This window comes from Paenarthrobacter sp. Y-19 (assembly GCF_029223985.1).
In the GTDB taxonomy this organism is placed as follows: Bacteria; Actinomycetota; Actinomycetes; order Actinomycetales; family Micrococcaceae; genus Arthrobacter; species Arthrobacter nicotinovorans.
Genome location: NZ_CP119414.1, coordinates 1598326 through 1710769 on the forward strand (window position 1 = coordinate 1598326; position 112444 = coordinate 1710769).

108 protein-coding genes and 5 pseudogenes (2 of these 113 running past the window's edge) are annotated in these 112444 nt (G+C 62.6%); 54 read left to right on the forward strand and 59 right to left on the reverse strand.

The window, feature by feature from the left end; translation table 11 throughout:
- Together mtr and PYR64_RS07385 are read right to left on the reverse strand one after the other, a co-directional pair.
- Positions 1-1273: the 5' portion of a mycothione reductase gene (gene mtr, locus PYR64_RS07380; RefSeq protein ID WP_275779151.1), read on the reverse strand. Its footprint begins 143 nt before the window's first position; the window shows 1273 of its 1416 coding nt (coding positions 1-1273); the start codon lies at positions 1271-1273; its stop codon lies beyond the left edge, outside the window.
- A 110-nt stretch (positions 1274-1383) separates the two neighbouring features.
- Positions 1384-1884: a helix-turn-helix domain-containing protein gene (locus PYR64_RS07385; protein WP_275779153.1), complete on the reverse strand. Its 501-nt coding sequence runs from the start codon at positions 1882-1884 to the stop codon at positions 1384-1386.
- 139 nt (positions 1885-2023) lie between these two features.
- Between PYR64_RS07385 and PYR64_RS07390 the strand changes: the two genes are divergently transcribed.
- The 4 genes from PYR64_RS07390 (at position 2024) to PYR64_RS07405 (ending at position 5973) form a co-directional block, all read left to right on the forward strand.
- The gene (locus PYR64_RS07390; RefSeq protein WP_018778598.1) at positions 2024-2374 is read left to right on the forward strand and encodes a hypothetical protein; all 351 of its coding nucleotides are present in this window, start codon (positions 2024-2026) and stop codon (positions 2372-2374) included.
- Positions 2375-2617: 243 nt separating this feature from the next.
- Positions 2618-2929 carry a hypothetical protein gene (locus PYR64_RS07395; protein ID WP_018778597.1) on the forward strand — a complete coding sequence of 104 codons (312 nt, stop codon included), beginning with the start codon at positions 2618-2620 and terminating at the stop codon, positions 2927-2929.
- Between the two features lie 37 nt (positions 2930-2966).
- Positions 2967-3602, forward strand: a complete 636-nt coding sequence (locus PYR64_RS07400) for a TMEM175 family protein (protein ID WP_275779156.1) — start codon at positions 2967-2969, stop codon at positions 3600-3602.
- Between the two features lie 148 nt (positions 3603-3750).
- Positions 3751-5973, forward strand: a complete 2223-nt coding sequence (locus PYR64_RS07405) for a catalase (protein WP_275779157.1) — start codon at positions 3751-3753, stop codon at positions 5971-5973.
- A gap of 7 nt (positions 5974-5980) precedes the next feature.
- Here the strand turns inward: PYR64_RS07405 and PYR64_RS07410 are convergent, their stop codons facing one another.
- From PYR64_RS07410 to PYR64_RS07435, 6 genes and pseudogenes are all read right to left on the reverse strand, one after another.
- Entirely contained in the window at positions 5981-6160 is a 180-nt protein-coding gene (locus tag PYR64_RS07410; RefSeq protein ID WP_275779159.1) for a hypothetical protein, read from the reverse strand.
- Between the two features lie 87 nt (positions 6161-6247).
- Positions 6248-7336 (reverse strand): hypothetical protein, encoded by a 1089-nt coding sequence (locus PYR64_RS07415; RefSeq protein ID WP_275779161.1) that lies wholly within the window; start codon positions 7334-7336, stop codon positions 6248-6250.
- A 126-nt stretch (positions 7337-7462) separates the two neighbouring features.
- Complete coding sequence (locus tag PYR64_RS07420; protein ID WP_275779163.1) at positions 7463-8989, reverse strand: helix-turn-helix domain-containing protein; 1527 nt, start codon at positions 8987-8989, stop codon at positions 7463-7465.
- Between the two features lie 47 nt (positions 8990-9036).
- Positions 9037-10232, reverse strand: a pseudogene (locus tag PYR64_RS07425) (IS30 family transposase).
- A gap of 410 nt (positions 10233-10642) precedes the next feature.
- Complete coding sequence (locus PYR64_RS07430) at positions 10643-12394, reverse strand: FAD-dependent oxidoreductase (RefSeq protein ID WP_275779165.1); 1752 nt, start codon at positions 12392-12394, stop codon at positions 10643-10645.
- 24 nt (positions 12395-12418) lie between these two features.
- Positions 12419-12682: a UBP-type zinc finger domain-containing protein gene (locus PYR64_RS07435; protein ID WP_082499814.1), complete on the reverse strand. Its 264-nt coding sequence runs from the start codon at positions 12680-12682 to the stop codon at positions 12419-12421.
- Positions 12683-13149: 467 nt separating this feature from the next.
- Between PYR64_RS07435 and dnaK the strand changes: the two genes are divergently transcribed.
- From dnaK to PYR64_RS07510, 15 genes and pseudogenes are all read left to right on the forward strand, one after another.
- Positions 13150-15048 carry a molecular chaperone DnaK gene (gene dnaK / locus PYR64_RS07440; RefSeq protein ID WP_275779168.1) on the forward strand — a complete coding sequence of 633 codons (1899 nt, stop codon included), beginning with the start codon at positions 13150-13152 and terminating at the stop codon, positions 15046-15048.
- A gap of 8 nt (positions 15049-15056) precedes the next feature.
- Positions 15057-15599, forward strand: coding sequence for a nucleotide exchange factor GrpE (locus tag PYR64_RS07445; protein WP_018778590.1), 543 nt, complete (start codon positions 15057-15059; stop codon positions 15597-15599).
- The gene (locus PYR64_RS07450) at positions 15592-16533 is read left to right on the forward strand and encodes a DnaJ C-terminal domain-containing protein (RefSeq protein WP_275779170.1); all 942 of its coding nucleotides are present in this window, start codon (positions 15592-15594) and stop codon (positions 16531-16533) included. The genes PYR64_RS07445 and PYR64_RS07450 overlap by 8 nt, the downstream gene beginning before the upstream one ends.
- A complete protein-coding gene (locus PYR64_RS07455; protein ID WP_275779172.1) occupies positions 16530-16847 on the forward strand; it encodes a chaperone modulator CbpM in 318 nt (105 codons plus the stop codon). The genes PYR64_RS07450 and PYR64_RS07455 overlap by 4 nt, the downstream gene beginning before the upstream one ends.
- A pseudogene (gene clpB, locus PYR64_RS07460) lies at positions 16844-19479 on the forward strand (ATP-dependent chaperone ClpB). Before PYR64_RS07455 ends, clpB begins: the two are co-directional and overlap by 4 nt.
- The gene (gene trxA, locus PYR64_RS07465; protein ID WP_275779174.1) at positions 19476-19904 is read left to right on the forward strand and encodes a thioredoxin; all 429 of its coding nucleotides are present in this window, start codon (positions 19476-19478) and stop codon (positions 19902-19904) included. The pseudogene clpB and the gene trxA overlap by 4 nt, the downstream one beginning before the upstream one ends.
- A 325-nt stretch (positions 19905-20229) precedes the next feature.
- A complete protein-coding gene (locus tag PYR64_RS07470; protein ID WP_275779176.1) occupies positions 20230-21243 on the forward strand; it encodes a LacI family DNA-binding transcriptional regulator in 1014 nt (337 codons plus the stop codon).
- A 78-nt stretch (positions 21244-21321) separates the two neighbouring features.
- Complete coding sequence (locus PYR64_RS07475) at positions 21322-22995, forward strand: ABC transporter substrate-binding protein (protein ID WP_275779178.1); 1674 nt, start codon at positions 21322-21324, stop codon at positions 22993-22995.
- A 141-nt stretch (positions 22996-23136) separates the two neighbouring features.
- Positions 23137-24114 (forward strand): ABC transporter permease, encoded by a 978-nt coding sequence (locus PYR64_RS07480; RefSeq protein ID WP_275779180.1) that lies wholly within the window; start codon positions 23137-23139, stop codon positions 24112-24114.
- A gap of 10 nt (positions 24115-24124) precedes the next feature.
- Positions 24125-25063: an ABC transporter permease gene (locus tag PYR64_RS07485; RefSeq protein WP_018778582.1), complete on the forward strand. Its 939-nt coding sequence runs from the start codon at positions 24125-24127 to the stop codon at positions 25061-25063.
- Positions 25060-26022, forward strand: a complete 963-nt coding sequence (locus PYR64_RS07490) for an ABC transporter ATP-binding protein (protein WP_079581308.1) — start codon at positions 25060-25062, stop codon at positions 26020-26022. The genes PYR64_RS07485 and PYR64_RS07490 overlap by 4 nt, the downstream gene beginning before the upstream one ends.
- Complete coding sequence (locus PYR64_RS07495; RefSeq protein WP_189075665.1) at positions 26019-27110, forward strand: ABC transporter ATP-binding protein; 1092 nt, start codon at positions 26019-26021, stop codon at positions 27108-27110. Before PYR64_RS07490 ends, PYR64_RS07495 begins: the two co-directional genes overlap by 4 nt.
- Positions 27107-28654: a glycoside hydrolase family 32 protein gene (locus tag PYR64_RS07500; RefSeq protein WP_275779184.1), complete on the forward strand. Its 1548-nt coding sequence runs from the start codon at positions 27107-27109 to the stop codon at positions 28652-28654. The genes PYR64_RS07495 and PYR64_RS07500 overlap by 4 nt, the downstream gene beginning before the upstream one ends.
- A gap of 134 nt (positions 28655-28788) precedes the next feature.
- Entirely contained in the window at positions 28789-30213 is a 1425-nt protein-coding gene (locus tag PYR64_RS07505; RefSeq protein ID WP_345799346.1) for a glycoside hydrolase family 32 protein, read from the forward strand.
- 28 nt (positions 30214-30241) lie between these two features.
- Entirely contained in the window at positions 30242-31237 is a 996-nt protein-coding gene (locus PYR64_RS07510) for an aldo/keto reductase family protein (RefSeq protein ID WP_275779187.1), read from the forward strand.
- 109 nt (positions 31238-31346) lie between these two features.
- Here PYR64_RS07510 and PYR64_RS07515 read toward each other — a convergent pair whose 3' ends face one another.
- From PYR64_RS07515 to PYR64_RS07535, 5 genes and pseudogenes are all read right to left on the reverse strand, one after another.
- Positions 31347-31949, reverse strand: coding sequence for a TetR/AcrR family transcriptional regulator (locus PYR64_RS07515; protein WP_018778549.1), 603 nt, complete (start codon positions 31947-31949; stop codon positions 31347-31349).
- 82 nt (positions 31950-32031) lie between these two features.
- A complete protein-coding gene (locus PYR64_RS07520; RefSeq protein WP_275779191.1) occupies positions 32032-32898 on the reverse strand; it encodes an alpha/beta hydrolase in 867 nt (288 codons plus the stop codon).
- Positions 32899-32953: 55 nt separating this feature from the next.
- Positions 32954-33952: an NADP-dependent oxidoreductase gene (locus PYR64_RS07525; RefSeq protein ID WP_275779193.1), complete on the reverse strand. Its 999-nt coding sequence runs from the start codon at positions 33950-33952 to the stop codon at positions 32954-32956.
- A gap of 123 nt (positions 33953-34075) precedes the next feature.
- Positions 34076-34792: an SDR family oxidoreductase gene (locus PYR64_RS07530; protein ID WP_275779915.1), complete on the reverse strand. Its 717-nt coding sequence runs from the start codon at positions 34790-34792 to the stop codon at positions 34076-34078.
- Between the two features lie 189 nt (positions 34793-34981).
- Positions 34982-35251 (reverse strand): annotated as a pseudogene (locus tag PYR64_RS07535) (substrate-binding domain-containing protein); the annotation flags it as partial.
- Here PYR64_RS07535 and PYR64_RS07540 point away from each other — a divergent pair.
- Complete coding sequence (locus PYR64_RS07540; protein WP_035733907.1) at positions 35183-35464, forward strand: hypothetical protein; 282 nt, start codon at positions 35183-35185, stop codon at positions 35462-35464. The pseudogene PYR64_RS07535 and the gene PYR64_RS07540 sit on opposite strands and share 69 nt — an antisense overlap.
- A 186-nt stretch (positions 35465-35650) precedes the next feature.
- Here the strand turns inward: PYR64_RS07540 and PYR64_RS07545 are convergent, their stop codons facing one another.
- The 3 genes from PYR64_RS07545 to PYR64_RS07555 all read right to left on the reverse strand — a co-directional run bounded on the left by PYR64_RS07545 (position 35651) and on the right by PYR64_RS07555 (position 37094).
- Positions 35651-36196 (reverse strand): hypothetical protein, encoded by a 546-nt coding sequence (locus PYR64_RS07545; RefSeq protein WP_055976263.1) that lies wholly within the window; start codon positions 36194-36196, stop codon positions 35651-35653.
- Entirely contained in the window at positions 36193-36540 is a 348-nt protein-coding gene (locus PYR64_RS07550; RefSeq protein ID WP_275779196.1) for a PadR family transcriptional regulator, read from the reverse strand. Before PYR64_RS07550 ends, PYR64_RS07545 begins: the two co-directional genes overlap by 4 nt.
- Positions 36541-36923: 383 nt before the next feature.
- Complete coding sequence (locus PYR64_RS07555; RefSeq protein WP_156369823.1) at positions 36924-37094, reverse strand: hypothetical protein; 171 nt, start codon at positions 37092-37094, stop codon at positions 36924-36926.
- Between the two features lie 590 nt (positions 37095-37684).
- On the opposite strand from PYR64_RS07555, the gene PYR64_RS07560 reads away from it, so the two are divergent.
- On the forward strand, positions 37685-37813 hold the full coding sequence (locus PYR64_RS07560; RefSeq protein WP_255520228.1) for a hypothetical protein: 129 nt from the start codon (positions 37685-37687) through the stop codon (positions 37811-37813).
- Between the two features lie 137 nt (positions 37814-37950).
- On the opposite strand, the gene PYR64_RS07565 is transcribed toward PYR64_RS07560, so the two are convergent.
- The 5 genes from PYR64_RS07565 to PYR64_RS07585 all read right to left on the reverse strand — a co-directional run bounded on the left by PYR64_RS07565 (position 37951) and on the right by PYR64_RS07585 (position 40454).
- Positions 37951-38223, reverse strand: a complete 273-nt coding sequence (locus PYR64_RS07565) for a hypothetical protein (RefSeq protein ID WP_018778540.1) — start codon at positions 38221-38223, stop codon at positions 37951-37953.
- A 400-nt stretch (positions 38224-38623) separates the two neighbouring features.
- On the reverse strand, positions 38624-39094 hold the full coding sequence (locus tag PYR64_RS07570; RefSeq protein ID WP_055976260.1) for a pyridoxamine 5'-phosphate oxidase family protein: 471 nt from the start codon (positions 39092-39094) through the stop codon (positions 38624-38626).
- A gap of 120 nt (positions 39095-39214) precedes the next feature.
- Positions 39215-39661 carry a universal stress protein gene (locus PYR64_RS07575; RefSeq protein ID WP_055976257.1) on the reverse strand — a complete coding sequence of 149 codons (447 nt, stop codon included), beginning with the start codon at positions 39659-39661 and terminating at the stop codon, positions 39215-39217.
- Complete coding sequence (locus PYR64_RS07580; RefSeq protein WP_055976254.1) at positions 39661-40128, reverse strand: flavodoxin family protein; 468 nt, start codon at positions 40126-40128, stop codon at positions 39661-39663. The genes PYR64_RS07575 and PYR64_RS07580 overlap by 1 nt, the downstream gene beginning before the upstream one ends.
- Complete coding sequence (locus tag PYR64_RS07585) at positions 40125-40454, reverse strand: DUF3040 domain-containing protein (protein WP_162239609.1); 330 nt, start codon at positions 40452-40454, stop codon at positions 40125-40127. Before PYR64_RS07585 ends, PYR64_RS07580 begins: the two co-directional genes overlap by 4 nt.
- Before the next feature lie 323 nt (positions 40455-40777).
- On the opposite strand from PYR64_RS07585, the gene PYR64_RS07590 reads away from it, so the two are divergent.
- The 4 genes from PYR64_RS07590 (at position 40778) to PYR64_RS07605 (ending at position 44080) form a co-directional block, all read left to right on the forward strand.
- On the forward strand, positions 40778-42106 hold the full coding sequence (locus PYR64_RS07590; protein WP_275779221.1) for a GAF domain-containing protein: 1329 nt from the start codon (positions 40778-40780) through the stop codon (positions 42104-42106).
- Positions 42107-42185: 79 nt separating this feature from the next.
- Complete coding sequence (locus PYR64_RS07595) at positions 42186-42650, forward strand: universal stress protein (protein ID WP_079581284.1); 465 nt, start codon at positions 42186-42188, stop codon at positions 42648-42650.
- Positions 42651-42744: 94 nt separating this feature from the next.
- Positions 42745-43188 carry a pyridoxamine 5'-phosphate oxidase family protein gene (locus tag PYR64_RS07600; protein ID WP_079581283.1) on the forward strand — a complete coding sequence of 148 codons (444 nt, stop codon included), beginning with the start codon at positions 42745-42747 and terminating at the stop codon, positions 43186-43188.
- 40 nt (positions 43189-43228) lie between these two features.
- Positions 43229-44080 carry a universal stress protein gene (locus tag PYR64_RS07605; RefSeq protein WP_275779224.1) on the forward strand — a complete coding sequence of 284 codons (852 nt, stop codon included), beginning with the start codon at positions 43229-43231 and terminating at the stop codon, positions 44078-44080.
- An 87-nt stretch (positions 44081-44167) separates the two neighbouring features.
- On the opposite strand, the gene PYR64_RS07610 is transcribed toward PYR64_RS07605, so the two are convergent.
- The 3 genes from PYR64_RS07610 to PYR64_RS07620 all read right to left on the reverse strand — a co-directional run bounded on the left by PYR64_RS07610 (position 44168) and on the right by PYR64_RS07620 (position 47020).
- Positions 44168-45031: a universal stress protein gene (locus tag PYR64_RS07610; RefSeq protein WP_035734279.1), complete on the reverse strand. Its 864-nt coding sequence runs from the start codon at positions 45029-45031 to the stop codon at positions 44168-44170.
- A 142-nt stretch (positions 45032-45173) separates the two neighbouring features.
- Positions 45174-46559, reverse strand: coding sequence for an MBL fold metallo-hydrolase (locus PYR64_RS07615; RefSeq protein ID WP_275779917.1), 1386 nt, complete (start codon positions 46557-46559; stop codon positions 45174-45176).
- A 98-nt stretch (positions 46560-46657) separates the two neighbouring features.
- A complete protein-coding gene (locus tag PYR64_RS07620) occupies positions 46658-47020 on the reverse strand; it encodes an SPW repeat protein (protein ID WP_018779703.1) in 363 nt (120 codons plus the stop codon).
- A gap of 228 nt (positions 47021-47248) precedes the next feature.
- Between PYR64_RS07620 and PYR64_RS07625 the strand changes: the two genes are divergently transcribed.
- Positions 47249-47941 carry a response regulator transcription factor gene (locus PYR64_RS07625; protein ID WP_039241452.1) on the forward strand — a complete coding sequence of 231 codons (693 nt, stop codon included), beginning with the start codon at positions 47249-47251 and terminating at the stop codon, positions 47939-47941.
- A gap of 12 nt (positions 47942-47953) precedes the next feature.
- Here the strand turns inward: PYR64_RS07625 and PYR64_RS07630 are convergent, their stop codons facing one another.
- Positions 47954-49672, reverse strand: coding sequence for a GAF domain-containing sensor histidine kinase (locus PYR64_RS07630; RefSeq protein WP_275779228.1), 1719 nt, complete (start codon positions 49670-49672; stop codon positions 47954-47956).
- A gap of 169 nt (positions 49673-49841) precedes the next feature.
- On the opposite strand from PYR64_RS07630, the gene PYR64_RS07635 reads away from it, so the two are divergent.
- The 4 genes from PYR64_RS07635 to PYR64_RS07650 all read left to right on the forward strand — a co-directional run bounded on the left by PYR64_RS07635 (position 49842) and on the right by PYR64_RS07650 (position 53918).
- Positions 49842-50312: a pyridoxamine 5'-phosphate oxidase family protein gene (locus PYR64_RS07635; RefSeq protein WP_018779700.1), complete on the forward strand. Its 471-nt coding sequence runs from the start codon at positions 49842-49844 to the stop codon at positions 50310-50312.
- Between the two features lie 69 nt (positions 50313-50381).
- The gene (locus tag PYR64_RS07640; protein ID WP_079581278.1) at positions 50382-50846 is read left to right on the forward strand and encodes a pyridoxamine 5'-phosphate oxidase family protein; all 465 of its coding nucleotides are present in this window, start codon (positions 50382-50384) and stop codon (positions 50844-50846) included.
- Positions 50847-50918: 72 nt separating this feature from the next.
- A complete protein-coding gene (locus PYR64_RS07645) occupies positions 50919-51986 on the forward strand; it encodes a zinc-dependent alcohol dehydrogenase family protein (protein WP_275779231.1) in 1068 nt (355 codons plus the stop codon).
- A gap of 24 nt (positions 51987-52010) precedes the next feature.
- Complete coding sequence (locus PYR64_RS07650) at positions 52011-53918, forward strand: heavy metal translocating P-type ATPase (RefSeq protein WP_275779233.1); 1908 nt, start codon at positions 52011-52013, stop codon at positions 53916-53918.
- On the opposite strand, the gene PYR64_RS07655 is transcribed toward PYR64_RS07650, so the two are convergent.
- Entirely contained in the window at positions 53863-54285 is a 423-nt protein-coding gene (locus PYR64_RS07655) for a pyridoxamine 5'-phosphate oxidase family protein (RefSeq protein WP_018779696.1), read from the reverse strand. The genes PYR64_RS07650 and PYR64_RS07655 overlap by 56 nt on opposite strands.
- Before the next feature lie 200 nt (positions 54286-54485).
- On the opposite strand from PYR64_RS07655, the pseudogene PYR64_RS21750 reads away from it, so the two are divergent.
- Together PYR64_RS21750 and pta are read left to right on the forward strand one after the other, a co-directional pair.
- Positions 54486-55241 (forward strand): annotated as a pseudogene (locus PYR64_RS21750) (AAA family ATPase); the annotation flags it as partial.
- A gap of 127 nt (positions 55242-55368) precedes the next feature.
- Entirely contained in the window at positions 55369-56562 is a 1194-nt protein-coding gene (gene pta / locus PYR64_RS21755) for a phosphate acetyltransferase (RefSeq protein WP_345799344.1), read from the forward strand.
- Here the strand turns inward: pta and PYR64_RS07665 are convergent.
- Positions 56559-57017, reverse strand: a complete 459-nt coding sequence (locus PYR64_RS07665; RefSeq protein WP_018779694.1) for a universal stress protein — start codon at positions 57015-57017, stop codon at positions 56559-56561. The two genes, pta and PYR64_RS07665, sit on opposite strands and share 4 nt — an antisense overlap.
- A 53-nt stretch (positions 57018-57070) precedes the next feature.
- Positions 57071-59689 (reverse strand): cation-transporting P-type ATPase, encoded by a 2619-nt coding sequence (locus PYR64_RS07670; RefSeq protein WP_275779236.1) that lies wholly within the window; start codon positions 59687-59689, stop codon positions 57071-57073.
- A gap of 154 nt (positions 59690-59843) precedes the next feature.
- Here PYR64_RS07670 and PYR64_RS07675 point away from each other — a divergent pair, with 154 nt between their 5' ends.
- Positions 59844-60326 (forward strand): pyridoxamine 5'-phosphate oxidase family protein, encoded by a 483-nt coding sequence (locus PYR64_RS07675; RefSeq protein WP_079581274.1) that lies wholly within the window; start codon positions 59844-59846, stop codon positions 60324-60326.
- Here the strand turns inward: PYR64_RS07675 and PYR64_RS07680 are convergent.
- The gene (locus PYR64_RS07680) at positions 60323-61147 is read right to left on the reverse strand and encodes a universal stress protein (protein WP_079581273.1); all 825 of its coding nucleotides are present in this window, start codon (positions 61145-61147) and stop codon (positions 60323-60325) included. The two genes, PYR64_RS07675 and PYR64_RS07680, sit on opposite strands and share 4 nt — an antisense overlap.
- A 159-nt stretch (positions 61148-61306) precedes the next feature.
- Here PYR64_RS07680 and PYR64_RS07685 point away from each other — a divergent pair, with 159 nt between their 5' ends.
- From PYR64_RS07685 to PYR64_RS07700, 4 genes are read left to right on the forward strand one after another with little or no spacing between them, the layout of a single operon-like run.
- On the forward strand, positions 61307-62488 hold the full coding sequence (locus PYR64_RS07685; protein WP_275779238.1) for an acetate/propionate family kinase: 1182 nt from the start codon (positions 61307-61309) through the stop codon (positions 62486-62488).
- Positions 62489-62495: 7 nt separating this feature from the next.
- Entirely contained in the window at positions 62496-64913 is a 2418-nt protein-coding gene (locus tag PYR64_RS07690) for a phosphoketolase family protein (protein ID WP_275779240.1), read from the forward strand.
- Positions 64914-64935: 22 nt separating this feature from the next.
- Positions 64936-65406, forward strand: coding sequence for a DUF1003 domain-containing protein (locus PYR64_RS07695; RefSeq protein ID WP_055976217.1), 471 nt, complete (start codon positions 64936-64938; stop codon positions 65404-65406).
- 32 nt (positions 65407-65438) lie between these two features.
- The gene (locus PYR64_RS07700) at positions 65439-66473 is read left to right on the forward strand and encodes an AAA family ATPase (protein WP_064723324.1); all 1035 of its coding nucleotides are present in this window, start codon (positions 65439-65441) and stop codon (positions 66471-66473) included.
- Positions 66474-66515: 42 nt separating this feature from the next.
- Here PYR64_RS07700 and PYR64_RS07705 read toward each other — a convergent pair whose 3' ends face one another.
- The 8 genes and pseudogenes from PYR64_RS07705 to PYR64_RS07740 all read right to left on the reverse strand — a co-directional run bounded on the left by PYR64_RS07705 (position 66516) and on the right by PYR64_RS07740 (position 72678).
- Positions 66516-67283 carry an SCO1664 family protein gene (locus PYR64_RS07705; RefSeq protein WP_039241076.1) on the reverse strand — a complete coding sequence of 256 codons (768 nt, stop codon included), beginning with the start codon at positions 67281-67283 and terminating at the stop codon, positions 66516-66518.
- Positions 67283-67828, reverse strand: a complete 546-nt coding sequence (locus tag PYR64_RS07710) for a DUF3090 domain-containing protein (RefSeq protein ID WP_055976208.1) — start codon at positions 67826-67828, stop codon at positions 67283-67285. The genes PYR64_RS07705 and PYR64_RS07710 overlap by 1 nt, the downstream gene beginning before the upstream one ends.
- A gap of 24 nt (positions 67829-67852) precedes the next feature.
- Positions 67853-68545, reverse strand: coding sequence for a histidine phosphatase family protein (locus PYR64_RS07715; RefSeq protein ID WP_275779244.1), 693 nt, complete (start codon positions 68543-68545; stop codon positions 67853-67855).
- A 45-nt stretch (positions 68546-68590) separates the two neighbouring features.
- Positions 68591-68848, reverse strand: a pseudogene (locus tag PYR64_RS07720) (amino acid permease); the annotation flags it as partial.
- A 54-nt stretch (positions 68849-68902) separates the two neighbouring features.
- Complete coding sequence (locus tag PYR64_RS07725; protein WP_275779246.1) at positions 68903-70018, reverse strand: acyl-CoA desaturase; 1116 nt, start codon at positions 70016-70018, stop codon at positions 68903-68905.
- 171 nt (positions 70019-70189) lie between these two features.
- Entirely contained in the window at positions 70190-70903 is a 714-nt protein-coding gene (locus PYR64_RS07730) for a GAF and ANTAR domain-containing protein (protein ID WP_026267439.1), read from the reverse strand.
- Positions 70904-70912: 9 nt separating this feature from the next.
- Positions 70913-71599, reverse strand: a complete 687-nt coding sequence (locus PYR64_RS07735; protein ID WP_082010176.1) for a GAF and ANTAR domain-containing protein — start codon at positions 71597-71599, stop codon at positions 70913-70915.
- Between the two features lie 299 nt (positions 71600-71898).
- Positions 71899-72678, reverse strand: a complete 780-nt coding sequence (locus PYR64_RS07740) for a type 1 glutamine amidotransferase domain-containing protein (protein ID WP_275779249.1) — start codon at positions 72676-72678, stop codon at positions 71899-71901.
- Positions 72679-72915: 237 nt separating this feature from the next.
- Between PYR64_RS07740 and ppsA the strand changes: the two genes are divergently transcribed.
- The 3 genes from ppsA (at position 72916) to PYR64_RS07755 (ending at position 76768) form a co-directional block, all read left to right on the forward strand.
- The gene (gene ppsA / locus PYR64_RS07745) at positions 72916-75324 is read left to right on the forward strand and encodes a phosphoenolpyruvate synthase (protein WP_055976193.1); all 2409 of its coding nucleotides are present in this window, start codon (positions 72916-72918) and stop codon (positions 75322-75324) included.
- Positions 75325-76167, forward strand: a complete 843-nt coding sequence (locus PYR64_RS07750) for a pyruvate, water dikinase regulatory protein (protein ID WP_035734266.1) — start codon at positions 75325-75327, stop codon at positions 76165-76167. It abuts the gene before it with no gap.
- 145 nt (positions 76168-76312) lie between these two features.
- Positions 76313-76768, forward strand: a complete 456-nt coding sequence (locus PYR64_RS07755; RefSeq protein WP_039241455.1) for an Lrp/AsnC family transcriptional regulator — start codon at positions 76313-76315, stop codon at positions 76766-76768.
- Here PYR64_RS07755 and PYR64_RS07760 read toward each other — a convergent pair.
- From PYR64_RS07760 to PYR64_RS07770, 3 genes are read right to left on the reverse strand one after another with little or no spacing between them, the layout of a single operon-like run.
- On the reverse strand, positions 76743-78179 hold the full coding sequence (locus PYR64_RS07760; protein WP_275779252.1) for an aspartate ammonia-lyase: 1437 nt from the start codon (positions 78177-78179) through the stop codon (positions 76743-76745). The two genes, PYR64_RS07755 and PYR64_RS07760, sit on opposite strands and share 26 nt — an antisense overlap.
- A complete protein-coding gene (locus PYR64_RS07765; RefSeq protein WP_275779254.1) occupies positions 78176-79591 on the reverse strand; it encodes an aldehyde dehydrogenase family protein in 1416 nt (471 codons plus the stop codon). The genes PYR64_RS07760 and PYR64_RS07765 overlap by 4 nt, the downstream gene beginning before the upstream one ends.
- Entirely contained in the window at positions 79584-80630 is a 1047-nt protein-coding gene (locus PYR64_RS07770) for a homoserine dehydrogenase (RefSeq protein WP_189075638.1), read from the reverse strand. Before PYR64_RS07770 ends, PYR64_RS07765 begins: the two co-directional genes overlap by 8 nt.
- A gap of 150 nt (positions 80631-80780) precedes the next feature.
- Here PYR64_RS07770 and arr point away from each other — a divergent pair, with 150 nt between their 5' ends.
- A complete protein-coding gene (gene arr, locus PYR64_RS07775) occupies positions 80781-81191 on the forward strand; it encodes an NAD(+)--rifampin ADP-ribosyltransferase (protein WP_275779257.1) in 411 nt (136 codons plus the stop codon).
- Positions 81160-81528 (forward strand): Rho termination factor N-terminal domain-containing protein, encoded by a 369-nt coding sequence (locus PYR64_RS07780; protein ID WP_275779259.1) that lies wholly within the window; start codon positions 81160-81162, stop codon positions 81526-81528. Before arr ends, PYR64_RS07780 begins: the two co-directional genes overlap by 32 nt.
- Before the next feature lie 183 nt (positions 81529-81711).
- Here the strand turns inward: PYR64_RS07780 and PYR64_RS07785 are convergent, their stop codons facing one another.
- The gene (locus PYR64_RS07785) at positions 81712-83160 is read right to left on the reverse strand and encodes an SLC13 family permease (RefSeq protein WP_275779261.1); all 1449 of its coding nucleotides are present in this window, start codon (positions 83158-83160) and stop codon (positions 81712-81714) included.
- 12 nt (positions 83161-83172) lie between these two features.
- A complete protein-coding gene (locus PYR64_RS07790; RefSeq protein ID WP_039241094.1) occupies positions 83173-84291 on the reverse strand; it encodes a PrpF domain-containing protein in 1119 nt (372 codons plus the stop codon).
- 234 nt (positions 84292-84525) lie between these two features.
- Here PYR64_RS07790 and PYR64_RS07795 point away from each other — a divergent pair, with 234 nt between their 5' ends.
- A complete protein-coding gene (locus PYR64_RS07795) occupies positions 84526-85464 on the forward strand; it encodes a LysR family transcriptional regulator (protein WP_018779668.1) in 939 nt (312 codons plus the stop codon).
- A gap of 94 nt (positions 85465-85558) precedes the next feature.
- On the opposite strand, the gene PYR64_RS07800 is transcribed toward PYR64_RS07795, so the two are convergent.
- The 7 genes from PYR64_RS07800 to PYR64_RS07830 form a co-directional block, all read right to left on the reverse strand.
- Positions 85559-86686, reverse strand: a complete 1128-nt coding sequence (locus PYR64_RS07800; protein ID WP_039241096.1) for a Gfo/Idh/MocA family oxidoreductase — start codon at positions 86684-86686, stop codon at positions 85559-85561.
- Positions 86683-87456, reverse strand: coding sequence for a ThuA domain-containing protein (locus PYR64_RS07805; RefSeq protein WP_039241098.1), 774 nt, complete (start codon positions 87454-87456; stop codon positions 86683-86685). Before PYR64_RS07805 ends, PYR64_RS07800 begins: the two co-directional genes overlap by 4 nt.
- 32 nt (positions 87457-87488) lie before the next feature.
- Positions 87489-88343 (reverse strand): carbohydrate ABC transporter permease, encoded by an 855-nt coding sequence (locus PYR64_RS07810; RefSeq protein ID WP_039241100.1) that lies wholly within the window; start codon positions 88341-88343, stop codon positions 87489-87491.
- A 7-nt stretch (positions 88344-88350) separates the two neighbouring features.
- On the reverse strand, positions 88351-89337 hold the full coding sequence (locus PYR64_RS07815; protein ID WP_039241102.1) for a sugar ABC transporter permease: 987 nt from the start codon (positions 89335-89337) through the stop codon (positions 88351-88353).
- Positions 89338-89347: 10 nt separating this feature from the next.
- Complete coding sequence (locus PYR64_RS07820) at positions 89348-90583, reverse strand: sugar ABC transporter substrate-binding protein (RefSeq protein ID WP_039241104.1); 1236 nt, start codon at positions 90581-90583, stop codon at positions 89348-89350.
- Between the two features lie 118 nt (positions 90584-90701).
- Positions 90702-91724 carry a LacI family DNA-binding transcriptional regulator gene (locus tag PYR64_RS07825; RefSeq protein WP_193590486.1) on the reverse strand — a complete coding sequence of 341 codons (1023 nt, stop codon included), beginning with the start codon at positions 91722-91724 and terminating at the stop codon, positions 90702-90704.
- A gap of 140 nt (positions 91725-91864) precedes the next feature.
- Positions 91865-92677, reverse strand: a complete 813-nt coding sequence (locus tag PYR64_RS07830; protein WP_275779268.1) for a hydrolase — start codon at positions 92675-92677, stop codon at positions 91865-91867.
- A gap of 170 nt (positions 92678-92847) precedes the next feature.
- On the opposite strand from PYR64_RS07830, the gene PYR64_RS07835 reads away from it, so the two are divergent.
- From PYR64_RS07835 to PYR64_RS07850, 4 genes are read left to right on the forward strand one after another with little or no spacing between them, the layout of a single operon-like run.
- Positions 92848-93900 (forward strand): 3-oxoacyl-ACP synthase III, encoded by a 1053-nt coding sequence (locus PYR64_RS07835; RefSeq protein WP_018779660.1) that lies wholly within the window; start codon positions 92848-92850, stop codon positions 93898-93900.
- Positions 93894-96590, forward strand: coding sequence for an alpha/beta fold hydrolase (locus PYR64_RS07840; RefSeq protein WP_275779270.1), 2697 nt, complete (start codon positions 93894-93896; stop codon positions 96588-96590). The genes PYR64_RS07835 and PYR64_RS07840 overlap by 7 nt, the downstream gene beginning before the upstream one ends.
- Positions 96587-97612, forward strand: coding sequence for an NAD-dependent epimerase/dehydratase family protein (locus PYR64_RS07845; protein ID WP_275779272.1), 1026 nt, complete (start codon positions 96587-96589; stop codon positions 97610-97612). Before PYR64_RS07840 ends, PYR64_RS07845 begins: the two co-directional genes overlap by 4 nt.
- Before the next feature lie 21 nt (positions 97613-97633).
- Positions 97634-97840 carry a DUF2945 domain-containing protein gene (locus tag PYR64_RS07850; protein ID WP_018779657.1) on the forward strand — a complete coding sequence of 69 codons (207 nt, stop codon included), beginning with the start codon at positions 97634-97636 and terminating at the stop codon, positions 97838-97840.
- 8 nt (positions 97841-97848) lie between these two features.
- On the opposite strand, the gene PYR64_RS07855 is transcribed toward PYR64_RS07850, so the two are convergent.
- Positions 97849-99051, reverse strand: coding sequence for a cation:proton antiporter (locus PYR64_RS07855; RefSeq protein ID WP_055976150.1), 1203 nt, complete (start codon positions 99049-99051; stop codon positions 97849-97851).
- A gap of 77 nt (positions 99052-99128) precedes the next feature.
- Positions 99129-100367 (reverse strand): non-homologous end-joining DNA ligase, encoded by a 1239-nt coding sequence (gene ligD, locus PYR64_RS07860; protein ID WP_275779274.1) that lies wholly within the window; start codon positions 100365-100367, stop codon positions 99129-99131.
- Between the two features lie 166 nt (positions 100368-100533).
- On the opposite strand from ligD, the gene PYR64_RS07865 reads away from it, so the two are divergent.
- The 3 genes from PYR64_RS07865 to PYR64_RS07875 all read left to right on the forward strand — a co-directional run bounded on the left by PYR64_RS07865 (position 100534) and on the right by PYR64_RS07875 (position 102982).
- Positions 100534-100668: a hypothetical protein gene (locus PYR64_RS07865; protein ID WP_275779276.1), complete on the forward strand. Its 135-nt coding sequence runs from the start codon at positions 100534-100536 to the stop codon at positions 100666-100668.
- Between the two features lie 115 nt (positions 100669-100783).
- On the forward strand, positions 100784-101146 hold the full coding sequence (locus tag PYR64_RS07870) for a hypothetical protein (protein WP_275779278.1): 363 nt from the start codon (positions 100784-100786) through the stop codon (positions 101144-101146).
- Positions 101147-101233: 87 nt separating this feature from the next.
- Positions 101234-102982 (forward strand): pyruvate dehydrogenase, encoded by a 1749-nt coding sequence (locus PYR64_RS07875; RefSeq protein WP_275779280.1) that lies wholly within the window; start codon positions 101234-101236, stop codon positions 102980-102982.
- Between the two features lie 2 nt (positions 102983-102984).
- Here PYR64_RS07875 and PYR64_RS07880 read toward each other — a convergent pair whose 3' ends face one another.
- The 3 genes from PYR64_RS07880 to arfB all read right to left on the reverse strand — a co-directional run bounded on the left by PYR64_RS07880 (position 102985) and on the right by arfB (position 106561).
- Positions 102985-105609, reverse strand: coding sequence for an excinuclease ABC subunit UvrA (locus tag PYR64_RS07880; RefSeq protein WP_275779282.1), 2625 nt, complete (start codon positions 105607-105609; stop codon positions 102985-102987).
- An 80-nt stretch (positions 105610-105689) separates the two neighbouring features.
- A complete protein-coding gene (locus PYR64_RS07885; RefSeq protein WP_018779650.1) occupies positions 105690-106094 on the reverse strand; it encodes a RidA family protein in 405 nt (134 codons plus the stop codon).
- A 47-nt stretch (positions 106095-106141) separates the two neighbouring features.
- Entirely contained in the window at positions 106142-106561 is a 420-nt protein-coding gene (gene arfB, locus PYR64_RS07890; RefSeq protein ID WP_189075626.1) for an alternative ribosome rescue aminoacyl-tRNA hydrolase ArfB, read from the reverse strand.
- 85 nt (positions 106562-106646) lie between these two features.
- On the opposite strand from arfB, the gene PYR64_RS07895 reads away from it, so the two are divergent.
- Positions 106647-107042, forward strand: a complete 396-nt coding sequence (locus PYR64_RS07895; protein ID WP_039241123.1) for a hypothetical protein — start codon at positions 106647-106649, stop codon at positions 107040-107042.
- Positions 107043-107138: 96 nt separating this feature from the next.
- The gene (locus tag PYR64_RS07900) at positions 107139-107762 is read left to right on the forward strand and encodes a dihydrofolate reductase family protein (protein ID WP_275779285.1); all 624 of its coding nucleotides are present in this window, start codon (positions 107139-107141) and stop codon (positions 107760-107762) included.
- Here PYR64_RS07900 and PYR64_RS07905 read toward each other — a convergent pair.
- Entirely contained in the window at positions 107759-108211 is a 453-nt protein-coding gene (locus PYR64_RS07905) for a hypothetical protein (protein WP_275779287.1), read from the reverse strand. The genes PYR64_RS07900 and PYR64_RS07905 overlap by 4 nt on opposite strands.
- Positions 108212-108437: 226 nt before the next feature.
- Between PYR64_RS07905 and PYR64_RS07910 the strand changes: the two genes are divergently transcribed.
- Together PYR64_RS07910 and PYR64_RS07915 are read left to right on the forward strand one after the other, a co-directional pair.
- Positions 108438-108920 (forward strand): pyridoxamine 5'-phosphate oxidase family protein, encoded by a 483-nt coding sequence (locus PYR64_RS07910; RefSeq protein ID WP_055976131.1) that lies wholly within the window; start codon positions 108438-108440, stop codon positions 108918-108920.
- A 6-nt stretch (positions 108921-108926) separates the two neighbouring features.
- A complete protein-coding gene (locus PYR64_RS07915; RefSeq protein WP_081623390.1) occupies positions 108927-109280 on the forward strand; it encodes a TraR/DksA C4-type zinc finger protein in 354 nt (117 codons plus the stop codon).
- On the opposite strand, the gene PYR64_RS07920 is transcribed toward PYR64_RS07915, so the two are convergent.
- From PYR64_RS07920 to PYR64_RS07935, 4 genes are all read right to left on the reverse strand, one after another.
- Entirely contained in the window at positions 109266-109541 is a 276-nt protein-coding gene (locus PYR64_RS07920) for a hypothetical protein (RefSeq protein ID WP_275779289.1), read from the reverse strand. The two genes, PYR64_RS07915 and PYR64_RS07920, sit on opposite strands and share 15 nt — an antisense overlap.
- Complete coding sequence (locus PYR64_RS07925) at positions 109538-110851, reverse strand: MFS transporter (protein WP_039241137.1); 1314 nt, start codon at positions 110849-110851, stop codon at positions 109538-109540. The genes PYR64_RS07920 and PYR64_RS07925 overlap by 4 nt, the downstream gene beginning before the upstream one ends.
- Before the next feature lie 128 nt (positions 110852-110979).
- Complete coding sequence (locus PYR64_RS07930) at positions 110980-112356, reverse strand: DUF3100 domain-containing protein (protein ID WP_275779291.1); 1377 nt, start codon at positions 112354-112356, stop codon at positions 110980-110982.
- Positions 112353-112444 carry the final stretch of an amidohydrolase gene (locus tag PYR64_RS07935; protein WP_275779293.1) on the reverse strand. It continues 1132 nt past the right edge of the window, so only the last 92 of its 1224 coding nucleotides appear in the window; the start codon falls outside the window, past its right edge — the gene reads right to left on this strand; the stop codon is at positions 112353-112355. The genes PYR64_RS07930 and PYR64_RS07935 overlap by 4 nt, the downstream gene beginning before the upstream one ends.

The following is a 112444-nucleotide window of genomic DNA, read 5'->3' on the forward strand; positions in this document are numbered from 1 at the left end:
AAGCCTGGGGGCCCATGTAGTGGGCGCCCAGGAGTTTGCCGGTGTTCTTGTCGGCGATGAGTTTGCAGATGCCGGTGGTGTCTTCCATTGCCCAGCCGTACGCGACGTCGCCGTAGGCCTGGATTTTGACGGTCACGTTGTGGCCCCTTTCGCGGGCCTGGGACTCGGTCATTCCGACGGTGGCGATCTGGGGGTGTGTGAAGGTAGCGGCAGGGACGTTGTCGTGCGGCATTTTCTGCAGGTTTCCCGGGTTCAGCAGGTTATGGCGCACGGCGCGCATTTCGGCGTTGGCGACGTGTTTGAGCATGTAGGGGGAGGAGACGTCGCCGAGCGCCCATACACCTGCGGCGGAGGTCGACCGGCCATACTCATCTACTTTGATGCGCCCGCCGCCTATGGTCTCGATCCCGGCGGCGGACAGGTCCATCAGGTCTCCGTTGGGGGTACGTCCGGTCGCTACCAGAAGTACCTCCCCGGTGGCGGTTGAGCCGTCGTCGAGCCGTATGGTGATGCCGCAGTCATTCTGTTCGGCGCTGACGGTAGTCCGGCCGGCCCGGACATCGAAACGCTCTGCGGCGAGGTCGTTGAACGGGTCGTGCAGGTCGTCGTCGAGGTTCCGCAGGAGGGTGGAGCGGGCAATGACCGTGACATCCGTGCCGAGGGCATCAAAGATGTGGGCGAACTCCATGGCGATGTAGCCACCGCCGATGATGACCAAGGATTTAGGCAACTGCGGAAGCCGCATGATGTCTTCGCTGGTGTAGTAGTGAACGCCTGAGGCGGAGATGACGTCGGGGACGACGGGGCGGGAGCCCGCAGCGATGACGATCCGGTCACCGGAGATGGTCCTCTGGTGGGCCCCTTGGCCGGTGCGCAAGGTGCGTTCTCCGGTGAAAACGGCGTGTTGGTCGTAGACGTCCGTGTTCGGGCTCCGCTGGCTGCGCCGGTATTCCTCGCCAGCGACGGAGATGGGGTCTACGCGGTCCTCGAAAATGCGGCGGACGATGCCGGGCCAGTCCACGGAGTTGACGGAGGCGTTAAGGCCCAGCCGTGCTGACTCGCGGGTCTCGAGTGCGGTGTCCGCTGTGTGCACGAACATTTTTGTTGGGATGCATCCGGCGTTCAGGCAGGTGCCTCCGAACGATGCCTCCTCAATGATCGCGATCGACTGGTCTTCGAAACCGGACCCGGGAATGGAGTTCCCGGAGCCGGTGCCAATGATGACCAAGTCATAGTGGCGATCTACGGCGGGGCTGCTGGTGACGGTGTGCATGTGGTCCTTACTGCGGGTTTACTTCCACCCTAATGAACCCGACGCCAACAGGTCTCATGAGCCAATGGCGGGATGTGTACCCGCAGCGACGGGGTCCGGCACTCGGTCGGCTAGTGCGAGCCATCGTTCGCTCTGGCCGAATACCGGGCCCGCATGGCAGGACTTGCCGCTGGCCCGGCCGTGAAGGCATGCGCCTGATCGTCCACGCGACGACCGCTCGTGCGGTCTACCAGGACGGGCTCGACTTCCATGCCGGTCTCGCTATCGACAAGGATCATGGCGCGTTCGGATGGGTCAAGGCGGGAGTTGCTCCATGCGGCCATCGCGACCAGCACCGGTCGGAGGGAGCGCCCCTTTTCGGTCAGGATGTACTCGTGCCGGGGCGGATTCGACTGGTAGGGCCGCTTTTCAAGCAGTCCTTGTTCCACGAGCACACGAAGTCGGCTGGTCAGCATGCTGGATGACAAGCCGATGTTCTCTTGGAACTGATCGAAACGGCTGTAGCTGTCGAAGCAGTCATGCAGAATGAGCATCGTCCACCACTCGCCCACATAGCCCAATGCTGTCGAGAGCGGGCACTCCCTGTCTTCGAGTCGAATCTTGCCACCCATTGCGGCCACCTCCCTGGTTACTGCTTTTCTCGCACTTAGTCGCTTCTAAATTAGAAGTTACTAGATCCGGCCTGAGCGGCGGGGGCACACCCCGCCACGAGGCGCCACTCACGTCACCGAACCCACGGAGTAAACCTTCATGACAAAAGAAATCCTGCTCACAGACCTTCCCTCACCCATCACTACTTACCTGGATCGATCCCAGGGAATTGAGCGGAAGGCTGCCATAGACACGTTCGACGACGATGCTTTGGTTGTCGACGACGGCCGCCGGTACCGCGGCACTTCCGAAATCGTGCGATGGCTGGACCGGGTCGTATCCGAATTTGAATACACGACCACGTTTCTTGGGGCCAACAGTGATGGCCGGACCATAACTGTCGTCAACCGCCTTGAAGGGACATTCCCCGGGGGAATCGTCGAACTCAAGTACCGGTTTGTGCTCAATGAGCAAAATGACGCAATCAGCGAGTTGACCATCGCACCTTAGGAGCGCGTGGACAAGCGGCGAACCCAAGGCGGGTCCAGGTTTTTAGAATGGATCATCTCTTGTGGTGGCCAGAGATCACTGGAAGACTGGGCAGTGCGTCGCGCCGCTCCCTCTGAGGGTTGAGGAGGTGCCACGAGGCCAGTTCGGTCCGCATCATCTTCGCCGCAGTACCGTTCCAGGGAGGCTCCGCATGAAAACTGTCGTGCATTATGGAATCCGTCAGATCGCGGTGGGGGAGGAAGCATGATTTCCGTCGCATTATCTGTGATTTTGACGGCGAAGCCCGGCAAGGAAAAGGATGTTGCCGAGTTCCTCCGCAGCGCGCGTTCGGTCGTTGAACAGGAACAAGGTACGCGTGCCTGGTTTGCCCTCCAGTTCGACGAATCGACTTTCGGCGTCTTCGACGTGTTTCCCGATGACGACGCCCGCCAGACCCACCTCTCCGGGGGTGTAGGGCAAGCCCTGGCCGCTCAGGGAGCTGAGCTGTTCAGCGCGGAACCGAACATTCAGAATGTCGACGTGCTCGCTTACAAATTGCCCGGCGAAAGCGGATAAAGAGCTCCAACGTCATGCACAGGCTTGGCAGCGGGCAATGACACGTTCGGACACAAGACGTGCCGAGGCGTTCAGCGACGCCGTCATCGCGATCGTTATCACGCTACTGGTACTTGAGCTCACGCCACCGGAGACCGAACCCGGGGAACTGCTGGCCGGATTGCTCGGTCAATGGCCGACATACCTGGCCTACGCGGCCTCCTACAGCTATTTGGCCGTTATCTGGCTCAACCACAAATCTGCCTTCTCCCGTATCCGGCAGATGGACATCGGCCTGCAGTGGGCCAACCTGGGCATCCTCGCCACCCTCGCACTCTTGCCTTGGCCGACAGCCGTGATCATCGATACAGCCAAGACAGGCAATCTGGCCGACGAGCGGGTTGCGGTCGCGCTGTACGCGATCGTCGGGGCCCTGCTGTGCCTATCATGGCTGGTCTTCTTTTCGCACTTGGCGAGGCATCCCGAGCTCACCGAGGAAGAGGTGGAGGATTCCTACTTCGTACGCGAGCGCCCGCGCGCCCTTGCCGGTGTCGTGCTGTACCTCGGTGCCGGAGCGGCAGGTGTCCTCGTTCATCCGCTCGTCGCATCAGTGATCTTCGTGGTTCTGCCCATCTTCTACGGGCTCACCAGTCACGGGTTAGACCACAGGCCTGCTTTTCTCCGTGGTCTCTAATCCGTTGCTGTTATCCAGTTCCGGCCGCTCTCTTTGGCTCACCTGACGTTGCAAGCATGATGTCCGGCCTCTAGGGTACTAAGGAGGCTTACCTTTTTTGGTTGAGTGCAGTAATCGATTTGCCGATCAACATCGAGGAGAACGCGCAGTGCCAGTTGAGGACAACATCAAGATTCCAGGAGCTCCATCGATTGAGAGACCGGCTCTGGATGAGCCGACAGCGGCCCGTGAGCCGTTGTCACCAAAGCCTGATCAGCAGGGCCCGGAGGCCGTGTCACCTACAGGAAGCCCCACCGGCGCCCCCGCAAACTCGCGTACCCAGTCCGGCCAGTACCTGACAACGGCCCAGGGTCTAAGGCTCGGCGATACAGACCATTCCCTGAAGGCCGGACCGCGGGGCCCGATTTTGCTGCAGGACCATCACCTGCGTGAGAAGATCACCCACTTTGATCACGAGAGAATTCCCGAGCGCGTGGTTCACGCCCGGGGAGCCGGGGCGCACGGAACGTTCCGCTCTTACGGCACGGCTTCGAAAATCACCAAAGCAGGGTTCCTTGCGCCCGATGTGGAAACGCCCGTGTTCGTGAGGTTTTCCACTGTTCTGGGATCCAGGGGGTCCGCTGATGCGGTCCGTGACACGCGTGGTTTCTCCACCAAGTTCTACACGGATGAGGGTACCTACGACCTGGTAGGGAATAACATTCCTGTCTTCTTCATCCAGGACGGCATCAAGTTCCCGGACATCATCCACGCGGGGAAACCGCATCCGGACAGGGAAATCCCGCAGGCCCAGAGCGCACACGACACGTTCTGGGATTTCGTTTCGTTGCACACCGAGGCGCAAGCCCACACGATGTGGAATATGTCCGACCGCGGAATTCCCCGTTCCTACCGAACAATGGAAGGGTTCGGCGTCCACACATTCCGGTTGGTGGATGCTGCAGGTAAGACCACACTGGTGAAATTCCACTGGAAGCCGAAGCTGGGTGTTCACTCTTTGGTGTGGGAGGAGGCCCAGATTATCAACGGCATGGATCCCGATTTCCACCGTCGTGATCTGGCCGATGCGATCGAATCAGGTGCTTACCCGGAGTGGGAGCTTGGCATCCAGACGTTCCCGGACACTGAAGATCAAATGTTCGAAGGTATCGACCTCCTGGATCCCACCAAGTTCATCCCTGAGGAACTGGCTCCGGTTCAGCCGATCGGGCTGATGACGCTGAACGCCAACCCGACCAACTACTTTGCCGAGACCGAGCAGGTAGCCTTCCACCCGGGACATCTCGTCCCAGGCATCGATGTCACTGATGATCCGCTGCTGCAGGTTCGGCTGTTCTCCTACCTGGACACGCAGATTTCGCGGCTCGGTGGACCGAATTTCGCCCAAATTCCCATCAATCGTCCACACGCCCCGGTCAATGACATGCTGCGGGACGGTATGCACCAGACTGCCGTGCACGGGGGAGTGGCCCCTTACCATCCGAATTCCCTTGATGGTGGCTGCCCCTTTATGGCCGGGCAGGACGTTGGAGCCTTTGTGGATGTCCCTGAGGAAATCGCGGCAGGAATCAAGGAACGGAGAAACCCGGCGTCGTTCGATGACCACTTCAGCCAGGCCAGGCTGTTCTTCCGCAGTTTGACTCCGGTGGAGCAGGACCACGTGATCCAGGCCTACACATTTGAGCTTGGCAAGTGCTATGAAGAAGCGATCCGGGAACGGCAACTCATGGCGCTGGCCAATATTGACGCCGGACTTTGCGCTGCCGTCGCCAAGGGCCTCGGGATGCCCGCTCCGGCGGCCACCGTTGACACACCGGACGCGGAGCCCAGCCCTGCCGTGTCCCAGATTGGTGGGAAGTGGCCTGTTGCGGGTCGCGTCGTGGGCATCATCGCGGACAGTGAAAGCGACCTGTCCTTGGTGGCCGCGGCACGCGAGGCGGTTGATGCGGCAGGCATGGTCCCCCTGGTCATTGCGCCGTCCGGTGGCGTGCTTGAGCCGGAGCATGGTCCCTCGGTGACAGTCCAAAGGAGCTACCTCACCGCGCGCTCCACCGAATTCGACGCAATTGTTGTGGCTGGTGGAGGCATTCCAGCAGCCGATGCCATTCCGGGCCGCGATGCCAAGGCTGGTGAACCGAGTGTGACCCTTGATCCGCGCGTGGTTCTCATGGTTTCTGAAGCTTTCCGTCATGGCAAAGCCATTGGTGCCTGGGGGCCGGGTGCTGCTGTTCTGGACGCGGCCGGCATCCTTCAAGATGCCCCCGGAATCACCAGTGGTGAAGGTCCGGATACGGTGATTCGGGTGCTGCGGGAACTGCTTTCTGCACACCGGGCGTGGGAACGGTTCCCGGCGGCAAGGTCAGCTTCGTAGCATTTCCTTAGAACGCTGTTATGTTCGACGGCGGTGGGTTGCCCATGCGGGCCAGCCCGCCGCCGTCGTAATTTCCAGGGTGACGTTTGCCGGTGGAGTGACTGTTCTTCTGTGTCGTCCGGGGCATGGTGCTGGGCGGAGCAGATTCGTCGACGAGATCGTCATCCTCAGCGCGCCGGATGACCATGGTTCGAGCTGCGGTTTCTTCGCGGAGGGAACGAATGATCGGGGTGGTTGGCCGACAGTAAATTCTACCTGTGGCCGATAGGGAGGGTTATTCGCCGTCGGCGACTGACTGGCGACGGTGACGTTCCCGCTGACCGTACGCGGCCCGAAGAATGTCGTCCTTTGACTCGAATCCCGAGCCCAACGCCCCACCGATAAGAGCCGCCGAAGTGGTCATCCACGCGACTTCGGCGAAGTCCCAAACGGTCACTGGGTGTTGCAGGGTTACCGCCAACAGGGTGTTGTCGATGGTGAACGCCGCGGCCAGCAGCACAGCCACGAACAGTAGGAAGTAGCTGATCACGACGCCGATCACGAGGGACCACACCGTAGAGATGTTGTATAGGGAAGCCTTGTATCGTTCGAGGGAATCGTCGCGTTTGGCGCTTTCCCACAGATCGTGCTGGACGATAATCCAGAACACCATCGAACTGATGGAAAGTGCCATCAACAACGTCAGTCTCGTCGCCCCGAGCAGGTCTGCGAGCTGCCAGATAGTGTTCGTGACAAGGGCGAAAGCGCCGGTGGCAATGGCGGCGGCCATCGCGCTTCTCAGGCCGAAGACGAGCCGCCATGGACGGTTCGCCCGCAGCATGCCCGCCAGTAGTCGTCCCCGGCCGAGACGGGTTGCTGAGACGTAGCGGAACCCAATGGGCCCTTGGTCGGGAACGGTGGTCTCGATATGCCTAGATTTGTGCAACGAGGGTGGACCGAATTCCACCGCTTCATCCTCGGGATCGAAAGGACGGTGCATCGCCCAGCTGAGATCCGCGACGGCGGTGCGGACCCGGCGGTCGATGTTGACGGCACCGAGAGCGGGCACGGAGACAAGGGAGATCTGCTCGCCTAGCGCAACCTCCGCGACCACAGTCCGGCCATCCATCCGTATTGGAAGGTCGGTGAGGCAAACCATAACGTCCCATGCGCGGAGGGTCCTATGTTTCGCCAAGGAACCCAACATGGGCTCCAACCCGTTGCCGGCAGTAAAATCCTGGTACTCAATCACCACTGACCAGACGTGCCGCTCATCGGCGAGGTTGAGCAGATCGCGTACTTCGCGCCCGTTGCGATCGGCAAATTCGGCGGTGACCTCGGGTTCGGCGAGCACGCCCAGAGTACGGGCATTAGTAGGGTTCATATCGAAAGTATGTTCCGGCACGCGCTTGCCTCCTGTTGTTCAACGTTCATAACGAGTGAAGCCGGTTCCCGGGACGCATCCCCGCATGGTCAACCAGTGGCGCGCTCACTGCGGCCCCGGCCTGATTTAGGCACCGCTATGGAGGTGGAACAACGCACCGTGCGGACGAAGGCGCCAAGCCCGCGTTGCTACGTGCAGATTCAGGCGGGTCTCGGGATGGGCAAGATCGAAGCCGGTGATCTGCCGGATGGAATTCAAACGATAGCGCAGAGTGCTTCGATGGATGGCCAGGCTTTCGGCCGTCTTGTCGTAGTTGCCGCCGTGGTCAAGGTATTGGGCCAAAGTTTGAACCAGGTCCGACCCTCGGCTCTCGTCCGAACGCTGAAGGTCACCCAGCCACTCGTCGAGATAACCGACCAGGTCCGGTTCGCTCCCTGCTGTGTCCAGGATCCGGTAGATCCCGAGTTCATCAAAGCGGGTGGCCCCATAGCAATCACTTGAAGTGGTTCGAATGTGCAGTGCGTGCAAGGCTTCCGAGAAGGAACGCGGAATTTGGTCGACATCCAGGCTGGGACCACCGATGCCCACGGAGCCGGTGGCACTTCGCAGGATTTTGGCAAGGACGGAATACACTTCGGCACCCAACGGATCTCCACGTACCACCGCAACAGCCATGTCCGAACGCCCTGATACAAGTGCGGAGGAGCGGAGTTTCTGAAACGTCCGTCGCATAGCGTCTACCACCGTGTCATCAGTTCTTGGCGGCTCCCACACCGCCACGACGACGTGCTGCGGACCACTGATGTCATATCCCAGCGCCGCGGTACGGACGACCGCTTTTGCGGCGGCCATTCCGGATACGAGTTCGTCCACGAGGTCCCGCCCCAGCTTCAGCTCCAGCAAGGCAAGAGCGCGGCGGTGCGACAACTCTGCTTCCAAGAGCCGCGTTGCGTACTTCAACGCGAAGACATTGGCGGCCGTGACCGGGAGGTCGGTTTCCAACATGCAGACAGCTCCCAGCACCTCTCCGTGCGAGAGGGCGAGGGCGACGAGCCTTCGCTGTTCGCTGACTGGCAACCCCGAGGAAATCCAAAGTTGGGCAGTGCGTAATCTGGCCGCTGCGGGCAGCTTCGGGTACGGGGGAGTCGAGCCGATGCCAGCCTCCGCACTGACATTCCCGAAGGCATCCTCGATGTAGATGGGCCGGCTTGTCAGCCGTGAAAGGACCTTCGCCAGCAGCCCCTCCCTGGTTTCATTTGTCCCGAGGTCGCCGGTTGCGCCCTGGTCCAAAGCCTCCCGGATACTGTCGTGTTCTTCCAGCTCAAGGATTCGCGCCGACAGGGACCGGAGTCGCTGGTCCACGCCGTCACTGCGGTGTGGTTGACCGGGAGTGTCCTGGGGACGTTCTGAGGTGCGAGCTGCTGCCACTACCCCTGCAACTGCCCGGAGCTGTTTCAGTTGGGGGATGTCCGGCGGGTTGTCGGCGGACAGGACCAAGCACCCATTCAGTTCGCCGCCGCTGGTTGTGAACAGCGCATAGAGCCAGCCAGGCCTGGCGCCCGGGAGCACCGAGCTCTTGCCGTTGAGGCGTCGGACGTCCTGATCCTGCGGTGATGCCGCGCGTGCCAGGACGGGGTTCAACTGGCCATTCACCGCAAGGTACCGGTGGCAAAGTCAATTGGTGGGAGCAACGCTGGGGGTTAGGCCGCTTGTAGCAGCTGGTTTAGCCGGTTGGCTGGGGTCTCGAGGTTCAGTGTTGGTCTGGGGCGGCGGTTGAGTTTCGCTGCGACCAGGCGGATGTCCTCGGGGGTGTGCACTGAAAGGTCAGTGCCTTTCTCGAACCAGAACCGCAGGAGCCGGTTGGTGTTTTCGTTGGTGCCGCGCTGCCAGGGCGAGTGCGGGTCGCAGAAGTACATCGTCGTATCGAGAGCGGTCTGGATTTTTGCGTAGTCGGCCAGTTCGGTGCCGCGGTCCCAGGTGATCGACCGGCGCAGGTGATCCGGGAGGAGGCCATCTCCCGGATCATCGCGGCGGCAACGGTTTCCGCGGTGTGGTCCCCTGGCAGGTGCAGCAGGATCGTGAACCGGGTTGAGCGTTCCACCAAGGTTCCGATCGCTGTCCCGTTGGCGCCGATGATGAGGTCACCTTCCCAATGCCCGGGCACTGCCCGGTCCTGGACCTCGGCGGGACGTTGGCTGATCTTGAAGGCCTCTTTATAGGGGCTGTTGGCGCGCCGGTCAGTGCCGTGGGGGATGCGTTGTTTGCGTTTCAGGCTGAGCTTTTCGGCCAGGTCCGCCCGCAGGTTCCCGCGGGTTTGGACGTAAAGGGCCTGGTAGATCGTCTCGTGGCTCACCTGCATAGTCTGATCGTCACCGAAGTAATACGCCAACATCGAGGAGATCAGCTTCGGACTCCACCCGTCATCCATCCAGACGCCGATCAGCCGGCACAAACCCTCGTCCTTGGCCAGCCTGAAGGGTTTGGGACGGCGCCTGTCCTGATGCGCTTTGGCGTGAGCGACCGAGGCGTAGTACTTCCCGTCCGCGCTCGTGTGGCGTTTGACCTCCCGCCAAACTACGGACTTATCCCGCCCGATCAATGCGCCGATCTTCGCGTAACTGAGGCCCATCCGCACACCCATCTGGATCATGCCTCGCTCTTCCAGACCCAACGCACGGCCAGGGCCCCCGACTGAAGGAGCAGGATCGGCAAGACCTCCGGTAGCACCCCGGTTCACGGTCATCATTAGGCCAGACTGAACCCACCAATTGTGCCCGGTAGCGTGCACCGCCCCGACACGCCGGGCAGCAGTACGAACAGGCATCCCCGCACACACCAAATCAAGAAACTCAGTACGCGCAGCCTTGGGGAACAACTTGACCATAAAACGCTCCATCAATCAGAGCGTTGCAACGACCCTATGACTTTGCCGGTCCTGGATCTCACAAAACGAAAACTCGGATACCGCCTGCGTGGCCGTGTTGAGGAATTCCTCTGCCGCACGTTGCTCGATCATGTGAATCCTCGCTTCGTCCAATGGAGGCTTGCTGGATACAAGACCGGGCAGAACTGTTGCTCTAAGTGATCACGACCCGGCTAGGCCGCTTGCCTCCATCACGGGGAACAATGAATCGACTATCTTGGGGCCTTCGGTACGCCTTCCTGCAGATGAGCCTCTACGCGTTACCCAACGCCGTATTTGGCCAACATGCCGTCTTTCATTCACTTCCCCATACAGCAGGCTTGAAATCGGCATCCTTGAACCCAACCTACGCCCGTACCCCGCCGTTGTTAAGCTGTTGTGGTCTATGTGGGATCTGCGGCTAGTGGTTCAGCGTCCGACGACGGCCCGAACCGGAGGCTGCGCAGGTGCTCGTGGATCATTGCGACGGCTGTCGAGCCTTCGCCGGCAGCAGCTGTTACGCGTTTCACCGATCCGTGCCGAACGTCCCCCACCGCGAACATCCCCGGGACGCTGGTTTCCAGAGGCAGTCTTCTGCGTCCCGGATGGCTGAACTCCGGAGGGAACTCCCCGAGGTCAGCTCCGGTAAGAATGAAGCCATGGTCATCCAGCGCGAGCGTACCCTGCAGCCATTCTGTGTGCGGCGTGGCCCCGATGAAAATGAAGAGGTAGCGGGAGTCGAAGATACGTTGTTCACCCGTAGCCCGCAGATCGACGACGATCCGTTCAAGCGCGCCTGAACCACTGACGCCCACGATGGTGGCCCCCAACAGTACCGTTATGGCGGGTTGCTCTTCGATGCGTTCGGCGAGGTACCGCGACATATCCGCGCGGAGGTCCGCCCCGCGCACTACCAGTCGTACTGCTGCTCCGGTGCCGGCCAGGAAAAGCGCGGCCTGCCCCGCGGAGTTTCCCCCGCCGACGACGGTCACTGGCTGCGATCCGCAGAGCCTGGCTTCGTGGACAGTTGCCGCGTAGAAGACGCTGTTTCCTTCCAGCTCCTCCAGCCCAGGGATTGGTAGCCTGCGGTACCGGACCCCGGTTGCCAGCAGCGTTGCCCGCGAGAAGGCAGGGCCGCTGCCGTTAAACTCCGCGCGGAACCCGCCATCCCTCAACTCAATGGTGCGTGCCCAGCAAGCGACATTGATCTGGACCCCGAACTTGCGGGCCTGAAGGATCGCCCTTTCCGTGAGCTCTCCGCCGGAGATGCCGGCGGGGAAACCGAGAAAGTTTTCGATCCGCGGCGATGTACCGGCCTGCCCGCCCAGCCCGACGCCCTCTTTGAGGACAACGGACAATCCGTCGGACGCTGCGTAGACGGCGGCCGCCAGGCCGGCCGGACCAGCCCCGAGCACCATGAGATCGTAGATGGTCGAATGTTCTTTGACGGCTCGCAGGCCCGTGGCGAGTGCCAGGTCCGCATTTGAGGGGTTCCTGAGAATTTGCGAAGCATTCAGCACCACGGCGGGAAGGTCAGCTGCGAGGATACCGGCCCTGTCCACGATGGCCCGTGCTTGGGGGTCGTTCTCCAGATCAACCAGCCGGTGAGGCAAGCGATTGGATGCTGAAAACTCGAGGAGGCGAAGTGTGTCCCGGCTGAAGCGGGACCCCACAATCCGGATCCCCGCGCCAGCGCCGATCAGCAGGATTCGGCGCTGAAGATACGCACGCAGGATGGTCTCGCCCACCGCGGCGTCAGTCAGAACCACACGGCGCAGATCATCCCCGCTGATTTGGAGCACCTTGGAACCTTCGGCTGACACACTGCTGACGAAAGCCGGTTGCCCCTCGACCAGGCCCAATTCACCGAGGAACCGCCCCGGACCGTGGACTTCGAGGATTCGGGTGTCCGGCCCCAGCTCCGCGGGTTGTTCGCTGCGAACGTCAGGCAGCCCTTCCACGACCAGCACCGTGCCGTGCAGAATGACGAAGAAATATCCGCCGGCGTCGCCCTCGTGCGTGAGGACTTCTCCCGCGGTTGTTGCCCTGATCGTCCCTACACGCTCCAGCAATTCGATCTGGGCTTTGCTCAGACGCGGATAGGCGCCGGAGACATCCGGTGTTTCGGCCGGCGAAGAGTCTGCAAAAGGCTGCATCAGCTGAGGGCGTCCGTCGATTTCTTAGACGAACGCCTCATGGGGATAGCACCAACGCCAGTTTTCGCCGGGCTCCAAGGAAAGAACGATTGGATGCAACTCGGTGGCGTGGGCCCGGGCGTGGCGCATGGGTGAGGAATCACAGCAACCCACATGGCCGCAGGACAGACATAGTCGCAAGTGAACCCACGGAGTACCCAGTATTAGACATTCCTCGCAGCCTTGCGGTGTGCGCACTGTGACCGGATGAATCTGCGCGAGGTGCGGGTCGGGAATCAGTGTACTCATGCGGGCTCCTATGTTGGTTCATCCATGGAGCCGACCCGGCCGTGACAGCGAACATTGATGTTATGTCAGCACGGACCAATGATGTGGCTACCATCCGGCCCGGCGAGCGGGGTGCACCTGATATAGCCCAGTACTAGACCCGGCTCAGCTGCCTGTCAAGTGGTTCACGCGCTCGCGGCCCTCACGTGCTCCGGCCATGAGGTGGACGCTCCTCAACGATTAAAGCGCCCTCGACTTCACGCCCGTGGACTCTCCGCATGACAGGTTGATCGCTGGAGTAATTTCTGACCTCACAGGGCCATGCGGCGCTCCCGTCCAGGGGGCAGACTCAACCTCATAAGACTGCATGAGAAAGTCATGGACACCCTTGAGTTTTTAGCTCAGCGGCACAGGCGTTCGTCTTGCGGTGCAACCTCGGGCGGACGTCGCCGCAGGGCCGGTCACGTTCTCCAGGACCGGAGTCAGTCATGGGCAAGGCAGTAGGAATTGATCTCGGAACAACCAACTCGGTGATTGCTGTCTGGGAAGGTGGGGAGGCACGCGTCATTCCCAACGCGGAAGGGGCGCGGACAACCCCGTCAGTTGTGGCTTACACCGACAGCGGGGAACGGCTTGTGGGGCAACTGGCCCGCCGGCAGGCGATCCTCAACCCCAAGGGAACCATCACGTCGGCCAAGCGATTTATCGGCCGCCACAATGATGAGATCACTGATGAGGCCAAGGCAGTGAGTTTCGACGTCGTGGCGGACGACAACGGTGTGGCGCGTTTTCAGGTGCAGGGTAAGAAGGTGGCGCCGGAGGAAGTGAGTGCGCTGGTTCTGCGTAAGCTGGTGGACGACGCCGCGAAGCAACTGGGCGAGAAGATAACGGAAGCAGTCATTACCGTTCCTGCGTACTTCAACGATGCACAGCGGACCGCCACCAAGGACGCTGGCAGAATCGCGGGGTTGGAAGTCCTGCGGATCATTAATGAACCTACCGCGGCCGCCCTGGCCTATGGCATCGACAAACGTCAGCATGAGACGGTTCTGGTTTTCGACCTGGGCGGAGGAACCTTTGACGTTAGCCTGCTGGACGTCGGCGACGGCGTTGTGGAGGTCCGTTCGACGGCGGGCGACACGCACCTTGGCGGGGACGATTTCGACCGTCGCCTTGTTGACTACTTGGCTGATGACTTCCAGAAGCAGGAGGGCATTGACCTGCGTGCGGATGCGCAGGCCTTGCAACGCCTGTTCGAAGCGGCCGAGAAAGCGAAGGTCGAGCTAAGTTCTGTGACCCAGACGCAGGTCAGCCTCCCCTTCGTCACTGCGGACGCGGCGGGGCCCAAGCATCTGACCACCACTGTTCGGCGTTCTGTTTTTGAAGACATTACCCATGACCTTGTGGAACGGACCATGGATCCGGTCAAACAGGCGATGACGGATGCCAAGGTTACCGCCAACGACATCGATGAAGTGATTTTGGTGGGCGGCTCCACCCGTATTCCAGCGGTACAAAATGTGGTCCGGCGCCTGACCGGTGGAAAAGATCCGAACATGAGCGTCAATCCGGACGAAGTCGTGGCCATCGGTGCGGCGATCCAGGCCGGAGTTCTTAAGGGCGAAGTCTCGGATGTCTTGCTGTTGGATGTTGTGCCGCTGTCCCTGGGAGTCGAGACCCGCGGCGGTGTCATGACAAAGATCATCGAGCGCAACACGACCATCCCCGCACGGCGAAGCGAAGTGTTCTCCACCGCCGAAGACAACCAGCCCGCTGTGGACGTCGTGGTCCTGCAGGGGGAGCGGGAACTGGCTGCGGATAATCGGGTTTTGGGTCGATTTCAGCTAACCGATATCCGGCCGGCGCCTCGCGGCGAACCGCAGGTTGAGGTCACGTTCGACGTCGACGCAAACGGCATTCTCAACGTCACAGCCCGCGATAAAGACACCGGCAAGGAACAAGGGATCACGATCAGTGAAGGTTCCAACCTCGACGCCAAGGAAGTCGAACGAATGATTGCCGAGGCCGAGTCCCACAGGAGCGAGGATGTGCAGAATCGGGAGCGCATTGACACCCTGAATGAACTCGACGCGGTGGCGTATCGCGTTGAGCGGGCCGTCAATGAACTTGGTGATGCTGTCCCGGTGCACGACAAGGCCCGGGCTGAACTACTGGTTGGTCAGGCGCGGGACGCCGTCAGCAACCAGGCGGACGTTGGAGCGGCGAGGGAACTGATTTCCGAGCTCCAGCAGCTGCAGTCGGCCTTGAGTGCCTCGGCAGCGTCAGCGGCCAGTGCAGGGCCGGGCGCCGGACCCGTGTCACAGCCCGGGACTTCCGACAGTGTGGATGACGATGACATTGTCGATGCAGAATTCGATCGTGGCTAGGTACGGCCATGAGCGACCACGCAGGGCCGGCTGGGCACGCCGATCCAGGAATTGATGGAACAGAGGCCGCCGCAGCCGGCGAAACGGAAACCATGCCTGGGGCGTCGGCGGAAGCGCTGGCCAAAATGGAGGATCTTTGGCGCCGCGCGCTGGCTGACGCGGACAATATCCGAAAACGCGCTGCCCGGGAAGCCTCACAGCTAAGGTCACAGGAGCGCTCGGCGGTCTCACTGCTGTGGCTGCCTGTCTTGGACAATCTGGAACTCGCCCTGGCTCATGCCCCCTCTGCCGGGGACCCCCTTGTCGACGGCCTGGCCGCTATCCGCTCTCAGGCCATCGATATCCTGGCCCGCCTCGGGTACCCGCGGATCGACGGCGTGAACGTCCCCTTTGACCCTCGGATTCACGAGGTGGTGAGCGTATCGGAGACGGACGAGGTTCCTCCCGGGACGGTGATCACCGTCCTTCGCCCGGGCTACGGCGGGACGGATACCGTCCTCAGGCCAGCCGCCGTCGTCGTGAGCCGGGCGGTGAACGCTGACCGTGGCTAAGGATCACTACTCAGTGCTGGGCGTCTCTCGCGCAGCGAAGCCGGAGGCAATCCAGCGGGCTTACCGCAAACTGGCAAGAAAGTACCATCCGGACGTCAACCGGGAGCCGGATGCCGCGGACAAGTTCAAGGAGATCGGCGAGGCCTACGATACTTTGTCGGATCCCGAAACCAGGGCGCGCTATGACCGGTTCGGCGCGGACTACCGGCAGTATGCCGGTCGCGGTGCTGATTCGGAGGGCGGCGGCACGGGGCGGGGTTCCGGTGGTCCGCGCCCGGGCCCACGCCCGGGACGCGGCCCGTACGGTGGCGCCCATGTCGACATGGGAGGGGACGTCGATTGGGAGGACCTGCTTGGTGGCTGGTTCCGTCAGCAGGGGGCGGGTCCGGCGCCGGGCTCAGACCACGAGGCCGGGCTTCGGTTGACGCTCGAAGAAGCAATCCGCGGCGGACGGCGCACGGTTCGCCTGGCCGCGCCAGGTGGCGAGACGCGGAATTACGACGTCGACGTGCCGCCCGGCGTGGTGGACGGCCAGCGCATCCGACTCGCGGGGGAGGGCGCCGGTGGCCGCGAAGGGGGCCGGCCGGGGGATCTCTTCCTGACCGTAAGCATTCAGCCGGACGCGAGATACCGCCTCAAAGGCCGGGACATCCATTTCGACCTTCCCGTTACGCCGTCGGAAGCGGCGCTCGGGGCCAGGATCAAGGTCAACGCGCCTGGCGGGCCTGTGACCATCACCGTACCCGAAGGGTCTTCCAGCGGACGCAGACTTCGGCTTCGCGGGCAGGGCTTGCCCGATCCGAAAGGCCAGCCGGGGAATCTCTACGCCGAAATCCGGGTCATGGTGCCCCCGCGGTTGAGTAGTGAGGTGCGCAAGCTCTATGAGCAGCTTGCAGCCGTGTCCGATTTCCACCCGAGGGAGGGGCTGCTATGAGCCGGGAATATCCACTCGCCTATCCGTGGCGCCTGAGCCTCGAAGGGGTGGCCCGCAGCAGCGGTGTCCACTCCGACGTCGTCATGAGGTTCGTGGAGCTGGATCTGGTTCGACCTCTGGGAGGCGACGGCCCGGGCGGCCCCTGGTTCAGTCCGGGGGCTCCGGAAATGATCGCGCGCGTCCTGCGGCTGCATTCAGAGCGGTCGCTCAACTATGCGGCAATCCCGCTGGTACTGGATTTGCTGGCGAGGGTAGAGACGCTGGAACGACGTTTGGTTGAAATCCCGTATGTGGAAAGGACTGCTGAGCCATGAACATGGAGAGCTTTACCCGGAAGTCGCAGGAGGCCTTGGCAGGGGCACAGCGGATCGCCCAGCAACACGGGCATACCGAGACCGACGGGGAGCACCTGCTTGCGGCCCTGCTGGAACAGGAGGGGGGACTGGTCCCGCGACTTCTGGCAGGCATGCAGGTTGAGGTTGAGGAGCTGAACAGGGCGGTTGAGGCCGAGCTGCAAAAGAAGCCGAAAGTCACAGGGCCTGGCGCAGCACCCGGCCAGGTATACGTCAGCCGCAGGCTTGGCACACTCCTTGATGCTGCTGAACGTGAAGCCAAACGGCTCAAGGACGAATACGTCTCGGTGGAACACTTGCTGGTCGCGCTCGCGGAGGAAGGCCGGGCCACGGCGGCCGGCAGGGTGCTGGCGGAACACGGCATCACCCGCGAGGCATTCTTGTCCGTCCTGACCCAGGTCAGGGGAAACCAGCGCGTTACCTCGGCCACGCCGGAACAAACCTACGAAGCGCTGGAGAAATACGGCCGCGATCTGGTGACGGACGCGCGTACCGGAAAGCTGGATCCCGTCATCGGCCGCGACGCGGAAATCCGGCGGGTGGTCCAGATACTTTCACGCAAGACCAAAAATAACCCGGTGCTTATTGGCGAGCCTGGAGTCGGCAAAACCGCCATTGTGGAAGGACTGGCCCAGCGGATCGTCCGGCAGGATGTGCCGGAAGGCCTGAAGAACAAGACCATCTTCTCGCTGGACTTGAGCGCCCTCGTGGCCGGTGCCAAGTACCGTGGCGAATTCGAAGAGCGGTTGAAGGCGGTGCTCGCCGAGGTGCTTGCGGCAGAAGGAAGGATCCTGCTTTTCGTGGACGAGCTGCACACCGTCGTCGGGGCAGGCGCCTCCGAGGGATCGATGGACGCCGGCAACATGCTCAAGCCCATGCTGGCACGCGGGGAGCTGCACATGATCGGCGCCACCACGCTCGACGAGTACCGCAAACACATCGAGTCTGACGCCGCATTGGAGCGCCGCTTCCAGCCGGTCACCGTTGAGGAGCCTGACGTCGAGGACGCCATTTCCATCCTTCGAGGTCTGCGGGAGCGGCTCGAGGTATTCCACGGAGTACGGATCCAGGATAGTGCCCTGGTGGCTGCGGCCACCCTTTCGCACCGGTACATCACCGACCGCTTTCTTCCAGACAAGGCCATTGACCTCGTGGATGAAGCGTGCGCCAGGCTCAGGACGGAAATTGACTCGATGCCGGCCGAGCTGGATGAGCTGACCCGGAAGGTCACGAGGCTCGAAATCGAAGAAGCGGCACTTGCCAAGGAAACCGATCCGGCCAGTAAGACGCGGCTCACGGAACTGAGGCGTGAATTGGCGGACTTGCGCGGCGAAGCAGACGCCAAGAGGGCCCAATGGGAAGCCGAGCGCCAAGCGATCCACAAACTGCAGGGAATTCGTACTGATCTTGAGCGGGCGCGTCTGGAGGCCGAGGAAGCCGAGCGCAACTACGACCTCAACCTGGCGGCAGAGCTACGCTACGGCCGGCTTGCCGACCTCGAACGGCGGCTGGCCGCCGAAGAAGAACGACTGACTGCGAAACAGGGCGAGAAGCGCTTGCTCCGCGAGGTGGTGACCGAGGATGAGATCGCTGACATCGTGGCGGCCTGGACCGGGATTCCGGTGGCCCGGCTGAAGCAAGGCGAACGCGAAAAGGTCCTGCACCTGGATGAAATCCTGCGTGCCCGTGTCGTCGGACAAGAAGAAGCAATCAATGCGGTGTCGGATGCCATCATCCGGGCCCGCTCCAGTATCCGGGATCCCCGCCGACCCATCGGCTCCTTCATCTTTCTGGGCCCCACGGGCGTCGGAAAGACCGAGCTTGCCAAGGCATTGGCTGCCTCGCTATTCGACAGCGAGAGCGCAATGATCCGGCTGGACATGAGCGAATATCAGGAGCGCCACACCGTGAGCCGTCTGCTGGGGGCGCCGCCTGGCTACATTGGCTATGACGAAGGAGGGCAACTCACGGAAGCGGTGCGCCGGAAGCCCTATTCGGTGGTGCTGTTCGACGAGGTGAAAAGGCCCATCCGGACATCTTCAACACGCTGCTGCAGGTCCTCGACGACGGACGGATTACGGACTCGCAGGGCCGGACTGTCGATTTCCGCAACACTGTCATCATCATGACCTCCAATATCGGTTCCCAGTATCTTTTGGAAGGCTCGGCCGAAGGCGGGACTATCACCGAGGAGGCGCGCAGCATGGTGATGGGTGAACTCAGGGCACATTTCCGACCCGAGTTCCTTAACCGCGTCGACGATACAGTCTTGTTCGCACCCTTGGGACTGCCACAAATCGAACGAATCGTTGATTTGCTGTTCCAGCAGCTGCGGCAGCGCCTGGCCGAGCAGCAAATCGAGCTTCACCTGGCCGAAGAGGCACGCCTTCTGATTGCTGAGCGGGGCTTCGATCCGGTCTACGGAGCCCGGCCGCTGCGCCGCTACATTTCCCATGTCGTCGAAACACAGGTGGGTCGGGCCCTGTTGCGAGGCAGCATCGCCGAGGGCGGAGTGGTCAGTGTGACCGTGTCCGGAGGCGAACTCGTGGTTGAATACAGCACTACGGAGCTCACGGAGGCCTCAATCACATGAACAAAGCCATCATCAAATGTCCTCACTGCGGCAAGTCGAACCGCGTTCCGGCCACCGCCGACGGACGGCCGCGCTGCGGGAGCTGCCACAAGGACCTGCCTTGGGTGGTTGAAGCGGGCGACGACGACTTCAGCGCGATCGCCGAACGGTCCAGCGTTCCGGTGTTGGTGGACTTTTGGGCTGTGTGGTGCGGACCCTGCCGGTTGGTGAGCCCCGTGCTCGACCAACTGGCACACGAACGCGCCGGTCGCATCAAACTCGTGAAGGTCGATGTGGATCACTCGCCGCAGCTCTCTGCCAGGTTCGCCATCCAGGCGGTGCCGACGTTGATGATCATCGTTGACGGCAAAATCGTGGCGAGGCAGGCCGGCGCGGCTCCCGCGCCGGTGTTGAGGTCCTGGTTGGAGGAGGCACTCTCGAAGTAGTCCGGGAACAGTGGACGACGGCGGCAGGGCGGCGCCCCGCCGTCGTGCCTTTACGGCTGCGCGCGTCAGGTTCACGCCGCGAATCCGGGGGATACAGGGCGCGACCCTACGCTGAAGAAAGAGTGTTGACAGAGTTCAAGTAACGCGGGTAACCTGAGTCACATGTCCGGAAAGTAACGCGCGTTACCAACGCTGCTTTCCACCCCGGGCCGGCCGAACAACAACGTTTGGCGCAGACCTGGATCAGCGAAGAACACCGGAGCATTCGATGGCGAAAAGCACCAACCCAGACACCCCTGTGGCTGTGAAGCAGCGGGGAGTCACCATGAAAGACGTAGCCAAGCACGCCGGCGTTTCCCGGACAGCTGTTTCGTTTGTGCTTAGCAACCGGGAGAACGCAAGCATCTCCGAAGAAACCCGCGCCAGGATCAACGACGCCGTGCAGGAATTGGGCTACCGCCCGAACGCCGGCGCCCGTGCGCTGGCATCCCGCCGTAGTAACTGGTACGGGATCGTGACGGAGATCGTCACGGCTCCGTTCGCCGTCGACATCATCAAAGGAGCCCAGGACCAAGCCTGGCTTGACCGCCGGTTCCTGCTCATCGCGCCCTCCGACCAGGCCGATGCCGTGGGACCCAACGAGGGCCTGGAAGATGCTGCCACGGAGAAGCTGTTGGAACAGCGGGTGGAAGGACTCCTCTACGCAGCCACCTTTCACCGGGGCGTTCACGTCCCCGAAAGTGCCAACGAAGTCCCCACAGTCCTGATCAACTGCTTCGACGCGGACGGTAAGCTGCCCTCGATCGTCCCGGATGAGCGGGCGGGGGGACGGGTGGCCGTCGAACGCTTGCTCCAAGCCGGCCATACCCGGATCGGTGTCATCAACCTGGACCCGGCCATTCCTGCGGCAGTAGGGCGTTTGGAGGGTGCCCGCGAAGCACTCGCCGTCGCCGGACTGGAGCTGGACCCCGAACTGGTGGTGTCCGGGTATGCAACGGCCGACGGCGGTTACGATGCCGCGTGCCACATCCTGGACCGCTACCCGCCACAAGAGAGACCGACGGCGCTGTTCTGCCTCAATGACCGCATGGCGATGGGCGCTTATGACGCCATTAAGGAACGGGGCCTGACCATCCCCGGGGACATCGCCGTGATCGGCTTCGACAACCAGGAACTCATTGCGGCCTACCTGCGGCCCAAATTGACCACGGTTGCGTTGCCGTTCGAAAAAATGGGCGCCCTGGGCGTCCAAACGCTTGCCGCTCTTACAGCAGGACAGCCGATCCTTGCCGACCAGCAATTGGTCGACTGTCCGCTGCTAGAACGCTCTTCGGTCTGACCGCGAAATCAATGCCGAAGAGCAACCCTTACCCACCCCTTCACCTTGGACGATGAAGATAGGAAAGAGATAACCATCATGACACAACCCCGATACTTCCGGGCTGCCCGGATCACGGCGGCGAGCCTTGCAGTGGGCGCGATGCTGCTCACCGGCTGCACGGCTAACGTCTCTAAAACAGGCACCTCCGACGCCGGAGCGAACGCCGGCGCGTTCCTCACCATCCCGCGGGAGGACATGGGCACATTCGTGCAGAATTTCAACCCGTTCGCTCCCACGGTGAACCCGATGGTCCAGCAGTCCATCTATGAATCCCTCCTCATTTTCAACCCGGCCAAGGGGGACACGGTGCCGTGGCTGGCCACGGAGTGGAAAGCAGCCGAGGACGGCAAATCGGTCACCTTCACGCTCCGTGACGGTGTGAAATGGTCCGACGGGCAGCCCTTCGTGGCTGACGACGTTGCCTACACCTTCGAACTCCAGAAGAAGATCAAGGGCGGCTTTGAGTACCTGGACACCGTCACCGCCGAGGGCAACAAGGTCACTTTCAACTTCAACAAGCCGTGGTCGCCGGCCCTCTACGACGTCGGCCAACTCAGCATCCTGCCCAAGCACATCTGGTCCGCTTTGCCGGACCCGGAGAAGGATGCGAATGCCAAGCCGGTGGGTACCGGGCCGTACACCGAGGTTGATACTTTCCAGGCCCAGTCCTTCGTGCTGAAGAAGAACCCCAATTACTGGCAGCCTGAAAAGCAGAAGATCGCCGGCATCAAGATGCTCGCTTTCGCAGGAAACGACGGCGCCAACCTCGCCGCAGCGAACGGGGACGTGGACTGGGCTCCGCAGTACATTCCCAACATCGAAAAGACCTTTGTGTCAAAGGACAAGGAACACCGCCAATACTGGTTCCCTGCCACCGGTGCCATGATCAACTGGCAGCTCAACACCACCAAGGCGCCGTTCAACGATGTCGACGTCCGCAAAGCGCTGAGCATGGCCGTGGACCGTGACCAGGTCACCAAGATCGGCATGAGCGGTTACGCCAAGCCGGCTGACTGCACCGGGCTCTCCGGTAATTATGAGACCTGGAAAAACGCCCAGGTGAAGGACAACTGCACGTGGACCACCCACGATGTGCAGAAGGCCAACGAGCTTCTGGACAAGGCGGGATACCCCAAGGGAGCAGACGGCAAGCGCACCCTCAAAGACGGCAAGCCTTTCGAATTCAAGATCTCCGTAGGTGCCACATCCTCTGACTGGCTTTCCGTGGCCAACGTTATCTCGCAGAACCTGGCCGAGGTGGGCGTCACGGCCAAGGTCGAGTCCCCGGACTGGGCCGCTGTGGTCGCGGGCTATGAGACCGGCGACTTCGATTCCGGCATCGTTTGGAGCGCCAACGATCCCAGCCCGTACAAGTACTTCAACACCTCCATGGGCACCGCAACGGTCAAACCGGTAGGCACGAAGACGTTCGATAACTACCACCGCTTCGGCGACACGAAGGCCGATGCCCTGCTGGCCGACTTCGTTGCGGAGACGGATGAATCCAAGCAAAAGGACATCGCCAACAAGCTGCAGGAAGAGTACAACGACGCAGCACCGCTGGTGCCGCTGTTCTCAGGCCCTGAATGGGGTGCCTTCAATGACACCCGCTTCACCGGCTGGCCCACTGAGGGCAACCCGTACGCCACGCTGTCCGTCCGATCACCTACGACGGTGCTGGTCCTGACCACCCTGGAACCGCGGAAGTAAATCCCCGCAACTCTTCTCAGTGCACGCCCGGCGGTTGCCCGCTGCCACGACGCCGCCACCTTGCCGCTGAACCGGCCACTGCCGCCGGGCGTGCCCTCTTCACTTTCCGCAATCCCCGCAATTCCCGAATGGAGGGAAACCGTGCGCTTCATCCTGCGCCGCCTTGGTTTCTACCTGATCGCCTTCTGGGCATCCATCACCCTGAATTTCCTGCTCCCGCGCTTCATGCCGGGAGACCCCGTATCCCGCATGTTTGCCCGCTCCCAGGACCGAATGCAACCGGAGCAGATCGAGGCCCTGCGCAAGCTGCTGGGCGTTGACGACCGGCCCATCTGGGAGCAATACATCGACTACCTGCACAACATCTTCACCGGCCAGATGGGGGTCTCCATCTCCCGGTTCCCCACGCCGGTCACCGAAGTCATTTCGTCCCAGATCGGCTGGACGCTGCTACTGGGCGGAACCGCGCTGGTGATTGCCGCCGTCGTGGGTAACCTGCTGGGCATCCTGGCCGCATGGCGGCGCGGCGGAGCGATCGACTCTGCGCTCCCGCCGGTGCTGGTTTTCATCGGCTCGTTCCCGTACTTCTGGCTCGCGATGGGTGCGCTGTACCTGTTCGGGGTGGTGCTGGGTTGGTTCCCGATCCGGCATGCGTTCACCGATGGTTTGGAGCCCGCGTTCACTTGGGAGTTCATCGGCGACGTCGGCGCTCACCTGGTGTTGCCGGCGCTGACGATCGTGCTGGTCTCCATCGGCGGCTGGATGCTGGGAATGCGCAACACCATGATCGCCACGAATTCGGAGGACTACATCACCATGGCCGAAGCCAAAGGACTCCGCCCGGGCCGCATCATGCTTCGCTACGCAGCACGCAACGCCATGCTGCCCTCGGTGACGAGCTTCGGGATGGGACTGGGATTCGTGGTGGGCGGTGCGCTGCTCACTGAAGTGGTGTTCGCCTATCCGGGCGTCGGCTACCAACTGCTGAACGCCGTCCAGGGCCTCGACTATCCACTGATGCAGGGCTTGTTCCTGACCATCACCGCCGCCGTGCTGCTAGCCAACTTCCTGGTGGACATCCTCTACGTCCGCCTCGACCCGCGCGTGCGCAGCAACTAGAGGACTGATCATGACAACCGCACTTCTGAAGCAGCCCACTCAAGCTCCGGCTGCCCGCAAACCCAACCGCAGCTTCGTCCACGGACTTCTCACGAACAAGAAAGCCCTGCTGGGCATGACCGTGATGATCGTGTTCATTGCGCTGGCACTCCTGGCGCCGGTGTTGTTCCCCGGCGACCCGTCACGTATCACCGCGATGGCGTCCCTGGAACCGGATGCAGAGCACTGGCTGGGGACTACCGCCAAGGGACAGGACGTGCTGGCGCTGACCGTCCACGGCTCACGGAGTTCCCTGTTCGTGGGACTGACGGTGGGTCTGGCGTCCACTTTCATAGGCATTCTCGTGGGTCTGGCCTCGGCGTACTTCGGCAAGTTCATTGACGAAGCCTTGTCCCTGGTCACCAACGTCTTCCTGCTTCTGCCCGGACTGCCCCTGCTGGTCATCCTGGCGGCGTTCCTTCCGCCGGGCCTTGGGACTGTGATCCTGGTTCTTGTGGTCACGGGATGGGCCGGTTCGGCCCGCGTCCTGCGCTCCCAGGCACTGTCGATCCGGTCCAAGGACTTCGTCGCTGCGGCCGTCGTGTCCGGCGAACGGGCAGGACGGATCATGTTCCGCGAGATCCTGCCCAACATGGCCTCGATCGTCATGGGCACGCTGCTGGCCTGCGTCATCTACGGCATCGGAGCCCAAGCGGGCCTGGAGTTCCTGGGTCTTGGTGACGTCAGCACGGTCTCGTGGGGCAACAACCTCTTCTGGGCCGGTAACGAAGGTGCCCTGCTGACCGGGAGCTGGTGGGTGTTCGTACCCTCCGGTGTGTGCATCGCACTGGTCGCGTTCGCCCTTGCCCTGATCAACTACGCCGTGGACGAAGTCACCAATCCGCGGCTGCGAAAGATCAAGACGCCCAAAACAACACCCACGAAAGCCGAAACGAGCACCGCCAAATGACCATCTCCCAAGTCTCCTTCGGCTCCCACGAACCCGTCCTCGACGTCAAGAACCTCACCGTCAAGTACATCGGAGATACCCGCTCCACCACCGCCGTCGACCGCGTTTCCTTCAGCATCGGCACCGGCGAGGTGTTCGGTCTGGCGGGGGAGTCCGGCTGCGGCAAGTCCACCATTGCCAACTCGATCATGAGGCTCCTGAAGGATCCCGCAAAGATCGCCGGCGGCAGCATTTCCTTCGGCGGCAAGGACGTCCTGGCCATGAGTGCCGAGGAGCTGCGGCGCTTCCGGTGGCAGGACGTGGCGATGGTGTTCCAGTCGGCCATGAATTCGCTCAATCCGGTGATGACCATCGGCGACCAGATCGTGGACATCTTCACCACCCACGCCGGTTACTCCCGGAAGGAATCGTTGCGACGTGCCGGTGAACTGCTGGAGCTTGTCAGGATCGATCCCGCCCGGCTGAAGTCCTACCCGCACCAGCTCTCCGGCGGAATGCGTCAGCGTGCCGTCATTGCCATGGCCGTGGCGCTCAAGCCGTCACTGCTGATCCTGGACGAACCCACCACAGCACTGGACGTGGTGGTGCAACAGGAAATCATGGCCCAAATCAAGGAACTTCAACGCGAGCTCGGCTTCTCCGTCCTTTTCATCACGCACGATATGTCCCTCATGGTGGAACTCTCGCACCGCATGGCCGTCATGTACGGCGGCCGGATCGTGGAAACCGCGAAAGCCCAGGACGTATATGCCGATCCCCGTCACCCCTACACCCAGGCACTGATGGGCGCGTTTCCGCCCCTTACCGGTCCCCGCGTTCCGTTGACGGGACTGCCCGACGGCGTGAAGTTCCGGAACATCCCGGACCTCACCGAGGCAGCACCCGGCCATTTTGTGGCCCCGTTTGGTGCCGACGCTTCGGTGATTGATTCGACTGACTTCGAAGGAGCTGCACGATGAGCCACTCCCTGATGACCCCCTCGGCCGCGTCCAAAACCAGTACCCCTGCCCTTGAAATCCGTGGACTGGGAAAGTCGTTCCCGATTGGCGGCTTGTTCTCCCGCGACTCCGTCCGCGCCCTGCACGACATCGATCTGACCATCGGCAAGGGCGAAATCGTAGCCCTCGTGGGAGAGTCCGGTTCCGGCAAAAGCACCCTGGCCCGCTGTGTGGCGCGGCTCGAGAAGCCGAGTTCGGGGGAGATCCTCATTGACGGCGTCGATGTCCTCAAACGGGATCGGTTCCAAGCGTCCCGGGCCTTCCGGTCCCAATTGCAGATGGTGTTCCAGGACCCCTTTGGCTCCTTGAACCCGGCCCACAGGATCGAGCATTTCCTGCGGCGTTCCCTGGCGATCCACGGCAAGGGCGGTTCCGAGGAGCAGACCCGGCACCGCCTGGAAGAACTTATGACCACCGTCGGCTTGGAAGCTGACATGCTGAACTCGTACCCGCACGAGCTCTCGGGAGGTCAGCGCCAACGCGTTGCGATCGCCCGGGCCCTGGCCGTTGAACCGCAGGTCATCCTGGCCGACGAGCCGACGTCCATGCTGGACGTCTCCGTCCGGATCGGCGTGCTGAACCTGATGCGTAAGCTCCGCGACGAGCAAGGCATCTCCATGCTGTACATCACCCACGACCTCGCCTCCGCCCGCTACCTGGCGGACCGGACGGCGGTCATGTTCGCCGGAGAGCTCGTTGAAGAGGGCGAGTCCCTGGATCTGTTGGCCAACCCTGCGCACCCCTACACCCAACTGCTGGTCTCGGCCGTGCCGGATCCGGCCCGGGCGGGCTCGTACGATCCCGTCCGCCGGGCCGAACTGAGGCAGGCGGTCATGGCCTCGACGCACTGCATGTTCGACGGCGACCCGGACCAGGCCTGCTCGGCCGAGGAACCAGTCCGCCATCGGGTGGGGGACCCCGAAAACCGTCACTGGGTGCGCTGCCACCTGTACCGTCCATGGGCCGCTGCCGGCGGCCACGCCCTGGCGAGTGAACCAATCCAACCCGGCCACCCGGCGTCGACCGCTCAAGATGAGGCTTCCGCATGACTGAAGTGACCCATCCGCTCGCCACGGTTCCGCAGGATGAATTAGTGGCCCGTGCCGAGGCAGATCCACTAAGGCCGCGTTTCCACTTCGTCTCGCCGGCCGGTTGGCTCAACGATCCCAACGGTGTCAGCCAATGGAACGGCACTTACCATCTCTTCTATCAGTACAACCCGGAGGGTGCCTTCCACCACCGCATCCAGTGGGGCCACGCCACCAGCACCGATCTGGTCTCCTGGAGTGACCAACCCGTAGCTTTGGAACCGTCCGCGGGACCGGACGCCGAGGGCTGCTGGTCAGGGGTGTTGGTGAACGACGGCGGCACGCCCACTTTGGTGTACTCCGGGCGGTCCGGCGGCAAGGAGTTGCCCTGCGTCGCCGCAGGAACTCCGGACTTGCAGGACTGGACCAAGGACCCCCGAAACCCGGTCATTGGCGCACCGCCGGCCGGTGTGGACATAACTGCCTTCCGCGATCATTGCGTATGGCGGGAGGGAAGCGTTTGGCGGCAGCTGGTCGGTTCGGGGATCCGGGACGTCGGCGGCACGGCGTTTCTTTACGAGTCCTCGGACCTGCGCACCTGGGATTATCTCGGGCCACTGTTCATCGGGGATGCCTCTCAACGTGATCCTGAAGGCCCTGACTGGACAGGGACCATGTGGGAATGTGTTGATCTTTTCCGTGCAGGACAAGGATCGTTGGGATCTCCACATGCCGGTGACTCGACGGATGTGTTGGTCTTTTCCGCGTGGAACGACGGCGAAACCCGCCACCCGCTGTACTGGACGGGTCGTTACGCCGGCGACACCTTCGACCCCAAGTCGCTGCACCGGCTGGATTTCGGCGGCCGCTTCTTCTACGCGCCCCAGTCTTTCCAGGATGAATCCGGCCGGCGGGTCATGTTCGGCTGGATGCAGGAGGGGCGAAGCGACGCAGCCATGGTGGAAGCCGGGTGGTCGGGGGTCATGAGCCTGCCGCGGGTCGCCACGTTGGGCAACGACGGAACCCTGGAGTTCGCGCCAGTGCCCGAAATCGGGAAGCTGCGCAGGAATCACTCCCATGTGCCTGCCCAAGTACTGGTGGCCGGAACGGCCATGGATACCGGTGTTTCCGGCAACCAACTCGACCTTGAGGTGGAGTTGCAGCTCTCCGCAGGTGCGGAGCTGCGACTCGGACTGCTTGGATCCGTGGACGGCGCTGAAGAGACGGTGGTCATTCTGGGCCGCTCGGCCGACGGAGGCGCCACCGGCATGCTGCATCTGGACCGCACGCGCAGCAGCCTGGACCCGGCCGTTGATGTGGAGGAGAAGTCCGGCCCCCTTCCCATGACGGACGGATGGGTTCGCCTACGCATTCTGGTGGACCGGTCCGCCGTCGAAATTTTCGCCAACGGCAAGCCGCTGACTGCCCGCGTCTACCCGACCCAAGGCGGCGGGCGCGTAACACTGGCCGCCACCGAAGGTACGGTGCGGCTCCTCTCCTTTGATGCTTGGACCATGGCCGGGGTGTTCGAAGAAACCCGCAGCCTCCTGCCGGAACGGAAGTGAAACCCATGAAGAATTCATCATCATTCTCCCGCCGCGGACTACTGACAGGCGCCGGTGCGGTTGCTTTGGGCGGATCCCTGGCGCTGTCCGGCCCCGCGTCGGCGGCAGGCAGCCCCTCGAAAGGACCAACCCGGATGCGCCCCGACTATCACTTCAGCGTCAGCGACAACTGGAAGAACGATCCCCAACGACCCATCTACCTGGACGGGGAGTACCACTACTACTACCTGTACAACGCCGACTACATCACCGGCGGGGGCGGCACGTCCTGGCGCCGGGCCACTACAACCGATCATGTAGCGTTCCGGGACCGGGGTGTCGCGATCCCGAAGTTCAGCAACGGCAACGGTGACTGTTGGTCCGGATGCCTGGTGGTGGATGAGCGAAATACTGCGGGATACGGTGCGGGGGCGGTCATAGCACTCGTCACTCAGGCACCGGAAGGTCGCCAGGCGCAGTACCTTTGGTACTCGACTGACAGGGGGCGTTCGTTCAAGCCCGGTAGCGCGGCTCCGGTGCTGCCCAACCCCGGCGTGCACGATTTCCGTGATCCCAAGGTGATCCGGGACGCGGACCGTGGGCGGTGGTTCATGGCCAACGCCGAGGGGCAGAAGCTCGGCTTCTACGCCTCCCCGGACCTGCGGTCCTGGAAGCCTGTTGGGGAGTTTGTCCGCACTGACCTTGGGCTTCTTGAGTGCCCTGACCTCTTTCGGATGACAGCCGACGACGGCACCTCCCATTGGGTCCTGGGCACCAGCGCGAACGGCAAGGGCCGCGGATTGCCCGCGACGTATGCGTATTGGACCGGCGCTTTCGACGGCAGTTCCTTTACACCCGACCATGCCGAGCCGGAATGGCTCGATTACGGTTTCGATTTCTATGGCGCTGTGACCTACCCGCATCACACAGAATCGGGTGCGGAGGACCCAACCCTGCGGCGGGCGATCGGATGGGCTAATTTCTGGGACTACCCCCACAACACGCCCACCCTTGCCGCTGACGGTTACAACGGCGACGACATGATCGTGCGTGACGTCCGGCTCAAGCGTGGAAATGGCGCCTACTACCTTTCCTCCACCCCCACGACCGCGCTGGGTAACCACGTGAAGCGCACACATCGGCTGGGTGATGTGGCAGTTGCCGGTACATACGACTTGAAGGTCCGCTCGAACGCGTACGATCTGAGCTGCGAGGTGGTGTGGGATCCGGCTGCGCCACCGGCCAATCTCGGTTTCGAGCTATGCCGCGCACCAGGAGGAGGCAGACACGTTGCAGCAGGCGCCTACCTGCGCGGGCCCTTCGCCTACGTCAACCGCCGTCCCACCGTCAACCCCACGGCCGGGGAATCCCAAACCCCGGTGGACCCCGCCGCCGGAAGTCTCACGCTACGCATCCTGGTGGATCGGACAAGTGTCGAGATGTTCGTCGGCGACGGGCGCGTGGTCCATTCGCACCGGGTCTTCCCGCTCGACGGCGATGACGGCATCCGCCTCTACGCCCACGAAGGTGCGGCCACGTTCCGGGAACTGACCATCCGGGAACTCAAGGTCACGCCGTAGCGCGCCATATACCCGGAAAGGAATGCTCATGCATTACAGGAAACTCGGAAACAGCGGAATGTACGTCAGCGCGATCGCTTTGGGCAATTGGGCCACCCACGGGGAGACCGTGGACCAGGATGTCGCGACGGCATGCGTGCGCAAGGCCCTGGACCTTGGCGTCACGACATTCGACACCGCAGACGCCTATGCGGGGACTGAGGCGGAAACCATGCTCGGGGTGGCCCTCAAAGGCTCACGGCGCGAGGGGGTCGAAGTCATGACGAAGGTGTACTTCCCAACTGGCACCGGTAAGAACGACCGGGGCCTGTCCCGCAAGCACGTTATGGAATCCATCAACGGATCGTTGCGCCGTCTTCAGACTGACTACGTGGACGTCTACCAGGCGCACCGCTACGACTACGAAACCCCGCTGGAGGAGACCATGGGCGCCTTCGCGGACATCGTCCATGCCGGCAAGGCCCACTACATCGGGGTCTCGGAGTGGACGGTTGAGGAGATTCGCGCCGGCGCCGCTGTGGCAGCGGGGCTTGGCATCCAATTGGTTTCCAGTCAGCCGCAGTACAACATGCTTTGGCGCGTCATAGAGACCGACGTCGTGCCCGCATGCGAAGAGCTCGGGATCACCCAGGTGTGCTGGTCGCCGCTCGCACAAGGCGTGCTCAGCGGCAAGTACGGCACGTCCACTGTTCCGGTGGGAAGTCGTTTCAGCACGCCGGCGGGAGAACTAAAGGCCGGGCACAGGTTCGTGAGCCCTGAGGTACTGGAGCGTGTAGAGAAACTCAAGCCGATCGCCCACACCCTTGGCGTGCCGTTGGCCACGATGGCAGTCGCCTGGGTCCTGGCTCATCCCAACGTGTCGGCGGCCATCGTCGGCGCCAGCCGGCCGGAACAACTGGAGGACACGGTCAAGGCGGCTGGCCTCGTCCTGGGGAAGGAAACGCTGCAGCTGATCGATGAGGCGCTGGGCGACGTCGTAGAGTGCGACCCGGCCAAGGTGGAATCCTTCCCCCACCGCGTCTGAACAGAATGTACAAGCGACGTGGCGCCCCGTCTGTGACTTTAGCCCGGCAAGCCGGTCCATACGTCTGCAATCGACGTGTAACGCACCCGGGCAGGGGACCCGGCCCGTTTCAGCGTGGTATCAACAGCCGAATCTGGGTCCTGATTTCCTGCACCAGGGCCTCGATGTCAATGCCGGTGTTGTCACTTGCTGCCATGGTCATGAACATGACCGCAGACACAACCCGTGCTGTCGTCGCGGCGTCCTGGGCATCAGCCAGTCCATCCCGGGTGAATACGGTGGCGATGGCTTCCTCGGTTTCCCCAACGATCGCCAGGGCTGCGCTGTGGTGTGGCTCTGTGGGGTCTCCGAATACCATTTCGCGCAGGTAGAAGCGTCCGTTGTCGACCTGGGTTCGGTTGCACTCCACGATCGGCTTCACGATGGACATCACCGCATCCAGGGCGCCGGGAGTTTCTTCCGCTGCGGCCCGGCCGCGTTCGAGGGCTGCGGCGTAGTTGGCGTTCTGAACGAGGAGGAGCAGTTCGCCTTTGGTTTTGGCGTAGAGGAACAGGGTTCCGGTGCCGATGTCCGCTTTGTCGGCGATCTGCTGGGTGGTGACCTCCTCCACCCCATATTGGGCGAAGAGTTCAGAGGCTGCGGCGGTGATCCGGTCCAGCTTCTCCTGCTTGTTCCGCTCGCGCCGTCCGAGAGGCTTGGATGTGACAGGCAAGGGGCTCCTCCGAAATCAAAATGACTCGACTCACTAATGAGTGTATCGAAGTGCGGGCCAGGTGCCTTGGCCGGCGTACTGGTCAGGGGGTGAGGAATTCGACGACGGCGGGTGCGAACGTGGCGTGGTTCTGGAAGATACCGCCGTGGCCGGAGTCTGGGTAGATGATCAGTTGGGAACCTTTGATGCGGCGGTGAAGGTCCTCGGAGAGCCTGGAAGGCACCATTCGATCGTTGTCGCCGTTGGCGATCAGCGTGGGCTGTGTTAGCAAGGACAGGTCCGACGGGGCCGAGCGGCCGTACTTCCGGATTGCTTTGAGCTGTGTTTGGAACGCGCGGGTGGTGATTGGTTGGTCACGGTTCCCGGTCCGCTCCTGCAGGCGGTTAATGAAGGCTTTCGCAGCGGTCTTGCCGGCGACGTTGCGGTTGAAGAAGAGGAATTCCTTGGGGTCTGAACGGGTGACGGTCGCGCGCAGGATGTCCCAGTAGGTGGTACGGACCACCTTGTCGATGTTCTTCACACCGCGGGGACCGGTTCCGGTCAGGACCAGTTTGCGGACAAGGCTGGGGTGTTTTGAGACGAGGTCCTGGGCGATCATGCCGCCCAAAGAGAAGGAGAAGACATCAATGGTTGTGAAGCCCAGGGCCTTGATGAAGGTGTAGGCGTCGTCGGCCATTGCTTCGATGCTGGTGGGAACGTGTCCTGTGGACGCGCCGACTCCGGGCTGGTCGAAGGTGATGACGTGGCGGTTCCTGGCAATGGGGTCAATGATCCTGGGATCCCAGTTGTCCAACGTAGCGGCGAGATGCACGAAGAAGATGACGGGGATCCCGCCCCTGGGCCCAAGCTCGCGGTAGGCGAAGCTGATGCCGCCGGCGGTGATGGTTCTGGCCGGTGCCTCCGCATATGAGGTGATGACCGGCTCGTTGGGTGCGTCGGTGTAGTCCATGATGATGGTTCTCCTGGGTTATTGGATTAATTCCTGGGCGGATAGCAGCGGTGGATCAGGCGGTGACGCTGAGGACTGCTTTGCCTCGGAAGCCACCTGCGGCCAGGGATTGCAGTGCCTCCGGAGCTTGGCCGAAGGTGAAGACTCTCCCTACGATGGGGCGCAGTGCGCCGTCGTCCACCAGGGCACTGATTCGGCGAAGTTGATCGCCGCTGGCCCGCATGAAGAGGAATTCATAGCTGACGCCGAGCTTCCTTGCTTTCCGGCGGATCTTGCTGCTGAGTGCAGTGGTCGCAAGGAGCAGCACGGGGTTGAGGCCTGCCCTGCGGGCGAAGGCCGGATCGGGCGGGCCGGCGATCCCTATCGCCTTCCCGCCTGGTTTGAGGATGCGCAGTGATTTCTGGAGGTTTTCGCCTCCGAGGCTGTCGAGCACCAGATCGTATCCGCTCAGAAGCTTTTCGAAGTCCTGGTTGCGGTAGTCGATGACGACGTCGGCGCCGAGGTCGCGGACGAATCCGGCGTTGGAGCTGCTGGCGGTGGTAGCAACGGTCGCACCGAGATGTTTGGCGAGCTGGATGGCGGTGGATCCCACCCCGCCAGCGCCGGCATGGATAAGAACTTTCTGCCCTGGTTGCACATTGCCCTGTTCTACGAGGGCCTGCCATGCCGTCAGCGCTACAAGTGGCAGCGAGCCGGCTTCCTCCATGGTGGTCGCTACGGGCTTGAGCGCGAGGTCTTCCTCCGCGATTGCTATCCGTTCGGCGAAGGTGCCGATGCGGTCTTGGTGGGGGCGGGCGTAAACCTCGTCGCCGGGCTTGAATCCCTTCACGCTTTGTCCCACGCGAAGCACTGTGCCTGCAACGTCGTTGCCGAGGATCAGCTGGAGTTTGTAGGGAAGGATCTGCTTGAACTCGCCCAATCGGATCTTTTCGTCCAGCTGGTTCAGCCCGGCAGCGTGGACCTGCACCAGCACGTCACGGTCGCCTATGACAGGTTCGGCGACGTCGGCTTCCTGGAGGGGTTCCTTGTATTTGGTGACAACAAATGCGCGCATGTCGCGGTACTCCTTTACTAAGTGATTTAACTCAATTATGAGTGGACTCAGTTTTCTAGTCAAGCGTGAATGGAGAAAGCGCCGTGGCGATGGGGCTGATCCATCACCACGGCGCGGCTGTTGTTACCGGGACTTGCTGGGGGAGAGCTGGGGGTAGAGCGCCTCTATTGGGGCGCTGAGCCCGGCCTTGAGTTGGACTGATGTCTCGTCGGCGAGTACCTCGTATTCACCGGCCTCCACGGCGTCCAGCACCGTGTTGACCAGTTCGGCCGGGTCCATCTTGGGGTCGGTGGTGTGTGCGGCCATCGCCGTGTCCACATACCCCACATGGACGCCCACCACATGGACGCCCTCGGGCGCGAGCTCCAGGCGCAGCGAATTCGTGGCCGACCACAGGGCGGCCTTGGTTGCGCTGTAAATGCCACCGACGGCGTACCAGCTCATGGCGGAGTGGATATCGACGATCGCAGCATTGTCCTTGGCCGACAGGATCGGTGCGAACGCGCGGGCGAGGAAGAGCGGGCCCAGGAAGTTCGTCTCCACATTGGCTCGGATCTCCGCATCAGTGTGGTTGAGAATGCCCGAGGTGGCCACGGATGCTCCAGCGTTGTTGATCAGAACGGTTGCATCGGGCGCAGCCTCGACAGCGGCCTGTATGGACGACGGGTCCGTGATGTCCAAAGTCAGCGGAACGATTCGGTTGTCGTCCCAGGTGCGAGGGGTTCGCGCGGTGGCGTAGACCTTGCTGGCGCCCCGCGCCAGGGCGGTGTGGACGAAGTGGGTCCCGATCCCGCCGTTCGCGCCGGTGACGAGGACAACTGCTCCATTGAGTGAGTACATTTTCACGAACTTTCTGTTGTGATTACCGTCGTGGCCAGCTGGCTGGACGGTTCCGGGAGAGGTTTGGCAAGTGCCGCCTTGGGATCCCGGGTGACTGTACTCATTACTGAGTGTGCTCAGAATATATTCCGCGGGTAACTGCCGTTTTGCGGGACAGCTTCGGACGGTGGAGCACGGATGACGGCGACTTGGCCGGGGCTTGTCCGAGATGGCCTCCTGGAGTTCCTCCGCCACGGCGCGGCCCATGTCCTCGAGGTTCATGTCCACTGTTGTCAGCGGGGGTTGGGGCGTGGTGCTGAAGAGTTCCCAATTGTCGAACCCAACCACGCCGATGTCGTGCGGTACGGGGAAGGGATTCCTGATTCGAATATATGTTCTAGTCTTGTTGTCATGAGACCGAAGCAAGACTCCGCCGCCTTTGCCCGGATGTTGGCGCAGATAGATGCCGATAACAGCCACCCCAGGCCTGATGACGGGAAGATCATCGAGTTGGAGCCTGGCAGTCAGCCGCTGGTCCGGGTGGGGGAGATCTATGGCCGGGCGATCAAATATACGAGGACCTTTGGGCTTGTTGAGTGGGTGGATGACCGGCGCGTTTATCATGTGGAGTGGTTTCCGGCTGGGCAAGTCAGACGCGTCGACGAGGAATCGTGGAGGGGTCGTCCGCTGTAGGCTCCGGTTCCGCCTTCGGCTGGACGTCGACTGGCTGGACCAGTGCCGCCAAGGGGTATCGCGCTTCCAGGGGGGCGGTTAGTCCTGGCTTCACTGGTGAGGGGCCGGGACCAGTGACCAATGTCGGGCTCGTCGTGGAAGCCGGACAGTGCGGGCGCCGTTGTCCTGAACCTCGCAGTGGCGGCGCTAGGGCGTACGTCTTCCCGAACGGCCGAAAAGACGCCAGCAGCGCGCGCCCAGCAAGAAAGAAACGACGCCGATGATCGCCGGTACGATCAGCCATGCCCAACCGCTGGTCCATTCAATGCCAACCGCCTCGGCTGTAGAGAAGGTGGTGACATCGACGAACAGGAACTCCGCGTGCGCCTTCATGGGTGTGCTTGAGTCCGTCGCTGCCAGCATGCCAAAAGCAAAGGTCAGGAAGAGGACCCAGTAAGCGAACAACATCGACCCTGCTGAGATGACGCCGATTGACCATAGAGGTTGGAGGTCTTCATCGTCGCCATATTGCCGGGCTAGCGACTTGGGCGATCCGAGGTCATCGAGGCTTACGTCGATGCCGCGGGGATCGGAGAGTATTGCTTGCCGTAGTTCCCTGATTGTCGACCTGCGGTGCTTGCCGTTCATGACGGCCTCAAGGTGCCAGTCGACACGGGCAAGATACGTCTCCGTACGTAGGCGGGCAGGAAACGATGGGCGGGGATCCTCTGTCTGCAGGGTGCTGCTGGTCATGGCTGGAGGTGCTCCTTCTCGGTTGCTTGGTGGACCGCCGCGGCTACCAGGAGCCACTGCTCTTTCGCGTCCGACCTGGCTTTTGTGCCGGCCGCAGTGAGTGCAAAGTACTTGCGGGGCGGCCCGTTGCTGGACGTGACTTTTCTCGTGCTGACCAGGCCATCGCGCTCAAGTCTGCTAAGTACGGGGTAGACCAATCCGGTTGATACGTCCAGCCCCAGGCCGGCCAGCCGTTCGACAAGTTGATAGCCATAAGATTCGTTCTCGCCGATCAAAGTGAGGGTCAGTAGGGGCAGGACGGCCCGAAGCATCTGGGCGTCCTGTTGGGCCTGAATTCTGGACATGGTATTACTGAATCATTAATAGTGAAGAAGGGCAAGCGCGCGAAGAACGACGCGTCCACAGGTGTTCGCCGTGATGGATGGTGGGGCGGCGACCCCAAAAAGGCGTTTCGGCCACAAGCGTGGATGGGCGGCTGCAGGCCGGGAATCCCGACACCTGCCGGCGTCGCCGCGGGACTTGGGCGGCCGCATCACGATGACGGCGATCCATCAAGAGAGGCGGAGGGGGATCATCAAGCAATAGCAAATGGCTTCGACGGGAAGCGTTTGTAGGCGAACCAAAAGGTAGAGCTGGCGCACTGAGGGCGAGGCTCGGCGAGGACAAGCAGCCCACCGTCGCAGCCAAGGTCGTACGACGCCGGGTGGCCCGGAATGTTGCGTCCGGACTAAGCCTGGGCTGCCGCGCCGGGTAGCGGGGAGGCCGCAGGAGGTACAGTCGGCGTCGTCTGGTCGACGAGAGGCTGGTAGCGGCGGGCGGCCGGCTCCCAGAGTGAGGTCCAGCGATCTGTCGTGGCATCGATGGCGTGGCTGCCTGAGTGGTCGGGGCTTGCATTCATTTTGTGTCTCCGAAGTTTATTTGGGATCAAAATTTAGTGCCTGAAGCAGTATGTGACCTGAGCGGGAGGGAGGTCAAGAGCCAATAAGCGCAGAGCCCTCCGTGTCCACTCCGCAGGAATCGCGGCTCCGGTAGACCGGAACGGTGATGTTCTGGTGGCTCAACCTTTTTGGGCCCTTTTTGACGTCGGTCTGATATCGGGCCCTTAAGGAACTCCACGGGGGGACCGTTTTGTTGGCCAACGACTTTGTTGGCCAACGACGGAAACCTTGCGGCCTTGGGCGAGCGCTGGCAAGGTTCGGCAGTCGGGGTGGATGTCGTCGTCGTTATTCTGGCCAGCGAGCGCTTTGGTCCCGGAGCTGTCGAGGCTGAACACGTCTTCGCCGCCGCGCTCCAACGCGACGCCGGGGCACGGTGGATTCTTGAACGGCTGGCCGACCGGATGGCGAGGGACGTAAGGAGCGGTCGCCGCCATCCACAACCCCGAACTTATGGTGATAGGTGGTGCAGTTGCCAGGTCGGCCGGCGCCCTGCTCGAACCAATTTCAGTGCGGCTCCCCGCGAATTCCCGCTACGGTCCCGTCGCTGGTAGTGTCCCCTTTGGGCGATTCCGTGGTGACCATGGGTGCGGTGCGAAGTGCCCTGGACTTCGTGGAAAAGGAAACCCTCAACATCGAACTGCGCCACAAGCGGGCCACCAAACCACCACCGGCGCCCTAGTACCTCAGCCTCCAAGTACCGGGTGCAGGAACTACCGGTGCGCAGATCCTTGGTTGATCAGAAGGCCCCACATGTGCTGGCAGATCATCAGATGTCCGGACGCTACAAAAGGCACATCCACAGCCGGCTGCCTGCAACTACTCCCGGGGTTCGACGCTTCCCGTTTCCGGGTCGAAGCTATAAGGAACCCGCAGGGGCAGGTCGAAATCCATGATCAGTTCGTTGACGGCCTGAGACACTGCGTCCCTGGCGTCACCGCTGAGCGCGGCCTCTGCAGCGCAATATGCGGCGATCTCCCCCCTGCTCGCATTGCCCCCGTTGGCGAGTTGTGCGACCCAAACGTCGTCGGGACTGAGGGCGAGCAGATCAATGGCTGCCCTCGTCAGCGCCTGCTGGTCGAAGCCGTTCATCACGCACCTCAGTTACTTCTAATCTGAAGATGCAAGTCTATCTAGCAAAAATGTGCATGAACAGACCGGGAGCCTCAGCCGTGGCGACCTCCACCGGCAGTGAAGAGCGGGACCCGGCGGTCACCCGATATTCACTGTGAGCTCTTGCCCTTCCTCGTCTGACTCGGCAGCAGCGCGGGCAACGGCCCTGAGCGAACGTTCGGAGCCATGCACCCCAGGCACCATCCATGCCTCCCCTCAGAGTCGCATGGAGAGCCAATAAAGACAACCGGACCAACCGACGCGCGGGCTAACTGCAGTGCACCGAACGCTTGTGCGCAGGGGAAGCCGCGTCAAAGGAAGAACCGGCCCGGACGTCGCCTGCTTCTTGAGAGGAAGGGGCACAGCGGACGGCCGGGACTTATTCCAAGCCTGCCCGCGTGGCGTCGTCGAGCGGGGTTTGCAGGGACATCGGTGCTGAAAGATCAAAGCGCCTGCCGGTGATGGACCGGGGAACTATCCGATAGAGGAAGTCCTGGCCAATTCCTTGCCAAGGGAAGAGGGCCCGCCGCAATTCGTCCATGGTGGGGCTGCCCGGCCCGGCTGCTTCGGCGGCACCTTTCACCACAACGCTCCAGGCGATGCCGAACTCCCCGCTCACCGAATCCGATTCCAGCGCCACCACGGAGTCGGCTTCCATGGCCTGCTGTTTGGTCCCCATCCCGGTTCGAAAGACAATCGTCTGGTTGTCTACCGCAAAGTTCACCGGAAAGATGTCCGGGTGTCCGTCCACGATGACCGAGAGACGGCCAACGTGTGTTTCGCCCAGAAGCCTCCAGCAATCGTCGGCTCCGAGGACTTCTGCCTCAGGCACTATATTGTTGTCTGTCATGCCGCGATCCTATGGCGGTGCGATCCGCCTCGACAGGGCCCAAAGTCCCGCTGCCGTTGCCGCCAACGCCGGCAGGTCGTGCCGGCTGCCGTGAGCCGCGTCGCCTGGTCCGGTTCCATCTCAGGGGGTGGTTTCGTGTGTATGAACCACGACTACCGGGCAATGCGCATGGGCGACGACGGCCGAACTCACTGAGCCCAAAAGGAGTCCGCCAAAGCCCCCGTGTCCGCGGCGGCCGACGACGACGAGCGCTGCATGCTTGCTTCCCTCCACCAAAGCGGCGCGTGCGGATCCCTGAACGAGACGCCTGCTCACATTCTTCGGCAGGTCCGCCCCGAAGGCCTTCGCGAGGGCCTCCTCCATGTTCTGCTCGGCGTCGTGGGCAAAACCGTCGATCCCCATTGCCAGGTAGGCCTCGTAGCCAACGGGCAATTCCCAACAGGCCCAGGCTTCCAAAGGCGCATTGAGGGCCATGGCCAGATGTTGGCCCTGACGCAGGGCTTCAACTGAAGCGGGAGACCCGTCGACCCCTACGATCACCTTGCTGGGATCCAAACGCCCGGCCATCACTGGCTCCTCTTCGCGGCCTGGGACTTCATCAGGGACAGCAGCTGCGCGCCCCAGGTTTTCGCGCGATCGGTTTCGCCGGGAAGGAGGGGTCCCTCAGTGCCTCCGACATAGAAAGGCATGGGCTTGCTGACGGGAGTGGCTCCCGCCTTTTTCAAGTGCCTCGAAATCTTCCCGGCAGCGTCACCGTGGATGAACAGCTTGACCCGGGTGTCGAAAGCAGCAGCCAACACCCCCGTGAGTCCCTCGGACTCGACGGCGGTCAGTGTTTCCATGGTCTTTGGAGTGGGGCGCCAGCCATTAATAGGGCTTCCTACTACCAGCAGGTCTCCTACCGAGACATCAGCACGCCAGAACCGGGCAACTGGTACTGTGCTGGCGTTGGCGGTGCCAAGACCCGAAGCCACCGCTTCCGCGATTGCCTTGGTATTTCCGTAAGCGGAATCGTAAACAATCAGTGCTTTCATGGTGTTTCCTTATCTTTTCCCTGACGTTGCTTGGAGGCAGTTGTCTTCCTGCGGCCGGGACGGGCATCCATGAAGAGGGTTGCCCAGAAGGTGCCACCGCCCATCACCATGAAGCCTGTTATTCCCAGTACCGGTTCACTGAGGGCGACGCCGGTGAGCAACAAGCCGAGTCCGGCCAGTCCGACGAGGACTCCACGCACGGCCTGCGTCCAGCGGATTCGTCCCAAGTCCTCCAAGCTCATGAGCGCAGCCAGCTTGGGATCCTCTTCCTCGAGTCCCTTGGCGATCTTGTCCAATTCAAGTTTCTCGAAGTTGGAAAGTTCCATGGTTTGCCTCCTGTCCTCCAGTCCCAGCATGGGCGGCCGATGGTCCTTCAAACAGGGCCAAAAGTCACAGCGGGCCGGGAGCTGGAAGGCCCGGCTCAGCCGTGTCCGCCAGTGCGGGAGCAAGGCATGCAATCAGCATGTGAGCCTTCTGTTGGAGTGCCCACTCCTTGGGATCTGTCTTTGCCATGACACAGACAGGGAACGTCGCCAGGTTGGCACGCAAGACAGGCACCGAACAAAGCCGAAGGTTACCTGCCCACTTCGGCCAGTTCCCCTAGACTCAACCACAGGACACTGGCGGATCGTTGCAAGGGAGTCCGGCTATGACGAGCGACAAGCACCACTGGAAACCTCCGGCCGATGGACGCCTGGATACTCTCCTCCGGCAATTCGTAGAGCGTGCCGACGAGTTGTTGCACGCCCAGGAGCAAATGAACGATTTGCTGGCAGCAGTCGTGTCGATTGCCGAGGACCTCAGCCTGGAGGCTGTCCTGGACCGGGTGGTCAAGTCTGCGTGCGTCCTGGTGGATGCACGGTATGGTGCCTTGGGCGTCATCGGCGAAGACCAGCGCTTGAGCCATTTCATTACGGTAGGCATCGACGACGACGGCATCAGGTCCATCGGTGAACTTCCCACGGGGCACGGCGTACTGGGTCACCTTATCCGGGAGCCGGAGCCCCTTCGGCTCCATGATTTGCGTCGGCATCCCATGGCTGTGGGCTTTCCAGAGAACCACCCACCCATGAAGACCTTCCTCGGCGTGCCCATCCGGGTGCGTGATGTCGTTTTCGGCAACTTGTACCTGACGGAAAAAAGCAACGGGCAGGATTTCTCGGCCGCAGATCAGGAGTTGGCGATCGCCTTGGCAGCGGCGGCCGGCGTAGCTATCCAAAACGCCCGCCTGTTCGATGAGAGCCGCTGCCGGCAACGATGGCTGGAAGCTGGAATTGACTTGGGCAGCCGCTTGATTGCCAGCCAGTTCGACGAAGACCGCGGCAATCTGGATCGTGTAGCGGAAGCGGCGCTGCGGGCCTCCGACTCAGCATTGGGCGTGGTCGCGGTGCCTGCGGGCGGCAGAGTATTGCGTTGCCGGTCCGCAGTCGGGGTGCAAGGCGTCTACCCGGGGGAAGAACTTCCGGTGACAGATGCCGTGGCCTCGGTACTGGCCACAGGGGAATCCGACATCGTGCGGGACCCTGTTGAGGTGTTCGGGAACGAAGTGTCGGACAAGCTGGGACCGGTGTTGATTTTCGCGCTCGGGCACAGGGGAACCGAGAACGGGGTCCTGCTGCTGGCCCGTCCCGCCGGAGGGCGGCTGTTCACGCGTACGGATATTGAATCAAGTGAGCTTTTTGGCAGCAGGGTCGGGCTTGCCTTGGATCTGGCACGCGTGAGTGCGCTTCGGGAACAGTCGTTGCTGCTGACTGACCGGGAACGGATCGCCCGCGACCTGCACGATTTGGTGATCCAGCGTTTGTTCGCTGCCGGTCTGGGGATCCAGAACCTGCGACGCTTCATGGGCGACCCCTCGGCTTTGGACCGGATGGAAAATTTGACGTCGGAGCTCGATGACATCATTCGCACCCTTCGCCGGACGATTGAGCAGCTTCGCTCGGAAGGCTCCCGGGACAACCAGACCGCAGCATCGTGACCTAAGACTCTGGTCGACGTCGGCAATTCAAGGGTATTTTGCAGCAGACAGGAAGGTTGGTTCGGCGAAAGGGACGGTCATGGACCGCGAGGATTCGACGGGAAAGATCATCGTTGGAGTTGACGGCTCCGAGGCATCCATCACGGCTCTCCGCGTGGCCCAACAGCTCGCCGGGCCCCTGGGCGCCGAGGTGGTAGCCACAGCATTTTGGGAGTATCCGCGTGTTTACGACGGCTACGTGGCCATGGGCATAACGGACTTCGAGAAAGCCGCAGGAGAGATCCTTGGCAAGGCTGTCGAAAAGGCGTTCGGGCCCGCGCTTCCGGACAACGTTGTCTCCCGCCTTGTCCGGAATCATCCCAGGCAAGGTTTGATTGAGGCCAGCCGCGAAGCGGACATGATCGTGGTTGGACGCCGCGGACATGGGGGTTTCGGAGGGTTGCTGCTCGGTTCGGTCAGCTCGGCGTGTGTGGCCCATGCCCATTGCCCGGTGCTCGTGGTCCACAACCCGGATAAGGATGCATCGGGGCAGAGCGAACCGTAGCTTGGGGCCTTTTGGCCCTACGCCTCCCGGGTGGGGCTTCATAGGCTCTCAATCAAAGAAGAGAGCCAAGGCGCACCCCACGAAAGGATGAGCGATGACCCTGCCCAGCATGGAACCAGGCCGGATAGATGGAGCCCGGCACGTCAATGAGGATCTCGGGGAAGAGGAATGCTGGGAGCTCCTGCGTTCACGGACAACCGGCAGGGTTGGTTTTGTGCACCATGGCAGGGTCATGATCCTGCCGGTCAATTACCTGGTCCATGAGAACAGCATCTACTTCCGCACCTCTGCGGATGGCATGATCGGCACGCCCGTCGCCAGACTTCAGGTTTCGTTCCAGGTGGATGATTTCCGGTCGGATCGTAGCGAAGGATGGTCCGTGCTGTTCAGCGGACCGTTTTCCCGGGTAGTCGAGCCCGCGTTGCTCACCCAACTTTGGGGAAAGGCCCTGGTTGAACCATGGGCAGGTGGAGGGCGTGACCTTTTCGTCCGGATTCAGCCCGCAGAGGTCACGGGCAAGCACGTCTTCCTGGCCTGAGAGCGGCTGCCTTCCACTATGAAGTGCCAGGGACGCGGCGATGAATGAGAAGGAACGGATCGTTGTCGGGTACGACGGTTCCGACGCGGCGGGCAAAGCTGTGCGGTGGGCTGCCATGCAGGCGCGCAGGAGCGGCTTCATCCTCAATGTGGTGCATTGTTCGCTCTGGCCGGTGTTTACCCACAACATGGGGCCGGTTCCGGGTATAGCAGGCAGCGGTCTGAGGCACGCAGCGGAATCAATTGTTTCCGATGGGGTGGCTCTCGCCCGCGAAGTGTTTGCAGACGCGCAAATCGCAACAAGCCTGGTCTATGGGTGGCCGGCTGAGAACCTCCGCAAGCTGGGGGCAACAGCTTCCCTCCTGGTCGTCGGCACCCGTGGTGCGCAAGGATTTCCAGGATTGTTGATTGGGTCGGTCAGCCTCGAATTGGCTTCCACGGCAGCCTGCCCTGTGGCCGTCATCGGAGGTTCGGAACGACCCCATGGGCCGGTCGTCGTCGGCATAGCTGACGAAGGCTGGGAGGCCACTCTCCGCTATGCGGCGAACTTCGCCTCTTTGGCGCACTCAGTGCTCAAAATCGTGCACGTCCACAGACACCACGGATTTCACCAAGACGCTTTCTACGAAGCGGGTGCAACCGAAAAGCGGGAGATGCTCGACTCGGCCTTGCGGTCAGTACGCAACATCTGGCCGGGTCTGGAGGTCCGGGACCGCCTCCTGCCGGGAACCTCCGTGGCGGGGACGCTGGTGGGGGCAGCGGGGGGTGCCCAGGTTGTGGTCGTGGGCACCTCTGCTCAAGGTGCAGTCAGTGGCAGCTTTGGCTCAACCGCCCATGCGGTTCTCCATCACGCCGGTTGTCCGGTGATAGTCGTCAGGCACCCGCCGGCCTGATGGCAGGGAATGACGTGATGTCCGGCGAAGAACAGTGCGGAGGCCCTGGATCACAATGGCCGGACCACTGCGCCAGGGCCGCCCGTCCTATTCGGAGTGCTTCACTGTATGAAGACGCGTAATGATGGTCGGACAGGGAATCTTGCCGAGCACCGCATGCGCCGTGGATCCGAGCAGCAGTCGCTTGAAGGCGCCATGGCCCTTGCTGCCGACAACCAGCAGGCGCGCGGTGGCCGCATATGCGAGCAGTGCTTCCGCCGGTCGCATGCGGGTTTCGAGGACCTGGTGGATCGCGAGGTCGGGATAGGTATCCGCCAGACCCGCAACTGTTTCCGACAAGACCACGCGCTCTTGTTCGGCAACGAGTTCGGAGTAGTTACCGGGGGGCATGCCGCGGCTCACCACTGGTTCCGGTAAATGGAAGGCATGCAGCACCGTCAGCTCCTGGCCTGTCCGATCCGCCTCTGCGGCGGCGAACGCGACCGCCTGCGTGGATTCTTCCGAACCGTCAACACCGACCAGGACGCCGTGCCGGTTCGACATGTCATGCTCGCCGATGACCGCTACCGGGCACTGGGCCACCGTGGCTACCTGCAAGGCCCGGTCCGTCAGCGAACCACCAACCCAACCGTGCCCGGAGCCGACCACTACCATGGAGGCCTTCTTGGACTTCTTGCCAAGAGCGTAGCCCGACCCCCCTGAGACCAGGTCGGTGGAGATTTCCACAGTTGGTTCCAGCTTGCTGGCGTGGTCTTTCGCGGCGGCGAGAAGAGTCTCGCCGGACTCCCGGATCCATTCGTTATATCCGACGGCGTCATAGGCCCAGCGGTCGTCGACGGCGTGGACAAGTTGTACGGGCAGCTTCAGGGCCGCAGCCCTCTGCATGGCCCACCGAACTGCGGCGTCACTGCTGGGCGAATCGTTGACACCAACGACAATTGCTTCCTTCATGGCTGTCCCGTTCTTCTTGGATATGTCCCGGAGCGATGGGTCCGGGGGTTGCATGTCCAGTTTCCTGTGTCCCGTCTCCGGGAGTTAGGGCCGGAAGTCCCGCTGTTGGACGTTGATTACCCCAACGTCCCTGGCTGTGCAGCTAGTCCGGGGCATCCAGACTGACCTCTTCCAAGTATTCCGGGACTCGTGCGTTCCACCCGAGTTCGTGCTTGATGCGTAAACGCAAGGCGTCGGAGGCTTCCGGTTCCCCATGGGTGATGTAAGTCATTGCCGGTGCCTGGGGGGCGGAGCGCATCCACTGGATGATCCCGTCCGCATCGGCGTGGGCACTGAACCCCTCGAGCTGAACTACCTCGGCCCGCAGCGGGACATTCTTTCCATAGATCCTGATTTCGCGGGAACCGGCGGCAAGGGCCGCCCCCCGTGTTCCAGCCGCTTGGTAGCCGCTCAGGACAAGGGCATTCCTGGGATCGGAACCGTAGGCTTCGACGTGGTGGAGAATCCGGCCGCCCGTGAGCATCCCGCTGGCGGAAATGATGATCATCGGGCCTCCGCGGAGGTTGAGAAGTTTCGAGTCATCCACGCTGCGGGTCATTTTGGCCAGCTGGTACATGCTGGTGAATTCTTCAGGACGCAGCCTGTGCTCCTCAGGATGCTGTTGGTACATGTAGGAGGCATCGATGGCCATGGGGCTGTTAAGGTAGACCGGCACATCCGGAATGAGTCCCTTGTGGCGAAGCCGGGACAGTTGGAGCATCAGTGTCTCTGCGCGGCCCACAGCGAACGCCGCTATCAGAATCACGCCTCCTCGTTTGACGACCCTGTTGACCACATCAGCCAGTTCGTGCTCCGGGCTGCCCTTTGGATGGAGCCGGTTGCCGTAGGTGGACTCTGTTACCAGGACGTCTACCGTCCCAAGTTGGCGCGGCGGGTACATGAACGGATCATCCGTCCTGCCCAGGTCTCCAGTGAAATGGGCTGACCGCCCTCCCACCTCGAGCTGTATTTGGGCTGCCCCCAGGATGTGTCCGGCCGGGACGAACGTGGCCCGGACTCCGGGGGCAACTTCGATGGCTGTGTCAAAGTCGACGGGCCTGAAGCTGTTAAGCGACTTGACGGCCTCAGCCGCGGTGTAGAGGGGAAGGGCAGGTTTGTGCACTGATGAACCGGTCCGGACTGCGTAGCGGGCTTCTTCTTCCTGCAGGTGCCCGCTGTCGGGCAGCAGGAGTTTGCAGAGCTGCTCCGTTCCGTGCGTGGCGTAAACGGGGCCTCGGAAACCGTCGCGGACCAGGGCAGGGACGTAGCCGGTATGGTCCAAGTGGGCATGGGTCAGGACAACGGCGTCAACGGAAGACGGTGAGACCGGGAAGGGCCGCCGGTTGCGTTCCCGGAGCCGCTTGTAGCCTTGAAAGAGGCCACAGTCCACCAGTACCCGTGAGCCCATGAACTCAATGAGATACCGCGAACCCGTGACGGAGTCTGTTGCGCCGAGGAACTGAAGCCTGGCTGCGTGCTTGTTCTGCATGGTGACCTGTCCACTCATTCGGGCCGGCTGGAAAAGGGGAAAGTAATCGGGTAAACATCTGGCGCCGAGCGGTGCTCAGGCGCCAGATTCCGGATTGGTTATGCCGAGGGCATGACGTGGTGGTGCCGGTATTCCTCCGTGCTTGGTTTTATGGCCAGCGCGGTAACTACCAAAGCCACCGCCCCTGGTATCCATGCACTCCACGCAGTGGCCGTAGCGGAGGTAAAACCGGCAACCCACGGGGCCAGCAGCAAAGCCACAGCAATAATGGCCTGCGCCCATTCCGCGGCGGGCATTCCCGGGGCGGCCAGGTTAACGACTCCTCCGATGACCAGAAGAATGCCCAAGGTGACCATTACCGCCGTCGAGGATCCAGTTTGCGTGGTCCACAGCACTGAGAGGGCCGCGTAGGCTCCAGCGGCGACCACTGTCCAGTCCTGCCATCGCGTCCATTTCTTCATGGTGATACTGCTCCTTTTTCTTTGATGGAACCACCAAGCTCCTGCAAGGTGGCGTCCGGTCTTCCCGTAGTTCCAGCGTCCGTTTAATCGCCGAACGGCAACAGGGCCAAAAGTCACGAAGGTTGTGCAGGGTCATTAGGCCCTTGTAACCCGACGAACACGTCGGCAACAATTTGGAGGTGTTCAAAGATCGGCATGTGCGGTGCCGCCCCCGCCGGAGAGGAAACCATGAATCGTTTTGAGGAACCCGGCCCGACAGGCGTCACGGCGAAGCCCATCCGCGTGTTCATCCTCGATGACCACGAACTGGTTCGTCGGGGGCTGCAGGAACTGTTGGAAAGTGAAGGTTTCGAAGTCGTTGGTATGTCCGGGTCGGCGGAGGAAGCGACGCGCAGGATACCGGCCCTCCATCCCGATGTCGCCGTCCTGGACGCGCGGCTGCCTGACGGCACCGGAATTGAGGTATGCCGGGACGTCCGGTCCGTCGACCCCGCGCTGAACTGCCTCATCCTGACCAGTTACGACGACGAGCAGGCGCTGCGGGGTGCAGTGCTGGCCGGCGCGGCGGGCTACATCCTCAAGGAAATCGGGGGAACTGACCTTCTGGGTGCGCTGCGGCGGGCAGCGAAGGGTGAGTCCTTGTTCAATGAAGACGTCAAAGCGCGGATTATCCGCGGACTTACTGAACCAAAGAAGCTTGATCCCCGGATTGCGTCCCTGACTCCACAAGAACGGCGGGTCCTGGAATTCGTGGGGCAGGGCCTGACCAACCGTCAGATCGGTGAGGAGATGCTGCTGGCGGAGAAGACCGTCAAGAATTATGTGTCGTCGTTGTTGGCAAAGCTGGGATTCGAGCGCAGGACCCAAGCGGCCGTCTTCATGGCCAATGCGCCGGGGGAGAATGCCGGCAAGGGCCGCTGATACCGGTCCCGCTCAGCGCAGCGGGACGGTCCACGTCAGGGATGTCCCCTTGCCCGGCGTACTGGTGATGATGCATGAACCGTTTAGTTCCGCCGCCCTGCGGACCATATTGTCCAGTCCGTTGCCGGAACCTGTTTCGCTGAAGCCGCAGCCATCGTCCGCCAACTCCATCGTCAAGGCGTCATCTTCCACAGCAACGGAGACGGTGATTGTTTCCGCGCCGGAATGGCGCACGGCATTGCTGAGGCTTTCGGTCAGGACCGCCAGGAGGTGCTCGACCAGCACGTCGTCTTCAAGGGAATCGATCGCGCCTGTCAACGTCAGGTGCGGTGCGTGCGTGAGCGCTTTGGCTCCTGTTTGGATGGTCTGCATGATGCGGGTGCTCAGGAGCTCTCGATCGTCTCCGGTGGCCCGGAGCGAGTAGATGGTATTGCGGAGGTCCCTGATGCTGGTGTCCAGCTCGTCCGTGATGGCGTTGATGCGTCCTTCGACCGACGGTGCTGCTCCAAAGCGCCGCAAACTTTGGATGCTGAGTCCTGCGGCAAAAAGCCGTTGGATGACCAGGTCGTGGAGGTCCCGCGCAATTCTGTCCCGATCAGAAAAGACCACCTGTTGTTCACGCAGGCGGTGGATACGGTCAAGGGCGAGGGCCAACGCGATGTGTGAGCCGTACACCGAAGCCATCTCTACGTCGGTTGTGGAGAAAGCCCCCTTTTCGGATGATCGGCCAAGGACCAGGATCCCCTGATGGTCGCCCTGGGCGCTGAGGTCCATTGCCAGCAGGGTTCCCGGCTGCCCGGCCCGGTCGACGGGGAAGAGGCGCCATGGGTCCTGGACGGTTGAGGACGATCCATCGTTGCGGCCTTGAATGCCAGTGGAGGCCACGGAAAGGACACGTCCCTTAACCGGGGCGGCATCGGCCATGCCATCATCTCTGCCGGCGTGGCCTTCAACGGTGTATTCCCCGGCCTGCTCCGCTGAAGGCAGCAGCACCAAGGCCAGTTCTGCTCCGGATTCGCGCATTGCCCTTTCCGCGATCAGGTCAAGGGAGGCACCTTCAGGCCGGCCGTCGTCGAGCATCCTGCCGGTGATGTCCATGCAGGCTTCGAGCCACGAGGTCCGCCTGCGGGCGTCTTCGTAGAGGCGGGCATTCTCTATTGCCACCCCGGCTGCCGCGGCGAGGGCGACGGCGAGATCCTCGTCTTCGGGGGTAAAGTCTTCTCCGCCGTCCTTCTCCGTCAAATAGAGGTTCCCGAAGACCTTGTCGCGGACCCGGACAGGCACTCCGAGAAATGACTTCATCGGCGGATGATGCTTTGGAAAACCGTAAGCGTTCGGATGCCGGCTGAGATCGTGGAGCCGCAGCGGCAGGGGATCGGTGATCAGCAGCCCCAGGACTCCATGCCCGGTGGGGAGAGGGCCGATGCGGCTTGCCAGGTCTTCGTCGATGCCGACTGTGATGAAGTGGCTGAGCCCGCCATCTTCGCCTATTACTCCCAGAGCGCCGTAGCGCGCCCGGAGCAGGTCGCAGGCTGAGGCGACCACGCGTTCCAGCACGGACTCCAGGCCCAGGTCTTCGGCCACCGCCACCACGGCTTCGAGGAGACCTCGCGTTCTTTCCTGGGCCTGGAGCAACTCTCCGGCCCTCGCCACGAAGTCCTTGAGGAGTTCCTCCAGCGGTACGCCGGGTACGCCCGGTGGTGTGCCGTGTGGGTCCGGAGTGTCGTTCATCGCTGCCTTTCACCAAGGCCGGCGACCCTCTCCGAGGCATCCCGGCTCCTTGGGTGCCAGCCTACTCCGGGACTCGTTAGGCCTTCCATCAGCGGACGCCCCATCAGTCGATCAGGCAGGGGGTCTTTGTGCCCTGTCACGGAACCGTCGGCCGTCCTAGTGTCGTCGCATGATGAACAAACCTGCAATTCCCGAGGCGGAGAAGCTCGACGCCAACCAATGCTGGCAGCTTCTCCGCAGTGTCTCAGTTGGGCGCCTGGCAGTATGGGCAGTCGATCATCCCGACATTTTCCCCGTCAACTTCAAGGTGGATCACGGAACCTTGGTTTTCCGAACAGGAGAAGGCACCAAGCTGCACGCGGCCCTCGGCGCAACACCTGTGGCCATCGAAGCAGATGGCGTGGATTCCGACACTGGTGTCGCGTGGAGCGTCGTCGTCAAGGGAACAGCGGAAAGCATCAAACTGACGCAGGAAGTGCTGGACACCGTCGGTTTGTTGCTCTTCCCTTGGCAGGCCGGCCGGAAGGACCATTTTGTCCGTATCGTTCCGACGGCCATGACCGGACGACGCTTCAAGGTCACGCCGCCACTGACCTGGTGGAGTCCCTTGGACGACGCTACCCGGGCGTCATTGGAGTAGCCGGCATGTGGGGGAAGCCGGGACCAACGGCCCTAACGACGGCGGCCTGCCGCCGTTAGCGTCAAGGGCATGAACACAAAGCCTCCTGCCGCCGTTGAGCGGCTTGCCCCGGACGACTGCTGGGACCTTTTGGACCAAACCAACGTGGGCCGGCTGGCCGTACTCGTCGACGGGCATCCTGATGTCTTTCCCGTGAACTACGTCCTGGACGGCGACAGCATTGTCTTCCGCACAGGTGCGGGCACCAAGTTCTGGAGCACCATGACGACCTCGTGTGCCTTGGAGATCGACGGCTACGAGCCCGTCAGCGAAAAGGCATGGAGCGTGGTGGCCCGTGGACGGGCACACGTGATCCTGGACCGCCGGGAGAAGGCCGTCGTCGACGCACTCGGACTTGATCCCTGGCAGCCGGGCACCAAGGACAACTACCTGCGCCTGGCGCCTGAAGCACTCACCGGCCGGAGGTTCAAGACCAAACGGCCGGACCTCTGGGGAACCCCCTTGAACGACGCACGCGCCCAGGTATTCCGCTGACCCCTTCTCCAAACCGCCCCGCACCCGGGTTAAGGGCTGTAGCGGGGCCTCACACAGGACGGACCTCATTTCATGAAAGCCCTCGTCTACGGCGGCCCAGGCGTCAAAGCCTGGAAGGATGTTCCGGATCCGGTCATCACCGGGCCCGGCGATGCCATTGTTCGCGTTGATACAACCACGATCTGCGGTACGGATCTGCATATCCTCAAGGGCGACGTCCCCGCCGTTCAACCCGGCCGCATCCTTGGACACGAAGCTGTTGGTACGGTCACCGAAACCGGTAGTTCCGTCAGCGGCATCAGCCCGGGTGACCGTGTCATCATCTCCTGCATCAAGTCCTGCGGGCACTGCATCAACTGCCGGAAGGGACTCTTCTCGCATTGTCTGGGCAGCGAAGGGCAGGTGGGCACGGGCTGGATCTTCGGTCACCTCATCGACGGAACCCAGGCTGAATACGTCCGCGTACCCTACGCGGACAACTCCCTGCACAAGCTGCCGGCCGGCGTCAGCGACGACGAGGCGGTCATGCTGTCAGACATTCTTCCCACTGCCTTTGAAATCGGCGTACTCGACGGCCGGGTGGCCCCTGGGGACATCATCGCCGTGGTGGGCGCCGGGCCCATCGGCCTTGCGGCAATGGCGACGGCGCGGCTTTGCGGAGCATCAACGATCATCGCCATTGATCCGAATGACAGCCGCCTGGCCCGGGCAGCCGATTTCGGGGCAACCCACACCGTCAACCCAGGGAACCCGCAATGGGCCAGCGAGGTCCTGGCTCTCACCGACGGAGCCGGCGTGGACGTCGCCATGGAAGCGGTAGGGCTTCCGGAGACCTTCGAGATGGCCCTGCGCCTGGTGCGCCCCGGCGGCAGCGTAGCGAACATCGGCGTCCACGGAAAACCGGTTGAGTTGCCTCTCCAGGACCTCTGGATCCGCAATATCAACATCAGCATGGGTCTGGTCAACACGAACACCACCCCGATGCTGCTCCGGCTGGTGGCCCAGCACAAACTGCCGGCCGACAAGTTCGCTACCCACCATTTCCCCCTCGACGGATTCATGGACGCTTACGACACCTTCTCTCGGGCCACCGAGACCGAAGCGTTGAAAGTGGTCCTCAGCAGGAATCACCGTGGGTGACCGCCCGCCGCGGGGGCACGCCCAGTGACACTGCTCGCACGGTTCCCGCTGGTCGCCGGTACCGTGCTGGCCATGCTCGCCGTGGGGGCTCTGCTGCTCAGCGGAAACGGCGCCGCAGCACAGGGCACAGCGACCATCTACGCCCTCTCCGTGGCGCTTTACCGCGCCGGGACAATGGTCAAGGGCCTTTTCCACGGCAGGTGGGGCATCGACCTGCTCGCTGTCACCGCCATCGGCGCGACAGCCGCAGTGGGAGAGTACATCGCCTCCTTGGTCATTGTCCTCATGTTGACCGGGGGTGAAGCCCTGGAGGACTTCGCCCAGGGCCGTGCCACCAAGGAGCTCCGTGCCCTCCTCGAACGTACACCACGCCACGCCCACCGCGAGGCGGATGGCCGGGTGGAGGATATCGGCGTTGACCTGGTCGCGCCCGGAGACGTCCTTCTTGTCAAGCCGGCTGAAACCGTCCCGGTCGACGGAAGGCTGCTGTCCGACGTCGGGACTTTCGACGAGTCCGCACTGACCGGCGAAAGCCTTCCGGCAGAGCGGCTGACCGGTGACTTGCTGCTCAGCGGCTCCGTCAACGGGGCCGACGCAATCCGCATGGTGGCCACGGCATCCGCGATCGATTCCCAGTACAACCAGATCATCGGCCTGGTGAGGGAGGCCGCAGCAAGCCGCGCCCCGACTGTCCGCCTGGCTGACAGGTACGCTGTGCCTTTCACCCTGGTTGCCTTCGTCATGGCGGGCGTGGCCTGGTGGCTCAGCCAGGATCCGGTCCGTTTTGTCCAGGTACTGGTGGTGGCCACACCGTGCCCCCTGCTGATCGCCGCGCCAGTGGCCTTCCTGGCCGGGACCAGCCGGGCCGCCAGGGCGGGGATCATCATCAAGAACGCAGGCACGCTGGAGCAGCTCAGCCGGGTGAAGTCGGCGGTCTTCGACAAGACAGGGACACTCACGCAGGGAAAACCCGTCCTGGCCGGGATTCGTCTCGCTCCGGGGACAGGGCTGTCAGAAGATGATCTCCTGCAGCTGGTGGCATCTGCCGAGCAGTATTCATCGCACATTTTCGCCGCCTCCGTCATTGCGGCGGCCCGCGGACGCGGTTTGTCGCTGCTGCCGGCGACAGGTGCCAGCGAACACGCCACCAATGGCGTGCGCGCCGAGGTCGGGTCGGTGCCGGTCGTTGTGGGAAAGCCCGCGTTCGTGGAAGAGAACACCACCGGCTTTGAGAGCGCAAGGCTGGAAGGCGGACAGCTCGCCGTTTACGCGGGGGTCGGGGGAAAGTTCGCCGGAACGCTCATCATGAGCGATCCCTTACGGTCCAATGCCGTTGAGACCCTGGCGGAACTTGGCCGGTTGGGTGTGCGGCACACCATGCTCCTGACCGGGGACGCCTCGTCCACGGCCCGCCACATCGGCCAAAGTGCCGGCATTGAGGACGTGGTGGCCGAGTGCCTGCCGCCGGACAAGGTCGCGGCCGTCAAGGCGCTGACGCTGCGGCCGGTCATGATGGTCGGCGACGGCGTAAACGACGCCCCCGTTTTGGCGGCAGCCGACGTCGGCATTGCCATGGGTGCCAAAGGTGCCACTGCGGCAAGCGAGTCCGCGGATGTGGTCATCATGCTCGATGACTTGTCACGGGCCGCGCTGGCCGTGGATATCGGCCAACACACCATGCGGATCGCTCGCACCAGCATCTGGACGGGCATCGTGCTCAGTCTTGGCTTGATGGTGGTGGCAATGGCGGGGGTCATCCCGGCGGTAGCAGGGGCGTTGCTCCAGGAGTTCGTGGATCTGGCGACGATCCTGAACGCGCTCAGGGCACTGGGTCCGCGTGCCTCAAAGATGTCCCGCGTGCGGCAGGGCCAAGGCGTCAGTACCGCTCAGGCTCGTCCCCAAGTTCAAAGTAGCGGCCGTGGACCCTTGTAGGGGTGATCTCCACGTAGGTGTATTTGCGGGTGGGGATCCACGGTTTGAGCGGAAGTTTGTCCGCCTCGTCGATTTCTGTCTGGGATTCGATCACCCTTGCCTTGCCTTTGAGGACAACACTCCAGGCCTCGGACCCGACGATCTCCTCGACCTCGAAGGCAACTTTCTCGTTGACGGTCAGTTCGGCCAGCTTTGTTCCCGGATTCGTCCTGAGGAGCAATCGACCTTCGTGGGCGACAAAGTTCAACGGATAGATGTCCGGCTCTCCCAGGACACTGACGGCCAGGCGACCATGCTGGTTCCGTTCGAGCACCTTCCACGAGTCTGCTTCGGAGAGGACGGTGCCTGGTCGTTCGTCGTTTTCCACGGTGTTTCTCCTGCGTGATGTAGGGGCCACAGCGCCGGGTGGGCAGCTGAGAGCTGATGAACGTGATCCTATGGCGGGCACCATCGGCCACGACAGGGCCGAAGGTCCCGCGGCCTTGCACCATGACCTTCGGCTCTGGCGCCCGGGCAGTCCTTGGGAGAAGCTGGAAATCAGCCAGTCGCGGCGTGAAGGGGAGGCACATGGTCCAGGGTGTTTATGTCGCTTCCGTGGCGGCGGGTTCCGGTAAGTCGCTGGTCGCGTTGGGACTTGCTGATGCGCTCCATCGACGGACGGGACGGTTGGGTTTTTTCAGGCCATTTGCCAATGCGGCTGAAGCGCCGCAGGACCCCGTCGTTGCCATGATGGGACGACTCTATGAACTTGGGCGTTCCCGGTGCCGTGGCGGTATGTCTTTGGACGTCGCCCAGGCAGATGTCGCTGCGGGACGCGAGGACGAATTGCTGTCTTTTTTGCTGATGGAGTACGCAGAGGTCTCGGCCGGATGCGACGCTGTCATTGTTGACGGCTCGGACATGCGGGGGAGCGACGCCGGCCGGGAGTTCGACCTCAACCGAAGCCTGGCCGGCAATCTTGGCTTGCCTGTCCTGATCGTGGTTGGCGCGCGGGGTCTGCCCGTGTCGCAAACAGCCAGTGCCGTGGAGGGAGCCATCCGGCACTTCGGCGAAGCCCATTGCCAGATCCTGGCGGTGGTGGTGAACCGCGCTGATCCTGGAACGCTGCCAGGAGTTTCCAGTGCCGTCGCGGCCGTCGCAGGGGAGATCCCCTCCTACGTGCTGCCGGAAGTCGGCCAAATCTCCACCCCAACTGTGGCTGATGTGGCCGCATCGCTGGGCATCGTGCCCATGGCAGGGAGCCCGGAACTGGACCGTGACGTGGGGAGGATCAACGTGGCGGGAATGTCGGTGGATAATTTCCTGGGAGCGCTCCATGCGGGTGATCTTGTGATTGTTCCCGGAGATAGGTCGGACGTTATGGCGGCTTGTGTTGCGTCATCGTTGACCCCTGAACTCCCCAACCCCGGCGGGCATCGTCCTGGCGGATGGCCTTTTCCCCGGTGGGCCGGTGCTGCCGTTGCTGGCCCAGGCGCCCTTTCCTGTCTTCAGGGTCCCGCTGGACAGCTACGACGTAGCAAGGGACGCCGCAGCCGTCCGCAGCGAGATCCATACGGGGGAGAACCGCAAGCTGGCGGCCGCCTTGGGCGTATGGTCACGCCACGTCAATGAGGCAGAAATGCTGGACCGGTTGGCCCTTCCCCGCCCCGTCACCATGACGCCGTTGCGGTTCCTGAACGAGGTGATCGAGAAGGCACGAAAACAGGAGCGCAGCATAGTTCTGGCCGAGGGGGACGATGTCCGTGTCCTGCGGGCAGCCGAGATCCTCCGCCGGCGCGATGTTTGCAGGGTGACGGTACTGGGCAACCTCGCAGCCGTCCACGAACTCGCCGCGGCACACGGCATAGACGTCAGTGGCCTTCAGGTCCTCGACCCTGCCGGTTCGCCGTTCAGGGAACGCTTCGCTGCAGAATATTGCCGGCTGAGGTCCCACAAGGGAATGACCATGGAGCGGGCGAGGGAGATCATGCTTGACCGCGCCTACTTCGGCACCATGATGGTGCAGCTCGGCGAGGCCGACGGCATGGTGTCCGGGGCTGCCCATACTACGGCCAACACAATCCGGCCCGCCTTGGAATTCGTGAAGGGCCGCGATGGTGCGGGGCTGGTGTCCTCGGTCTTCTTCATGTTGTTTCCGGACAGGGTGTTTGTTTATGGAGACTGCGCGGTGGTTCCCGAGCCGAATGCTGAACAGCTCGCGGAAATTGCCATCGCCTCGGCAGCGACTGCTTCCCGTTTCGGCGTGGAGCCAAGGGTTGCCATGCTTTCCTACTCCACGGGCGGTTCCGGAACCGGAACTGCCGTGGACAAGGTTCGACGGGCCACGGAACTGGTCAGGGCGGCGCGCCCCGACCTGCCGGTGGAGGGGCCGATCCAGTATGACGCCGCCGTAGATGCGACCATCGCCAGTTCCAAGCTGCCGGCGTCAGCGGTTGCGGGGAAGGCGACCGTCTTCATTTTTCCCGACCTCAACACCGGCAACAACACGTACAAGGCAGTGGAACAGTCCTCGGGCGCTGTCGCTGTCGGACCTATCCTGCAAGGTCTGCGCAAGCCCATCAATGACCTGTCCAGAGGCTCAACCGTGGAGGACATCATTAACACAGTGGCCATTACCGCCGTCCAAGCGCAGGAACCCGGCTAAGTCCCGTCCTCCGATGTGACCACAAGAACGGGGCAGTGGGCGTGGGCTGCGCAGGCCCGGCTGACGGAGCCGATTGGCTGGCCAAGGAACCCTCCGGCGCCGTGCCTGCCAACAACCAGCAGCCGGGCGTCACGGCTTTCCTCCACCAGGACTTTGGCGGGCTCGCCGAACTTGACGGTGACTGTGAGGTCTTCAGGGCGTGAATCGCCGAAGGCGCGCCCCACGGCCTCGTCCACCAATCGTTTGGCGGTGTCCTCAAGTTCGGCGGTATAGCGTGTAACTTCGCGTTCCAAGCGGGAGGTCATGAAGTAGTCGGAAACGCCTATGCACGTGATGACGTCGATGTGGCCGCCCAGGGCGGACGCCACCTGCCCCGCCATTTCGAGGGTTTTTGAAGAGAATTCCGATCCATCGGCGCCTACGACGATCCGATCCGCCCGTGATTGTGAGTTCATGGGACCAGCCTGCCTCTCACCGCAGGGCCACAGTAGGGCCGAACGGCATGGATTTACTTCGCCGCCTGAAGCGCCCCGCCTGTACGGTGGCGGAGCCGTTTGTACAACCAGTCCACTGCGAGCACCCCGGGGACGGCCATGAGGGCGACGATCCAGCCGATGGGGGGAGGGGGCGCCTGTCCCAGGATTGTTGCTACCGCCGGCACGAAGATGAACAGAGCCAGTGCGGCCAGTTCGGCACCGACCGCCCAGAGCAGGAGCCGGTTGGTGAACCAGCCCTGCTTCCATGGCGGTGCCGTTGCGCTCCGACAGGCGAAGGCAGTTGCGAGTTGTCCCAGCACGACAGCGGCGAAAGCGGCACCGGAGGCGGGCATGAGTACGTCATGATCCACCGCTTCGCCCCGCGCCCAGCCGCTGCCGAAGAGGACGGCGGAGAAAGCAGCCATGGCGATCAGTGCTTCCGTGGGACCCATCACGGCGAAGACCCTCACCATGAGGAGCCGGTCCAGGAGATGACGCTTTTCAGGTGGCCGGCCCAGGACCCGCTTGCCTGGCGGTTCAGCCCCCAGCGCCAACGCAGGGAGGAGGTCCGTACCAATGTCCAGCGCCAAAATCTGCAGGACACCGAGCGCGAGGGGGAACTGGCCGCCGGAGAGCGCCCAAATAACGAAAGGTGCCAGTTCCGCCACGTTGTCGGTCAGGTGGTATGTGAGGAAGCGGTGGATGTTGGAGTAGGTGGCGCGGCCTTGTTCGATGGCCGCCACGATGGTGGCGAAATGATCGTCCAAAAGGACCAGGTCCGCAGCTTCGCGGGCAACGTCGGTCCCGCTAAGCCCCATGGCGACACCAATGTCGGCCTGACGAAGTGCTGGTCCGTCATTTACCCCGTCACCGGTCATGGCCACGACGTGCCCGCGCGCCTGCAGTGCTTTGGCGACCCGGAGTTTTTGTTCGGGGGACACCCGGCTCACCACTACGCCGTCCCGGTCAAGGAGGGCACCCAGCATCTGGTCATCCGCCGGTAGATCCGCCCCCTGGACCACCAGCTTGTCGGGGCCCATGAGGCCGATCTCCGTGGCGATCGCACCGGCGGTGGACGGATGATCGCCGGTAATCATGGCAACCCGGATCCCGGCGCCCCGGGCCGCGGCGATCACCTCACCGACGTCGGGACGAGGGGGATCATGAAGGCCGATAAGGCCAACCGCATCGAGATCCTGTTCGGCCTCTTCCGCGGTTCGGTTGAGCCAGTCGGCAGCTTTCCCGGGCAGTTCCCGGCGCGCTATGGCGATGACGCGCAGGCCGCGGGCTGCCATGGGCTCCACCGCCCCGGCCAGATCATGGTTCGCATTCGCGCAGAGGGGCAGCACGGATTCCGGAGCTCCTTTCACGTGCAGCGTCGTGCCCACGATGACCGATTCGCGCCGCCTGCCGGCGTCGAAGGCAAAACGGCCCATTACCTGCTCCGGTTCTGGTTCGCTTCCCAACAGGCGGCGGGTCAGGGCATCGATGGCAGCCTCCATGGGGTCTCCGTTGGCAATCCATTCGCCCGCCCTTTCGACTGCCCGTCCTTGGGACGCGGCGCGCGCACTGAGCGCCACGGCCACCGCCTCCGTGCGGCCCTGGCCCTGGACCGCGGCTTCGGGCCCGTAACCGTCCCCCAGGATTTCCACCCGTCCGGCGGCTGTGTAAACCTCGACGGCGTTCATCCGGTTTTGCGTCAGGGTTCCGGTTTTGTCCGTGCAAATGAAGGTGGTGGATCCGAGGGTCTCGACCGCTTCGAGATTGCGGACCAAGGCCTGGCGTTCAGCCATGCGCTGCGCGCCCATGGCGAGCGTCAAGGTGACGGTGGGCAGGAGGCCTTCCGGTATCAAGGCCACTGCGACACCTATCGCGAACAGGAACGAATCGCGCCACACGATGCCCACCAGCAGTGAGACCACGAAGAACAAGCCCGCCACCGTCAGTGCCACCAAGGCGACCAGCCTGACTATCCTGCGCAGTTCGAGGGTCAGGGGCGTGGGAGGAGAGGTGGTTCCGCTGGTGAGGGCGGCTATGGCCGCCAGTTTGGTATTCCCGCCTGTTGCAGTGACCAGGCCTTCAGCTTCGCCGTTGATCAGGAAAGTCCCACCCCACACGTGGTCATCATTGTCCTTCGGTACCGCGGCGCTTTCACCTGTCAGCATCGATTCGTCCACGGAGCATCCCGATGCTGTCAGGAGCCTGATGTCGGCAGGCAGCCGGTCACCTGCGGCAAGCAACACCAGATCCCCGGGGACAAGCTGGCTTGCCCTGATGGTCTGGAGGGTGCCGTCCCGCCGGACCGTGACGTCCGCCGGCAGGAGGCTCTGGAGCCTTTCTGCCGCGTGTTGGGCCCGTTCCTGCTGGATGTGGGCAAAGACGCCGTTGACGATCACCACAATGATGATGGCTACGCACAGTTGCGGCATGCCCCCGATGTACGCCAGTGCCGCTGCCACCCACAGCATCAGGGCGAAGAAGTGGGTCAGTTCACCCAGCAGCCTGCGCCACTGAGGGACTTTCCGCGCCGTTGGCAACACATTGGGCCCCACGCTGGCCAACAACTCACCGGCCCGCCGCGAGCCAAGGCCTTCCGGGCCCGGGTCCGGGGAAGTGGACAGGGAGACAGGGGGATTATTCCCTAGGGACATCGATACTCCATCAAGGACAGGCGTGTTCGATGAAAGGCTGCAACAGGGCGCCGGAGACGTCTAGGGTCCAATGGCACGGTACACCCGGACGACCGTCGGCGCTGAGGACCTTATGCCCTACTCGTGCCGGTTCGAAGGCGTTAGGCTCGGCGCTATGGAGAACACATCAACGGCAGAGGACACCAAGGAACTCAGCGTCCACGACTGCTGGAAGTATTTGCAGTCGGTGTCCATCGCCAGGATCGCCCTCATCAATGGCGGGTTGCCGGAGATTTTCCCGGTGAACTTTGTCCCGAAGTTTGGAACCGTCCTTTTCAGGACCGGACCGGGAACGAAACTCGACGCCCTCCGGGAGGGATCCGCCCTTTCCTTGGAAGCCGATGGATTCAACCGCTACGGAACCGTCGCCTGGAGCGTCATCCTAAAAGGAAGCCCCGAATTTGTCACCCAGCCAGAGGACATCCAGGAGGCCGTCGATGCCGGTCTTTCCCCGTGGCAGCCTGGTGCCAAGGACGTCCTGGTCAGGGTCACGCCAACAGAGATCAGCGGACGCCGGTTCGTCATCAGCCCACCGTCCAAATGGTGGCCGCCGCTGGATCCCTCCGCTGCCGACGGGCACGACGACGATACCCGCTAACTGCCGTCAGGTCCCTTTTCTCCGGGGCGCGTCAGGATGGTGGGGCACTGAACGTGCAGCAGCACATGCTGGGCGACGGAGCCGAGGAGTACGCGCAATCCTCCGCGGCCTTTGCGCCCCATGACCAGCACTTGCGCATGCCGGGCCGCGTCCACGAGCGCATCCCCGGGGCCTTTTCCGGCGTCGGAACTTTCCTTGACAATGATGTCCGGGAACTGCCGGCCGGCGTGCTGGGCGGAGGCGCGGAGGACATCCGCGTCCACGGAAGACGCCGCATCGGGGCCCGTGGCGTGGACAAGGATCAACTCCTGACCCAGCCTTGCAGCTTCCGCAGCGCCGAACTCCACGGCGGAGAGAGATTCAGCCGAACCGTCAACACCTACCACCACGCCGGACCGACCCTGCGGGTGGTCGGCAGGAACAACGGCGACGTTGCCCTTGCCTGTGACAGCCACCTGGAAACTGACCGAACCGTACCCTTGCCCTTCTGTGCCTGGTCCACGGTCCGTTCCCACCACCACTAACTCGTAGTCGGCCGACAACGCGGCGATCGTTTCGGCAGGTTCACCTGATAACCGGCGGTGGACGACGCTCAAGCGCGGGAAGGCCGACGTCAAGCGGGCCGCTTCACTTTCAAGAAGGTCATCGCCACGTCGCTGCGCCAGCTGCCGGTCGCGTTCCTTGGGATAGAGCCATTCTCCGGGAACAACATGCACCAAGACCAGGCCGGAACCCATCGAATCCGCCCGGGCAGCAGCCCAGTCCGCAACATGTCCACCGGCCCGGGAACCGTCCAGCGCAACCAGGATCTGATTCTTCACGAACGGAGTTCCCTTCGGTTGCCAACGGTGATGGTCTCCACTATCGGTGGCACAGGCCGCCGTCGCAAGGGCCGGAAGGCCCTCCCACTGTGCGGCACAGTGCGTTAGGGTCCACAGGGAGGGCACGATCCGTTGCAGTACCGGTGACGAGAGGAGAACATGCGCGTCCTTGTACTGAACCCAGGTTCCTCATCGCTGAAGTACCACCTTCGGGAGACCGCCGATGCCGGCCGGGCTGCGGGCATCCTGCTGTCAGGACAGGTTGACTGGCCACCGGGGGAGCGCTCCAGCCCGGATCGCCTGGAGACCGCTTTTGACGAACTGGAGGCCACCATCAAAAGCGTTGGATCCGCGCCGGAAGCAATCGGACACCGCGTTGTCCACGGCGGCGCACAGTTCAGCACTCCGGTTCGTGTCACCGCGGAAGTAACAGCGGCCATTGATGGGCTCAGTCCCTTGGCGCCGCTCCACAATCCGGCCAGCGTTGCCTGTATCGAGACGGCCGGCCAACGATGGCCCGATCTGCCACAGGTTGCGGTCTTTGACACGGCCTTCCATCGCTCCATTCCGGACTTTGCCGCCCGTTATGCCATTCCGGAGGATCTATACCGGGATTATCCCGTGCGGCGATACGGCTTTCACGGAATCTCCGTCGAGATGGCCTGCCAGGACACAGCCGTGTTCCTCGACGGGCCTGTTTCCACCCTGAGCGCTGTGGTGGCCCACGTCGGCAACGGAGCGTCCGTCACCGCCGTCAGGCATGGACTCAGTGTGGATACCTCCATGGGAATGACACCTTTGGAGGGGCTCGTCATGGGCACTCGCTCCGGAGACCTGGATCCATCCGTGGTCCTGCTGTTGCAGCAGGACGGAGCAACCGCGGATGAAGTCGACCACATCCTGAACCACCAATCGGGGCTGCTTGCAGTTGCTGGATCCGCGGACATGAGGACTGTTGGGATGGCTGCCCGCAACGGCGAGCCCCGGGCCCGTCTGGCCATCGACATGGCTGCCTACCGCCTCGCCAAGTACGTAGCCGCGTATTCCATGGTGGTTGGCGGACCCGACGCCCTGGTGTTTACCGGGGGAGTGGGCGAGAACTCTGCGCTGTTCCGGGAGAAGGTGGTCGCCTGGTTGGGACCACTTGGCCTTGGCATCGACGTGGCCCTGAATAACGCGGCCCTGAATAACAAGGCCCCGAATACGGCCGCCCGGGACGGCATCCGCGTGATCAGCACCATGGAATCCACATTTCCGGTGCTCGTAGTGCCCAGCGACGAAGAACGTGCCATTGCAGAATCGACGGCGGCTTTGCTCGCCATGCCAACTGAGGAAGGTTGATCGCGACATGAGCCGGGACTTGAACACCACCGATACCGATCCTAAGCCTGAAGAAGAGAACTTTGACCTCCTGCACCGGTACTGGTCCGCGGCGAACTACCTGACGGTGGCCCAAATCTACCTCCAGGAAAATCCCTTGCTGCAGGAACCACTGGAACCACGGCACATCAAGCCCCGGCTCCTGGGCCATTGGGGCACCAGCCCGGGCCTGTCCCTGATCTATGCTCACCTCAATCGCGTCATCCGCCGCACGGGTGCCCAGGTCCTGATGGTGACCGGACCCGGCCACGGTGGCCCCGCCGTCGTCGCCAATACCTACTTGGAAGGCAGTTACTCGGAGGTTTATCCCGCCGTCGGCAGAGACCTGGAAGGGCTCCGGTCCCTGGTCCGGCAGTTCTCGACGCCGGGAGGCATCGCCAGCCACGTCGGTCCGGCGACGCCCGGATCCATCCATGAAGGCGGTGAGCTGGGCTACTCGCTGATGCATGCCACCGGTGCGGCAATGGACAACCCGGACCTGATTGTTGCCTGCGTCGTCGGCGACGGGGAAGCTGAAACCGGCCCGCTGGAGGGATCCTGGAAAGCGCCATCGTTCATCAACCCGCTCAGGGACGGGGCGGTACTTCCCATCCTCCACCTCAACGGGCACAAGATCTCCGGACCCACTGTGCTGGGCAGACGCTCAAACCTTGCCGTAGCCTCCCTCTTGGAAGCACACGGCTGGGATCCCGTCATTGTGTCAGGCGATGACCCCGCCTTGGTCCACCCCGCTCTCGCCTCAGCGATGGATGCCGCCTACGCCTCCATTCGCGCCATCCAATCCCATGCGCGTAAGGAGGGAGTCATCGGACCCGCACGGTGGCCGGCCATCATCCTGCGGACGCCCAAAGGATGGACCGGGCCGGCGACCGTGGACGGGAAAGCCGTGGAGGGAACCCACCGCTCCCACCAGGTCCCGCTGGCCGGGGTCAGGGACAACCCCGGGCACCTAATGCAACTTGAGGAATGGATGCGCTCCTACCGGCCGGAAGAACTTTTCGACGCCGATGGGCGGCTGATCGCCGAACTGTCCGGGCTGGCCCCCGAAGGCGATCTGCGTATGGGGTCGCTGCCCGCCAGCCGTGGGAAAGGGGGCCGCGACCTCGCCACGCCCGAGCTCAAGCAATACGCCATAGAGCCGGTTCCCCGCGGTGCAGTGATGCATGAAAGCACCAAACCGTTGGGGGAGATGCTGCGGGACATTTACCTCGACACCGCCGACGATCCAAGGTTCCGGCTCTTCTGCCCCGACGAGACCAACAGCAACAGACTCGGCGCGGTCTTCGAAGCCACCGACAGGTGCCTCATGGAGCCGGCCGCGAGCAGTGCTGCAGCGCTTGCAGCGGACCACGTGTCCGTCAACGGGCGGGTGATGGAAGTCCTGTCCGAACATCTGTGCCAGGGCTGGCTGGAAGGGTACTTGCTGACAGGCAGGCATGGCCTGTTTGCCAGTTACGAGGCATTTGCGATGGTGAGTGCTTCCATGACCATCCAGCACGCCAAATGGCTCCAGCATTCCCGGGACCTGGAATGGCGGGAACCCGTACCCAGCTTGAACATCCTGTTGACTTCCACCTGCTGGCGCAACGACCACAATGGATTCAGCCATCAAGGACCAGGGCTCATCGATGCCGTGATTTCACTGTCAAGCACGGTCGTCAGGGTCTACTTCCCGCCGGATGCGAACACCCTGCTGGTCACGGCGGAACACGTCCTCAAGAGCAAGGACTACGTGAATCTGGTGGTGATCGACAAACAGGAACATCCGCAGTACTTGTCGCTCGAAGAGGCGAGGCAGCACGCAGCTGTGGGCGCATCGGCATGGGACTGGGCCGGTAATGAGATCCCGGGGACCCCAAGCGGCAGGGAACCTGACATCGTCCTGGCCTGCGCCGGTGATGTACCCACGCAAGAGACTTTGGCGGCTGCCTGGCTCCTCAAAAAACATGTCCCGGACATGTCCGTCCGTGTCGTCAACGTCATGGATGCCATGGTCCTGCCGCCTCCGGGCACCCATCCGCACGGGCTTTCGAGTGCTAAGTTCCAGGAACTCTTCACTGCCGACGTGGACGTCGTGATGGCCTGGCACGGTTATGCGCGGGCCCTGCACCAACTTCTGCACGGCCGCCCGGAGCCCGAGCGCTTCCACGTCCGTGGATACAACGAGCAAGGAACCACCACCACGCCTTTCGACATGGTGGTCCTGAACAAAGTCAGCCGGTACCACCTGGTGATGGAAGCACTGCACCGGGCCAAGGGAGAATTCGCAGGAGCCGGGCACCTCCTGGAGCATTGCCAGAGCCAACTGGAAGCCCACGCCAACTACATCCGGGAGCACTTTGAAGACCTTCCGGAAATCCGGGACTGGGTATGGACGCAGCAGTAGCTCAACCTCGTCCACTGTGCTCATGAGTGAACACGATAAGACCTGGCACGGTCAGCACCTCGCGGGCCTGAGCAAGGGTGAGCGAGCAGCGGACTACCTCCGCAACGGCATGGGCAGCTGGACTTTCGTCGGGTGTTTCGTCTTGGCGATGGTGGTTTGGGCCGCCATCAATTCCTACCTTCTGGCCGGGAACGCCTGGGACCCTTACCCGTTCATCCTGTTGAACCTGTTCTTGTCGATGCTTGCCGGCCTTCAAGGTGCCATTTTGCTGATCGCAGCGAAACGGCAGGATGCCATAGCGGCAGCAATGGCACAGCACGACTTCGACACAGACGTGCAGGCCAAAGCGGAGATCGACCGGCTGATGGCGATCAACAGCGAACAATTGGAGCTGCTTGGGAGGCTGTTGGCCGCCCTTCCGCAGTCAGGTGTTTCAGAGGAGGACAACGACGGCGAAAAGCCTACGCCAACTCGTGGCGACCCGTCACCATAACCAGCAAGCGGTACGGGGTCTACAGTGGGTGTATGGCTGCCAGCCGCAATCCGCTCGATGACCTGCGTGAGACCATTGGCCATCTGGCCAATCAGCTCAAGCTGCCCGGTTCGGAGCGCGTCGACGACCTGGTCGGCGACCTCATCGGAGTCAAGCCGGGGCCGGCCCGGCCGCTGTCCGAAGTGCAGGCCGAACTCGATGCGCTGGTCGGACTGGAGACCGTGAAGGAACAGGTTCGTGCCCTGGTTGCCATGCTCCGTGTCCAGGCCCGCCGAAAGGCGCACGGCCTGCCGGAAGTGGCCACCTCCCAGCACCTGGTGTTCCTCGGAAACCCGGGCACGGGCAAGACCACAGTGGCGCGGCTTTTGGCGGAGATGTACCGCGCGGTCGGTCTGCTGCAGAAGGGACACCTGGTTGAGGTCGACCGTTCGGGCCTGGTGGGGCAATACGTCGGAGCGACCGCCATCAAGACGGACCGGGTGATCCGGCGCGCGCTGGACGGTGTCCTCTTCATCGACGAGGCTTATGCGCTGGCCCCGGAGGACGGGCGGACGGACTTCGGCCCGGAGGCCATTGAAGTCCTGCTCAAGCGGATGGAGGACCATCGGCATCGGCTGGTCGTGATCGTCGCCGGTTACCCCCGGTTAATGGAAGCCTTTTTGCTCTCCAACCCTGGATTGCGCTCCCGGTTCGCCCGGGAGATCATATTCCCTGACTACTCGGTGGACGAACTCGAAACGATTTTTCACCAAATGCTTGCCCAGCACCAGTACATGTTGGAGCCGGGTGCGGACCAGATGCTGCGTCGCATTCTCGCCGGGCTTCATGCGGGCGAGGACTCCGGTAACGCACGGTTCGCCCGCACGCTGTTCGAGCAGGCACTGAACCGGCAGGCATTGCGGCTGTCCTTGGACGAAGGACAAAGCCTGGATGCTCTTGACCGGGAGGCCGTCATGACGCTCACCGCTGATGACATCGTCGAGGCGGCACTGGCTTTGGGCGAAGAGCCGGAGCCGGAACAAGCCGATGAGGTGGAACGGCCGCGCTGGTGGCGCTGGCTGGCCTGACCGGCCCGGCAGCAGCACGCCTGATTCCTTTGGACAACTCTTCTAGAACAGGGGCCAGGGCACCGCAGGCATGTCACCGCTTGGCGGAGGAAAACGCCCTGCCAAGCGCAACCGGGTGCAGCGCGCAACCAGCGCTTCCAATTCCTCGTCGCTGAGCAACTCTGCCAGCTCTTGGCCCAAGGTACCCGGCAGTTCATCGCTGACACGATCAATGCCGTCGAGTTCCTCTACGGTCAGTGCATCTCCCAGCCAGCCCCACAGCACGGTCCGCAGCTTGTGGTCGCTATGGAAGGTGAGCCCATGGTCAACGCCGTGCCGGTGTCTGTCCGGCATGGGCAGTATGTGGTTGCCCTTTCGGTCAGCGTTGTTGACCACGAGGTCGAACACGGCCATGCGCCGCAGGGCCGGGGAATCTTCGTGGATGAGGGCAACCATCTGTCCGTTCTCATCCTGGCCTTCGAGAACTTGTTTCCAGCCCGACTCCGGTACTTCGTCCATTGACACCAGGTCCACGGGGCTTTGGGTCGGGTCCTGCTCCTGCCAGAGCTGTACCATTCCTTCCCCCAGGGGACCATCGCGCAGCCAGGTCTTCGGGACGATGTTCCAGCCCAGCACCTGCGAAACCAGGTAGGCGGCCACCTCCCGGTGAGCGAGGGTGCCGTGGGGAAAATCCCACAGTGGACTTTCACCGGCTATGGGCTTGTAGACCACCTGGGTGTCGCCGATGCTCCCCAGGAAAGTGGCGTTTGAGGCCGTGGTGATGCGGCCCGTGAGTTTCAGTTCGGCGGTCGCGAGATCCGGCGTCGGCATCAGACCTCGGGAACGGTGCAGGTGTGCCCATCTGCATCCATGGGGTACCCGCAGAGCGGGCACATCGGACGCCCGGCATCCACGATCTCACGGGTGCGCTTGGCAAACGCGCGTGCTGTACCCACCGGCATTCGCACCAGCATCATTTCGGTGTCGCCGGCGCTGTCTTCAAGCGGTTCGTCGTCGGTATCGACGTCGATGATGGGGTAGGCCTCGACGACTATCTGTGCCGTGGTCGGGTCCCAATCCAGAGTCATGGCACCGGCGCGGAACTGCTCGTGAGGGGCCTCAAGCGGGTCATTGTCGACCAGTTCCATGGGAGTACTTGTGGGAATGCTGAAGGGGTTGCCTTCGATGGTGCTGAGCTGGTCGAGAATTTCGTCGATTTTCTCCGCGAGTTGGGCCGATTGTTGCTTCTCAAGGGCAATACTGACGATTTCCGTCCCTGCGCGTACCTGCAAGTAGAACGTGCGGGCTCCCGGAAGGCCAATGGTGCCGATGACAACCCGATCGGGCCAGGCAAACTCGTGAACACGTGTAGGCATGTCAGTATCTTAGGCACATGCGGTTCATGGCGTCTTCTGACCGGCCCCGCCCCCCACCGGCGCGTCGCCGGAACGGATGCCATTCGAGAGCCAGGACAGATCCCCGGCTTCCGTGTTGGTCGCGTAGACGCTTGGCCGGTCAGCACCGTAGTGGACGATTGATACGGAGGCGGGATTCACGTTAATGCGCTGGAACAGATCCAGGTGCATGCCGAGGGCGTCTGCGAGGATTGACTTGATCACATCGCCATGACTGACGGCAGCCCATACGGCCGCCGGCCCGAACTCGGCCTCGAAGGCCGCATCGTGGCGTCGGATCGCCGCCACCGACCGGGCCTGCATGGCGGCCATGGACTCACCGCCGGGAAAGACGACGGCGGATGGTTGGGACTGCACCAAAGACCATAGGTCCTCAGTCGCGAGATCACTAAGCCTCCGGCCCTGCCACTGGCCGTAGTCACACTCAGTAAGATCGGACTCGACCGGCGCGTACGGCGCGCTGGACTGTCGGTCGAGGATGAGTTGGGCGGTCTGCCGGCAGCGCTCAAGGGGGCTCGATACCACCCCCGCCAAGGGAACCGCGGCGAGCCGGTCTCCGGTCAGGGCCGCTTGGTCACGCCCGACCTGGTCCAGGCTGACTCCGTCGGCGCGACCGGCCAAAAGACCGGAGGCATTGGCAGTGGTGCGGCCGTGCCGCACGAGGATAAGTGTCGCCATCCACCCAGCCTAACCATCTGCCCGTGGATGGTGTGGATCAGGCCGCATGGAAAAACCAACGAGGAACGAAATCACCGGTACTTTGAAGGCCCGTTCAGCAAAGACGGCTGCTCCGCCGGCCTTGGGGTATTTTGTGACCAACCCTGCGTAGGACCCCGCCGTCAGCATTGCGAGGAAAAGCGCCAGGGCAAGGGGAATCCAGATGGCTCCTCCCACCTCGCCCGCGACCTTGCCCACCAGTGCGTAGATCCCTGCACCCAACACATCGCCGAGGATGAAGAGGAAGAGGAGGGGTCCGGTAATGGATTGCTTGAGTCGTGAACTCTTGGCTTTCGCAGGGTCAAGAGTGTCGCACCGTTATGGCCTGTGTTGGCTGGCGAGGGGACAGGTGAAGGGGTCGGCAGCGGCGAGGCCAACCTTATTCAAGTACTGGATGACGATTGAATATGAGCGCATCAGCCCGGTCTCGGTATAGGGAATATCCAGGAGAAGGCAGTGCGCTTTGACGATGTTGCTCGCCTCGCGAAGGTGCCTGCGGGGCATATCCGGAAAGAGGTGGTGTTCGATTTGGTAGTTGAGGCCACCCATGAAGAACGTCACAAACTTCCCGCCCGTGATGTTGCGGGAAGTGAGCACCTGCCGGGTCAGGAAGTCGGCGCGGCTGTTTTCAGGAAGTATCGGCATCCCTTTGTGGTTTGGCGCGAAGGTCCCGCCCATGTACAAACCAAAGACCGCGACCTGAACCGCGATGAACGCAGCGGCAACACCCGGGGACAGGACGAAGAACAATATTCCGAGATAGGTGCCGAAACGCAGACCCAGCAGACCCAGCTCAAGCCACCGGAACTTGACCGGCCCTCGACGCAGCAAATACTTCAGCGAATCGATGTGCAGAGTCCAGCCAAGGAACAAAAGCAGGGGGAACAGGAGATAGCCCTGTCGTTTGCCGTAGGCCCTGGAGAACCGACCACGGTTGCCCGGCAATTCGATGTGGAAGATGATGGCGCCTGGAGCGATGTCCGGGTCCTTGTTGACCACGTTCGGCCGTGCATGGTGCCGAGAGTGTTTGTCTGTCCAGTAGGCGTAGCTCATGCCCACCATCAGGGTGGCGAGCAGACGGGCGGTCCATTCATTTGCCGCGCGGGACGAGAACACCTGAAGATGCGCTGCTTCATGGCCGAGCAACGCGAACTGCGTGAAAACGACGCCGAGCGCGCCGGCGATGGCGAGCTGGAGCCAGGAGTCGCGCAGGAGGAAGAACGCCACCCAGACGCCGGCGCCCGAAACGCCAAGCAGCGTCAGCAGCACCAGGTAGTAACGCCGCGACCGCTCAAGCAATCCGGCTTCCTTGATTAATGTCAAGAGCCCCGCATAGCTGCTGGTGACTTTGTTGACCCGGACTCCCGACGATGCCTGCGCGGGGGAAGGCGAACGTGGGGGAACGACCGGCGGCGGCTGGTTAATGAGCGACAAGGTGTTGCCTCCTCGGATGCGCTGGAAAAGCGATGCGCTGGAAAAGCGGTGCGCTGGCAAGCAATGCCGAGGTCTGGGGCAACAACTCAAGCGTAGGCACGGAAGGTTCCGTGAGTCCATAGGAGATGGACTACGGCGCGCGATCCATTGCGAATTGTCCCAACGGGAGTGCTAGATCATCAGGGTGCGCTTGACGATACTTTCAGCAACGTCGTGGAGATTTTGCCGGGTGGAGCGAGCATGTGCGCGCAGCACGTTGAAGGCACTGTCCATGTCCAGGTTCTTGGTCTGCGCGATGACACCCTTGGCCTGCTCGATGAGCACCCGGGTGGTCAGAGCCCGTTGCAGTTGATCGTTAAGGATGCCCGCTTCCCGAATAGTCCGTTCCTGCAGAAGGCTGATGGTTGCTACGTCGGCCATGGCCTGGGCTATGGCCGCGTCTTCGGGACTCAAGGCACCCGTTTCGGCGCCAAACAGACCCATGGCACCGATAACCCTTGTATGGACGCGCATTGGTACTGCATGCACTGACCGGAAACCCATGTCCAGGGCGATTTGCTGGAAGGCTGGCCAGCGTTCGCCAAGGTCCCTGATGTCGTCGACGGTGACGACAGCTCCAGTCCGGTAGCACTCCACGCAGGGACCTGCGCCGGCTTCAAGTTGGAGCAACTCCACCAGCTGGCTTTGCTCGCTGGTTGAAGCCAGCAGCTGCAGGTTCCCGTCAGCGTCAGAGAGCAACAGCCCTGCCTGGGCAGCATCGAGCAAATCGACGGCGTCTTCCACGAGTGTGTGAAGCAGATCCAGGACGTCGTAGTCGGCAACGAGCGTGTCGGTAAGCTTCACGAATGTGTCGCTAAGACGCTCGGCTCTGCTTTTTATTACCATGTCAGCATTTTACTGTGGGCCGGTATCACTGGCGCCCGCTGCCGGCGTGAAATCAAGCCGCCTGTTCACGACGTCCATTGCGGTGTCCTGCAAAGAACGTCCGCTGGCGAAGGCGTGGCCTCGCAGCAGAAGCAACGCTTCGTCGGCGGTGCTTCCTGTCTGGACCAGCACCATCCCGGTAGCCTGGTGGATTTCCCGCCGTGCCAGCGGAACGGTGGCAGTCCCGGTATCACCGTCCGGCAGTAATCCCCGCAGCAATGTCCATGCCGTCCGGTTGGCGATCCGGGCGGCACGGGCGCCCTGCTCAGTGCTGAGTTCGCGCGGTGAGGTGCAGTATAGTTCCACGACGCCGATAACCAGGTCGCCGGCCAGCAAGGGGAACACGAAGAGCGCCTCTGCATCAGTACTGCTTGCTGCTTCTGCAAAGGCGGGCCACGAGCGGACTCCAGCGTGGCTCAGATCGTTGATCATGACCGGCAGATGGGTACGGAAAACATCCCACCGTGGTCCGTCTCCAAGATCGTACTGAAGCTCATCAAGCCGCGCAGCTGTAGCGTCGGATGCGCACATCAGGGTTTCGGCCGCAGAACCTCCGAATATCGACACTGCCGCTCCGGCGATGGGCAGTTCCTCGAGGAATGCAGAACACAGGTCGCCGTGGGGACCGTGCCCTGGCGCTGAGGTCACTTCAGGCACGCTGTGTCACCTCTCATGTGATGGCTCGGCTGCACCAAGGACAACCATTCCTGTTTTTTCAAGACAGTCATTTTCAAGACAATCGCGCTCTGACTGTTACCCCAACCTTAAACCCGACGGGTGAAGAGATACCCGACGGCGGCTGTCACCGCGGTCAGTTCCCGGTCGCTGGAGGCAACGCCGCCTTCAGATTTACGGCCAACTGCCCGGCCGCCGAGTGCGTCCTGCAGTGAGCGACAGCAACTTCGGCAGACGGAACGGCCCCCACTTGGGAGGGCCGTTCGGTCGAATGCTGCTACCTAGTGTCCGGCGTCGGCCGCCGCTTTCTTTTTGGCGTCCTTTTCCGCGTCCTTCTCAGCGCGCAGCGCTTCCGCCTCGTGCTTCTCCTCAGCTTTTTCATGGTGGATAACCTCGGCGAAGAGTTTCTCCATTTCCTTCGCCACACCAGCTGCCGAGGCAGGATTCTGTCCGGTTACCAGCCGTTCATCCACGACGACTTTCTCTTCAAAGACACCTGCGGAGACATGGTGCGCTCCCTGTTCTTCCAAACGGTCGGCAAGAAAGAACGGGATGACCTTGTCCTTCCCGGCGGCAACTTCTTCGTCGTTGGTGAATGCGGCCACGTCCCGACCCTGGACGAGCCGGAAACCATCCTTCAATTCCACATTCAGCAGCCCGGCGGGACCATGACAGACAGCGCCCACCAAGCCACCGGCGTCGTAAACGCTCGCTACCAGCCGCTGCAGTCCTTCACTGTCGGGGAAATCCCACATGGTGCCGTGACCTCCCACGAGGTAGACGGCATCATATTGCTCCGGGTCTATGACGTCGACGCGGGCAGTGTTGTAGAGCCCGGCGCGCGTCGTCTCGTCCTGCGTGAAAGCAACCTGGATGGGATCATCGGTGTCTACTACGTCGCTGGGAGGCTGGCCGCCCTTGATGGAAGCAAAATCGACGAAGTGGCCCGAATCCTTGAAGACCTTCCACGGATGTGCGGCTTCGGCCACGTTGTAGCCGGTCTTTTCGCCCGTATCACCGAGCTCGGAAACGCTGGTCAGTACCATGAGGATTTTCTTCATGAAGTGCTCCTTTCGTCCACCGCCAACACTACGCCCTGGTCCAAATGGGCTCCCTGGAACCCACAGAAGGGGCCGCAAGCCGGTTTCCCTTGACGTCATGGGTGGGCGATCTCCCGTTACCGTCCATTTCTGTTGAACGTGTCACATTTGTTTGCATCCAGCCCCAGCGACCCTGATCCTTGCAAGACCTAGTTTTTTTAGCGCTTGTCAGAGCGTGCCCAATGGAGGACACAATTTATGACTAACGTTCTTTGGTTTTCTGAGCTTGGCTTGTCCGACCTTGACCAGGTTGGCGGCAAAAATGCATCGCTTGGGGAAATGGTTCGAAATCTCGCCTCTGCAGGGGTGAAGGTTCCGGGCGGTTTCGCGACGACGGCGGACGCTTACCGGCGTTTCCTGGCGGAGTCGAAGCTGGATGCGAGGATTGAACAGATTCTTGAGGGCCTGGACAGTGGCGACGTCGCCGCTTTGGCCAAGGTTGGCCAGGAAATCCGTACCCTGATCCGGGAGACCCCGTTCCCCGCGGGTTTGGAAGAAGACATCCGGACCGCCTATGAGCGCCTGACCGGGGAGCATGGTGCGGACGTGTCGTGGGCGGTGCGTTCCAGCGCCACGGCCGAGGACCTCCCCGATGCTTCCTTTGCCGGGCAGCAGGAGACATTCCTGAACATCCGTGGAATCGGAAACATCCTGCACGCGATCAAGGACGTCTTCGCGTCGCTGTACAACGACAGGGCGATTGCCTACCGGGTCCACCATGGATTCACGCATTCGGAAGTAGCGCTCTCTGCCGGTATCCAGCGGATGGTTCGTTCCGACGTCGGCGCCTCCGGCGTCATGTTCACCATGGACACCGAAACCGGCTTCACCGACGCCGTGTTCATCACGTCGTCTTACGGACTGGGGGAAGCTGTGGTCCAGGGGGCAGTGAACCCTGACGAGTTCTATGTCTACAAGCCTGCCTTGGCGGCAGGCCGGCCGGCAGTTCTCAAGCGCGGTCTGGGCGGGAAGGCCGTGCAGATGGTGTACACGGAATCCGAAGAGGTCGGCCGGACCGTCGACTTCATCCCCGTGCCGCAGGATTCCCGGAGCCGGTTCAGCCTGACCGACGCGGAGGTCGAGCAGCTTGCCCGCCATGCCGTGGCGATCGAGCGGCACTATGGCCGTCCCATGGACATCGAGTGGGGCAAGGACGGTGTGGATGGGGAGCTCTACATCCTGCAGGCCCGCCCGGAAACGGTTGAGTCACGCAAGGCAGCGGGCGTCACGTCCCGCTACACGCTCACCGAGCGGTCCACAGTCTTGGTCGAGGGGCGCGCGATCGGTCAGCGCATAGGCGCCGGCCAGGTCCGGGTACTGTCTTCGATTGATCAGATGGCCTCGTTCCAGGAGGGCGACGTTCTTGTCGCGAACATGACGGACCCCGACTGGGAACCGATCATGAAGAAGGCTGCTGCGATCGTCACGGACCGTGGCGGGCGGACTTGCCACGCAGCGATCATCGCCCGCGAACTGGGCATCCCTGCGGTCGTCGGCACAGGATACGCCTCGCAGATCCTCAAGGACGGCGCCCCGGTGACGGTGTCCTGTGCCGAGGGCGAAGCGGGGCTAGTGTATGAAGGCCTGCTGGATTACACGCTCCAGGAGACCAGCCTGGAGACCATGCCGGAGGCTCCGGTGAAGATCATGATGAACGTCGGAACCCCGGAGCAGGCATTCAGTTTTGCCAAGCTCCCCAACCATGGCGTCGGCCTGGCCCGGCTGGAGTTCATCATCAACCGCCAGATCGGTGTCCACCCCAACGCCTTGCTGGCAGTGGCCGGAGAGATCGAGCGCCCGGCAACACTGGACGATTACACCGTCCGTCTCATCCAGGAAAAGATCGCCGCCTACGACGGCCCCCGCGATTACTACGTCAAGCGCCTGGCCGAGGGCATCTCGACCATCGCCGCGGCCTTCGCACCGGAGCCGGTGATCATCCGGCTCTCGGACTTCAAATCGAACGAATACGCCAACCTGGTGGGCGGTCCGGCCTTCGAACCCGAAGAAGAAAACCCGATGATCGGCTACCGGGGCGCCTCCCGGTATCTCTCTGCGGCCTTCCGGCAGGCCTTCGAACTCGAATGCGAAGCACTGAAGTTTGTGCGCAACGAGATGGGCCTGACGAATATCAAGCTCATGGTTCCGTTCGTGCGGACCCTCGACGAGGCACGCGGCGTGACCGAGCTGCTCGCGGCCAACGGGCTGAGGCGGGGAGAAAACGGGCTGGAGATCGTGATGATGTGCGAACTGCCCGCGAACGCGCTCCTGGCCGATGAGTTCCTGGAGTACTTTGACGGCTTCTCGATCGGTTCCAACGACCTGACCCAGCTCACCTTGGGCCTCGACCGTGACTCCGCTCTTGTGGCCGAAGGCTTCGATGAGCGCAATCCGGCCGTGACCAAACTGCTGGAAATGGCCATTGCCGCCTGCCGGGCCAAGGGACGGTACGTCGGGATCTGTGGTCAGGGACCCAGCGACCACCCGGACTTTGCCGAGTGGCTCCTGGGGCAAGGCATCAGCTCCATCTCGTTGAACCCGGACGCGGTGACTGAGACCTGGCTGCGCCTGGCCCGCTCAACCAACGTCACCAGCCCCACCGTCTAAATGACCGAGCATCAAACCGTGGGGGCAGGTTCCGTGCCTTCCCCCACGGTGTTCTTTCTCTCCGACAGCACCGGGATTACGGCCGAGACGCTCGGCAATACGCTGCTCACCCAGTTTCCTGGCCAACGGCTCGAGCGGCGCACCATCCCCTTCATCACTACCATCGAGCAGGCGCGCGAGGTCGTCGCGCTGATCGACCGGGTTGCGGCCACAGGTCCTGACCCGATCATCTTTTCCACGGCCGTCGGGCAGGACATCCGTGCGGTTCTCTCCAAAAGCCGCGGGCAGTTTTTCGACCTGTTCGGTGCGCACATCGGGAAACTTGAACAGACCCTCGGCGCAACGGCCAACGGAAAACCGGGCCAGGCCCACGGCGTGGGGGATGCCGTCCGCTATCAGTCCCGCATGGCCGCCGTCGAATATGCCATCGAACACGACGACGGCCAATCACTTCGGGCGCTCGAGCGCGCCGAGCTGATTCTTATCGCTCCTTCCCGTTGCGGTAAGACCCCGACCACCATGTACCTGGCCCTGCAGCACGGCATCCTTGCCGCGAACTTCCCCTTGGTCGAGGAAGATTTCGACAACATGTCACTACCTGCGCCCCTGCTGCCTTTCGCGAGCAAGTGCTTTGGACTGACGTCACAACCCGTCCGGCTGAGCCAGATCCGTCAGGAACGCCGGCCGGGCAGCAGCTACGCATCGCTGAACCAATGCACCTTTGAATTGCGCAACGCCGAAGACATGTACCGGGCCAACAACATTCCCTATGTGAACTCCGCTTCCATGTCCGTGGAGGAAATTTCTGCCACCGTCCTCCAACGCATGCAACTGCACCACTGACAGCGTTGCGTTCTGTCCGGTGGTATCAGGAAGCGGTGGCACGGCCGGGCTGCCCGGATGGGATATGTTGTTGTGCGCCGCCCTCGTCGCCAACGCACGTGGGGATCCGGCCAGCGACATGCAAAACCCTGAGTCAGGAGTACCCGTGCCCGGAAGCCCACGTGATGGCATAGATGCCCAGATTCTGGCGGAGCTTCGGCGCAACGCCCGCATCAGCCTGGCGCAGCTGGGCGAGAAGGTACTCCTGTCCCGCAATGCCGTGCGGCAGCGGATCGAGCGGATGGAGCGTGATGGCTTCATCAAGGGCTACACCATCAGGGAGTCTGCAGCTGAGGCCACCCGGACCGTGAATGCCGTGTTGATGATCCAGCGGCATGACCGCATGCGCGGCAGTGATGTCATCGCCGGCCTGCGGGCCATTCCCGAAATCGCTACCTGTGATGTGGTAAGCGGCGAGCTCGATCTCATCGTCCGGGTCGAGGCTCCGGACGCGGCAAGGATCCAGGAGATCTGGAGGCAGGTTTCTGAGTTCCCCGGAGTCCGTGACATCACTACCGCGTTGTCACTCTCGACGGTCATTGACAGGCAGTCACCACGCTGATCGCATCCCCGCAGGAATCGGTGGCCATCAATCTTTCCGCCTGCTCGGGCTGGAGCAGGCCCTCACTGACAGCGATGTCGATGACACTCTGTCCTGAGACGAGTGCCCTGTGGGCGACCCCGGCTGCCACCGCGTACCCCAGGACGGGCAGCAGTGCCGTGGCCTGGGCCGTGGACGCGCGTGCCCTGGACCGAAGCAGTGCTTCGTTGGCTTCGACGCCGGAGACGCATAGCTCGCGCAGGACGTGGCAGCCGTTGGTCAGCCAACTCAGTGACTGCAGCAAGGCGTGGGCGATGACCGGCTCGAACGCGTTCAGCTGAAGCTGTCCGTTGTCGGCTGCCATGGTGACAGTGACATCGGCGCCAGCGACTAAGAACGCAATCTGATTGATGACCTCGGGGATGACCGGGTTGACCTTGCCGGGCATGATCGAGGAGCCCGCTTGCCGCGGAGGCAGCCGGATCTCAGCGAGCCCTGTCTGGGGTCCGCTGGATAGCAGGCGCAGGTCACTGCAGATTTTGGAGAGCTTGATGGCAGTGCGTTTGAGTGCCCCGGAGAACGTCATGAACGCCCCGGTATCCCAGGTTGCTTCAACAAAATCGTGGGCACGGGTCAACTGGACCCCGCTGACCGCAGAAAGCTTGTCGATGACCCGCTCCACATACCGCGGGTCCGCGGTGATGCCGGTGCCGATCGCTGTGGCGCCCAGGCTGCATTCGCGCAGCAGGGCGGCTGCTTCGCGAAGGCGGCGCTGGTCTTCCTCGAGCGTGACAGCAAAGGCAGTGAATTCCTGCCCGAGCGTCATGGGCACCGCGTCCTGCAATTGCGTGCGTCCGATTTTGGGGATGTCCGCGAACGCCTGGCCTCGCTCAGCGAACGCCGCGGACAGCAGGGCCAGATGTTCGAGGAGGTCCTCCAAAGCGAACACCAGCGCCAAGCGCACTGCCGTCGGATAGACATCATTGGTGGACTGGCACTTGTTGACGTGCCCGATCGGGTCGATGACTCCGTAGGACCCGCGGGGATGACCCAATGTCTGCAGCGCCAGGTTGGCGATGACCTCGTTGGCGTTCATGTTCGTCGAGGTTCCTGCCCCGCCCTGGATGACGTCCACGGGGAACGCATCGTCGACCTCGCCGGAGGCTACTGTGTCGCAGGCCGAGGCGATCGCGAGGCCAATATCGTCCGGGATCAGGCCCAGCTCGGTGTTGGTCAGGGCCGCGGCCTTCTTCACAACCGCGAGGGCGCGGACGAGGTGACGGTGGGTTCCGAGCTGGAGGCCGCTGATGGGGAAATTGAGGATCGCCCGTTCGGTGTGGATGCCCCAGAGGGCGGATGTAGGAACGGCCAAGGAGCCCAGGCTGTCCCGTTCGATCCTGATCCTGGTTTCATGTCCGGTGCTGGTGCTCATGAGGCGATCGCGATGACTTTGGGTTGGGTCATTTCCTCGTAGGCGAAGTGGACCCCTTCGCGGCCCATGCTGCCGTACTTCGAGCCGCCGAACGGCATGGCATCGTGTCGGTAGTCGGAGGAATCGTTGATCATGACACCGCCGGCGTCGATGGCTTTGGCGGTCTGCAAGGCCCGGTTGAGGTCCTTGGTGAACACGCCGGCCTGCAGCGCGTACTCGCTGTCGTTGGCCAGTTCGATGGCTTCCTCAGCGGTGTCGAACGCTTCAATAAGGACGACAGGTGCGAACAGTTCCCCGCTCCAGGCCTCGCAGGTCCGGGGCACCCCGGTGAGCACGGCAGGGGTGAGGACCGGCCCGTCAAGGGTCCCCCCGGTCAGCAGTTTCGCCCCGGCCGCTACGGCCTCATCGATCTTCCGTTTCGCTTCGGCGGCGGAGTCGTGGCTGATCATCGGTCCGACATCGGTGTGTTCGTTGCGGGGGTCGCCGGTTTTCAGCGCGGCGGTTTGGGTGACAAAGGCCTCCAGGAAGGTCTCGAACACTGAGCGTTGGACAAGGATCCGCTGCGCGCCGATGCAGTTCTGACCGGCTGCCCAGAACGAACCGGACACACTGGCCTCGACGGCTGCTGGGATGTCGGCGTCGTCGAAGACGATGACGGGGGCATTACCACCAAGTTCCATGGAAAGGCGCTTGATTCCGGCGTTCGCGGCGATGGCTCGGCCCGTGGCGAATCCTCCGGTGAACGAGACCATGCGGACCAGCTTGGAGGAGATGATGGTTTGCGCGACTGTCCGGTCACCGAGGACAACGGTGACGAAGTCTGAGGGAAGACCGGCCTCACGCAGCAGGTCCACCAGGAGAATGGCGGTCAAGGGTGTCAGTTGGGAGGGCTTGAGGATGACCGTGTTGCCGCCGGCGATAGCAGGGCCGAGCTTGTGGGCCACCAGGTTCAACGCGTCGTTGTAGGGCGTAATCGCCGCGATGAGCCCAAGTGATTCACGGGTGAACCAGCCCTGTCGGTTCTCCGAACCTGCGAAGGAATCGAACGGGACGACTTCGCCGACGTTCCGGCGGGTTTCCGCCGCGGAAAGCTTGAGTGTGTTCACCGCGCGCGAGACTTCCTTGCGGGCCTGCTTGATGGTTTTCCCTGCCTCGGCGACAATCAGCTCCGCGACCTCTTGCGACCGCTGCTGCAACAGTTCCGCAGCGGAATCCAGAATCCTGCCACGCTCGTGGCGCGGCATGGCCGCCGCTGCCGGAGCGGAGGCCGCGGCACGGATGAGCTCGACACGTACCTCCGCCTCAGTGCACTGGGGCAGGGTGGCCAGGGGGCCGCCGTCGAACTTGTTACGCACCACCAAGTGCTCGGCGACGGCTTTCACGGGAGACTCGGCAATGGCTGTCTCAGGCACGGACGGCTCCTTTGGCGAATTCGTCGACGGCGATGATGTCGGAAATGAGGGCGTAGGCGGTTTCGACGCGACCAGCGCCCGGGCCGGACACGGTAACTGCACCGAGCAGGTCGGTGGTGAAGGACACGGCATTGGTGGCACCGGAAATGCCAGCCAACGGGTGATCCGCCGGGAGGGCTACGGGCTGGACGGTAGCGACGATGCGGCCATCTTCTTCACGGCGTGCCTCGCCGATCAGCTTCCACCGGGAGCCGCCCGCCAAGGCCTGGGTAACGTCGTCGCTGGTGATGTCCTGGATTCCGGTGGTCTCCACATCGCCGGGGCGGATGCTTGCCCCCAGCAATTCGTTGGCCAGGATCGCGACCTTCAACCTGACATCGGAGCCTCCAATGTCGGCGGTCGGATCAGCCTCGGCATAACCGAGAGCCTGGGCTTCGGAAATGGCTTCATCCAGGCCCAATCCGGCTTCCATGCGGCCAAGCACGTAGTTGCTGGTCCCGTTCAGGATCCCCTGAACCGCGTTCAGTTCCAGACCTCCGAGCATCTTGTGCGCCAGACGGATGACGGGTGTTCCGCTCATGACAGCGCCTTCGTACTCGAAGCGGACGCCGTTCTCCGCTGCTAGTGTGCGAAGTTCCTGGCCGTGCAAGGCCACGGGACCCTTGTTGGTGGTCACCACATGCTTGCCCGACTCAAGGGCCCACTTCACATGCGAAACGGCGGGTTCCCCGTCAACGGGACTGGTGAAAGTTGCTTCGACGACGATGTCTGCCGGGCTGTTCTTGATGACGTCCTCGTTTCGCGGGTCCGGGCTGCCGCCGGGGAGACCCTCGAAGGTCGAGCCTCGCGGCATGGCCAGAACCGAGGCCAGATCGATGCCCTCACCTTGGACAAGCGAACCAAAAGCCAGGTCGGTGATCGCTACGACACGGAGCTCGAAGCCGAGGGAAGCGAATCGTCCGGGTTCATCGCGGATCAGCTCGGCCAGGGCGCGGTTCACGCCTCCGAAACCAATCAGGGCCAGGTTGTACGTCGTCACAGTGATCTCCTTGATAGGGCGGTAATGCTGTTCCTCAAGCCTCTAACCCGGGAGTGTCAGTTCCCTAGGTACAAAACGCTCGTCCGGCATGACGAAACGACCAAAGAAGCGCGCTTTTCGCCCCTTCCGGCCACCCAATAAGCTGTAGCTGTGAACGAGCTTCCGGATACTGGCCCCTTTTTTCACGGCACTAAAGCCAGGCTCCGCACAGGAGACCTGCTGCGGGCGGGCTTCAGGTCGAACTACCGTCCCGAAGTAGTGATGAACCATATCTATTTCACGGCGCTGCGGGACGGGGCAGGTCTCGCTGCGGAACTCGCGGCCGGTGAGGGTGAGCCGCGGGTGTACGAGGTGGAGCCGACCGGGACGTTCGAGGACGATCCAAACGTCACGGACAAGAAATTTCCGGGAAATCCCACCAGGTCCTATCGGAGCACTGCACCGCTGAGGGTGGTCGGTGAGGTCACGGACTGGACGCGGCTCGCGCCGGAGGCCCTGCAAGCCTGGAAGGACCGCTTGGCAGCAATCCTTGCCGACGAGCGCGGCGAGATCATCAACTGACGGAGAACAGGACAGCCAGGACAGGCAGCACCGGGATGCGCAGAGGCCATCCGTGGACGCTTGTCGAGAAGTACCAAGCATGCTTGGTTACGAGAAGGTGGGGGACCACTGGGAGCCCAAGGAAGAGCGAGGTCCTTCGGACGCCCACGCCGAAGGGGGCGTCGATTCGCCCATGCCAACGGCAGGGGGAGTTGATGCCAATGCTTCCAAGGGCCACCTATACCAACTGGCGCAACAGCTTGGGATCAGTGGCCGTTCGAAGATGTCCAAGGACGAACTCGTGCAGGCGTTACAGAAGGCCAATGATGCGGCCACACGGAAGGCCAGGGAGAGCTGAGCGGGGTTGGACATGCCTTTGGCAGGGCCACCGTGTGGTGGCCCTGCCAAAGGTGCGTTGGCATCCAGTCCTGCGCCCGTCCTTCGGGCTACCTGTTGCGATGGTGTGCAGGATGTGATTCCGAACGCCCGCCGGGAGTGTTGGTTTCGGCGGGTCTTGGAGGCTCGGTGCCGCCGGAGTCCCCTACATGATTCCGGTCGGTACCAGCAGGCCCCAGGCCAGGGCCGGGGCGACGAGGACCACGCCGCCCGCGTAGGCCATGAGCTGCTTGTAGACGCGCTGGCGGTCGTCTTCACGGGCGTTGGCCACAACCAGTGCTCCGTCAGTGGAGAAGGGGGACACGTCCACCACGGTTGCCGCAATGGCAAGGGCTGCCACCGTCCCTGAGGCGCTGAGCGAGCTTGTTGCCAGCAGCGGTCCGGCCAAAGGAATGAAAGCCGTGAGGAGGGCGGTGGAAGAGGCGAAAGCTGAACCGACGCCGATCACGTAGCAGAGGACCAGTGCGATGAGCAGCGGTGCCCCGAGCGCGAGCGCTTGTTCGGCGAGGGTGTCAATGACGCCGACGTGCTGGAGCAGTGAGACGTAGGTGATCATGCCTGCGACCAGAAGAACGGTCGACCAGGAGACCCCGCCGATGAAGGTCCGGTGTTCCTTGATGTTGACCAGGGCCAGCAGAAGTCCGGCGGAAAGCGCCACGAAGCCGATGGGCATGTGGAAGCCCAAGGCGCAGACGAGCATGGCGGCAATCAGTGCAAGCGTGAGGAGCTGCTGGCCGTGGGGGCGTGCAGTGCGCGTCGTGTCGAGGTCGGCGTGCTGGCCGGCCGCGCCGTCGCGGAGCTTTCCGAACAGGGCGAACAGAACCACGGTGAGGACGGAGAGGATGAGGTTGAGCGCGAAGCTTGCCCCGAAGAGCGCACCCTGCGAGATGGGGAAGCCGTTCTTCACTGCGATGTCGTGAACCAGGACGCCGGCTACGGACAGCGGGGAGAATCCACCCGCGTGGGCGCCGTTGATGATGAAGGCGCCCATCAGGACGGGGTGGATGCGTGATTCGTAGGCCAGTCCGATCGCTGCTGGGGCCAGCAGGGCGACGGCGGCGGGGGAGAAGGTGCCCAGTGACGTCAGGGCTGCGGCCAGAAGGAAGAACACCCAGGGCAGCAGCAGGGTTTTGCCCCGGACCAGCCGGACGCAGGTCTGGACGATGATGTCGACGGTGCCGTTGCGCTGGGCCATGCTGAAGAAGTACGTCACGCCAATGATGGTGATGACGATGTTGGCGGGGAAGTCAGCAAGGATTTCCTTATCGCTCATGCCAAGCATGAAGTAGCCGACGCCGAAGGAGGCTACCAGCCCCATCACTCCGATGTTCAAAGGCCACTTCGTGGCGACGACGAACATCACCACGAGTATGACCAGCGGGATGATCTGCGTGGCGGTCATGGTCGGCTCCGATTCAGGGGTGGCCGCCGGGTTGAACAGGGCACCCCCGAACAGGATGGCGACCAGACCCAGGATGACGGAAGCGGCAACCGTTACCAGCAGGATACGGCGGCGCGTAGTGGGACGCTTGGAACTCTCGTCCTTGATATCGCTCTCGGCGTCGGGAGCTGGTTGGTAAATAGTCTTAGCCATGGTGTTCTCTCCTCATCGAGTGGCTGTTTCCAGTGAGGCTTCGACGGCGTTGCCGAGAGTCTCCGGGAGGTGGATGATGCTGGTGGCGATGGTGCGGGCTGTCCGGTCAACGCCTACCAGGATGGAGCCTTGGTGCTCCTCGCTCCAGGTTTCGATGACACCGGCAGGTGTGCGGAGCTTCAGCGTTGGATGGACTGCGTTGCCGGTTATGGCGTTGAGTACTGTTCCGGGTGTGCGTGCGGCGAGCGTCAGGGCGATGCTGCCGGTGATGGCCAAGGCTGGATGCGGCTTGCCCATGGAGAGCATCATGACGTTGACGTCGCAGTCCGGACCTGAATCGCCGGGAGCGCCGACGATTGCCAATTTGGGTACGGCGCGGGCTGCTTGCGCAGGAGTCGCTGCCATCCCCATGCGCACTGCTGCCTGGCGGCGAATGGCGTCCAGTGTTTCCAGATGCTGCTCCACGTGTTCCGTCCACGTGTCGTAGCGGGATATGTCGAGTCCGAGGTCTTCGGCACGGACGATGACGACCGGGGCGCCGGCATCCACCATCGATACTGTCCAGGATTTCCCGCCGGCAAGAACCGTTTCGCTTGCCGTCCCCGTGGGTAGCAGCTCTCCGGTGGTCTTACCTGCCGGGTCCTGGAAGCCGAGGCCCACTTTGAAACCGGGAAAGGCAACGCCTGGCATGTGCGCGTCCGGAACGATGGGCAAGGCTCCGGAGGGAGTGGCCACCTGTTGGATGATGAGCTGCCCGGTGTTGGTATTGCGGGTGACAATTCGAGTGGTGTCTCCCTTTGGGGTGACCCAGCCCTTTTCGATGGCATAGAGACCCACTACTGCTGAGCAGTTTCCGCAGTTGCTGCCCCAGTCCACGGTGGCTTCTTCGATCCCTACCTGGGCGAAAGTGAATTCCACGTCAACGGAGGGGTCTGAAGGGCGGCGAAGGATCATCGCCTTGCTGGTGGTGGAGGTAGCGCCGCCTACCCCGTCGATTTGCCGTGAATCGGGGCTTCCAAAAAGGCGTGGAAGCAATTCGTCAAGGTCGATGCTCGTTTCGTTCAGGGTTTCGGTCTCGAAGACCCAGCACTTGCTGGTGCCTCCACGCATCCATTCCGCTTCTATCTTCATCTGTCCTGCACTCCTTCTGCCGTTACCCGGCGGGCTCTTCAATCAGCATGAGCCGGATCACACATGAAGACAATGTGCAATATCTGAAGGAGTATGTAGCATTGCTTCATTCACTGACGGAGCATGGCTGAATCGATGATCTTCATCGGAGATGGGACAGTTGATCGGGCTTCCTGCCGCGCGCTGAGGCAGGGGCGTGTATAGAATGAACCAATCATTCAGAAGGGTGCAGAAATGCTTAACGATGAAGCCCGTGATTTATATGATCTCCGCAGGCTCGCCTTGCTCGTGGAGGTTGTCGAGCAGGGATCCATCACTGCCGCGGCAGACACCATGATGTACACCCCGTCGGCAGTATCGCAGCAATTGCGCAAGCTCGAGCAAGAGGTGGGGCAGCCGCTGCTGAACCGACGCTCCCGTGGTGTGGTTCCCACCGAAGCCGGCCAAGTACTGGCAGGCCATGCGCGGAAGATCGTCGGGCAGATCCGGGCAGCACAGTCGGACCTGGACCAGATCGCGGGTCTGCGGCGGGGGTCCCTGACGATTGGTACCTTTCCCACGCTCGCGGGATCTTTCCTCCCCGTGGTGATCCGCGCCTTCAAGAAGAGGTACCCGGCCATCAGCCTGTCGGTTCGAAGTGCCCGGTTCGATGAGTTGGTTTCGGACCTCGAGTCCGGAGTAACAGGCCTCTGCCTGCTCTGGGACTACCCTTGGAACCCCTTCGAAGACGACTCCATCAGGACCACCGAGGTTTTCCAGGAGAGCACCGTCATCCTCGTCGCCAAAGGACATCCGTTGGCCGACCGTGACGAAGTAACCATGGGCGAACTCAGGAAAGAGTCGTGGATTGTCCGCGCTGATGCCCACCCCGTAGTGGAGGTTCTCCAGCGGTCCGCACACGACGCCGGCTTTGAACCCACCATTGGTTTCCTGGCCAATGACTACCAGGAAGCCCAAGCCATGGTGAGCGTCGGAATGGGCGTAGCCATGGTGCCCAAGACAGCTGTGGCGCTGCAGCATCCCGACGTCAGGGTCCTGGGCCTTGGCGCCGGCGCGCCCCTGCGACGCGTACTGCTGGCCCAACGTCAGGACAAGGTGTACGCACCGGCGGAAGTGGCGTTCCACACCACGCTTCTTGAGATCGCCCGCGAGCGGGCCGGCGAGTACCTCTGACGGGTTCCGGTCGCCCTGTCGAGCTGCCGTCAACGCATCTGGCGAGCCGCCGTCGACGCACGACGGCGACCTGCCGCCGTCGTGCGTCGACCGCCTACAGCCTGACGCTTTGACCCGTCAACGCGTTGCGTACCGAGGGCCACGATTGCAGGACCCCCCGGACGTCGGGATTCAGTTCGGCGCGGAGCGCCTGTTGGTAGGAGTCTTCCAGCAGTTCATCCACGGAGATGCGGGCACCCGAAGAAGCGCTGAGGATGGCTGCTTCGACCATGGCCAGGCTCATGATGTTCCGGTGGACGCGTCCCATGGGGTTGCTTCCAGTGCGGACAGCAGAGACGAAGTCGCGCAATGACCCAGCGATTTCCTGTCCCGGATCCTGTTTTGGTTCGAAGGTGCCGGGAAGCGAGGAAGTTGGGTGCGTGTCACCGTCCCAGAGCACAGTTCCGTGTTCGCCGCTGATCCGCCACGAGGCGTTCCAGGACGTTTCCTGTCCCGGGCTGCACCAGCTGCCGGTGAACACGAAACGCTCGCCGCCGCTCATTTCGAAGATGGCGGTGGCCCCGGCGTCGCCGCGATACCAGCTCCAGGAAGGGTTGTATTCCTCGCAGAACACCGAGACGGGATCGGCGTCGAGGAGGAAGCGGGCCATGTCGAATTGGTGTATGGCCATGTCGAGCAGGAGCGGATGGTCCATCGCGTCACGGAACCCGCCGAAGTGCGGTGCCTTGAAGAACTCGGCTGAGACGATGCCGACCGGCCCCACGGACGATGACAGATGCTTGGCCTCAAACAGGTGCTTGTTGTAGCGGCGTGACTGGCTGACCATGAACAACTGGCCATGCAATTCCGCGGCTGCTGCCAGGGAAAGACCCTGCGCCACGGTGGACGCCACGGGCTTTTCGCCGAGGACCGGCAGTCCGGCAGCCAGCGCTTCGGTGGTGACCGGGTGATGGGCCGCCGGGACGGTGACGTTGATGACTGCCTGGGCGCCGACGTCGAACGCCAACTGTGCGGTGCGCGCACCGACCGGGAGGTCGGGACGGCCCAATGACGCGGCAGCCGCACGCGCGGCTTCAAGGTCCAGGTCAACGATGCCGACGAGCTCCACCAGTGGCGATTCCTCCACGGTACGGAGCCATGCCTGGCCCATCCCTCCGGCGCCGACAACGATGACGCGAAGGCGGTTCCCGTCGTCTGGGATGGTGGCAAAGGGGGTGTTCACGCGTTGGCTCCCTGGTAGCTCTTGCCGTTGAAGAAGTCGTTGGTGTCGTAGCGGAGCAGTTCCGGGACGGCGCGTTCCGGGCGGTCGGTGACGGCCCATTCGACGGCGTTGGCGATCACCTTTCGGATGTCCTTGTGGTGGTACACGGGGTAGTCCTGGTCACCGGGGCTGAAGAAGAAGATCTTGCCGTGGCCCCGACGGAACGTGCACCCGGAACGGAACACCTCGCCGCCGCTGAACGAGCTGATGAACACGAGTTCTTCGGGCGTGGGGATGTCGAAGAACTCGCCATACATCTCCTGTTCAGGGATGACGATGGGGTGCGGAACGCCTTTGGCGATGGGGTGGGTGGGGTCGACGGTCCAGACGAGTTCACGGTCCTGCTCGGAGCGCCACCGCAGTGTGCAGGAGGTCCCCATGAGCTTGGTGAAGATCTTGGACCAGTGGCCCGAGTGCAGCACGATCAGCCCCATGCCGGCCAGGACGTGCCGGTGGACGCGTTCGACGATGTCGTCGTCGACGTCTGCATGGGACATGTGGCCCCACCAGGTGAGGACATCGGTGGAGGCCAGCACTTCTTCGGTGAGGCCGTGTTCCGCTTCGTCCAGCGTCGCTGTCCGGACCTCGACGTCGGAGCCCAGGTTCTCCTCGATACCTGCCTTGATGGCGCCGTGCATTCCCTCGGGGTAGAGCTTCGCGACCAGTTCGTCGCGCTTCTCGTGCCGGTTCTCGCTCCACACGGTGACGCGGATGGGCTTGATGTCAGACATGGTGATGCTCCTTGTTAGTGATGAGGGGCGGTCTACTTGACCGCGCCGCCGGTGGTCCCCGCGGCGATGTATTTCTGGGCCGCGACCAAAAGGACGATGGCCGGGATGGAGGCGAGTACCGCCGTCGCCATGACCGAACTCCAGTCGTTCACATACGCGCCGATGTACTGGAAGATGCCCAAGGTGACCGGCCGGACGGCCTCCGTGGTGGTCAGGGTGAGGGCGAACAGGAAATCGCTCCACGCGAACAGGAACGTGAACAGGCCCGCGGTAATCAGCGAGTTTCGGCTCAGCGGAAGGACGATCGACCAGAACGCCCGGAGATGTCCGGCGCCGTCCACCCTTGCCGCTTCGATCACCGAGGACGGCATGCCGTTCATGAAGGCGCGGATAATGAGGATCGCGAAGGGAATGCCGTGCGCCGAATCCGCGAGTATCAGGCCCGGGATGGAGTTGAGCAAACCGAGGTCGTTGTACGCGGTGTACAGGGCGTTGGCCACCACGATCCCCGGAATCATCTGGCTGATCAGGATCGCGAAAAGGACTATTCCGGCGCCGCGGACCTTGAAATAGGCCAAGGCGTACGCGGCCGGGGCCGCGATGGCAAGGCTTAATGCCACGCTGCCCAGCGAGATGATCAGGCTCGTCCCGAGGTTCCCTGCCTGTTCGCTGATGGCCGTGGCGTAGCCGGTGAAATCGGGTTTCAACGGGATCCAGGAGGTCTCCAGGGTGGTGCCGTTGGGCTGGAGCGAAGCGTTGACCATCCAGTACACGGGGAAGAGCATGATGGCCAGGAAGAACAGGGCCAGCGCCGTGTAGCCCCAGTTCCTGCGGCCCGGGGTGCTTGCTGCCTTGCGGCGTATGGGTGCATGCAGTGCGGTTGTCATGGGGTCCTCACTCGTCCACGGCGCGTCGGCTGGCCCGCAGGTACAAGACCGCGAAGACCAGGGAAATGATTACCAGCACGTTGCCCAAAGCCGCACCTTCACCAAACTTGAACTCGTGGAACGACAGATCGTAGGACTGCGTGGCGATGGTTTGGGTGGAGTTGGCCGGGCCCCCGTTGGTCAGGCCCAGGATGATGTCCAGCACCTTGAGTGTGTACACGACCCCCAGTACCAAGACCACGCTGACCACCGGGCGGAGCATGGGCCAGGTGATGTGCCGGAACGATTTCCATCCGGTGGCACCATCAAGGGATCCGGCCTCGTAGAGCTCATCCGGGATCTCCTGAAGACCTCCGTAAAGAATGGTCAGGTTGAACGGGATACCAATCCAGATATTCACACCCACCACTGCAACCAGGGCCAGTGACGTACTGGTCAGCCATGGAACGCCGGTATCAATGATGCCGATGTCTCCCAGGAAGCGGTTCAGTGCTCCGCTGTCTTTGTCCAGGATCCAGCGCCACACGGCGCTGGAGACAATCAGCGGCAGCAGCCAGGGGAGAAGAAGCAGGGACCTCAGGATGCCGTTGAGCGGAAACTTGCGCTGGAAGAAGATCGCCAATGCGAGCCCGATCACGAACTGCCCAAGGATGGAGCCGATGGTGAACAGTGCGGTATTCAGCAACGACGTGGAGAATAACGACGACGACAGTACCGTCACGTAGTTGGCGAACCCCACCCACGGGGCTTCACCCGTGAAGAACGTGGCCGTGGTGTAGTCCTGGAAACTCATGACGACGTTCTTGACCACGGGGTAGCCGAAGAACAATGCCATGTAGATGACGGCCGGTACGAGGAACAGCCACTGGAAAAAACGTTCCTTGCGTTGGCGGCCAAACCGCCGCGGACCCCGTGGGGTCACCCGTGAGTGCTCCTTGGGCGGGCTCCCCGGGGGGAGTCCCGCTGTTTCAGATACATCCGTTGTCAATGACATGGCCGGCTGCTTACTGGCCCTGGGCTTGCTTGAGGGCATCAGCGGGGGAGGCATTGCCGGTCAGTGCGGTTTGGATGGCGGTGTAGATCTTGGTGGCTTGCGCCGGCCATTCTTCGCCGAGTTCTCCGGTTCGTGCGCGGGCTGTCTTGATCAGTTCAGTAAACGTTGCGAGCTTGGGATTTTCGCTGGCGAACTTGTCGGCCAAGGTGGTCTTGGACGGAATCGTGTTACGGACCTTGGCCATTGCCAACTGGTTCTCGTCGCTGTTCAGGCAGGCAACCACTTCGGCAGCCTTGGCCTGGCGGGCTTTGTTTCCTGTCTGGGGCACGGTCCATACTTCGCCGCCGAGAGGGGCAACCGCGGTCTGCCCGGCTTCACGGACGGGGATCTTCACGACGCCGTATTGCAGGGTTGGCTGCTTGTCCAGGGCCGGGATCTGCCACGGACCGTTGACCATCATGGCCGCCTTTCCTGCCATGAACTGGTCCTTCACATCCGCCTGGGTCCAGTTCAGTGCCGATGACGATACTGAGCCGCTCTTGACCAGGTCGGTCCACAGCTGGAGCGCCTGCTCCGTCTCCTTGGTGTCGATCTTCTTCTCGTCGCCGCCGTTGGACCACATGACCGGAAGGAACTGCCAGGTGCCCTCGTAGGTGGGGTTGGCGTTGAAGGCCAGCCCGTACTGGTCTCCCGCGGTGAGTTTCGCCGAGGCGGCCTTGAGTTCGTCCCAGGTGGTGGGAGGCGTAACGCCGGCCTTGTCCAGAATGTCCTTGTTGTAGAACAGGGCGATCGTGTTCACTGTGGGAGCCAGTCCGTAGACCTTGTCCTTGTACGTTCCGGCACTCAGGACGCCTTCGGCAAAGTTGTCGGTACTGATCTTGAAGTCCGACAAGGGAGCCAGGGCACCCGTCGCGGCTATCTGCTGCAAATCAGGGTTATCCAGCATCAGTACATCCGGCAGGGTCTTGGACGACGACTGCTGGAGCACTTTGGATATGAGTGATTTGCCGGGGACGGTCTCACGCTTGATGGTGACCCCTGCTTTGGTACCACAAGCAGTGAGGGCATCGCCGATGAATGACTTGTCCGGTTCGTTGTTGTAGTAGTCCATGACCGAGACCTCGGTGACGGCTTCCGAGGATGATGCTGCGGAGGAGGAACCGCAGCCGGAGAGGGCAAGCGGCAATCCGACCAAGGCAGCGACGGCCAGGGCGGTGGGGCGGGTTTTCCTATGTGCTGACTTCATTGTCTGTTCCTTTTTCTTCGGGTGATCAAGGTAGTTGCGGCATCATCGATGCGTATCGACGATGCGTATCGATAAAGTTGTTGATACTGGAATGGGGCAGGGTTAATGCGGGAAAATGCTAGCTGCCGTGGGGTGGACGGAGCGTGCTGCCACGGTGCGTAACCACCGTGGGTACCAATTCCAGGGATTCGTGTGGTCCCGGAGTTCCGGTTTCGAGGAGTTCGCAAATAATTTGTACAGCGCGCCGTGATACTTCCTTCGGGCGCAGATCGATGGTTGAAAGTGGCACGGGCTGCAGTTCGGCAAGGGTGGGAGAAGCGCTGCCGATGATGGAAACGTCCTTGCCGGGCGTTAGGCCACGCGCTGCCAGTGCGCGGCGGAGGATGTCCTGGATGGTGCGGTCAGGCGCAATGAAGGCCGGCACACCCTCCGCGGCGGCCAGCGCTTTGTCCACGGAATCCGTGATGGTTGCCACGTCAGCCCCTCCCGGGAAGTGCTGTACGGACACCCCCACGGATTCGGCTGCTCGGTCAACTCCGCGCATGAACCGGTCAACGTAATTCACGTGGCGGTTGACGACCGCCGGCTGCCATTCGATCATCGAGATGACTGAGTGTCCTGCGGCTGCCAGGTCACGGACGCATTGGCTGCCTGCCATCTCGAAATCCGCATCGATGCAGACCAGTCCGGAGGGATCCCGGGGGATGCCAATGAGCAGCACGGGGACATTGAGTGTCCTCGCTACGGGAAGCCGTTCGTCCTCGTCCTCCACCTGCATCAGGATCAAACCATCACAGATCTGCTGGCCCACCACCCTGCGGAGTCCTGCAGCGCCTTCGTCCTCGGTGACCAGCAGGATGTCGTGATCGAACTGCCTTGCTGTTGAGGCAATCACGGAAACGAATTCCATGAGGGAAGCCATTTCCAGCTCTGGAATGAAGGGGATGACCAAGCCGATCACGCGCGTCCTGCGCCCGGCCAAGGCGCGGGCCCCGGCGTTCGGCTGGTACGTCAGCTCTTCGATGGCAGCTTCGACTTTTTTCCGGGTCTTTTCGGATATGGGGCGCTTGCCGCTCAGGACGTACGACACCGTACTCTGTGCAACGCCGGCGGCCTGGGCAACGTCCTTGCTGGTGGGCATTGCCAGGCCTCCTCAAGCTCTGTTGAACGGTGATGTGCAGTGAACAAAAATGATGTTGTCGATACGTATCGTCGATGCGTATCGAAAAAAGTATGACATGCGACACATCATTCGTGCAATGCTTTGGTGCAACCGCGTTGTCAGCTCAGGTGGTCAAAGTCGCCCCGCGCCCACGCGGCATGCCGCGCGGCGGAGTTCCGAAGAACAGTTTTTGCGTCGGACCGGATGACGTTGTTGAAGTTGCCGTAGATCCGGTCAAAGGTCAGTTCGTCCAGCTGGGCGGCGATCCGCAACGCCACAGAACCTGACAGCGGCAAGTGGTTGGGGTAGCTCCGCATGAAGGAAACGGATCGGCGGTCCGGATTGGGAAAGACACTGTCGCCGGACAGCAGGACTCCTCGACCTTCGGCCCCGGCTGCCCAGTGCACCACGGCGCTGCCGCGAAAATGGCCTCCGGTCTGGTGGAGTGTCAGCCCGTCGGCAATGTCGAACGTTGAGGACCAGAAGGAGACCGCGGGATCCTGACGTCCCAGCCACTCCCTATCCGCTTCTGGCACCAGAACCGGAATTCCGCCCAGCCGTTGTGACCATTCCACCTGTACTCCGTACATATGCGGATGGCTGGCCGCGACGGCCAGGACCGGCCCGCGTCCAAGGACCATGTTCACCGCGTGGTCGTCCAGGTATCCGGGTGGATCCCACAACAGCGAACCGGCGGGAGTCACGACGAGTTGGGCCGTCTGGCCGATACCGACTTTCGGTTGCGTTCTGATTCCCATTAGTCCTGGTTCGTTATCTACCAAGACTGATTGCTGGCCGGCAGCGGCCAGCCCCTCCAGGGAAAGCCACTGCTGTCCGGCTTCGGGCACGTATTGCCGTTCGTCGGTGCAGATGGGGCACAGATCGGGTACGGGTTCCTCGCGTTCGACAGCGCACGCTGCGCAGATCAACATGGCTTCTCCTCCCTGGGCGTCTGCCCACACTATGCCAGCAGAAAGTCCTCGTGGAAGGGGCGCCGTGGGGATCGTCACGCATGAAATCGGGTGCCAAATATGCGCGACGGGGTTTTCACCTGCATAGTTAATGTCTTGGGCTTGCATCGATGGGTACAGTCACCGCAAGAATGCAAGACGGAAACGAACAGGGGCTCGACTTGGCAGGGAATGCAACCTTCCGGCACAGCAATACCGCATTGCTCTCGGTGAGCAGCGTTGAAGCTCCCAGAATTGTGAGTTCGACGGATTTCGACCATAGGTTGGCTGCCACGCTGAAACGGCTGAAGTTTCCGCCGCGGTTGCTTGAGCGCGTGGCCGGAGTGACGCATCGAAGGTGGTGGGCAGCCGGTACGTCCTTCGACGATGCAGCAGTGGATGCCGGGGCAAAAGCCTTGGCCGAGGCCGGCGTCGAAGCTTCCGAAGTCGGCCTGCTCATCAACACCTCGGTGACAAGGCGCAACCTGGAACCCTCTGTTGCCGTGAAGATCCACCACGAGCTGGGCCTGCCGTCGTCGGCCATGAACTTTGACCTGGCCAATGCCTGCCTGGGTTTCGTGAACGGCTTGATCCTTGCGGCCAACATGATCGACTCCGGCCAGATTAAGTACGCCGTGATCGTCAATGGTGAAGATGCCCAAAGTACCCAGGAAGCTACCTTGGCACGCCTGCAGCGGCCGGAGACCACCCGGGACGATTTCAACCGCGAATTCGCCACCCTGACACTGGGATCCGGCGCCGCCGCCGCTGTCCTCGGCCCCGCGAACGAGCACCCGGGTGCGCATCGGCTGGTGGGCGGAGTGATGCGGGCCGGCACCGAACACCACGAACTGTGTGTGGGCGGCATTGACGGCATGAGCACCGATACGAAGGGCCTGCTTGACGGCGGCCTTCAACTGGTGGTGGATGCCTGGCACGAGGCCATGCCCGACTGGGACTGGGCTGCCATGGACCGCTACGTGACCCATCAGGTCAGCAATGCCTATACGCAGGCCATCATCAATGCCATCGATCTCGACCCGGACAAAGTCCCCATCACCTTCCCGCACTGGGGCAACGTTGGCCCTGCCTCCCTCCCCATGACTCTCGCGGCTGAGGCCCAGTCGCTGAGTTCCGGTGACCGGATCTTGTGCATGGGGGTGGGCTCCGGTCTTAACGCGGGGATGGTGGAGATCGTTTGGTAGCCACCAGCTGGCCAGGCGTGGATCCTGCATGGTCCCGGTCAATTGACGTCACGTCAACATCGGCAGTGGATGCTCCCGGCACCACGCGGCGCTGGCACATTCTGGACAACGGTGCCCAGCTTGCCAGACAGGGACTGACCCCCATTGGCACGCTGCTGTGCGTTCATGGCAACCCAACCTGGTCCTATTTGTGGCGGACTCTGTTGTCTGCCGGATCCAACCCGGCCCATCCGTGGCGGGTAGTGGCTGTTGATCAACTGGACATGGGGTTTTCCGAGCGAACCGGCACCTTCCGCCGCTTGCAGGACCGGATCAACGATCTTGGCGACCTGAGCGATGCCTTGGACCTCCAAGGACCGGTCACCACAGTAGGTCACGACTGGGGTGGAGTGATCAGCCTCGGCTGGGCGCTGGCGCACCAGGAACAGCTGGCCGGCGTGGTCCTGACGAATACCGCGGTCCATCAGCCGTCCGGTTCGCCCATCCCGCCGGCACTTCGCCTCGCTTTGCACCCTGCGGTGCACCGTTGGGGAACCACGACATCGGACGCCTTTTTGCGTGTCACCCATTCCCTCGCGCACCCACCACTGGCTGCCGATATTCGCAAGGCCTACATGGCGCCCTATCGTGGCGTGCAACGACGGGCCGGGGTGGGTAACTTCGTAGCCGACATCCCGGTAGATGCAACGCACCCCAGTTTCCCGGCTCTGCAGAGTATCGCGGAGGGCCTCCGTGGCCTGAAGGTCCCGGCGCTCATGATGTGGGGCCCAAGGGATCCCATCTTCTCCGACAGGTACCTCAAGGACCTCATCGACCGGCTCGCGCACGCGGATGTGCACCGCTTTGAAGGTGCCGGCCACCTGGTGGCCGAGGATCGGGACATTGCGTCACCACTCTTTCAGTGGCTTGCCGGGAATGCACCGACCCCTTCAAGCCAACAGGCTCTTTCCAGCCACTCAAGCCTGCCCGACCCAGGCCAGCAAAGTGCCGAGGGGAACGGCCCGCCCCGGTTCCGTCCGTTCTGGGATTCTGTTGACGTGTTGGCAACGGGAACGGCCAGTGCAGAAACTGCTGTGGCCGAAATGGGTCCGGACGGCACTGTCAGCCGCTCGCTGACATGGCACCAGCTGCACCGGAACATCCTGGACCTCGAGGCAGGACTGCGGGACATGGGCGTCGGTAAGGGAAGTCGCGTGAGCCTGATGGTCCCTCCCGGTGTGGATCTCACGGTCACCCTGTATGCCTGTTTGCGCCTCGGCGCCGTGGTAGTGGTTGCTGATGCGGGTCTGGGAACCAAAGGCCTGAGCCGGGCGGTGAAGGGTGCAACCGCGGACTTCATCGTCGGTATCGACAAGGCCCTGCTCGCGGCATCGCTGCTCGGGTGGCCCGGACGGCGGATCAGCGTGCGCGACCTGCCGGCCGTGCGGCGTCGTACCTTCGGGGTGGAAACCTCACTGGACGCCCTAATGCGGCGGGGAGCCGCGAGACCGGCAGCACAATCACCGGAATCAAGCGATCCCGATGCGCCGGCCGCAGTGCTTTTCACCTCCGGTTCCACCGGCCCCGCGAAAGGGGTCCTCTACACGCACCGCCAATTGACGGCAATGCGGGATACCGTAGCCGGGACGTTCGGCATCAAGGAAGGGTCCCGGCTCGTTGCGGGGTTCGCACCGTTTGCCCTCTTGGGCCCGGCGCTTGGCGCGGTTTCCGTCACTCCGGACATGGATGTTACGGCCCCCCGGACCCTGACGGCGCGGGCCTTGGCTGATGCTGTGACTGCCATCGACGCTACGGTGGTCTTCGCCGCGCCTGCGGCCCTCCACAATGTCGTGGCCACCGGCGACGCCTTGGACGAAACAGGGCGTGCGGCGTTGGGCCGTGTCAGCTTGCTCTTGTCCGCCGGGGCGCCGGTGCCCGAACCATTGCTTGTTGACGTGCAGAAGATCCTGCCGGGAGCGTCGTTGCACACCCCCTATGGCATGACGGAGGCACTCCCGGTCACGGACATCAGCCTCGAGGAAATCCAGGCGGCAGAAGCGGAAGCGGCAGCCGGATCTGTTCCCGGTGCCGGGAACGGCGTGTGCGTCGGAACGCCGGTGCAGGGTGCCCGCTTGGCAATCATCCCCTTGGAAGCGGACGGTACGGCGTCCGGGTCGGTTCCCGTCACAAGCCCGGGCGTAACCGGCGAAATCCTGGTGAGCGCGCCGCATGTCAAGGAAGCCTATGACAGGCTTTGGCTCACCCAGCAGGTGAGCGTCAATCCTGCTGGATGGCACCGCACCGGTGACGTAGGCCATTTCGACGCCGTTGGGCGGCTTTGGGTGGAAGGCCGCCTCGCCCACGTCGTGACCGCGCCCGGCGCTGTGGTGACACCGGTGGGCGCTGAGCAAGCCATTGAACGGTTGGAGAGCATCCGCCTGGCTGCGATCGTGGGAGTGGGGCCGGCCGGCACCCAGGCTGTTGCCGCCGTCGTCGAAACTGTCCCGCCTGTCCGCAAAGCGGGTCCGGCCACACCGCAGCTTGCCAGCCACGTCAGGCGCGCGGCGCATGATGCCGGCGTCCAGGTGTCGGCCGTCCTGGCGGTACCTGCCCAGCCGACCGATATCCGGCACAACGCGAAGATCGACAGGGCCCGCTTGGCCCGATGGGCTTCGCGCGTCCTGGCCGGCGGCCGTCCGGGAACGCCATGAGGGTCCTTGTCACCGGTGCCAGCGGGCTGCTCGGGGGCGAAGTAGCCCGCTTGCTGGTCCGGCAGGGCCATGACGTGACCACCTTCCAGAGACGGCCTTCCGGAGTTGTCGGCGCTGTGGATGTTTGCGGATCTGTGACGGATGGATCCGCCGTCATGCGCGCCGTGGACGGCACGGAAGGGATCATCCACCTGGCTGCGAAGGTCTCGTTCGCCGGCCGTGCCGAGGACTTCCATGCCATCAACGTCGAAGGAACCCAGCGTCTGATTGACGCCGCGCGGGCGGCCGGAGTGGGGGACACCGTGTTTGTCTCTTCTCCATCGGTTGCGAACTCCGGGCAGGCGATCGCCGGTCTCGGCGCGGAAACGGCCGACCCGTTGCGCGCCCACGGCTACTACTCACGCACCAAGGCGGAAGCAGAGCTGCTTGCCTTGGCCGCGGATTCTCCGGGCTTCCGGGTTGCCGCCGTCCGGCCACACATTGTGTGGGGTCCCGGCGATACGCAGCTGGTGGAGCGCGTCCTGGCGCGGGCCAATAGCAACCGCTTGCCCCTCCTGGATGCCGGTGCAGCCCTCATCGACACTACCTACGTGGACAATGCTGCGTCTGCGATTGTTGCCGCCCTGCACCGGATGGATGCTGTTCATGGCAGGGCCGTGGTGGTCAGCAACGGTGAGCCGCGACCCATCGGCGAGCTGCTGGCAGGGATATGTGCTGCGGGTGGCGTGCAGGCGCCGTCGTGGACAGTACCGGGTGTTGCAGCGAGGGCGGCAGGAGCCGTGGTTGAGAAACTGTGGACGTGGGCAGCCCGTAAGGAGGAACCTCCCATGACCAGGTTCCTTGCCGAGCAGCTTTCAACAGCCCACTGGTTTGACCAGCGTGAAACCCGCCGGCTCCTCGATTGGTCGCCGGAGGTGTCCCTCGACGAGGGGTTGGCCAGGCTTGCGGAGTATTACGGGCAGGGAAGGGGCGGGGCTGCAAGCAGGGCAGCTGCGGGAGCTCCGCCTTGGACAGGACGCTGAACCTCTACCGAAAGGGCTGACATGGCACTGAAAGCTGGAACCCACGTTGAGTGGAACACTCCCCAGGGCAAGACACACGGCAAAATCATTGAAAAGAAGACCAGCGACTTCCAGCTGGATGGCAACACCCACCGTGCCAGCGAAGACGAGCCGCAATACGTGGTGGAATCGGACAAAACCGGAGCGCGGGCGGCCCATAAGGGTTCCGCGCTCACCGAGGTGAAATAGCCCGACGGTCAGGGTTTCTCTTTCTCCGGGGCCGGCCGTGGCGATGAGGTGCCCTGAAGCTGGCGAAGAGCCAGCAACGGAAACAGCAGGACGGAGAGCATTCCTGCGCCGACCAACGCTGATGCGATGCCACTGGAAATCAGATCGTGATCCCTGCCAATGGCCGTGACAGCCACGATGACCGGCAAACCCGTGGCACCAAAAAGAACGATCGCGCGCTTCGCGGCCGCCGTGGCGCCCACCGGCGCTGCCAGCACGCAGGGCAATCCACGGACCAGGAGGAGCAAGCCGAGGAACAACGGAACCATCGCCAAGGCCAGGGGACTCGACGTCAAGGAAGCCAGTTCGAAGTCAATGCCCGTGTCGATAAAGAAGACCGGGACCAGGAACCCGAAGGCGATCGCGTCGACTTTCCTCTCGATGACGGTCCGCTCCGCCTCCGGCGCCCGGGCGATGGCAACTTTCCACAGCACCCCCGCCGCGAAAGCCCCCAGCAACATGTCAAGACCCAGCAGCGTACTTAGGACCACCAACAAGCTGAGGATAAGCATGATGGACCGTACGGCGAACTGTCCGCTGGTGTGGAGTGTCCGGGTGATGTGCGAATGGAACAGTACGTGCCGTGAGCGCGAGGCCAGGAATATCGCTGCTGCCGTCAGGAGAACGAATCCAAGAAGCACTGCGGATGCTGCTCCCAGCTGCCTGCCGCTGAAGAAGAGCGAGATGGCGACCAGAGGGCCAAACTCGCCCACGGCCCCCAAAGCGGTGACGGCGATGCCAGTCGGCGTCTTCGCCTGGCCGGCGTCCCGCAGGATGGGCAGCAGGGTGCCCAACGCGGTGGAACAGAGCGCGACGCCGATAATCACCGCCGGCTCGGCGGCGGACGTCAGAGCAAAGCCGGCAGCCACGCCGGCCGCCAGGGAGATGACCCAGCCGGCGGAGGCCCGGCCAAGGGGACGGCCGCGTATCGCCCTGAAGTCGATTTCGTTGCCGGCGACGAAGAACAGCATGGCCAGCCCGAAGTCGGCCAAGGTATCCGTGAACTGGGTGGACTGGACCCAACCCAGCAGGCTGGGTCCGAGGAGCATGCCAAGGACGATCTCGAAAACCACGATTGGCACTTTCACCGCGCGCTCCACGAAGCGTGCGGCGAGGGGTGCTGCGACGGCCATGGCCGCGATGAGGACCAGGGACACGGACAAGCTTTGCATCACGGGTCCCTTCGATTTCCGGACCGCTTCGGGTGATGTTGGCGCACAGCTCTACTCCCACCGTGGGACGTGGCGTGTCAGGGTTTTCCGGGCCATTCCCGGCCAGCCCAGGGGTCGTAATCGGCAATAAGCTCCTGCTGTGGGGGGCGGTCCGGTTCCGGAACGTGCTGCAGGTTGACCCGGACTCGATACCACAGCGAACTCGATCCGCGCATGCCGTCGATCAGAACGTCTGCCGGATGCAGTTTGGGAACGACGCCTTCGTGAAGTTCCTTCCATTGCTCGAGGGCTTTAAGCGCTTCAGGCTTGGTCTTGGTCCGCGCTACCTCGATCAGAGGCATTGAGGATGTCCGTCGGCCGGAACCATCACCGGCACGCGGTGCCTTCTCAGCCGGGCCGAGTTCTGCGGCCAAGGCAAGCAGCCCGTCCAGCGAGCCGGCCGCGTCATCGATTCCGGCATGCGGATCACCTATCGCGGCGAATCGTTCAGGAACAGTTAGTACCGTGAACTGTTCCGGGCGCGCGGAGCGGACTTCATCCCAGGTGAGCGGCATGGAGACCCGGGCGTCGGGCCGCGACCGAATGGAGTAGGCGGATGCCACCGTGCGGTCCTTGGCATTTTGGTTGAAGTCCACGAAGACGCTCTCACCCCGTTCTTCCTTCCACCACCTTGCGGTGGCGAGCCCTGGCGCCCGGTTCTCCACCTCGCGTGCGAGGGTCTCGGCGGCCAACCGAACGTCCCTGAAGGTCCATCGGGGCGCAATCCGGACCAGGATGTGAAGTCCGCGTGAACCGCTTGTCTTGGGCCAGCCAACCAGCCCGACATCGCCGAGCACCTCACGCGCAACATAGGCGGTGTCCACTATCTGCGACCAATCCACCCCAGGCATGGGGTCGAGATCGACACGGAGTTCGTCGGGGTGTTCCAGGTCTTCTGCCCTGACCGGGTGCGGGTTGAGGTCCAGGCACCCCAGGTTGACCACCCACGCCAGGCCCGCGGCATCACGTATGACGGTCTCCTCCGCAGACGTCCCGGATGAATAGTGCAGCGTTGCAGTGTCGATGAAGCCGGGGTGGTTTTCCGGGACCCGTTTTTGGAAGAAAGGCTCCTCGTCAATGCCTTTTGGGAAGCGCTTCAGCACCATCGGCCTGCCGGCGGCCCCTCGGAGTGCACCTTCGGCAACGCCCAGGTAATAGCGGACAAGATCGAGCTTGCTCAACCCTGGCTCGCGAAAGACCACTTTGTCCGGGTTGGAGATACGGACTTCGGCGCCGCCAATGTCGAGTATCTCCGCCGGTGTCTTGGAGGGGCTCATGCGGTCACGCTAGCAACGAACATCGGATCCAACCAGAGCGCGGGGAAGGAAAAATCGAAACCTTGGCTGTCTGCTGCGTAGGGATAATCCGCGGACTGGCTTTAAAAATATAAGTAGGTATGGTGTTGTCATAAGCAAAGAACAAGGAGATGGAAAGGAGATGGAAATGTCCGGTAAATCACCCAATGGTGAAAAAATAAAAAAGCAGGGCAAGACCATTCTCGAAAAGCGTGCGGAAAAGCGGGCAAAGGCTGAAACAAGCGACACCGTCTTCTCCAAGCCCAGGAAGAACCAACGATAAGCCGTGCCGAGGCGGCCCACAATGGCGTGGGGCCTCGGCAGTTAGCAGGTGGCACCAACCCTCGGCGGGTTTCATAGAGAACAGTTACTGTCGCTTGGAATTGAGAGTTGCAGCAATGGAAAACCAGATTTTGCCAAAGATAGTTGCCTTGATTGTGCCTGCCCGCCTGGGTGAGCGGGTTCGCCTGGAGGAAATCGGACAAACAGTGGAAGCGTGCCAGTCAATCGTCGAAGGAAATGTTGAAGCAATAGACGGGCAAGGCTGGCATGTCCTTCTGAACGACCAGGCAATTCATATTCCTTTGCCCCTGAATCCGCGCGCAGAGGTCCTGATGCGTGAAGCGGGCACGTCCTTGGAAGACACCGTCAGCGGCAATGCCGTGTTCCTGGGACACGGAACCGGGGGATTGGAGGAGGACGTCCCCGACAACCTCGTGGGCCTGGCGGAGCGCCTGTTCGAGGTCCGGCTGGCGGCGTAGGCCGGACCTGCTCCCAGGCGTTGATGAGGCTGGCCGACTATATTGGCCATGTCAGCCCACCACCACAATTGAGGGAGCTTGCACAGCATGGCCAAAGAACTTGCCACCCAACTCATCGAACAACTCCAGGCTGCCGGCGTGCAGCGGATATATGGAATCGTGGGCGACAGCCTCAATCCAATTGTTGACGCTGTCCGTCAGACAGGCGGCTCGAAAAACGGGGGCATTGACTGGATCCACGTCCGCCACGAGGAGGCGGCTGCATTTGCTGCTGCGGCTGAAGCCCAACTAACGGGAAAGCTGGCCGTCTGCGCAGGATCTTGTGGTCCAGGCAACCTTCACCTGATCAACGGCCTGTACGACGCCAACCGCACCGGCGCTCCGGTCCTGGCCATTGCGTCACATATTCCGAGCAGGCAGATTGGCAGCGGCTTCTTCCAGGAGACCCACCCGGACCGGCTCTTCAACGAGTGCTCCGTGTACTCCGAGCTCATCAGCACCCCCGAGCAAGCTCCACGTGTCATGCATAGCGCCATCCAGAATGCGGTTGGCCTGGGGGGAGTGGCCGTAGTGACGCTTCCCGGCGACATTGCAGATCTTGAGGCGGCAGCACCGACGCCCCTTCCGGCGACGTTCCGTCCCGCCAGTCTGGTGCCTGACCAGGCAAGTGTCCGAGAGCTGGCGGATGCCATTAACGACGCCGGAAAGGTGGCCATTTTCGCCGGAGCAGGCGTTGCGGGCGCCCACGACGAATTGATCTCACTGGCTGAGCTGATCAACGCGCCCATTGGGCACTCGTTGCGGGGCAAGGACTTTGTCCAGTACGACAACCCGTTCGATATCGGCATGACGGGCTTGCTGGGTTACGGAGCTGCGGCGGAAGGCATCGAGGACGCGGATCTGTTGATCCTTCTCGGGACGGACTTCCCATACGACCAGTTCCTTCCGGACACCCGGACAGCCCAAGTGGACCGGGCGGCGCAGCGCCTGGGGCGACGCACCGACGTCGACATTGCCGTTCACGGTGACGTGCTGCCTACCCTGAAAGCCCTCCTGCCACTGGTCCGGCCCAAGAAGAACCGCCGTTTCCTCGACCAGATGCTCAAGAAGCACGATCGCCTGATGAACAAGGCAGTGGGGGCCTACACCCGCAAAGTGGAAAAGAAACAACCCATCCACCCGGAATATGCCGCTTCGCTCCTGGACCAGGTAGCGGCCCAAGACGCGGTTTTCACCGCCGATACCGGCATGTGCAACGTCTGGACGGCGCGCTACATCAATCCCCTGGGGACCCGTCGCCTCATCGGCTCCTACCTCCATGGGTCCATGGCCAACGCGCTTCCGCATGCCATCGGCGCCCAGGTGGCCTATCCGGAGCGACAGGTGGTGTCTGTCTCCGGTGACGGAGGCCTTTCAATGCTTCTCGGCGAGCTCGTGACCGTGGCCGCACACCAGTTGCCCGTGAAGGTGGTTGTGTTCAATAACTCCACCTTGGGGATGGTGAAGCTGGAGATGCTGGTGGATGGGCTGCCGGACTTCGGCGTGGATGTTCCCGACGCCAATTACGCCGCGGTGGCCAAGGCCCTGGGCTTCCACGCCGTGCGGGTCACGGACCCCGCCGACATTGAAGGTGCCTACCGCGCCGCGTTCGCCCATCCCGGGCCAGCCTTGGTGGAACTCATCACCGACCCCAATGCGCTGTCCATTCCGCCGAAGATTTCCGGATCCCAGGTCATTGGATTCGCCACGGCCATGTCCAAGGTGGTCCTGAACCGGGGCGCCGGAGAAGCCGTGAGCATGGCACGCAGCAATCTCCGGAACATTCCCCGGCGTTAGGCCTACTGGCCCAGGGCGGCGGCGAGGTAGGGCGCCGTTCGTCCCGAAGTGGAACGCGCGACGACGGCCGGCGGCCCTGCGATCATGATCTCACCGCCGGCGTCGCCGCCCCCGGGGCCCAGGTCGATGACCCAGTCCGCCCCGGCCACCACGTCCATCTCGTGTTCGACCACCACTACCGTGTTGCCGGCATCGACCAGTCTGTGCAGCTGCGCCATCAAGAGTTGGACGTCGGCGGGATGCAGGCCGGTGGTGGGCTCATCCAACAGGTACAGGGTGTGGCCGCGTTGGACGCGTTGGAGCTCGGTGGCCAGTTTGATGCGTTGGGCTTCACCGCCGGAGAGTTCCGTTGCGGGCTGACCCAACCGCAGGTATCCCAAGCCAACTTCCTTGAGGGTCTGCAGGCTGCGGGACACGGACGGCAGATCGGACAAGAAGGCAGCTGCGGCATTGACGGTCATGCCCAGGACGTCGGCGATGTTCTTCCCACGGTAGGTGACCTCGAGTGTTTCGGGGTTGAACCGCGAACCGTGGCATTCCGGGCACGGGCCGTAACTGCTGGGGAGGAACAAGAGCTCCACCGCCACGAACCCTTCGCCTTGGCAGGTTTCGCAGCGGCCACCAGCTACGTTGAAAGAGAACCGGCCGGCTCCGAAGCCGCGGGCGCGTGCGTCGTTGGTGGCCGCGAATTCTTTCCGGACCCCGTCGAACAGCCCGGTATAGGTGGCCAGGTTGGAACGCGGGGTCCGGCCGATTGGTTTTTGGTCGACCTGGACCAGCCGGTCGAGCTGGTGAAGGCCTGACACTAATGCCGGCGCGTCCGCGGCCCGCGCGTCCACGGCCAGGTTTTCGATGCCACCAGCACCGGCGTCGCCGGGTGACTCCGGATGGAGCCCGGCGCCCACCACGTCTGCGAGTACCCGGCTGACCAGGGTGGACTTCCCGGATCCCGAGACGCCCGTTACCGCCGTCATCACTCCCAGCGGGAAATCCACGTCCAGGTTCCGCAGATTGTGCCGGTGGACGTTCTTGAGCTGCAGCCAGTTGGTGGTTTCCCTGGCTGCCCGGGCTTCCTTTGCTTCCCGGGGCGTGTGTCCGGTCCCGGTGGCGACATGGCCGTCGTCGGCCGCTTCTTTGGCTCGGTCGCCGCTGGCGCCGTCAGGGAAAAGGAACGGGCGGGTGACGGAATCCTCCACAGCCTCCAGCCCCGCCACAGGGCCACTGTAAAGTATCTGGCCACCTCCTTCGCCGGCGTGCGGCCCCACGTCCACCAACCAGTCAGCGGCGCGAACGAAGTCCATGTTGTGTTCGACCACAAACACCGAATTACCGGAGCTTTTGAGCGTGTCCAGCACGGCGAGGAGCGGTTCGGCATCGGCCGGGTGCAGGCCTGCGGAGGGCTCGTCCAGGACGTAGATCACGCCGAAAAGGCCGGAGCGGAGCTGTGTGGCGATCCGGAGGCGTTGCATTTCGCCGGGGGAGAGAGTGGGCGTCGGACGGCCCAAGGCGAGGTACCCCAGGCCCAGGTCCAGCAGCACGGTGATGCGGTTGAGGAGATCGCGGGTTATGGCGATTGCTACCTCGTTGGTCTCGCCGGAGGTCTGGGTACGGGATGCTGTGCTGGCCGAGGTGGCCTCCGTGATGGGACGGATCAGACGGGCCAGTTCGGTCATCGGCAACGCGTTGAGTTCGGCGATGGTCTTGCCTGCGAAAGTTACCGCCAACGCCTCCGGCCTGAGTCCGCTGCCTCCGCACATGGGACACCGTCCCGTCTCCATGAAACGAAGTACGCGGTCTCGCATGGTGCTGCTCTTGGAATCCGCGAGGGTGTGCAGGACGTAGCTTTTCGCGCTCCAGAAACGGCCCTTGTACGGCTTGGCCACACGATCCCTTTGCGGCGTCACTTCCACCACCGGTTGTTCGTCGGTGAAGAGGATCCAGTCGCGGTCCTTTTTGGGGAGCTTCTTCCACGGCGTATCGACGTCGTATCCCAAGTGGCTGAGGATGTCGCGGAGATTCTTGCCCTGCCAGGCTCCCGGCCACGCTGCGATGGCACCGTCCCTGATGCTCAGGGACGTATCGGGGACGAGGGATTCCTCAGTTACGGTGTGGGCCACGCCCAGGCCGTGGCATTCGGGGCAGGCGCCGGCGGCCGTGTTCGGCGAGAAAGCGTCGGAGTCGAGCTGACTTGCCCCTTCCGGGTACCTGCCTGCACGTGAGAAGAGCATCCGCAGCGAGTTGGACAGTGTTGTCAGCGTGCCGACACTTGACCGGGCGGTTGCCGTTCCCCTGCGTTGTTGAAGCGCGACGGCGGGCGGCAGCCCCGTGATTGACTCAACCTTGGGGTTGTGGCCCTGTTGGATCAGGCGTCGGGCGTAGGGGGCGACGGATTCGAAATAGCGTCGCTGGGCCTCGGCGAAGATTGTGCCGAAAGCCAAGGAGGACTTTCCGGATCCCGACACTCCAGTGAAGGCCACGATAGCGTCGCGGGGAACATCGACGTCCACGTTGCGGAGGTTATTCTCCTTGGCTCCGCGCACCTGGACGAAACCACCGTCAAGGTCGCCGGAGTTCAGGGGCGGTTGGGCGGCTTCGGTCCCGCTGGCGATTGTCAGTTTACTGTCCATTGGTACGACTCTATCGGCCTGACGGACCGTGTGGCCCATGCGGCCTGGGGCGCAGCCGGGGGCATAGCCGGCCGCCGGTCTTAGTCGCGCTCGATGGCGGCCACAGCGCTGATCTCAACCAAGGCGCCGGGTACACCCAGCCCGGCGACAAAGGCCGCGGTCACCAAGGGTGGTTCGTCTGAGGCAAGCCTGGACGCAATTGCCCCGTATCCTGCCGCGAGGTCGGCTCCTTCAACGAACAGCACATTCCACTGGATGACATCACCAAGGCTGGCACCTGCCGCTTGCAGGGCTGTTTCAGCATTGTCGAGGGCGTGCGCGGACTGGATGGCCGCGTCCCCTTCGCCAATGAGCCTTCCACTGGCGTCAACGGCGTTCTGCCCACCGATGTAGATGGTGGTCGCGCCCGGCGGAACCACGGCAACGTGGCTGAAGGCCGGGCTTGAGACAAGCCCCTCGGGACGGATGCGCTGTATGGGTGCCATGACTGTATGGTCCCACCAGGATCCGTTCACCAACAGGGGAGTTCGCACTAATCTGCGGCAGGCCGCCGTCGTTGTTGCTTGGTTGCGGATCGGTGCTCTTTGGCCACCCGGTGACGGCGTGCCGAACCGCGGGTGGGCTTGGACGCACGCCGGACCGTCGCGGGAACCAATCCAGCCCTGATGAGCCCGGCCAGCTTGGCGAGCGCGAGCTCACGGTTCCGCAACTGTGATCTGTCCTCGGAAGCGGTCACAGTAACAGCGCCGGCCACGAGACGCTTTGCCAGGTTTTTGAGCAGTAACTGCCGCTGCTCGTCGGTCAAAGTAGCAGAAGCAGCAACATCCCACGTCAGCTCGGCCCTGGTGTCAGTGGTGTTGACGTGCTGGCCGCCCGGCCCTGAAGAACGCGAGAACCGCCAGCTCAGCTCCCACGAAGGAATCGTCAGGGATGGGGAGATTTCCAGGTCCATGGAACAAGCCTTGCACGTCTGCCCGGGCCCGGACTTCCACCCCGCCGAATACCCGATGTTCACTTGCCGCCTCTAGGATCGAGTCATGACCGGGCCCGTGGATTTTCTGGGCCCCATCCTGGAGATGATGACGTGGGTGGGGTTCGTCCCCGGCGTGCCCTTGCTGGTCTGGGCATGGATCATCGCCCGACGCCGGTGCACATGGGTCACTGCCGACGGCGAACGGTTCGCTGCGGGAGGCTACCTGGGGCTGCAGTGGATGGACCAGGACCAGGAGGAGCGGAAGGTCCTGCTGGACGTTGCGGCCACGGAGGGCGGGGTTGATTCCGGTCCCGTGGTGGTTCACTACGATGCCTGCCATCCTTCACGGTGCTCGCTGGAGCCGCCGCGGTTCGACCATACAGTGTTGATCCTGGGGTGGATCCTCACGGGCATTGGAATTGTCAGCACGCTCGGAGGACTCGTACTGGTGGCACTTTAGCGTTCCCCCTTGAACGGCTGTCCGGCGCGGGGCTAGCATTTGCGCGCGGGCTTTCGTTCGCGTGCTTTCGTTGACCGCCGTACCGGGAGGACTGCCATGAGCGATCAGACTGCAACCCTGCTGGTGGATCTGATTATTTCCCTGGACGGCTATGCCTCGGCCGAGGGGTGGCCGGGATGGTGGGGCCTTGAGGGTCCGGAATACCTTGCCTGGCTCGATGAAGAGGCCAAGAAGGACGTCACCACTCTCATGGGAGCGAATACCTACCGGCTCATGTCGGGCATGTCCGGGCAGGCGGGCGAGGCGGACTCCGGATTTTCCAAGGAAGAAGGCGACAGCCTGGCGGGCCTGGCGGCCGTTCCCAAGGTCATTTTCTCCTCCACCTTGAAAGAGCCCTTGGCCTGGCCGAATTCCGAACTCGTCTCCGGGGATGCCGTGGAAGCGGTAAGGGAAATGAAGCAGACCCGTACCGGCACCTTAAGCACCCTGGGCAGTTTGAGTCTGTGCAGATATTTGCTGTCAGCCGGGTTGGTGGACAGATACCGTCTGGTGGTCTTCCCGGTGATCACTGGCAAGACCGGCCGCGAGCGGATCTACGACGGCTACCCGGATGTTGCTTTGGACATGGTGGAGAGCCGGACGTTTGATGGCCGGCTTCAAATGTTGGAGTACGTTCCCCGCGTTATCGATACTCCACTCGGCAGAGGTGGTGGAGGCTAACCGACCTGCCGGGCATCCAGTTCGCTGAACAAAGGCCTTAAGGACTCGGCGTAGTGGTCCATGGTCTCCGGGAATGTCATCAGGCGCAGGCCGGAGAGGGCCCCGGCGACCGGACTGGCCGGCGCTTCGAAAGCGCTGTGGCGTCCTGCCGGCGCCTTTGTGCAGAGAACGGGTTCGGCAGTCACTCCGCGTGAAGTCAGAATCGCGATTCCCCATGGGTCGTTGGGCTCGGCAACCGAGATGCCGGCGTTGTCGAAGGTGTCTCGGAGAACATATCGCGTGACGGTCCGCCATGATTGCAGAAACGGGGACTGAAGCTGCTCTATGAGGTCTTCATCGTTGGCGCTGTAGGCCTCCGTGAGGGCTGTCGACAAGGCGTCCCATTCCTCGGCGTCCCGGACCATCAGGTGCGCGGCACGGAGGTGGGCAATGGTTTCATTCAACATCATGGCAGTCCCCAAACTTCCTCGTACGATGTTCGCCCGATGCCGGGCAGGCTTGCGGTCGGCACGCCTCTTATCAACAGAACGGATGGGGCGCCGTCATGATTCCCAAGAAGTCCCCTTCCTTGTTCTCCGTGCCGGCTTTTACACGGCCGCCTAGTAAATAAGGAAACTTACTAATAGGCTGTCCGAGTGGGGAAAGTCCCCGGAGGAAAAGGAAGTGAAGCGGAATATGACTGAAGAGCAGGGCATCAGCAAAGTCACCGGCATCATCAACGATTCCAGGATCGGGATGTTGACCACCATCAATGAAGAAGGCGCATTGGTCAGCCGGCCGCTGGCTGTCCAGGACGTCAAGGACGACGGCGACATGTGGTTCTTCACAGGACTGGGCACCTCTCAGGTTGCCCACATACGCCGGGATTCCCGCGTCAACGTTTCCTTCGGCAAGAATACGGAGTGGGTCTCCGTCGCCGGAACTGCCGAGGTTGTCACGGACCGCGCAAAAATCCATGAGCTCTGGAACCAGGTTGTGGAGGCGTGGTTCCCTGACGGCCCTGACACTCCCGAGGTTTGCCTCCTGCACGTGGATTCAGATTCCGCTGAATACTGGACCAGCCCCGGTGGTACCGCAGCCACGGTACTCCAGTGGGTCAAGTCCAAAGTAACCAACTCACGCTTCAGCGTGGGCGAAAGTGACACCGTGGAACTGTGAGCCGACATGGTTGACGCGGAACGGTTCCGGCTTGTCCTTGAGCAAGAACGAGAACGCAGGCTATTGCTGCTCTCAGATCTCCGGAGCGACATCACGTCGGTCAATGCCGCCCGCCAGGACTCCAATGTGGACGACGAACATGATCCGGAGGGCAGCACCATAGCCTTCGAGCTGTCGCAGGCGTCCGCCCTCCTTGACCAAAGCAAGGAGGGCCTCCAGCACATCGATGCGGCCCTGGCGAGGATCGCAGCCGGCACCTATGGCCGCTGTGAAGTCTGTGGGGTGGACATCCCGGAAGGCCGGCTTGAAGCCAGGCCATGGACGCCGTTCTGCGTTGACCATGCCTCAGGGCGAAGGTAGAGGTTGGCCCATTCCCGGCGAGACCTGGACAAATTCGATTCCCTGTTGCTGCTTTTTGACGGGCCCGCGATTGAAGCCCTTGGCGTCGAGATGGTTTCCAGCCCTGTAGGCCGCCAACGCCTCATCAAAGATCCCGTTGAGTCGGCTTGCGGCGAAGATTTCCCGAGTTCCGTCGGTGAACTCGATGGCCACAGTAAGGCTTGATGGGAAGTGCCGCTTCATGCGGATGAAGCCTTGGGCGTCCTGGTGCAGTGAGATCACGTAGTGTCCGCGCTTTCATTGTTCGGGTTGGAATCGGGAGTGCTGGACCGGTCTGCCGCTGCGCCCTGCTTGCGGCTCGCCAGCAGGAACGGCACGGAAAGCAGTTCGATGACTCCGGCCATGGCCAGCGACGCCGGATATCCGTACAGGTCTGCGCCACGGCCCAACAACGGCTGGATGACGACGCCACCGCTGGAGCCCATCAGAGAATCGAAGCTGAGGACAGTTGCCCGCTGTTTGGAAGGGATCATGTCGTTCACGTACGCCTGCCGGACCGGGGTGACGGCAGATCCCACCACGCCCCATAGCGCCAACAGTACCAAGGCGATCCAAAAACTGTGGGTGATCCCTAAGACCAGCAGGATCACGCAGCCACCCGTCCCGCCCAGGATCAGTACAGAAGTGCGTTTGTGGAAAAGGCTCCGGGCGTGAGGTGCCAACCAACCGCCAAGGATTTGCGAGCCGGCCACGATCGCGGCGGCAAGACCGGCGATTGAATAGGCCTGCGGGTCGCCGAAGAGGTCAAGAAGATAAGGCTGCAACGCATAAAAGACATAGATGCCGACGCCGGCACTGAAGGGCGCGGCCAGCATCACGAATCGTACGGGCGGGTTTTTCAGACCGTTCTCGATCGACGCCGTCAGTACGGCGCGGGTAGCCCGTAGCGGGTGCGTCGAACGCTCCGGTGAGAAGCCGACGTCGTGCATGAGCCCGAAGGCGACGGCGAACATGGCAAGCAGCACCGCGACGCGGAGCAGGAACGGCACCCCAAGGTTGGTGGCCTGGGCGATCACGCCGCCGGCCACGGAACCCAGAAGCATCGCCACGCCCTGGACCATCTGGCCCCGGCCAAGTACGGATTCAAGTCCGCCTTCATAGCCGGAGAAACGAAGGGCATCAACAAGCCATGCCTCAACGGCCCCGGAGAAGAACGTGAATCCCAGGCCCAGGAGGACGGAGACCACAGCCCACATCCAGAAAGCACCCGAGATCTGCCACAGAAGGTAGTACAAGTAGGTGGATGCCGCCAGCGTGACGGTCCCCAGAAGGAACGACGTGCGCCGTCCCCAGCCATCGGCCACTACGCCAGTGGGTATTTCGAAGAGGACCATGCCGGCTGTGAAGAAAGCATTGGCGGCGAAGGCCTCAAGGTTGCTCAGCCCGGCATCAAGCAGGAACAGGGTATTGATGCCCCAGATGAAAGACGCCGCAACCGTATTGCCGAGCGTCAATGTGAGGTAGACGCGCTGGATTTTGCGGGCGTCCTGGTTCAGGGTGTCGCCGGTCCCGCGGGCGCGTGGAGGGGCCACGTGCCTATTCTCGCCCCGTTTGCTTCGCTCCGCCAGATCCGTCTGCAGTCAGCTTTCGGCCGCTGACAGAAGCGGCCCGGATTCCCGTGCGAGGCGGGGATCCGGGCCGAAGCCGTTGGAAAGGTTTGTCAGTGCCAGAGTCCCAAGGCGAACTCGGCGATGACTGTGGAGAGGATGAACGACGCAGTGATGGCGACCAGGCCCACGGGGATGATCTTCCAGCCGATGTTGCGCAGGAGGGGAATGTCCTTACCGAGGGAGAGCCCGGCCAACGTCAGCATCACTGTGGCGATGGACAGGAAGTCCACGGTCTTCACAGCCTCATTCAAGACGCCGGCACCGAAGAACCACGGGCTGGAAATGTAGGCGCCGATGGTGGTGATGAAGACAATGGCAGAGATTTTCCTGGTGACCTTTGCCAGGAACAAGCTGACGAGCACCAGGGCGAGCATGATGCCGTAGCCGGCAATGATTGACAGGCTCAGGCCCTTGGCGGCCACCGATGCGGTACCGATGCCCAGCACTGTCAGGACGGACAGCGAAAGCCACAACGGCAACTTGATGGCAGCCGACGACTTAGCGACTTCTTCGCGGAAGCGGCGGTTCTCTTCTGCTTGGACCTCGTCCTGCTCGACCTCAGCCGCGGTGCGGGTTTGGGGAGCCGCAGCCGTGCCGGCGGCAACCTTCTGCGGTTCCTTGTTGCGCGTGAGCAGTTTGTAGAAGCGGTCGGCCACGGGCAAGGCAATGTAGATGCCAACGTAGACACCCAGGATGGTGGTGATGAGGTTGGAGACGGCGGCCATGCCCAGGATGGCTTCCTGGTCGCCGGGGTAGGCTGCGATGATGCTCGCCGCCGAGGCCGCCATCATGGAGCCGGAACCAACGCCCGCACCCATGGCCAGGGCCAGGGGATCGAAGATCTTCCAGTTGGCCACCAACGAGGTCAGCAAGGTGATGAAGATGGCACCGAACAGGGTGCCGAAGACGTACATGGCCAGGACGCCGCGGTACTGATCGGAATCCGGGCCGTACTTCTCCGAGACCATGGCGAAGGAGGGCTCGCGGTCAAGGGAGAACGTTGCGCCCACGGTTGCCTTACCCATGCGAAGCAGTACGGCCAGGGGCAGCGCCAACACGATGGTTCCCAACAAGTGGCCTACTTCCTGCAGCAGCAGTGCGGGGCCGGCCTTGATGAGGCTCGGCAGGCTCGGCCCGATGTTGAAGGCGAGCCTGGCCACCAGGAGCAGAACCGCAACGCCGACCAGGGCCGCCGCGACGCGCTGGAGGTCGAGGCCGAGCGGCTTGAACTTCTGGATGGAGACCAACAGGCCGAGGATAAGTCCCCACACCATGGGGAAGATGATGATCGCGCCAATGCCAAGATCAATCTTGGCCTGGCCAATGAACTGGACCGCAAGGGCGATGACAAACGCCAGCGCGGCAATGGGAAGCGTAAGCCGTGTTCCGGCTTTGTCCGTCCGCGCGGTTTCGGTGCTGGTGCTCATGATGTTGCTTCCTGGATCGGGGCTTCACTGCGGTAGGCCGCATTGACGAAGCGTTCTCTCTGCTGGGGATTGGTTGCGGCACCCGCCA

Bases quoted from the DNA above. Each gene is read 5' to 3' on its own strand.
- PYR64_RS07385 (WP_275779153.1), bottom strand. From the start codon at position 1,884: ATGGGTGGCAAGATTCGACTCGAAGACAGGGAGTGCCCGCTCTCGACA.
- PYR64_RS07390 (WP_018778598.1), top strand. From the start codon at position 2,024: ATGACAAAAGAAATCCTGCTCACAGACCTTCCCTCACCCATCACTACT.
- PYR64_RS07395 (WP_018778597.1), top strand. From the start codon at position 2,618: ATGATTTCCGTCGCATTATCTGTGATTTTGACGGCGAAGCCCGGCAAG.
- PYR64_RS07400 (WP_275779156.1), top strand. From the start codon at position 2,967: ATGACACGTTCGGACACAAGACGTGCCGAGGCGTTCAGCGACGCCGTC.
- PYR64_RS07410 (WP_275779159.1), bottom strand. From the start codon at position 6,160: ATGGTCATCCGGCGCGCTGAGGATGACGATCTCGTCGACGAATCTGCT.
- PYR64_RS07415 (WP_275779161.1), bottom strand. From the start codon at position 7,336: ATGAACCCTACTAATGCCCGTACTCTGGGCGTGCTCGCCGAACCCGAG.
- PYR64_RS07430 (WP_275779165.1), bottom strand. From the start codon at position 12,394: ATGCAGCCTTTTGCAGACTCTTCGCCGGCCGAAACACCGGATGTCTCC.
- PYR64_RS07435 (WP_082499814.1), bottom strand. From the start codon at position 12,682: ATGAGTACACTGATTCCCGACCCGCACCTCGCGCAGATTCATCCGGTC.
- dnaK (WP_275779168.1), top strand. From the start codon at position 13,150: ATGGGCAAGGCAGTAGGAATTGATCTCGGAACAACCAACTCGGTGATT.
- PYR64_RS07445 (WP_018778590.1), top strand. From the start codon at position 15,057: ATGAGCGACCACGCAGGGCCGGCTGGGCACGCCGATCCAGGAATTGAT.
- PYR64_RS07455 (WP_275779172.1), top strand. From the start codon at position 16,530: ATGAGCCGGGAATATCCACTCGCCTATCCGTGGCGCCTGAGCCTCGAA.
- trxA (WP_275779174.1), top strand. From the start codon at position 19,476: ATGAACAAAGCCATCATCAAATGTCCTCACTGCGGCAAGTCGAACCGC.
- PYR64_RS07470 (WP_275779176.1), top strand. From the start codon at position 20,230: ATGAAAGACGTAGCCAAGCACGCCGGCGTTTCCCGGACAGCTGTTTCG.
- PYR64_RS07475 (WP_275779178.1), top strand. From the start codon at position 21,322: ATGACACAACCCCGATACTTCCGGGCTGCCCGGATCACGGCGGCGAGC.
- PYR64_RS07485 (WP_018778582.1), top strand. From the start codon at position 24,125: ATGACAACCGCACTTCTGAAGCAGCCCACTCAAGCTCCGGCTGCCCGC.
- PYR64_RS07490 (WP_079581308.1), top strand. From the start codon at position 25,060: ATGACCATCTCCCAAGTCTCCTTCGGCTCCCACGAACCCGTCCTCGAC.
- PYR64_RS07495 (WP_189075665.1), top strand. From the start codon at position 26,019: ATGAGCCACTCCCTGATGACCCCCTCGGCCGCGTCCAAAACCAGTACC.
- PYR64_RS07500 (WP_275779184.1), top strand. From the start codon at position 27,107: ATGACTGAAGTGACCCATCCGCTCGCCACGGTTCCGCAGGATGAATTA.
- PYR64_RS07505 (WP_345799346.1), top strand. From the start codon at position 28,789: ATGCGCCCCGACTATCACTTCAGCGTCAGCGACAACTGGAAGAACGAT.
- PYR64_RS07510 (WP_275779187.1), top strand. From the start codon at position 30,242: ATGCATTACAGGAAACTCGGAAACAGCGGAATGTACGTCAGCGCGATC.
- PYR64_RS07520 (WP_275779191.1), bottom strand. From the start codon at position 32,898: ATGGACTACACCGACGCACCCAACGAGCCGGTCATCACCTCATATGCG.
- PYR64_RS07525 (WP_275779193.1), bottom strand. From the start codon at position 33,952: ATGCGCGCATTTGTTGTCACCAAATACAAGGAACCCCTCCAGGAAGCC.
- PYR64_RS07530 (WP_275779915.1), bottom strand. From the start codon at position 34,792: ATGTACTCACTCAATGGAGCAGTTGTCCTCGTCACCGGCGCGAACGGC.
- PYR64_RS07540 (WP_035733907.1), top strand. From the start codon at position 35,183: ATGAGACCGAAGCAAGACTCCGCCGCCTTTGCCCGGATGTTGGCGCAG.
- PYR64_RS07545 (WP_055976263.1), bottom strand. From the start codon at position 36,196: ATGACCAGCAGCACCCTGCAGACAGAGGATCCCCGCCCATCGTTTCCT.
- PYR64_RS07550 (WP_275779196.1), bottom strand. From the start codon at position 36,540: ATGTCCAGAATTCAGGCCCAACAGGACGCCCAGATGCTTCGGGCCGTC.
- PYR64_RS07555 (WP_156369823.1), bottom strand. From the start codon at position 37,094: ATGAATGCAAGCCCCGACCACTCAGGCAGCCACGCCATCGATGCCACG.
- PYR64_RS07565 (WP_018778540.1), bottom strand. From the start codon at position 38,223: ATGAACGGCTTCGACCAGCAGGCGCTGACGAGGGCAGCCATTGATCTG.
- PYR64_RS07570 (WP_055976260.1), bottom strand. From the start codon at position 39,094: ATGACAGACAACAATATAGTGCCTGAGGCAGAAGTCCTCGGAGCCGAC.
- PYR64_RS07575 (WP_055976257.1), bottom strand. From the start codon at position 39,661: ATGGCCGGGCGTTTGGATCCCAGCAAGGTGATCGTAGGGGTCGACGGG.
- PYR64_RS07580 (WP_055976254.1), bottom strand. From the start codon at position 40,128: ATGAAAGCACTGATTGTTTACGATTCCGCTTACGGAAATACCAAGGCA.
- PYR64_RS07585 (WP_162239609.1), bottom strand. From the start codon at position 40,454: ATGGAACTTTCCAACTTCGAGAAACTTGAATTGGACAAGATCGCCAAG.
- PYR64_RS07590 (WP_275779221.1), top strand. From the start codon at position 40,778: ATGACGAGCGACAAGCACCACTGGAAACCTCCGGCCGATGGACGCCTG.
- PYR64_RS07595 (WP_079581284.1), top strand. From the start codon at position 42,186: ATGGACCGCGAGGATTCGACGGGAAAGATCATCGTTGGAGTTGACGGC.
- PYR64_RS07600 (WP_079581283.1), top strand. From the start codon at position 42,745: ATGACCCTGCCCAGCATGGAACCAGGCCGGATAGATGGAGCCCGGCAC.
- PYR64_RS07605 (WP_275779224.1), top strand. From the start codon at position 43,229: ATGAATGAGAAGGAACGGATCGTTGTCGGGTACGACGGTTCCGACGCG.
- PYR64_RS07610 (WP_035734279.1), bottom strand. From the start codon at position 45,031: ATGAAGGAAGCAATTGTCGTTGGTGTCAACGATTCGCCCAGCAGTGAC.
- PYR64_RS07615 (WP_275779917.1), bottom strand. From the start codon at position 46,559: ATGCAGAACAAGCACGCAGCCAGGCTTCAGTTCCTCGGCGCAACAGAC.
- PYR64_RS07620 (WP_018779703.1), bottom strand. From the start codon at position 47,020: ATGAAGAAATGGACGCGATGGCAGGACTGGACAGTGGTCGCCGCTGGA.
- PYR64_RS07625 (WP_039241452.1), top strand. From the start codon at position 47,249: ATGAATCGTTTTGAGGAACCCGGCCCGACAGGCGTCACGGCGAAGCCC.
- PYR64_RS07630 (WP_275779228.1), bottom strand. From the start codon at position 49,672: ATGAACGACACTCCGGACCCACACGGCACACCACCGGGCGTACCCGGC.
- PYR64_RS07635 (WP_018779700.1), top strand. From the start codon at position 49,842: ATGATGAACAAACCTGCAATTCCCGAGGCGGAGAAGCTCGACGCCAAC.
- PYR64_RS07640 (WP_079581278.1), top strand. From the start codon at position 50,382: ATGAACACAAAGCCTCCTGCCGCCGTTGAGCGGCTTGCCCCGGACGAC.
- PYR64_RS07645 (WP_275779231.1), top strand. From the start codon at position 50,919: ATGAAAGCCCTCGTCTACGGCGGCCCAGGCGTCAAAGCCTGGAAGGAT.
- PYR64_RS07665 (WP_018779694.1), bottom strand. From the start codon at position 57,017: ATGAACTCACAATCACGGGCGGATCGGATCGTCGTAGGCGCCGATGGA.
- PYR64_RS07670 (WP_275779236.1), bottom strand. From the start codon at position 59,689: ATGTCCCTAGGGAATAATCCCCCTGTCTCCCTGTCCACTTCCCCGGAC.
- PYR64_RS07675 (WP_079581274.1), top strand. From the start codon at position 59,844: ATGGAGAACACATCAACGGCAGAGGACACCAAGGAACTCAGCGTCCAC.
- PYR64_RS07685 (WP_275779238.1), top strand. From the start codon at position 61,307: ATGCGCGTCCTTGTACTGAACCCAGGTTCCTCATCGCTGAAGTACCAC.
- PYR64_RS07690 (WP_275779240.1), top strand. From the start codon at position 62,496: ATGAGCCGGGACTTGAACACCACCGATACCGATCCTAAGCCTGAAGAA.
- PYR64_RS07695 (WP_055976217.1), top strand. From the start codon at position 64,936: ATGAGTGAACACGATAAGACCTGGCACGGTCAGCACCTCGCGGGCCTG.
- PYR64_RS07700 (WP_064723324.1), top strand. From the start codon at position 65,439: ATGGCTGCCAGCCGCAATCCGCTCGATGACCTGCGTGAGACCATTGGC.
- PYR64_RS07705 (WP_039241076.1), bottom strand. From the start codon at position 67,283: ATGCCGACGCCGGATCTCGCGACCGCCGAACTGAAACTCACGGGCCGC.
- PYR64_RS07710 (WP_055976208.1), bottom strand. From the start codon at position 67,828: ATGCCTACACGTGTTCACGAGTTTGCCTGGCCCGATCGGGTTGTCATC.
- PYR64_RS07715 (WP_275779244.1), bottom strand. From the start codon at position 68,545: ATGGCGACACTTATCCTCGTGCGGCACGGCCGCACCACTGCCAATGCC.
- PYR64_RS07730 (WP_026267439.1), bottom strand. From the start codon at position 70,903: ATGGTAATAAAAAGCAGAGCCGAGCGTCTTAGCGACACATTCGTGAAG.
- PYR64_RS07740 (WP_275779249.1), bottom strand. From the start codon at position 72,678: ATGAAGAAAATCCTCATGGTACTGACCAGCGTTTCCGAGCTCGGTGAT.
- ppsA (WP_055976193.1), top strand. From the start codon at position 72,916: ATGACTAACGTTCTTTGGTTTTCTGAGCTTGGCTTGTCCGACCTTGAC.
- PYR64_RS07750 (WP_035734266.1), top strand. From the start codon at position 75,325: ATGACCGAGCATCAAACCGTGGGGGCAGGTTCCGTGCCTTCCCCCACG.
- PYR64_RS07760 (WP_275779252.1), bottom strand. From the start codon at position 78,179: ATGAGCACCAGCACCGGACATGAAACCAGGATCAGGATCGAACGGGAC.
- PYR64_RS07785 (WP_275779261.1), bottom strand. From the start codon at position 83,160: ATGGCTAAGACTATTTACCAACCAGCTCCCGACGCCGAGAGCGATATC.
- PYR64_RS07790 (WP_039241094.1), bottom strand. From the start codon at position 84,291: ATGAAGATAGAAGCGGAATGGATGCGTGGAGGCACCAGCAAGTGCTGG.
- PYR64_RS07795 (WP_018779668.1), top strand. From the start codon at position 84,526: ATGCTTAACGATGAAGCCCGTGATTTATATGATCTCCGCAGGCTCGCC.
- PYR64_RS07805 (WP_039241098.1), bottom strand. From the start codon at position 87,456: ATGTCTGACATCAAGCCCATCCGCGTCACCGTGTGGAGCGAGAACCGG.
- PYR64_RS07810 (WP_039241100.1), bottom strand. From the start codon at position 88,343: ATGACAACCGCACTGCATGCACCCATACGCCGCAAGGCAGCAAGCACC.
- PYR64_RS07815 (WP_039241102.1), bottom strand. From the start codon at position 89,337: ATGTCATTGACAACGGATGTATCTGAAACAGCGGGACTCCCCCCGGGG.
- PYR64_RS07820 (WP_039241104.1), bottom strand. From the start codon at position 90,583: ATGAAGTCAGCACATAGGAAAACCCGCCCCACCGCCCTGGCCGTCGCT.
- PYR64_RS07825 (WP_193590486.1), bottom strand. From the start codon at position 91,724: ATGCCCACCAGCAAGGACGTTGCCCAGGCCGCCGGCGTTGCACAGAGT.
- PYR64_RS07830 (WP_275779268.1), bottom strand. From the start codon at position 92,677: ATGTTGATCTGCGCAGCGTGCGCTGTCGAACGCGAGGAACCCGTACCC.
- PYR64_RS07835 (WP_018779660.1), top strand. From the start codon at position 92,848: ATGCAAGACGGAAACGAACAGGGGCTCGACTTGGCAGGGAATGCAACC.
- PYR64_RS07845 (WP_275779272.1), top strand. From the start codon at position 96,587: ATGAGGGTCCTTGTCACCGGTGCCAGCGGGCTGCTCGGGGGCGAAGTA.
- PYR64_RS07850 (WP_018779657.1), top strand. From the start codon at position 97,634: ATGGCACTGAAAGCTGGAACCCACGTTGAGTGGAACACTCCCCAGGGC.
- PYR64_RS07855 (WP_055976150.1), bottom strand. From the start codon at position 99,051: ATGCAAAGCTTGTCCGTGTCCCTGGTCCTCATCGCGGCCATGGCCGTC.
- ligD (WP_275779274.1), bottom strand. From the start codon at position 100,367: ATGAGCCCCTCCAAGACACCGGCGGAGATACTCGACATTGGCGGCGCC.
- PYR64_RS07865 (WP_275779276.1), top strand. From the start codon at position 100,534: ATGTCCGGTAAATCACCCAATGGTGAAAAAATAAAAAAGCAGGGCAAG.
- PYR64_RS07870 (WP_275779278.1), top strand. From the start codon at position 100,784: ATGGAAAACCAGATTTTGCCAAAGATAGTTGCCTTGATTGTGCCTGCC.
- PYR64_RS07875 (WP_275779280.1), top strand. From the start codon at position 101,234: ATGGCCAAAGAACTTGCCACCCAACTCATCGAACAACTCCAGGCTGCC.
- PYR64_RS07880 (WP_275779282.1), bottom strand. From the start codon at position 105,609: ATGGACAGTAAACTGACAATCGCCAGCGGGACCGAAGCCGCCCAACCG.
- PYR64_RS07885 (WP_018779650.1), bottom strand. From the start codon at position 106,094: ATGGCACCCATACAGCGCATCCGTCCCGAGGGGCTTGTCTCAAGCCCG.
- arfB (WP_189075626.1), bottom strand. From the start codon at position 106,561: ATGGACCTGGAAATCTCCCCATCCCTGACGATTCCTTCGTGGGAGCTG.
- PYR64_RS07895 (WP_039241123.1), top strand. From the start codon at position 106,647: ATGACCGGGCCCGTGGATTTTCTGGGCCCCATCCTGGAGATGATGACG.
- PYR64_RS07900 (WP_275779285.1), top strand. From the start codon at position 107,139: ATGAGCGATCAGACTGCAACCCTGCTGGTGGATCTGATTATTTCCCTG.
- PYR64_RS07905 (WP_275779287.1), bottom strand. From the start codon at position 108,211: ATGATGTTGAATGAAACCATTGCCCACCTCCGTGCCGCGCACCTGATG.
- PYR64_RS07910 (WP_055976131.1), top strand. From the start codon at position 108,438: ATGACTGAAGAGCAGGGCATCAGCAAAGTCACCGGCATCATCAACGAT.
- PYR64_RS07915 (WP_081623390.1), top strand. From the start codon at position 108,927: ATGGTTGACGCGGAACGGTTCCGGCTTGTCCTTGAGCAAGAACGAGAA.
- PYR64_RS07930 (WP_275779291.1), bottom strand. From the start codon at position 112,356: ATGAGCACCAGCACCGAAACCGCGCGGACGGACAAAGCCGGAACACGG.